Raw genomic sequence first — 113,996 nt, 5'->3', positions numbered from 1 at the left:
CGAGCCCGGTGACGACCTGCTGTCCGCGCTGGTGGCGGTGTCCGACGCGGGTGACGTCCTCAGCGAGGGTGAGCTCCTGGTGACGCTCACGCTCCTGCTGATCGCCGGCCACGAGACGACGACGAACCTGATCGGCAACGGCGTGCTGGCGCTGCTGCGCCACGGCGGCCTGCGCCCGGCCGCGGACGCGCCCGACCGCGTGGTCGAAGAGGTGCTGCGGTACGACTCGCCGGTCCAGCTGACGGCCCGGACGGCGGTGCGCGTCACGGCGCTCGGCTCGCTGGCGGTCCCGGCGGGCAGCCAGGTGATCGTCCTGCTCGGCGCGGCCAACCGCGACCCCGCGAACGGCCCGGAGCCGTTCGACCCGGCGCGCCCGCCGGGCAAGCACCTGGCGTTCGGGCAGGGCATCCACTTCTGCCTCGGCGCACCGCTGGCCCGCCTCGAAGGCCGCATCGTGTTCCGCGAGCTGGCCCGCCGTCTCCCGGACCTCGCGCTGAACGGCGACCCGGAATGGAGCCCGACGACCACGCTGCGCGGCCTGTCGGCGCTGCCGGTCCGGTCGTGAGTGTTTAGGAGGGTTCTGACCCTCCTAAACACTCACGACCGTCCACCTGCGACCGTCGCGACGGGACTCCGCCGGCGGCGCCCGGGCCGCGCCCGCCCGCTTCACGCCGCTGCTCGCAGGGCCTGCCCGTCGAGCCGCCGCGGTTTCAGCAGCGCGAAACGCACGCACTGCCACCCTGCCGCGCTCCGGGTGAAGCGGGCCGCCAGCGCGAACGACCGGCCGTCGGCCTCCACGCGGGCGCACGCCTCGATCACCCCCGGCACCGGGTTGCACGTGTGGACGCTGTGCGTCCGGTGCCGTGGCCGGGGCAGGCGCGGCCCGCTGAGGCCCGCGTACACCTCCGGCGCCACCAGGCCGCGGATCTGCGGCACCGCGCGGCGTCCGTCGTAGGCCTCCAGCAGCATGTTCAGCAGGTGGCCCACTTCGGACGCTTCGAGCTGCCTCGACGCCGGCCATCGTGCGCCGGCCCGGCGGTGCTCCTGCGGTGTGACGGCCTCGAGCCGCTCGGCCCGCCGCGGTGCTTCGTAGCGGATCAGCGTCCTCAGGCGATGTTCCTCGGACATTTCCTCCCCTCCCGGACCCGGCATTTCGCCGCGTCCACTCGCTTAGAGGGAGGAACCGGCCCGAATCGCGTCAGGAATCGCACGATTCGGCAGAGAACGGCCGAAGGGATGGCTTCGGCGGCGCCGGTGCGCTAGGGCACGTCGCATTGTTGCGCCATGAGAGACATCGCTGCGTCACCCGACTATGGTGTGCCGGGTGTTGAAGGGGTTATTGGTCGATTTCGCCGGAGTTCTCACCGATCCGGACGCCGGCCGGTTCTACGACTACCTGATGGCCGCGCGGGAACGGGGCGTCCGCACCGCGCTGCTGTCGAACGCGCCCGGGGCGTCGGACCCGGTCAAGAAAACGATGTTCGACTATTTCGATGCGCTGGTGTTCTCCGGTGAGGTCGGTGTCGCCAAGCCGGATCCGGCGGTCTACCTGATCGCGGCCGACCGGCTCGGCCTGCCCGCCGTGCGCTGTGCGTTCGTCGACGACTCCGCCGCGAACATCCGCGGCGCCGTTGAGGCGGGCATGGTCGGGATCCACCACCACTCGGTGGGAGAAACGCTCGCCGAGCTCGAGGTGCTGTTCCCGGATCAGTGAGCGGCGGCGGCGCGGCGGACCAGTTCGAAGGAAAGCACCGCGGCGGCGGCCGAGACGTTCAGTGACTCGACGTCACCCGGCATCGGGATCGACACCCATTCCGTGACGAGCTCGCCGACCTCCGAGCCGACACCGTCCGTTTCGCCACCGAGGACAAAAGCCGTGCGCTGCGGCAGGTCTATGTCGAATATCGTCGTCTTCGCGGACGACCCCAGCGCGTAGAGGCTGTAGCCCGCTTCGGTGAGCATTTCGGCCGCTTCGCGCGCGGAGCCGCAGCGCAGCACCGGAGCGCGGAACGCGACCCCGGCCGAGGCCTTGACCACCAGCGGGTCCAGCGCCGCGACGCCGCGGCGCGGCACGATCACGCCTTCGAGCCCGGCCGCGGTCACCGTGCGCAGGATCATGCCGACGTTCGCCGGTGTGGTGATGCCGTCCAGCAGCAGCACCCGCGACGGCGGCCGCCGGTCGGCCAGCGCGGTGTCCAGCGCGCGCATCCGCGGGGCGACGACGTCGGCGAGCACGCCCTGGTCCTGCTTGCCGTTGCCGGCGAGCACCTTGACCCGGTGGGCGCTGGCGCGCTGCACCGGCACCCCGGCGTCCTTGGCCGCGCGCTGGATCTCGGCCGCGCCGGGGCCGCGTGCGGTGTCGGCGAGGATCACCTTGTCCACGTGCAGGCCGGCATCGGCCAGCGCTTCGAGCACCGGCTTCCGGCCGTACACGGTCAGAAAGCGGTCTTTCGGCGAGACAGTCGACTCATCACCCACACCCGGCAGTCTCGCATCGAACCTTATTCAGCCGTCGGCCGGCGCAAGAGTTGCCTTCGATGCGCAGGTCGTGGCCCGTGGCGCCGTCCTAACCAGAATAAGGTTCGTTGTGTAAGGATCGGCCCATGCCCGACCGCCTCTCCGCGCTGGACGCCTCGTTCCTCTACATGGAGGACCACGCGACCCCGATGCACGTCGGCGGGGTGGCCGTCTTCGAACGGCCGCGTTCCGGGTTCAGCTACGCGCAGCTGCTCGACCTCGTCGGGGCGAGGCTGGCCTATCTGCCGCGGTACCGGCAGCGCGTCGCCGAGGTGCCGGGGCACCTGGCGCGGCCGGTGTGGGTGGACGACGTCGACTTCGACCTGAACTACCACGTCCGGCGCTCGGCGCTGCCGCAGCCGGGCCGCGACGACCAGCTGTTCGACCTGGTGGCGCGGCTGATGTCGCGGCGGCTGGCGCCGGAGCGGCCGCTCTGGGAGGCGTACTTCATCGAGGGCCTGTCCGGCGACCGGATCGCCCTGGTCACCAAGACTCATCAGTCCGTTGTGGACGGTGTCGGCACGATCGAGCTCGGCCAGCTGATCCTCGACCCGACCCCGGCCGAGCCGGAGCCGTTCGAAGACATCTGGACGCCGCGGCGCGAGCCGAGCCGTACCCAGCTGGTGCTCGACGCGGTCAGCGAGGGCGTCCAGCGGCCGGGCGAGGTGGTGGAGAACGTCCGGTCGGCGGCCAACGACGCCGCCGCGGCGGCCGGGAAGTTCGCCGAGACCGTCGGCGGGGTGGCGGCGGCGCTGCGCACGCTGGTCAACCCGGCGCCGCCGGGACCGCTGAACGTCCGGGTGTCCGGCGGCCGGGTGTTCTCGGTGGTCCGCACGCGGCTCGAGGACTTCCGGAAGATCCGCGCGGAGCACGGCGGCACGGTCAACGACGTCGTCCTCGCGGCCATCACGGGCGCGCTGCGCGAGTGGCTGCTGTCGCGCGAGGAGACGCTGACCGCGAACGCGACGGTGCGCGCGCTGGTGCCGCTGGCGGTGCGCGACGCCGACACGGCGGAGTACTCGACGCCGGCCCTGGTCGGCAACCAGGTGGCGGCCTACCTGGTGGATCTGCCGGTCGGCGAGCCCAACCCGGTGCTGCGGCTGCAGCACATCGGGCACGCGATGACCGAGCACCTCGACTCGGGCCGCTCGGTCGCCGCGCGCGGGCTGCTCAAGGTCGGCGGCTTCGCCCCGGCTACCCTGCACTCGCTCGGCGCGCGAGCGGCGGGGTCGCTGTCCGGGCGGATCTTCAACGTCATGGTGACCAACTCACCGGGCCCGCAGATGCCGATGTACGCGGGAGAGGCGAGACTGGTCGAGATGTTCCCGGTGATGCCGTTGATGCGCACCCAGGCGCTGGCGATCGGGGTGACGTCGTACCACGGCGGCGTCTACTTCGGACTCAACGGCGACCGCAAGGCCGCTTTCGACGTCGACCTGCTGGCCGGGATGATCGAAGAGTCCCTGGAAGAGCTGAAGGGTGCGCACTGGTGAGGGTCTATCTGCCTGCGACCATCGCGATGCTTCGCGATCTGGAATCGTCGGGGGAGTTCCGGGCGCGCAGCGGGACGGCGTTCGCGCTGACCCCGGCGTTGCGCGAGGCGTACGCGAGCGGCACGGACGAGGAGCTCGAGTACGCGGCGTTGCTGGACGCGGCGCGCGCTTCGCTGCGCCTGATCGCGGCGGAGGAGAAGGGCGAGCCCCGCCGGGTGGTGGTGTCGGCGGACGTCGAGGGCCTCACCCTGCGCCCGGACCTGGACGCCCCGGTGGTCCGCATCGGCGGCCCGATCCCCCTGTCCGCGGTAGCGGCGATCCACGTGGACTCCGCAGAAGCCGCGGACGCGGTCTCCGCAGCGGCGGCGGTGATCGACGCGGCGGATCTGGGCGACATGGACGCGGAGTTCGTGCTTGGGGACGCGGAGGACCACGAGCTGGCTTGGTATGCGCCGCAGGAGCTGCCTTTCCTGCTGGAGCTGCTCTGAAGTCTCTTGGCCGGGTTGGGTGCTTTGCTGGCTCGCTGGGCTGCTCCGAGGTGCCTGGCTGGAGTGCTCCGAGAGCCTGGCTGAGTCGCCGGGTTTCGAGCGCCGGTTGAGGTCCCTCGGTTGACGTGCCTTGCACGGTGGTGTCTCCGAGGTGCCCGCTGACGTGTCCGGTTGAGTTGCGAGTTTCGAGGGCCCGCTGAGTTGCCTGGTTTGGTGTTGCTCCGAGATGCCTGACCGAGTCGCTCCGAGGTGCCCACCGATGTGCGTGGCTGAGTTGCCGAGTGACTGCCGAGGAGCTTGAGCTGAGCTGTCCCGCTGAGCGCCTGGCAAGCCACTCAGCTCAGCCCGCCGCTGAGCGTCGCCATGCCATCCGCTCACTGCGCCCATTGAGCGCTCGCCAGGCAGCCAGCCCAGCCGCCCCAGCTCAGCTGCCCGCTATGCGCTTGCCAAGTCGCCAACCCAGCCGCTTCCAGCTCTGCCGCCCGCCGATGCCCTCGCCAATTCGCCAGCTCAGCCGCCCGCTGAGCGTCGCCAAGTCGGCAGCTCACTGCCCCGCCGAGCGTTCCGCTGATTCACCGGCTCAGCCGCCCCGCTGGGCGCTCGCCAAGTCGGCAGCTCATCGCCCCGCTGAGCGTCCGCCAAGTCGCCAGCTCAGCTGCCGCAGCTCAGTCGCCCTGGCTTAGCTGTCCGGTATGCGCTCGCCAATTCGCCAATTCGCCAATTCGCCAGCTCACCGCCCCGCCGAGCGTCGCCAAATCACCAGCTCAGCCGCCAACCTGAGCCACCTCGCCGTGGTGCGGCGTATCGGCATCCCCAAGTTGTCCACAGGTCGATCCGCATGTGGACAACTTCGGCCCGCGACGGCTGATCAGGCGTTTCTGTCGGGGCCCGCCGATAGACTGGACCAGGGGACGCCCCCCAGGGATAGGGCGGGGGCCGGTCTCCTCCGGCCCCCCGAACCCGAAAAATCCTCAGGACCTCTCGAACCACTCCGCGCCCGGCACCGGCAGCTCGCACCGCCACCCGGTCGCCTCCTCCAGCTTCCGCGACACCACCCGCTGCGACCGCGCCAGCGGCTCCGCCAACGCCAACCGCGACGCCAGCCACTTCGGCACCACCCGGGCCCTCCGGACTCCCGCCGCCTCCGCCAAAACGGCGCCCAGCTCGGCTTTCGTAACCGGGGTCGCCCCCACGTTGTAGACCCCCGAAGGTGCCTCCAACGCAGCCACCGCGCCCGCCGCCGCGTCTGACGGGTGGATCGCCGTTGTCCAATCCTTTCGCGCGCCCAGGACTAGGGGGGACAGCAGCGCGCCGGTGCCCACCAGGTTTGCGATGCGCAGCCTGATCACCGTCCGGCCCTCCGCCTCCAGGGCGGCGACGTTCGCGTGTGCCGTCACCGACGATGCCGTCACGCCTCGGGGGCGCAGGGGTGCTTCCTCATCCAGTTCGCGGTCGCCGCCGTCCGCGTAGACGAACGAAATGCCCTCCTGGACGACGATGCGCAACTCGTCGACCTGGCGGACCGCCGCCGCCAGGGCCGCGCTGCCCGACAGCCGGACTCGGTCGTTCGGGGCCCAGGCCGCTTTGCGGGTCATCTCGTCCGGGCCCGGGATGCGCGTCGCCAGGTTCAGGACCGCGTCGTGTCCGTGCAGCGCCGTGGCCAGTGAAGTCGCGTCGAAGAGGTCACCCAGGACCGGCTTTGCGCCCGTCGCGAGAATCGCCGCCTCCCGGTCGGCCGCTCGGGCCAGCCCACTCACCTCGTGGCCCGCCGTCAACAGCCGCGCCACCGCCGGGACGCCCAGCACGCCCGTCGCCCCGATCACCATCACCCGCATGTCCTGACTCCTCTCGTCAGGGCGTGGACGAGACGGCGCCCGGGAACGTGACTAGCCCACCTGATCCGGCGGCGGCGCCTGGACGTCGACCGGGCCGCCCCACTCCGTGTAACGGGTGGTGATCTTCGCGCCCGAACCCGCGAGGATCGGCGAAAGGTCGAGGACGATCTGCAGCGGCCGGTGCGCGTCGTCGAGCCAGAGCTCGACCGGGAACTTGCCGCCCAGCTGCCCCACCGCGTCGGTGGACAGGCCCGCGGGCAGATCGGCGCCGAGCTTCGCCAGGTCGAGGTCGACGCGGTAGTGCTCCGCGGGCGTCCCGCCGAGGTCGGTGCGCTCGGCCGAGACGATCGTGCCCGCCGTCCGGACTTCGCCCAGGGTGTGCGCCGGGTCGTTCTGCGCCGCCAGCTGCCCGAGGCTGCCGCCGAGCACCTGGGAGAACGGGTCCGTGCCGTCCGGGGCCACCGCGACCCACGGCTTCCCGGCGCCGACCTGGTCGCGCGAGCCCTCCGGCACCTTCGCGTACAGCTTCCCGGCCACCAGCCGCAGCTCCATCGGCTCGCCGATGAAGTCGGTCGTCATCACCTGGGACGTCCCGCCGGCGCCGAACCGCGCCTGGCCCTGCCCCTTCGACCGGACCGAGCCGACGGCGACGTCCGTGCCGAACTTCGCCGACCCGCCGCTCGTGGTGGCCGCCGTCGCGGCGTCGGCCAGCGCCCGCGCGTCGTCGAACGCCGGTGGTGGCGAGGCGGGGGAGCACGCACCGGCGAACAGGGCGAGCAGCAGCACGACGGCGGCTTTGCGCATGGCACACACAAACACAGCGGCTCCCCCGAACCCGTTCGGGGGAGCCGCTGCTACGCACAGTCGCTGCTGGTCAGCGGCCGGCCTTCTTCATCAGCTCGCCGAAGTCGACGACCTGGTCGGCCGGCGGGGCCGCCACGTCGACCGTGGTGCCCCAGTCGCTGTACTTCATCGTGAACTTCGAGTCCCCGGCCGGCGCACCCAGCGCCTGCATCATCGGGCCCTGGTCCATGGTGACCTGCACCGGCAGGTTCTCCTTGTCCAGCCACAGCTCGGCCGGGATCTTGATGTCCTTGCCCTTGAGCATCTCGGTGAGCTTGTCGCGCGTCGCGGCCGGGACCTGGCCGGTGAACTGGTCGACGGCCTTGGCGATGTCGAGCTCCACCTTGTAGTGGTTGACCTGCTCGCCGTTCAGCTGGGTCTGGTCGGACGAGATGATCCGGCCGGCCTTGGAGACCTGCTCCAGGATCTTGCTCGGGTCGCTCTGCTCCGCCGACTGCGACAGCGCGCCGCTCATCGCCTGCGAGACCGGGTCGGTGCCGTCGGCCGAGATCTTGGCCCACGACTTGTCGGTGCCCATCTGCTTCTGCTCTTCGGCGGGCAGCTTGATGTACATGACCCGGTCGACCATGCGCATCTCGGTGGTCTGGCCGGCCGCGGTGGTGGTCATCGAGAACTTGGTGTTCGCGCCGTCGAAGGCCATCGCGCCGGACGCGCTCATGGTCTGCCCGGCGGCCGAGCCCTCCATGGAGAACTTCGCGGACTTGGACTTCTCGGTGCCCTGCTTCGACGCCGACGCGAGCTGGATGGCGTCGGTGAACGGCGAGGCGAGGCCGCTGCCGCCGTCGGACTGCGACTGGCCGTTCGCACCGGCGGGTTGTGCCGTGCCGGTGGCGGAGTTGCCGCTGCACGCGGTCAGCGTGAGCACCAGCGCGGCGCCCGCGGCGACCAGGGTGGTCTTGCGCATTCGAATCCCCTCAGAGTCGGATCTTCCGCTCGGCATATCGCCTGATCGGGTGATTGGTTACCGATGTGACGATGACGATGGAGCTACGGTTCCCGGTTGTCTCAGTCCTCTGTGGGGCGGGTCACATCGAGACCGCCGCGTGAGGCCAGCAGCCGCCGCAGCGACCCGAGCCGCTCGGCACCCGCCCGGCCCTCGGTGACGACGTCGTCGAGCGCGCAGTCCGGGTCCTCCGGCGGGCCCAGGTGCCCGCAGCCCGACGGGCACTCCTCGGCGGCTTCGGCGAACTCCTCGAAGGCGTCGACGATGTCGTCCGCGGTGACGTGCGCCAGCCCGAACGACCGGACCCCCGGCGTGTCGATCACCCAGCCGCCGTCGGGCAGCGGCAGCGCCACCGCGGCGACGGACGTGTGCCGTCCCTTGCCGACCCCGCTCACCACGCCGACGGCCAGGTCGGCGTCCGGGACCAGGCGGTTGACCAGGGTGGACTTGCCGACGCCGGAGTGCCCGACCAGGGCCGTCACGTGGTCCTTGAGCATCTCGGCGAGACCTTCGGGCGTTTCGTCGTACCGGGAGACGATCGCGGGGATGTCGAGGCCCGCGTAGCCCGCGAGGAGCTCGTCGGGGCTGGCCAGGTCGGCCTTCGTCAGGCACAGCACCGGCTCGACGCCGCCCGCGTAGCAGGCGACGATGCAGCGGTCGATGAACCCGGTCCGCGGCGGCGGGTCGGCGAGCGCGGTGACGATCAGCAGCCGTTCGGCGTTCGCGACGACCAGCCGCTCGAACGGGTCGGTGTCGTCGGCCGTGCGCAGCAGGGAGCTGCTGCGGTCGTCGACGCGGATGATCCGGGCGAGGGTGTCCGGCTTGCCGGAGACGTCGCCGACGATGCCGACCCGGTCGCCGACCACCACCGGCGTCCGGCCCATCTCGCGGGCCCGCATCGCGGTGATCACCTGGCCGGGGTCGGCGTCGATCGCGCAGGTCCAGCGGCCGCGGTCCTTGCCGATGACCATCGCGGAGACGGCGTCGGCGTGCTCGGGGCGGCGCTTGCTGCGGGGGCGGGTGCCCTTGCCGGGGCGTACGCGGACGTCGGACTCGTCCAGCTTGCTCCAGTCGTTCCGCGCCAAACCGTCCGCCTCCTGTGCACCGGTGCCACCCGAATGATCCCATGCCGCTCGCCAGCGCCCTGGCCTGCGTGTAACCATGGCGTCCCGGACGTCCCCGGCACGAGGGAGGTTGGCATGTGCGGCCGCTACGCCGCCACGAAGGACCCGGCGAAGCTGATCGAGGAGTTCGAGGCGATCGACCTCACCGAAGGCCACGCCCGGGTCGACCACAACGTCGCGCCGACGAAGAACGTGGTCACCGTCGTGCAGCGGCACCCGCGTGACGACGAGGGCCAGGTCCTCGAGGATGAACCCGCCGAGCGCTCGCTGCGGCTGATGAAGTGGGGCCTGGTGCCGTTCTGGGCCAAGGACCCGTCCGTCGGCTCGCGGATGATCAACACGCGCGCCGAGACGGCCGCCGAGAAGCCGGCCTTCCGCCGCGCGCTGGTGTCCCGCCGCTGCCTGGTGCCGGCCGACGGCTGGTTCGAGTGGCGCCGCACCGGCAAGGAGAAGGAGCCGTTCTACATGACCGGCCCCGGGGACGAGTCGCTCTCGTTCGGCGGGATCTGGGAGAGCTGGCACCCGAAGGACGACAAGGACGCGTCGCCGCTGATCACGTTCTCGATCATCACGACCGACGCCGCCGGGCAGCTCACCGACATCCACCACCGGATGCCGCTGATCGTGCCCCGGTCCCACTGGGACGGCTGGCTGGACCCGGACCGCGACGACGTCACCGATCTGCTGGTGCCCACACCCGACGACATCGTCGCGTCGCTGGAGCTGCGGCCGGTGTCGAGCCAGGTCAACAACGTCCGCAACAACGGGCCGGAGCTGCTGGACCGCGTCGACCCGCAGCACGAAGCCGCCCTGTTCGACCCGCCGAAGTCATGACGGCCCTGCCGATCGAGACCGCGTACGGCCCGGCCCGGGTCTACCTGCACTGCGCCGAGGAAGGCGTGGCGGTGCTGATGCTGGGCCACGGCGCGGGCGGCGGCCTCGGCGCGAAGGACCTGGTCGCGGTGACGCGCGCGGCGACCGCGGCCGGGGTGCACGTGGCGCTGGTCGAGCAGCCGTACCGGGTGGCGGGCCGCCGCGCCCCGGCGCCGGCGAACCAGCTGGACGCGGCCTGGCTGACGATCGCCGACGAGCTGTCGGAGCGCTTCGACGGCCTTCCGTTCGTCTTCGGCGGCCGCTCGTCGGGGGCCCGCGTGGCCTGCCGGACGGCGTCGGCCGGGCAGGCGGTGGCGGTGCTGTGCCTGGCGTTCCCCGAGCACCCGCCGGGCCGCCCGGAGAAGACCCGCCAGCCGGAGTTCGACGCGGTGGAGGTGCCGACGCTGGTGATCCAGGGGGAGCGCGACCCGTTCGGCCGCCCGAAGCCGGGCGCGCACCAGGAGCTGGTCCTGGTGGACGGCGACCACAGCCTGGGCAAGGACCTGGAATCGATCTCCCGGGCGGCGACCGAGTGGCTGTCCCGGGTGCTGCGCCCGCTGGGCTGAGCGCATTCTCGTGGAGGAAGTTCCGCTGACCGGCGGGAACATGAACGCCGGTGTGGTCCGGGTCGGCACCACCGTGCGGCGGCCCGCGGGTCCCTGGACGCCGTCGGTGCACGCCCTGCTCGCGCACCTGCACTCGGCCGGTTTCCCCGGTGCGCCCCGGCCGCTGGGCCTGGACGAGCGCGGCCGGGAGGTCCTCGAGTTCATCCCCGGCGACGTGACCTGGCCCGGCCGGATCGACCTGCTGGAACCCGACGCGGCGATGGTCGCGGTCGGCCGCCTGGTCCGCGGCTTCCACGACGCGGTCGCCGGCTTCGTGCCGCCGCCGGGGGCGTCGTGGCAGGTGCTGATCCCCGCGGACGGCGCCGAGATCATCGCCCACCACGACCTCGCGCCGTGGAACCTGGTGGTGGACGGGCCACGCTGGGCGTTCATCGACTGGGACACCGCGGCGCCCGGCACCCGGCTGTGGGACCTCGCGTACACGGCGAACGACTTCACCTTGCTGACCGGCGGCGTGACACCGGCCGAGGCGGCCCGGCGGATGCGGTTGCTCGCCGACGCCTACGGCCTGGCCGAGGCCGGACGTCCTGAGCTGGTGAGCCTGCTGGGCCCGCGCGCCCGCGCGATGCACGACTTCCTGGCCGGCCGGGCCGCGGTGGGCGAGGAGCCGTGGACGCGGCTGTGGCGCGAAGGCCACGGCACGCACTGGCGGCACCGCGCCGACCACCTGGAGCGGCACCACGACACCTGGCTGCACGCCCTGCTCGCGTGAATGCCCAGGTCAGGCCGCGATAGGTGCCACCACCGCGCCGGTGAGCCGGATCAGGTCGCCCGGGGCCAGTTCCACTTCCAGCCCCCGCCGGCCGGCCGAACAGAACACCGTCTCGAACTTCTCCGCCGAGGCGTCGATCACCACCGGGATCCGGCTTCGGTGGCCCAACGGGGAGATGCCGCCCAGCACGTACCCCGTGGCTCGCTGGGCCGCCGCCGGGTCCGCCATCTTCGCCTTCTTGCCGCCCGCCGCGGCCGCGAGGCCCTTCAGGTCCAGCTGGCCGGTGACCGGGACCACGCCCACCGTCAACCGGCCGTCGACCTCCGCGACCAGGGTCTTGAACACCCGCGCGCGGTCCAGGCCCAGTGCCTCCACCGCCTCCAGGCCGTACGACTCCGCGCGCGGGTCGTGGTCGTACGCGTGCAGCGTGTGCGCCACCTTCTGCTTCGTCAGGAGCGCGGTCGCCGGGGTGCCCTTGCCAGCCATGGCACGGAAGTCTAGGGAATGCCCGCGTAGTCCGATCGGTTGTAACGGGCGTGACCACAACCCTCGCCACCACGCGCTCTCGCAGCAGCCGCCGCCCTGAGGCACCGGCGACCCGCGGCGTGCCCGGCCCCCGCGTAAACTCGACGTCGCCGTATGCGTACACGCGCATCGACGCCGAGCGGGAAGGGAACGGTTTGCCGAGCACGCAGAACTCAGCGCCGGAAGAAGCGACCGAGGCGGAGCGCGCCGAGCGCTTCGAACGGGACGCCATGCCCCTGCTCGACCAGCTGTACTCGGCCGCGATGCGGATGACCCGCAACCCCGCCGACGCCGAGGACCTGGTCCAGGAGACCTACCTGAAGGCGTACGCCGCCTTCGCGTCGTTCAAGGCCGGCACGAACCTCAAGGCCTGGATGTACCGCATCCTGACCAACACCTACATCAACGGCTACCGCAAGCGGCAGCGGCAGCCGGTCCAGCAGCCCACCGAGGAGATCACGGACTGGCAGATCGCCAAGGCCGAGGCCCACACCTCGAGTGGGCTGCGGTCGGCCGAGGTCGAGGCGATGGACAACCTGCCCGACACCGACGTCAAGGCCGCCCTGCAGAAGCTGCCCGAGGAGTTCCGGCTGGCCGTCTACCTGGCCGACGTCGAGGGCTTCGCCTACAAGGAGATCGCCGAGATCATGGACACCCCCATCGGCACCGTGATGTCCCGCCTGCACCGCGGGCGCGCCCAGCTGCGTGACCTGCTCGCCGACGTCGCTCGCGAGCGCGGGTTCATCCGGGGCGCCAAGGAAGAGGTGGCCGGGCGATGAACGACATGTGCGAAGGCGCGTCCGACAAGGTCCGCTGCGAAGAGGCGCTCGCCGACATCTACCTGCTCCTCGACCGCGAGTGCAGCCCGGAGCGGGACGCCGCGCTCCGCCAGCACATCGACGACTGCCCGCCGTGCCTCGAGGAGTACGGCATCGACGAGCACATCAAGCAGCTGCTGCACCGCAAGTGCGGGGGCGATCTGGCCCCGGACGAGCTGAAGACCCGGCTGCGCGCGTCGATCCGCCAGACCGTCGCGTCACGCGGCGGGGTGACGGTCGAGCGCACCGAGATCAGCATCGAGCAGCGCTCCGAATAGCGCCCGAGCACGACGAAGGCCCCCGCGCAGGAGTGCGGGGGCCTTTTGCGTGCCGACGCCGGGATTCAGGAGTTGGGCTTACCGCCGTGGTTCGCGCTGTTCTTCTTCCGGCTGCGACGCTTGCGGGCGCGCTTCGACATGATTACTCCTCGTCGTGAAAAGTGGCCACGGCCGCGGCGCTGGCGCCTGCCGGGCTGGGGTCAACCTCTCAAGTGTGTCATGGTGCGTGGTTCTGGTTGGATGGGGTGGTCCGGGCGGCGAGCGAGGAGGGGTGTCGATGGCCGAGATCAGGGCCGAAATGGTCGGCACCGTGCTCCAGGTCGTCGCGGAGCCGGGCGCCGCGCTGGCCGCCGGCGACACCGTGCTGATCCTGGAGTCGATGAAGATGGAGCTGCCCGCCGTGAGCGCGAAGGCGGGCACGCTGACCAGCCTCGCCGTGGCGAAGGGTGACCGCGTCCAGCAGGGCGACGTCCTCGGGACGGTCGAGTAACGGTGTCGACGCTCGCCGAACTGCTCGCCGACAACACCGGGCTGCCCGGGGAGGCGGCGGACCACCTCCAGACCGTCGTCGCCGAGTGGCAGCTGCTGGCCGACCTGTCCTTCGCGGACTTCCTGCTCTGGGTCCCGGTGACCGAGGAGCTGCAGCCCGACGGCGGTGACTTCGTCTGCGTCGCGCACGCGCGCCCGACGACGGCGCCGACCGCGCACCCCGAGGATGTCGTCGGCACGCGGTTCACCGTCCAGGAGCACCCGCAGCTGGCGAAGGCCATGCGCGAGGTGCGGATCTGCCGCGAAGAGGACCCGCACTGGTACCGCGACCTGCCGATGCGCCGCGAGGCGATCCCGGTGCGCTTCCACGACGACGTCGTCGCCGTGATGAGCCGCGAGACGAACCTGGCCGCGCCGCGGGTGCCGTCGCCGCTGGAGATCGCGTACCTGGGCAGCGCCGGCGACCTGTGCCAGATGATCGTCGACGGCACGTTCCCGCCGAGCGGCACCAACGCCACCGACACGCACACCTCGCCGCGGGTGGGTGACGGCCTGATCCGCCTCGACTCGAGCGGCACGGTCGTCTTCGCCAGCCCGAACGGCCTGTCCGCCTACCACCGGATGGGGCACGAGTCCGATCTGGTCGGCACGCGCCTGGCGCCGCTGACGCGGTCGCTGATCCGCGACCCGTTCGACGCGACCGAGGTGTCGCACCGCATCATCGAAGCCCTCGACGGGAAGCCGTCGAGCCGCACCGAAGCCGATTCACGTCGCGGCGCCGTGGTGCTGTTCCGCGCCCTGCCCCTGCGCCCGGCCGGGCAGGCGGCGGGTGCCCTGGTGCTCGTCCGCGACGTCACCGAGGTCAAACGGCGTGACCGCGCGCTGCTGTCGAAGGACGCGACGATCCGCGAGATCCACCACCGGGTGAAGAACAACCTGCAGACGGTGGCGGCGCTGCTGCGCCTGCAGTCCCGGCGGACGTCGTCGGAGGAGGCACGGCTCGCGCTCGCCGAGTCGGTGCGGCGCGTGACGTCGATCGCGCTGGTCCACGAGGCGCTGTCGATCTCGGTCGACGAGCGCGTCGACCTCGACAAGCTGCTGGACAACGTGCTGCCGATGGTCGGCGAGGTCGCGACGGCGGAGTCGCAGGTCGGGCTGTCGCGCAAGGGCTCGTTCGGGGTGGTGGTCGCGGAGATCGCGACGCCGCTGGTGATGGTGCTGGCCGAACTGGTGCAGAACGCGATCGAGCACGCCTTCCCGGCCGGCCGGTCGGGCAAGGTCGAGCTGATCGTCGAACGCTCGGCGCGCTGGCTGGACGTCGTCATCCGCGACAACGGCCGGGGCCTGCCGTCGGGGTTCTCGCTGGAGCGGTCCGACGGCCTGGGGCTGCAGATCGTCCGGACCCTCGTGGAGTCGGAGCTGCGCGGCTCGCTTTCCCTGCGGAAGGTGCGCGTGGAGGAGTCGTCGACCCGGGTGACCGGAACCGAAGCCGCGCTGCGGATCCCTCTTTCGAGGCGCTTGTAGACCGTCGCGTTTGGACTTGATCATCGCCGGGGTACTCCGGACACGATGAAGGCCCGGCACCTGGGTGCAGGTGCCGGGCCGTTCAGCGTCTCGCGGGAGGACTTGAAGTCCTGGTGAGGTTTCAGCACACCCGTCGCCAGGTGGTTTCGACTCACTTGTTAAGCTCGAACCGGGTAGGTATCACCCCAGAAGGCCTGGACACAACAGTTCCAGCCCGGGCGATTTCCCTTGGTGGCTCGGGTGTAGCTTGTGCGGTGTAGCTGGAAGAACGTCAGGCGTTGGTACGCGTGCCGATGTGCGTGCGGCGGCGCTTGACTGCGCGTCGCTCGTCCTCGCTCATGCCGCCCCACACGCCGGCGTCCTGGCCGCTGGCCAGAGCCCAGGCCAAGCAGTCGGAAGCGACGGTGCAGCGGTGGCACACGGCCTTCGCCTGAGCTACCTGCGACAGAGCAGGACCGCTGGTTCCCACCGGGAAGAACAGCTCGGGGTCCTCGTCTCGGCAGGCCGCGTCGTGGCGCCAGTCCATGTTCGTGAGCTCCTTCATATGGCGCGGGAGAGAGCCGCGCCACAGTCGTCATGGCGGTCGTGTTCTTGGGTGCTTGTGAATGCTTTCACGAAGCACTGCGTTCGACAAGTGTTTCTTGAAGATCGGTGAGTCAGCTCACCCGGCCGAGCGACACGTCTGACCTGCGGTTTCTCTCCGAAACAGCCGCCCGTAGGGAAGGCCGATGCGGTGAGTGGAGCTTCTGCGTCGACGAACGGCAGGTTGCACTTTGCCGCAGGCGATCAATGGTTCCGCCGTCACACGATTACTGTGAGTGCATCCGGGACGCTGAAGAACTCCACCCGGGTCCGCTGGCCGACGAGGTCGCCGTCCACCTGGAAGTTTACCGGTTCAGCTGCGTCGATGCGGATCATCGGCAGGTCGTCGTGACGCACGAGACGTTTGCCCTTTTGGTTGCTCTTCGTAGCCAAAGCACGGCGTACATGCTTGAACACCGTGGGCAACCCCAGACCGTTCAACGCGAACAGACCCAATCCCGTCTCGAACGAGCAACCCGGGTTGAGGTGGACCGGACGCTCGCCCAGGTAGCTCCACGGATCGGTGTTCGACACGAAAGCGGTCAGCGCTTCGGCGGGTTCCTCACCCGGGATGCGGATCGTGAGGGCCGGCCGGCCCAGCGGCGGCCGGAAGTAGGAGCGGACGGCGGCCCGCATGTAGAGGCCGGCGGTCGTCTGCTTGCCCCGGCGCTTGGCGACGCGGCCGACGACGTCGGCGTCCCAGCCGAGACCGGAGTTGAAGGTGAACCAGTGCCCGTCGGCCAGGCCGAGCCCGACGCGGCGGGAGCGGTCGTTCTCCAGCGCGTTGAGCAGCTGGTGGGTGGCCTCGACGGGATCGGCCGAGATACCGAGGGCGCGGGCGAACACGTTGGCCGAGCCGCCGGGCACGACGCCCAGGGCCGGAACGCGCCCGATCTGGGTGGGATCGCCGTCGGCGTCGGCCAAGAGGCCGTTGACGACCTCGTTGACCGTGCCGTCGCCGCCGTGGGCCACGACCAGGTCGATGCCGTCCCGCGCGGCCGAGCGCGCCACGGCCATCGCGTGGCCGCGGTAGTCCGTCTCGACCACGTCGAGCTTGACCTGGCTGGCGAGGGCGTGCGCCAGAACGTCCCGGCCACCGGCGGTGGTCGAGGTGGCCTGGGGGTTCACGACGAGGATTGCGCGCACTACCGCAGGGTAAGTGACGCCCACCGCCCCGAGAACCTCTCGACGGCCCAAGGTGACCGGAAGCACCGGTCGCGGCGACCCATTCGAACAGCACCGGTAACCCTGTGGCGGGCGGCCCTCCTTCACGTGGCGAGTGTCCGCTCGTCGTGACAAGTGCACCCGGGCCGACCGCCCGCTCATCGACGACACCTGAATTCTCAGCGCCCGGACGGTCCCGCGAAAACGGCCGACCGGGTGGCATACGATCGAATCAGCTCACGCACGGTGACTCGCCCTGGTGGAGTCCACTGTGCTCACGCAAAGCAGTTCGGAAGGCCTTCGCTGTGAAACTCTCGCCCGCACCCCGTGAGGTCCGGCTGGCCGGTGCGGTCATCGCGGTGCCGTCGCTGGCGCTGCTGGTGTTCGGGGTGATCGTGCTGGTCAACGGCCTGGGATCGCCGGCGCAGCCGGGCAACAACGTCTACGTCGAGTCCGGCACGTTCATCGTGGTGGCCCTGGCGTTCCTCGCCGCGTCGGCCGGGCTGGTCCTTGGCCAGACGTGGGCGCGCTCGCCGGGCGTGGTGATCGCGCTGATCGTGGTGGGCCTCGGCTGGTACCTGCTCGGCCCGTCCGGCGAGCCGGCGTGGGGGGTACCGATCGCGCTGTTCGGCATCGCGACGCTGGTGCTGCTGTTCCGCGCCCCGTCCCGCGCCTGGGCCCTGGGCCTGCGCGAGGGCGAGACGGAGACGGAGGCCGCCGAGCGCGGTGGGCTTGCGGGCCGGCGCGCGGAGCGCGAAGGCCAGGACGAGGACTGACCCTCGTGAGTGTTTAGGGCGGTTCTAACCGCCCTAAACACTCACGAGGGCCGCGGCAGACCAGCTCAGTCAGGCCTGGGCGGCGAGGGCGTGAAGAGGTGCGTCGGCCAGGCGGTTGACCGTCCACTCGTCCATCGGGATCGCGCCCAGGGCCTTGTAGAACTCCGTGGCCGGGTTCCAGTCCAGGACCGACCACTCGAGGCGTCCGTAGCCGTTCGTGACGCACTCTGCCGCGAGCGCCGCCAGCAGGGCCTTGCCCAGGCCCGAGCCGCGGTGGGACGGGAGGACGAACAGGTCCTCCAGGTAGATGCCGTGCACTCCGCGCCAGGTCGAGAAGTTCAGGAACCAGACCGTGAAGCCGACGACCTCGCCGTCCACTTTGGCCACGTGGCCGAACAGCTTGGGTGCCTCGCCGAACAGGGCCTCGTGCAGCTGGGACGCGGTCAGGTGGCAGTCGTCCGGCGCGCGCTCGTACTCCGCCAGGGCGTACGTCAGGGCGACGGCGGCCTCGACGTCCTCGGGCCGGATGCGGCGGATGCGGTCGTCGGGCACGTCAGTCCTCCAGTGAGGGCGGCAGGTTGAGGTGTTCGATCTGTGGTTCGCCGCGCTCGTCGCCGAGCACCGCGATGCCCGCCGCGTCCAGACCGAAGTGGACGCCGGACGTCGCGGGCAGGCCCAGCCAGCGGGCCACCATCACGCGGCTGAAGTGCCCGTGGCCGACCAGGATCACGTCGCCGAGTTCGGTGTCGCGGCGCGCTCGCGTGAGTACGCGGTCCGCGCGGTCGCTGACCTGTTCGGCGCTCTCACCACCGAGTACGGGGTGCGTCCAGACCGTCCAGCCCGGCACGGTCTCGCGGATCTGGGGCGTGGTGATGCCTTCGTAGTCGCCGTAGTCCCACTCGGCGAGGTCCTCGGTGACGTCGTCGACGCGCAGGCCGGCCAGCGCGGCCGTCCGCAGCGCGCGCTTGCGCGGGCTCGAGAGCACCAGCGACGGCCCGCCGAGCAGGCTCCGGAGCGTGCCGCCCGCCGCGAGGGCCTGGCCTTCACCCGCCGGGGTCAGCGGGATGTCCGTGCGCCCGGTGTGCCGCCCGTCGACCGACCATTCGGTCTGGCCGTGGCGGAGGAGGAACAGCCGATTTGCCACGCGCCGACTATATGCGGCGGTTTGCGTCCCGGCCGGGCGCCTGCTTGGCTACTGGTCAGTAGGCAAACCGAGGGAGACGCATGTCCGAGACGCCGACGTTCGCGATGTGGCAGAAGCTGGCCGCCAAGCCGGGCGGGAAACGGCTGTTCAGCGCCGCGATGTGCCTGCGCGTGCCCTACTTCGGCACGGTGCTGCCCACGGTGCGCGAACTGCGTCCCGGCCACTGCGAGGTGAGCGCCCCGAAGTGGTGGGGTGTGCACAACCACATCCGTACGTTCCACGCGATCGCGGCCTGCAACCTCGCCGAGATCGCGATGGGCATGCTCGCCGAGGCGACGGTCCCGCCGACGCACCGCTGGCTGCCGAAGGGCATGAACGTCGAGTACGTCGCGAAGGCCGAGACGGGCCTGCGCGCGGTGGCGTCGCTGCCCGAGCTGCCGGAGTTCGGCGACGAGGGGTTCGAGCTCCCGGTCCCGGTGACCATTTCCGACCGGCGAGGCAAGCCGGTGGTCACCGGGACGATCACCATCTGGGTGACCCCGAAGCGGCGTTAGAGCGGCTTGTACTGCACGTACGACGCCTGCTGGAACGCGTTCTCGCCGGACGGCGACGGCAGGCCCAGTCGCCGGTCGACGAGCCGGCCGAGCGGGCCGCAACCCTGCGTCGCCGGCAGCGCCAGGTCGGCGTCGATGACGCCGCGGTAGGCCGTCACCGGGTTCTGGGAAATCACCCTGGGCGGGACCGCCGGGTCGTCGTGGACGACCGTGTGCAACGGCTTCGCGGCCGTCCCGATGCTGCAGTCCTTGCCCAGCAACGGATGCCGGAGCACGGCGTAGACGTCCAGCTCACCGCGGCGCTCGTCGTTGCTCTGGAAGTCCGAGAAACCGCCGTAGCGCAGCTGGATCGTGGTGCCGGCCAGGCCGGGGACCCGCACCGGCGCGTGCCGCATCGCGCCGAACTCCTGGGCGTACTGGCCGTTCACCTGGCCTTCGCTGAAGGTCAGCCGCACTTCGCCGAGCGGGATCTCCTGGCCGTCGATGGTCAGTTTCCCTTGGGAGACAAAGGCTTCGCAGCGCCACGTGCCCGGGTCGGCGTTGGCGGGCGGTGCCGGGCAGTCGGTGAAGTCGAACGTCGGCAGCTCGTCGGCGTGCGCCGGCGAGGCAAACGCGAGGGTGGACCCCAGTGCGGCCGCGGCGACCCCGGCCGCGGTCCAAGCGAAAAGTTTCATGGCGTCAGCCTGGCGAGGACGCCGGATCGGGGCATCCGGGATCGCCCCCAGGGGAAGGCCCGAGATTTCGCTCGACCGGGTGAAACAGGGTCCATTTAGTTAACACTGTTCACTCAATCCGTCACGATCGTGATCATGTCCCCCTTCACCCGCCGCCGCTTTCTCGGCCTCTCCGCGCTCAGCTCCGCCGCCGCCCTCGGGCTGACCACCGTCTCGACGCGGTCCGCGAGCGCCGTGCCGCTGCCCGAGTACGTCCCGGCCGTGGTGATCGGCACCGGCTACGGCGCCGCCGTGACGGCGTTGCGGCTCGGCGAGGCCGGCGTGCCGACCCTGATGCTCGAGATGGGCAAGCTCTGGACCACGCCGGGCGCCGACGGCCGGGTCTTCTGCCCGATGCTCACCCCGGACGAACGGTCGATGTGGTTCAAGAACCGCACCGAAGCGCCGCTCGCGTCGTTCCTCTGGCTCGACCTCGCCAACCGCGACATCAAGCGGCACGCCGGGGTGCTCGACCGCGTGCACTTCGGCGACATGTCCGTTTACCTCGGCCGTGGTGTCGGCGGCGGTTCCCTGGTCAACGGCGCGATGGCCGTGACCCCGAAGCGGTCCTACTTCGAGGAGATCCTGCCGCGCGTCGACGCCGACGAGATGTACGGCAAGTACTTCCCGCGCGCTCGGGCCGGGCTCGGGGTCAACGTCGTGGACCCGCGGTGGTTTGAGACGTGCCGGTCCTACCAGTACGCCCGCGTCTCGCGGAAGGCCGCGCGCAAGGCCGGGTTCGACACGGTGTTCGTGCCCAGCGTCTACGACATGGACTACCTGCGCCGCGAAGAGGCGGGCACCGTGCCGCGCTCGGCCGACGCGTCCGAGGTCATCTACGGCAACAACCACGGCAAGCGCTCGCTCGACAAGACCTACCTCGCCGCCGCGCTCGGCACCGGCCACGTGACCATCCAGGCGCTGCACGAGGTCCGCGAGATCATCCACCAGCCCGACGGTGCGTACACCCTGGTCGTGCGCGAGATCGACGAGCACGGCACGGTCCTCGCCACCAAGCACGTCACCACGAAGCACCTGTTCCTCGGCGCGGGCAGCCTCGGCTCGACGGAGCTGCTGGTGCGCGCCCGCGACACCGGACGGCTCCCGGCGCTCGACGAGCGGGTCGGGCAGGGCTGGGGCACCAACGGCAACGTCATGCTCGGGCGCGCCAACCACCTCTGGGACACCACCGGCAGCCTGCAGGCCGGGATGCCCGCGCTGGGCATCGACAACTGGGCCGACCCGGTGCACCCGGCGTTCGCCGAGATCGCGCCGGTGCCGGCCGGCCTCGAGACCTGGGTGAGCCTCTACCTGGCCATCACCAAGAACCCCGAGCGCGGCCACTTCAGCTACGACGCCGCGAGCGACTCGGCGAAGCTGCACTGGACGGCGTCGCAGGGGCAGCCGTCGATCGACGCCGCGAAGTCGCTGTTCGACCAGATCAATCGGGCGAATCGGACGATCTACCGGTACGACCTGTTCGGCGACACCCGCCCGTTCGAGAACCGCTTCACCTACCACCCGCTCGGCGGGCTGGTGCTGGGTGAGGCGACCGACGACCACGGCCGGGTCCGGGGCTACCGGAACCTGTACGTCACCGACGGCTCGCTGATCCCGGGCAGCACCGGCGTCAACCCGTTCGTGACGATCACGGCGCTGGCCGAGCGCAACATCGAGCGCGTCCTGGCCGAGGACATCACGGGCTGAGCTTCGCCAGGGAGTCGGTGAACTCACTGCCGACGCCGTCGAAGAACGACGCGTCGGCGGCCTCGACGTCCTTCAGTGCCTTCGCGACCAGCTCCAGGCCCGGCGCGGTGATCTGGAGCCGCCTCGCGCGGGCGTCGGCCGGGTCGTCCGCACGCTCCAGCAGCCCCCGCTCGGCGAGCTTGCGGACGACCTGGCTGGTCATCATCGTGTCGGTGCCGGCCTGCTCGGCCAGCTGCCGCTGGGTCGGCGCCTCGCCGGAGCGGGTGAGCCACCACGTGGTGGTGAGCAGCACGAACTGGACGTGCGTGAGGTCGTGCGGGGCCAGCGCGGCCCGCATCGCCCGCTGCCAGGCCAGCGTCACGCGCCACAGCAGGAAGCCGGGGCTGCGGTCGGGGCCGGGCAGGCGGGACTCTGGAGCGGTCATACCCGCGATGCCGTGACATGCGGGGCTTCGCCCCGGCCGGGGGCTCCGCCACCCGGACCCCCGGAAGGAACTGCCTCAGCAAGCCGGGCCAGCGCGCGCATCGCGTCGGGAGTGTCTTCGGTGACCTGCGGTCCCAGCTCCTCCGGGCCGTCGACGGTGACGCGGTAGGTGATCTCCGTGCCGCCGTCGACCTCGGTGAGGACGTGCTCGAACCGCAGGAGCGCGTCCGGCAGGCGGGTCTCGTCGGTGAAGCTCCGGCCGCTCGTGACCTCGGTCAGGGTGAACGGGATGGGCGGCATGCCGTCCATGGTCATCGTGCCGCTGACGCCGACCTCGAACGGGCCGTCCAGGACGACCGAGCGGACGCCCGCGTCCCACTCCGGCCAGCGGGCGGTGTCCGCCCAGAGCGGCCAGATCGCGGCGGCGGGGGCGGTGGACGTCTCGGTGTGGGTGTACTCGTAAAGTGCCATGCGGGCAGACTATATGCGCGCATACTAACTTCGCAAGGCCTCCGCGCGAAGCGGAGTGAAGGCGGTCAGTGCGCGGAACGCAGCTTGTCGTAGTAGGCGACGCAGTCGTCGTACGCCGGGAGCAGTCCCTGTTCCTGCGCCTCGGCCAGCGTCGGGGCGTTGCGGTCCTTCTCGGACAGGACGTGCGCGATGTCCGACGGCCACGGCAGGTCCAGCGCCGGGTCGAGCGGGGTGATCCCGTGCTCGCCGCCCGGGTTGTAGGGCTCGGAGCAGAGGTAGGCCATCGCGGTGTCGTCCTCGAGCGCGATGAAGCCGTGCCCGAGGCCTTCGGCGAGGTACACGGCGTTGTACCGGCCGGCGTCGAGCGTCACGGCGTCCCACTGGCCGAACGTCGGCGAGCCCGCCCGCACGTCGACGATGACGTCGAGCAGCGAGCCGTTGGCGCAGTAGACGTACTTCGCCTGGCCGGGCGGGGTGTCGGCGAAGTGGATGCCGCGGATCGTGCCGCGGCGGGACACGCTGTGGTTGGACTGGCCGAGCCGGAGCGGGTGGCCGGCCGCCTCGCGGAAGGCGTCTTCCTGGAAGGGGGCGGTGAACAGGCCCCGGTCGTCGGGGAACGCCCGGGGCGTGAACTCGAAGGCGTCCGGGACGCGCAGCCGGCGGAATTGCATGGCTTCACCTTATCGGGCGCCAAGAAAACCGGACGGACGTCTTGGGAATTGGGGAAAACCGGGGAATGTGTGACGTCAACCGCACCGAGGGGTCACCGGTGGCAAGGCTCCTGTCACAATGGCGGGACCGCCGCGTCCGCGGCCATCGCCACACCCACGGCACCGATGGCCGACGAGACGCTTCGCCGACAGGCCGGCGCTACCGCGCTGGGCTGCCGTGCTGGAGGAGAACACCAGGTAGCCGGTGTGCCTTCGCCTGCTGCCCTGGTCCCCCCGCTCGCAGGCCCAGGAGAATTCCAGTGACCCACGTTCGAACCGCGAGTTCCGTCATTCCCACTGAGGGAATGACGGAAACGACGACAGGAAACCCCATGAACGACCCCTCCGGCACCGTTGCGCCGGTCACCGACGACGAGATCTTCACCGGGCACGAGGGCGGCAAGCTCTCGGTGGCGGCCACCCGCCCGATTTCCAGCCCGCGTGACCTTTCGATCGCCTACACCCCCGGTGTGGCGAAGGTGAGCCGCGCGATCGCCGAGGACGCGGCCAAGGCCAAGCGGTACACGTGGGCGGACCGGCTGGTCGTCGTGGTGAGCGACGGCACGGCGGTGCTCGGTCTCGGCGACATCGGCGCCAGCGCGTCGCTGCCCGTCATGGAAGGCAAGTCGGTCCTGTTCAAGACCTTCGGCGGGCTCGACTCGATCCCGCTGGTGCTGGACACCACCGACGTCGACGAAATCGTCGAAACCCTGGTGCGGCTCCGCCCGTCGTACGGCGCCGTCAACCTCGAGGACGTCTCCGCGCCGCGCTGCTTCGAGCTGGAGGACAAGCTCAAGGAGGCGCTCGACTGCCCGGTCATGCACGACGACCAGCACGGCACGGCGATCGTCACGCTGGCCGCGCTGCGCGGGGCGAACCTGGTGCTGGACCGGGCGATCGCCGACCAGCGCGTGGTCATCTCCGGCGCCGGCGCGGCGGGTGTGGCCTGCGCGCGGATCCTGCAGGAGGCCGGCATCGGCGACGTCACCGTGCTCGACTCGCGCGGTGTCATCCACACCGGCCGCGACGGCCTGAACCCGATCAAAGCGCACCTGGCCGAGACGACGAACAAGGCCGGGATCCAGGGCGGCCTGGCCGACGCGCTCGAAGGCGCGGACGTGTTCCTCGGCCTGTCCGGCGCGACGATCGACGAGACGCTGCTGGGCCGCATGGCGGGTGGCGGCATCGTGTTCGCACTGTCCAATCCGGACCCGGAGGTCCACCCGGACGTCGCGGCGCGCTACGCGTCGATCGTGGCGACGGGCCGCAGCGACTTCCCGAACCAGATCAACAACGTGCTGGCGTTCCCGGGCGTCTTCCGCGGCGCGCTGGACTCCGGCGCGCGGGCGATCACCGAGAACATGAAGCTGGCGGCCGCCGAAGCGATCGTCTCGGTCGCGATGGACGACCTGGGCCCGGACCGCATCGTCCCGAGCCCGCTCGACCCGCGCGTGGCCCCCGAGGTCGCGGCCGCGGTGGCGAAGGCCGCGGAAGCGGACGGCGTCACCGCCTGACGGCGCCTGTCAAAAGCGGCACTTTCACGTGAAAGTGCCGCTTTTGGCGCGTTCAGAGACCGAGCAGCGCGGCCAGGCGGTGCCGGGGGACGTCGACCAGGCGTAGGTCCTGCAGGTCTTCCGGGACGTCCAGGGAGACGTTCGCCAGGCGGGCGTGAGCGCGCGTCAGCACCTCGCTCTGGTGCTCCACCGCGTCCGCGACCACCACCGCGTGCCGGTTGTCCGGGGTGCTTCGCAGGTACCGCAGCGTGTACTTGCCCGTGACCAGCGCCGCAAGGGCCGTCTGGGACGCCTGGTCCGCCAGGTCCGGGTGCGCGTTCGGCAGCAGCATCGCCAGGCGCCGGGCGTTCGTGCCCAGCAGGGTGCGCAGCAGCCACGGGCCCGGGTCGGCCGAGAGGTCCATCGCGACCGCGTCACCCTCGGGGCCGGAGATCGACCAGTCCACCGGGCGTGACTCGAACGAGAGCCCGTCCGCGACGGCGATCTCCTTCAGCTTCTCCAGCAGCGCCGGTTTCGTCCCGGCCGCTTCGACCGATTGCGGCCCGTGCGTGTAGATCGCCTTGCCGCTGCGGACTTTCTTGGCCTTCGCCGTCGGCTGGCAGACGTACAGGTCGGCCGCGCTGCCGATCGCCTGCGCGCCGAAGTAGCTGTTGAAGCCGGGCAGGATCGCCTCGAACGTCAGCCCGAGCGTCGCCAGCGAACGCTGCACCTGCGCGCCCAGCGCCGGGTGCCGCGGGCTGTAGCCGTACGCGAACAGCAGCCGTCCCTCGCTCGGCTCCCGCAGCGCCTGCACCCCGCGCGCGGCGAACAGGCCCATGCCCTCCGGCGTGTACGGCGGGTCGCTGAACACCAGGTCGGCGCGGCCGGCCACGGCGGGCGGCAGGCCGACGCGCAGGTCCGCGTGCGCGGTCCGGATCTCCCCGGCGCCGCGGTCGTCCAGGTAGGCGAGCACGCGCTCGTCGAGGTCCACGACGGTCGGCGACGCCGACGGGCAGACCGCCCGCACGGCCAGCGACGTCAGGTCGTGGTCGCCGAGGAACAGCAGGTTCGCCGACGCCAGGTCGTAGCGCGCGTCGAGCCACAGCGCGCGGCGCAGCACCGTCTCCGGCGTGGCCTGCACGTGGTCGAGCGCGGCCAGCGGCGGCGGCACCTCGGCCACCCACTCGGCGACCTTCGGCAGCAACTCGTGCGTGGCCACGGCTTCGTCGAGCGGGTCGGCGTAGCGCGGGACGCTGTACTGCAGGTAGGACGCGGCGACGCCGGGGGACAGGCGCAGCCGGTCGCCGCTGCGGTCGAGGTCGTCACCCAGCGCCGCGAGGACGTCCTCCACGCTGCGCCGCGGCGCCGTGCTCAGCCGGACCAGCTCGCCGAGGTCGTGGTCGCCGGTGCGCAGCAGGTCGATGACGCGGTACAGCGGGCGGACGCCGACGCCGTGCGCGGCGAGGACGTCGTCGAGTGCCTTCACGGGCCACAACCCTAGTCACCACCTGCCGGAACAGCGTGCCAACCACCGCCGACTCGGCTACGGTCGATTGGACCTGACACGGGGAGTGGGCAAGTGACGATCGAATTCCGCGACGTGACCAAGCAGTATCCCGATGGGACGGTCGCCGTCGACAAGCTGAACCTGACGGTCGAGGACGGCACGATCACCGTGTTCGTCGGCCCGTCCGGCTGCGGCAAGACGACGTCGCTGCGGATGATCAACCGGATGATCGAGCCCACCGGCGGCCAGGTGCTGCTGGACGGCAAGGACGTCGCCGAGGGCGACCCGGCCCTGCTGCGCCGCGGCATCGGCTACGTCATCCAGCACGCCGGCCTCTTTCCACACAGGACGGTCCTGGACAACATCGCCACCGTGCCCCTGCTGTCCGGCTGGGACAAGGCGAAGGCGCGCAAGCGTGCGGCCGAGCTGCTCGAGACCATCGGCCTGCCGGTCGAGGTCGGCAAGCGGTACCCGGCGCAGCTCTCGGGCGGCCAGCAGCAGCGCGTCGGCGTCGCCCGCGCGCTCGCCGCGGACTCGCCGGTGCTGCTGATGGACGAGCCGTTCTCCGCGGTCGACCCGGTGGTGCGCGAAGGCCTGCAGGACGAGCTGCTGCGGCTGCAGTCGCAGCTGGGCAAGACGATCGTGTTCGTCACGCACGACATCGACGAGGCCGTCCGGCTCGGCGACAAGGTCGCGGTGCTGCGGGTCGGCGGTGTGCTCGCCCAGTACGGCACGCCCGCCGACGTCCTGCGCCACCCGGTGGACGACTTCGTCGCGTCGTTCGTCGGCCGCGACCGCGGCTACCGCGGGCTGTCGTTCCTCTCCGCCGACGGCGTCGAGATCAAGGACCTCGAGCTGGTCGAGATCGGCTCCACGGTGCCCGCGAGCGACGGCTGGCGCCTCGTCGTCAACACCGACAAGCAGCCGCGCGGCTGGCTGCCACCGAACTCCACAGTGGACGGCGCACTGTCCGAAGACGACCTCGTCGCCGGCGGTTCACTGTGGATCCGCGGCACCCCGATCCGCGGCGCGCTCGACGCCGCGCTCTCCTCGCCCGCCAGCCTCGGCGTGGTCGTCGACGACGACCACCGCGTGCTCGGCGGGGTGCTCGCTCGTCAAGTGCTCGACGTGATCGAGGCGACCCCGCAGGCGTCATGAACTTCTTCGACGAGCTCGGGAAGTACCTGGGCAGCGCGAACAACCGCGAGCAGATCCTCGGCGACCTCGGTGACCACGTCTACCTCGCGCTGCTCCCGCTGGTCATCGGCATCGTGCTGGCGATCGCGGCCGGCTGGCTCGGGCACCGCTGGGCGCCGGCGCGGTCGGTGCTCATGGTGCTGGCCAACCTGCTCTACACGATCCCGTCGCTCGCGCTGTTCGTCGTCATCCCCGGCCTGATCGGGTCGAAGATCCTCGACAGCGTCAACGTCGTCGTCGCACTGACGATCTACACCACCGCGCTGCTGGTGCGCCCCGTGCTCGACGCGCTGGACGCGGTGCCGCCGTCGGTGATCGCCGCGGCCACCGCCGTCGGCTACAAGCCGGTGCGCAAGTTCTTCGCCGTCGAGCTGCCGCTGTCGGTCCCGGTCCTCGCGGCCGGTGTGCGGGTGGCGTCGGTCAGCAACATCAGCCTGGTCAGCGTCGGCGCGCTGATCGGCACCGGCGGCCTCGGCGTGCTGTTCACTGACGGCTTCCAGCGTGAGTACTTCTCGCCGATCGTCGTCGGCATCGTGCTGACGCTGGTGCTGGCCCTGGTCGTCGACCTGATCCTGGTGGGGATCCGGAACCTGCTGACACCCTGGGAACGCGCCGGGAACACGGGGGTGGCCGTCGCATGATCACCGATCTCTTCCACTGGTTCGGCGACCCGGCGCACTGGTCCGGCCCGGACGGCATCCCGCAGCGGTTGCTGGAGCACCTCGGTTACACGGTGCTGGCGCTGGTGATCGCCTTGGTGATCGCCGTCCCGTTAGGACTGTTCGTCGGCCACACGGGACGCGGCGGCGTCGTCCTGGTGAGTGCCGGCAACGCGATCCGCGCGCTGCCGACGCTGGGTCTCGTCACGTTCCTGTTCCTGCTCTTCACCGAGAGCGTCACCGCGACGATCATCGGCCTGGTGGTGCTGGCCGTGCCGCCGATCCTGGCCGGCACGTACGCCGGGCTGCAGGCGACCGACCACGGTGTCGTCGACGCCGCCCAGGGCATCGGGATGACCGGCTGGCAGCGGCTGTGGAAGGTCGAGGTGCCGATCTCGCTGCCGCTGGTGCTGGGCGGCATCCGCAACGCCGTGCTGCAGCTCGTGGCGACCGCCGCGGTGGCCGCGTACGTCGGACTCGGTGGCCTGGGCCGGTTCCTGCTCGACGGACTGGCCATTTTGGACTATTCGGAGGTGATCGCCGGTGCGTTGCTGACCACGCTGCTGGCGATCGTGCTCGACGTCCTGTTCGCGCTGCTGAACCGCGCGCTGGTGCCCAAGGGCGTCCGGCTGGCGACGGCGGCGGCGACCGGCAAGAAGGTGGCGGCATGAAACGGCTGGCTGGTGTGCTCGCCGCCTTGGTGCTGGTGGCCGGCTGCGGCAACCCGCTGGCGGGCGGTGGTGAGGGCGGTTCGAACGGCGACATCATCATCGGCGCGTCCGACGTCGGGGAAAGCCTGCTGCTGGCCCAGATCTACGCCGGGGCGCTGAAGAACGCGGGTGCTGCGAACGTGACCGTGCGGCCGCCGGTGGGCAGCCGCGAGGTCGTCGTCAAGGCGCTGCAGGACAAGTCGCTGTCGGTCGTGCCCGACTACAGCGGGAACCTGTTGCGGTACTTCGACAAGGACACCCAGGCGACCACACCCCAGGACGTCTACACGCAGCTGAAGCAGAAGGTCCCGGCCGGGTTCGAGGTGCTGGACCAGGCACCCGCCGAAGACAAGGACCTGCTGGTCGTCGGGCCGCAGCTGGCGGCTTCCGGCGTCAAGACGTTCTCCGACCTGGGAAAGCGCTGCCAGGACCTGGTGTTCGGCGGGCCGGGCCAGTGGAGCAGCCGCTGGAAGGACAAGATCAAGACGCTCTACGGCTGCGAGTTCAAGGAGATCCGGACCACCGACACCGGCGGCCCGGTGACGGTGGCGGCGCTCAAGTCCGGTGACGTCCAGGTGGCTGACCTGTTCAGCACGTCGTCCACCATCAAGGCGAACGGCTTCGTCCCGCTCACCGACGACAAGAACATGTTCCCGGCGCAGAACATCGTGCCGCTCGTCGCGAAGGGAACGCTGTCCCCGGCGGAGGCGGCCGCGCTCAACCGCGTCTCGGCGGCGCTGACCACCGACCAGCTCACCCAGCTGAACGTCGAGTTCACCGAGGAGAAGCGCAACCCCCTCGACATCGCCGAGGACTTCCTGGCCCGCAACAACCTCAAGGCCTAGCCAGCGCCGCTTCGTGCACGCTGTGGAGGTGGATGAGCAGGTCGTAGGACCGCGCGAGCGCGATGTCCGCCGGGTCGACGGGGAACCCCGTCCCGATGTCGTACGTCGGGCGGGCGACGTCCAGCCACGCGCGCGCCGCGGCCGGGGCGGTCCGCATGTCGAGGTAGTAGTCCTGGTGGCGGACCTGGTCGAGGGTGTCCTCGTTCGAGCCGGGGCCGGCGGCGCCGACGGTGAACTTCCGCCAGGTCCCGGATTCGTCCTGGGACAGGAACGAACCGCGGTCGAAGGTGAAGCCGGTGGCGACGTAGTCCGCGCCGAGCGTGTCGCGCAGGAACGAGCCCTGCGTCTTGGGGTACCGCGCGGGATCGCCGGAAACGTAGCCGACGTGGCCGTTGTGGGCCGACAGCAGGATCTTGGCGCCGGTGTGCCGTTGCCACCACACGACGTTCTGCGCCATCACCTCGTCGCGGAAGCGCTGGGACGTCGCCACCGACGCCGGGTCGGCGAGGTCGATCGTGAGGAACTTCGCGGTCTGGGCGATGGACCGGGCGTCCTGCGCCACCCAGTCGTCGCCGAGGCCCTGCACCAGGTCGAGGGCCTCCTGGGCCTGGGCCGCGAGCCGTTGCCGCTCCGCGAGCGGCTTGGCGAGGTAGGCGTAGACGTCGTCGATCGGGCGCAGGCCGGTGTAGAGCTCGTTCAGCCGGGCCAGTGATTCGGGATGGGTGCGCTGGACGTAGCCGGTCACCCGGCCGAAGAACTCGTCGGCCACGGTCGGGGCACTGAGGTCGTCGCCGAGGAAGTGGACGGGCCGGGCGGGGTGGTGGCGGTTGTAGTCGCGCATCCACTCGATGAGGTGGACGAACTCCTCGCGGTCCCACGGCGAGCCGGCGAGCGCGGCCTTGGCGACCGTGCGCGCGTCACCGGTGCCGGTCTGGAGGAACTCGTCGATCCGGAGGCCCGCGGACCAGCTCATTTCGAGCGCGAAGGTGGTGAAGCCCTTCTGCTCGACGAGGTAGCGGAAGAGCCGCTCCTTCATCGCGAAGAACTCGTGGGAGCCATGGGTCGCTTCGCCGAGGCCGGTCACCTGGGCGTCGCCGATCATCGCGCCGAGGGCACGCAGGTCGGCGGTGTCCCGGCCGGGTTCGGTGGTGCGCAGCGGATGCGCCGCCTGCGTCAGCGCGCGGACGGGGCCCGGCTGGGCCGCTTCGGCGGTCGCTGGGGCGAGGAGCGTGACGATGGCCGCGACGACGGCCGTGGTTTTCCTGGTCATGGCAAGGATCCTGGCCTGGGTGCGGGTGCCCCGCCCTGGGGCCGGCCGCCGACTTCGGGGTAGCGCAGGCACTACCCCGCGGTCAGTGGTCGAGGGCCAGCCGGACGCCGAGGCCGATGAAGATGCCGCCGGTGGTGACCTCGAGGCGCCGGCGGGCCTTGCGCTTGCGGCGCAGCCAGCCGCCGATGCGGCCGGCCAGCACGCCGACGGCGCCGTCGACGAGGAACTCGAACACGATCATGATCGCGCCGAGGATCGCGAACTGCAGCCAGACGCGCCCGAGCGCCGGGTCGACGAACTGCGGGAGGAAGGCGATGGTGAAGGTGACCATCTTCGGGTTGAGCAGGTTGGTGAGCAGCCCAGACAGGTAGGCGCGCCGGGCGCCGGGGGCGGTCTCGTCGGGGATGGCGTTGCGCTTCCGGATGGTCTGGACGCCGAGGTAGACGAGGTAGGCCGCCCCGACGACCCGCACGACGGTGAAGGCAACGGGCACGGCGGCGAACAGCGCAGCGAGCCCGGCCGCGGCGACCGCGACGTGGATCGCCTCGCTGGTGGCAACCCCCGCGGTGGCGAGCAACCCGGCGCGCGGACCGCCACGCATGCCACAGCCGAGGACGAACAACATGTCCGGCCCCGGCACAACCATCGCGACGACGGTCGTGACGACGAAGGCCAGCAAGAGGTGCGGATCAACGGGCATGAGCCGATCCTGACACGCTGCTTATGTCCGGCGAACTTCTTTTCAGCCGGCACGTGCCGGCCGGCCTGCAGTTCGGCGGCGTTGCGGATCTGCCGGATCGGGAAGCTCGCCGCGATGGGCACCCGGAGTCGGCCTGCCGCGATCAGGCGGGCGAGTACTTCCAGGCGAGGAAGCGGTTCGCGCGGTCGCCGCCTACAGGTGGATGACGACCTTGCCTTTCACGTGCCGTCTGGCCTGCAGTTCGGCCGCGTCGCGGATCTGCTCGATCGGGAAGCTCGCCGCGATCGGCACCTGGAGCTGGCCCGCCGCGACTAGGCACGCGAGTTCTTCCATGCGCTGGAAAGCGGCGTTCGCGCCGTTTGCCGCCTACAGGTCGATGACGACCTTGCCCTTCACGTGCCGGCCGGCCTGCAGCTTCGCCGCCTCGCGGATCTGCTCGATCGGGAAGCTCGCCGCGATCGGCACCCGGAGCCGACCGGCAGCGACCAGGCGGGCCAGCTCTTCCAGGGCGCCGGGAGCGGCGTTCGCGCCGTTGGCTGCCGATACTCCGTCGAGTTGGGTGGCGATGGTGCAGATGCGGCCGTCCGGGACGCCGAGTTCCCTCGCGGTGTGCACCGTCTCCGTTCCGTGCAGGTCGATGGCGGCGGTGACCCCGCCGGGTGCGAGGGCGCGGACGCGGTCGGCCAGACCGTCGCCGTAGGCCACCGGCTCGGCTCCGAGTTCGCGCAGGAAATCGGCCGAGGACGCCGATCCCGTGCCGATCACGCGCGCTCCCGCGATCCGGGCCAGCTGGACGGCGAACACGCCGACGCCGCCCGCCGCGCCGCCGATCAGCACCGTGTCGTCCGGGCCCGGGGCGATCACGGCGAGGGCGGCGGACGCCGTGCGGCCGGCGATCGCGAGGGTGGCGGCGGTGCGGTCGTCGACGCCGTCGGGGGTGTGGTGGGCCTCGTTGGCCGCGACCGCCCCGGCCAGGTCGACCACCACGAAGCCGGCGACCGCGCGGGACAGCGCGCCCCCGAACACCCGGTCACCCGGGGCGAAGCCGGTCACCCCGTCGCCGACCTGGTCGACCACGCCCGCGTAGTCGGTCCCGAACCCGGCCGGGAGGCTCAGGCCGAACCGGGCGGCCGTGTCCGCGTCGGCGGTCATGATCCAGTCCATCGGGTTCAGCCCGGCCGCGGTGACCCGCACGCGGACCTGTCCCGGGCCGGCCTGCGGCGCGGGAACCTCACGAACGTCCAGGACCTCGGGGCCGCCGAACGCGTCGAGCCGGACCGCCGTGCTCTGTTCCTGCATGTGGACCTGTCTCCTTGGTACCGAGGGAACGTGAAACGGACTATGCTCCGTTTACTTGGACGAGCCTAGCACAACCGGAGCGTGTTCCGTTTTGACTGAGGCAGAGACGCGCGCGCCGCGGGCGGACGCGGCCCGCAACCGCGACCAGCTGCTCGCGGTGGCGACCCGCATGTTCGCGGCGGCCGACGCCGAGCCGTCGATGCGGGCGATCGCCCGCGAGGCCGGGGTCGGCGTCGCCACGCTGTACCGGCACTTCCCGACCCGCGAGTCGCTGGTCGACGCGGTCTACCGCGACCAGGTCGTGCGGCTGACGACCGGCGCTCGCGACCTGCTCGGCCAGGTGACCCCGGCCGCGGCGATGCGGCGCTGGATGGACCTGTTCGGGGACTGGATCGCGACCAAGAACGGCATGCTCGACACGCTGCTCGCGATGATCGAGTCGGGCGAGATCGCCCACGCGCAGACCCGGACCGAGCTGCTGACGGCCATCACCACGATCCTCGACGCCGGCGGCGCGGCGGGCGACCTCCGCGCCGACGTCACCGCCGACGACATCGCCGCGTCGCTCGTCGGCATCTTCACCGTGGCGCCCCGGCCCGAGCGGGAAGCCAAGGCCGGGCGCCTGCTGGACCTCCTGATGGACGGACTCCGGCCGCCCGGGCGCTAGCGCAGGGCGGCCGCCACCCGGCCCGCGTCCTCGATGCCCCGCTCCGGCGGCTCCTCCGGCAGCGGCAGCAGGACCACCGACCCGCTGCCGGCTTCGTGCAGCGCCCGGACCCCGGCCACGCACGACGCCAGGTCGCCGCAGACGGCCAGCTGCTCGATCCACTCCGGACGCAGGCCCGCCGCCAGTTCGTCCACTGTGGACGCCGAGTCCACCAGCCCGAGCAGCTCCGAAGCGAACGGCAAGCCCTCGACCTGGACCCGCGCGCCCGGCGTCAGCGACTCCGCCACCGTGCGGCGCGCCCGCTCGGGGTCGCCCAGCGCGAGCCAGTTGTACGTCACCACCGTGTGGGCCGCCGGGGCGCCTGCTACCGAACGCCCGGGTTCGATGGCCGCCCGGGCCGAGCGGACGTACTCCGGCGGGGACGGCTCGGCGAGGATCGTGCCGTCCGCCGTCGCGCCCGCGATCGCCAGGGACTTCGGGCGCCGGACGCCCGCCACCAGCGGCGGCGCCTCGGACGGCGGGAACACGAGCTCCACCTCGTCGAACGAGACGTGCCGGCCGGACACCGAAACGCGGTCGCCCGCCAGCAGGCGCCGGACCGCGACGAGCGTCTCCTCCAGCGCGGCCAGCGGGGACGCCGGGTACGCGCCGATCTGCTTCATCCACGACGCGACGCCGTGGCCGAACCCGGCGATCAGCCGTCCCGGGTGCAGCTCCGCCAGCGCCGCGAGCTCCATGGCCGCGATCGCCGGGTTGCGCGCCACCACCGGCAGCACCCCGATGCCGACCTTGATCGTCGACGTCGTCTCCAAGGCGGTGGCGACCGTCGCGATCCCCGCCGCCCAGAAGCAGTCCTCGACCAGCCACAGCTCGTCGAGCCCGGCCGCCTCGGCCTGGCGCGCCAGCTCACGCAGCCGCGACGGCGGCTGCTCGCGGTTGATCCGGACACCGACCGACGAGCGGGGTGCGTACATGCGCGGGCTCCTGTTCAGATCCGGGAAAAGGCCGGCGCGTACGCGAACGCGCCTCGGTGCGTGGGCCGGTAAGCCGCGAGCGGGCGGGCCTGGAAGTGCCGTTCCCACCCCGGATCCGGGGGCGTGACGCCGAGCGCCGACGTGAGCACGAACCCGAAACGCGCGTAGTAGGCCGGGTCGCCGAGGAGCACGACGAGGCCGTAACCCAGGGCGTCCGCCGCGCCGAGAACGGTGTGCACCAGCGCCGAACCGACACCGCCGCGGTGGTGCGCGGGCAGCACACCGAGCGGGCCGAGGCCGACCGCGACGCCCGGGTCGTCGCCGAGCCGCGCCGTGCTGCAGCAGACGTGCCCGACGACCTCACCGTCGCGCACCGCGACGAACGACAGCGCGCCGATCAGGTCCCCCTCGGCCCGGAGCTCGTCGACGAGCGGCGCTTCGACGGGCGTCACGCCCGCCTCGCGGCGGAAGGCTTCGGCGTGCACGGTGTGGACGGCGGCCCGGTCGTCGGGCGACTCGCGGCGGATGAGCATGGGCGTCAGCATGCCCGCGCGCGCCGTCGTCCGAAACCGGATAACGCGCGAAGGCCCCCGCACCTCGGGGTGCGGGGGCCTTCACACGTCTGTCAAGCGATCAGTCGAACGCCTTGGAGATCAGCGCCTTCTGCTCCACCTCGTGGACCTTCGACGAGCCCGCCGACGGCGCCGCCATCGGGCGCCGCGAGACGACCTGCAGGCCCGAGAGCACCTCCGGGAACTTCCGGGGCAGGTTCAGGCCGAAGAACGGCCACGCACCCTGGTTCTCCGGCTCCTCCTGGACCCACGCGACCTGCGTCGCGTTGGTGTAGCGCTCGAGCGCCGCCAGCAGCTTCTTCTTCGGCAGCGGGTAGTACTGCTCGATCCGCACGATCGCGACGTCGTCCGCCTCGCGCTTCGTCCGCTCGGCCACCAGCTCCCAGTACAGCTTCCCGGAGGTCAGCAGCACCTTGCGGATCTTCGCCGGGTCCGGCGTCACGTCGTCGATGACGGACATGAACCGGGACTGGCCGGTGAAGTCGCTGGTTGCCGACGTCGCGGCCTTGTTGCGCAGCATCGACTTCGGCGTGAAGACGACCAGCGGGCGCTGGATGCCGTCGAGGGCGTGGCGGCGCAGCAGGTGGAAGTAGTTCGCCGGGGTGGAGGGCACCGCGACGGTCATCGAGCCTTCGGCGCACAGCGCCAGGAAGCGCTCGATGCGCCCGGAGGTGTGGTCCGGGCCCTGGCCCTCGTGGCCGTGCGGCAGCAGCAGCACGACGTCGGAGCGCTGGCCCCACTTCGCCTCGCCCGAGGAGATGTACTCGTCGATGACGGTCTGCGCGCCGTTGACGAAGTCACCGAACTGCGCTTCCCACATCACGAGCGCCTCGGAGTTCGCCACCGAGTAGCCGTACTCGAAGCCGACGGCCGCGTACTCCGACAGCGCCGAGTCGTAGATCATCACGCGACCCTGGCCGTCGGCCAGGTTCTGCAGCGGCGAGTACTCCTGGCCGGTCTTGCGGTCGATGAACACCGAGTGCCGCTGGGTGAACGTGCCGCGCCGCGAGTCCTGGCCGGACAGCCGGATGAGCCGGCCTTCCAGCGCGAGGGACCCGAAGGCCAGCAGCTCGCCGAACGCCCAGTCGATGTCGCCTTCGCGGGACATCTTGTGGCGGCGCTCCATGACCGGCTTGACGCGCGGGTGCGGCGTGAAGCCCTCGGGCACGTTCACGAACGCGTCGCCGATGTGCTCCAGCGTCTCGCTCGAGATCGACGTCGTCACCTTCGCCGGGACCTGCTGCTCCTCCTCGACCGAGGGGCTCGCCTTCGCCGGGTGCTTCTCCAGCTCGCGGACCTCGTTGAAGACGTGCTCCAGCTGGCTCGAGAAGTCGCGCAGCGCGGCCTCGGCCTCCTCGACGGAGATGTCGCCACGGCCGATCAGCGACTCGGTGTAGCCCTTACGGACCGAGCGCTTCGTGTCGATGATGTCGTACATCGCCGGCTGCGTCATCGAGGGGTCGTCACCCTCGTTGTGGCCGCGGCGGCGGTAGCAGATCAGGTCGATCACGACGTCCTTGTGGAACGCCTGCCGGTACTCGACGGCCAGCTTGGCCACCCAGTGCGCGGCCTCCGGGTCGTCACCGTTCACGTGGAAGATCGGCGAGCCGATCATCTTCGCGACGTCGGTGGCGTACTGGCTGGAGCGCGAGTGCTCCGGCGCGGTGGTGAAGCCGACCTGGTTGTTGACGATCACGTGCACGGTGCCGCCGGTGCGGTACCCGCGCAGCAGCGACAGGTTCAGCGTCTCGGCGACGACGCCCTGGCCCGCGAAGGCCGCGTCGCCGTGCATCAGGACCGGCAGCACGGTGTAACCCTCGCCGCCCTTGTCCAGGAGGTCCTGCTTCGCGCGGACGATGCCCTCGAGCACCGGGTCCACGGTCTCCAGGTGCGACGGGTTCGCCGTCAGCGACACCTTCGTCTCGCCGTCGCCGAACATCCGGAAGTACTTGCCCTCGGCACCGAGGTGGTACTTCACGTCACCGGAACCGTGCGCCTGGCCCGGGTCGAGGTTGCCCTCGAACTCCTGGAAGATCTGCGAGATCGGCTTGCCGACGATGTTGGCCAGCACGTTCAGCCGGCCGCGGTGCGGCATGCCGATGACGACCTCGTCGAGCTCGTGCTCGGCCGCCTTGTCGAGCAGCGTGTCGAGCAGCGGGATCGCCGTCTCGCCGCCTTCGAGGGAGAACCGCTTCTGGCCGACGTACTTGGTCTGCAGGAACGTCTCGAACGCCTCGGCGGCGTTCAGCTTCGAGAGCACGTACTTCTGGACCGCGGGGTCCGGCTTCTCGTGCGGGATCTCGACGCGCTCCTGGATCCAGCGGCGCTCCTCGGGGTCGAGGATGTGCGTGTACTCGATGCCGACCGTGCGGCAGTACGAGTTGCGCAGCACGCCGAGGATGTCGCGCAGCTTCATCCGCTCCTGGCCGGCGAAGCCGCCGACCGGGAACTCGCGGTCCAGGTCCCAGAGCGTCAGGCCGTGGGACAGGACGTCCAGGTCGGCGTGGCTGCGCTGGCGGTAGTTCAACGGGTCGGTGTCGGCCATCAGGTGACCGCGCATCCGGAACGCGTCGATCAGCTCGATCACGCGGGCGGTCTTGTCGACCGGGCCCTCGGGGATGTCGGCGACCCAGCGGATCGGCTCGTACGGCAGGCGCAGGCTGGTGAAGACGTCGTCGTAGAAGCCGTCTTCGCCGAGCAGCAGCTGGTGGATGCGCTTGAGGAACTCGCCGGACTCCGCACCCTGGATGATGCGGTGGTCGTACGTCGAGGTCAGCGTCATGATCTTGCTGATGCCGAGGTCGACCAGCGTCTTCTCGCTGGTGCCCTCGAACGCCGCCGGGTACTGCATGGCGCCGACGCCGATGATCGCGCCCTGGCCGGCCTGCAGGCGCGGCACCGAGTGGTTGGTGCCGATGCCGCCCGGGTTGGTCAGCGAGATGGTGGTGCCGGAGAAGTCGTCCGCGGTCAGCTTGTTGTTGCGGGCCTTCTTGACGATGTCCTCGTACGCCTGCCAGAACTGCAGGAACGACATGTCCCCGACGTTCTTGACCGAGGCCACGACGAGGTTGCGCGAACCGTCCTTGCCCTTCATGTCGATGGCGAGCCCGAAGTTGACGTGCTCCGGCGTGATCGCGAACGGCTTGCCGTCGATCTGCTGGTAGTGCCGGTTCAGGTTCGGGTAGTCCTTCAGTGCCCGCACCATGGCGTAGCCGATGAGGTGCGTGAAGGAGATCTTGCCGCCGCGGGTGCGCTTCAGGTGGTTGTTGATGACGATGCGGTTGTCCGCCATCAGCTTCGCCGGGACCGCGCGCACGCTGGTCGCGGTCGGGACGGACAGCGACGCGTCCATGTTCTTGGCGATCGCCGCCGCGGCGCCCCGGAGCTGCTTGGACTCCGGCTCGTCCTTGGCCTGCGGCTTCGCTTCGGTCTTGGCGTCCGTCTTCGGCGCGGCCTTCACTGCGGTCTTCTCAGCGGCCTGGGGAGCGGCCTTCGGTGCCGGCTTCGCGGGCGCGGCGGCCTTGGTGGCCGGCGACGACGTCTGCTTGGCGGCGGACTCGGCGTTCTGCACCGCCTTCGACGACGGCGCCGCGGCCTGGCCGTTGGTGGCGGGCTTGGCGTCGGCCTGCTTCTGCCGGGCGTTGTCCGCCTTGGCCTGAGCGTTCTGCGTCGGCTTGAAGTCCGCGAAGAAGTCGTGCCACGCGGCATCGACTGAACTGGGGTCTGCGAGGAACTGGTCGTACATCTCTTCGACCAGCCACTCGTTGGGGCCGAACTGTGACGCAGGGCTGCTGCTGGACACGGCTTGGGCTCGCCTCTATCCGTCTCGATCTCGATCTTGAATCCGTTGATGCGCCTACCAGGCTAACCCCCTCGGTGAGCGCGATGTGATGGAACCGGCCTGTGTGAGGCGTGGCGCACTAGGGCATCGGTCACTGACACGATCAAGATGTGCTAAGGGAACCTTAAGTCCTGGACCCGGTACAGGGTTTTCGCGGGGTTGTCCGATTCGTGGCCGGGCGCTCCGCGGCCGTTCACCCGGGTCGGTTCTCCTGGGGGGATGTGGCTGGTGGAATGTCCGTCGTTCTGGGACCAGGGCCTGGTCAGGCCGCTGGTGACCGAGTCCGGCGCGGTCGTGCTGCGGTGCGATTCGTGCGAGGCCGTCTGGCGCACGCTCGCCGATTTCGAGGAGCAGGAGCACGTCGAACCGGACGAGCCGGACTGGCTGGTCGGCGCCGGCGTGCACGTCCGCCCGGGGACGTTCCGGTGGGCGGCACAGCCGGACGTCGAGGCGGCGGGCCTGGGTTCGCTGCGGTGGCGGGCGCTGCCCTAACCGTCGGCGTCGATGGCCCGCGCGAGGTCCTCGGGGAGTGCGTACGGCGGCTCGTGCGGGACGAGTTTCACGGCCTTGTGCAGCTCGTAGTCCCGCAGGTGCCCGTGGATCCGCCGCATCACGGGCGTGACGTCGGTGATGGCCGTGATCCACTCGTCGACGTACCGGTCGACGGCTTCCCCGCTCAGCCCGACCTGGATCGCGCGGAAGTTCAGCGCCTGGTGGTTGAGGTCACGTTCGGGGTCCCACTGGATGCGCACCGGACTGGTCTTGACCAGCTGCTCCCAGGCGTCCTTGTCCTGGTCGGGGCGGGGATGGCTCAGCGCGGCGTGGGCGAGGGCCCACTCGAAGCCGTCCCGGGTGATGTCGATCGCCAGGACGACCTCCTGCCCGGGCTTGGTCCCGTAACCGCACCGGTAGGCCATCCACCGGAACGACGGCTTGATCCACGTCATCCGCTCCCGTTTGAAAGGCGCGACGAACGTCTGCTTCGCCAGCGCCGGCTCGGCGATCTCGGGTGAGTAGGCCTGGTAGACCCGGACGGTGGTCTCGGTCTGGACGGCACGGATCTGCCGGTCGGGCGCCCGCTGTTGTTCGAACATCCCGCCATGCTCCCGCGCCCCGGCGGCCCCGGCGAGCCCTTTCCCGCCGGGCGAACCCGCACCTCGCGAGATTCCCGACGTAAGTCGTGTGATCCGCCCCGCAACTCACGCGATCGAGACCGGACCTCACGTGATCGAGACCGGCCTCGCGTGATTGAAGGGGCATCACACGTGACTGGAGGGGCATCACGCGTGTCTGGACAGGCATCACGCGTGATTGGAGGGTCGACACGTGTGATTGCCGGGACGACACGGCGAGGCCGGCCTCGATCCGGCGTGTCGACCCTCCAATCACACGTGTCGACCTCCCCGTCACGCGTGTCGACCTCTGGATCACGTGTGTTGGCCCTTTGTGCACGTCAGCCTAGGGACCAGAGGCGGGCGTAGTGGCCGTCGGCGGCCAGGAGCTCGGTGTGGGTTCCGGTTTCGACGATCCGGCCGTGGTCGAGGACCACGATGCGGTCGGCGCGGGCCGCCGTGGCCAGGCGGTGGGCGACCACGAACGTCGTGCGGCGGCGGGCCAGGTGCTCCGTCGCGCGCAGGACCGCGGCCTCCGTCGACGGGTCGAGCGCCGCCGTCGCCTCGTCGAGCAGCAGGACGTCCGGGTCGACCAGCTCCGCCCGGGCCAGCGCCACCAGCTGGCGCTGCCCCGCCGAAAGCGACCGCCCGCGTTCGCCCACCGGCTGCATGAACCCGGCCGACAAGGCCGCGACACCGTCGAGCGCGCCCACCGCGCGGACCGCCTCCTCGACCTCGGCGTCGGTCGCCGCCGGGCGGCCGTACCGGACGTTGTCCGCCACCGTGCCCGAGAACAGGTGCGCCTCCTGCGGCACCACGCCCATCCGCTGGCGCAGCCCGGCCAGCTCGTACTCGCGGACGTCGGTGCCGTCGATCCGGACCGTGCCGCCCGTGGCGTCGTAGAAACGCGCGACCAGCTTCACCGCCGTCGACTTGCCCGCGCCGGTCGCGCCGACCAGCGCGATCGTCTCGCCGGCCGTGACGTCCAGCGTGAACTGCGCCAGCGCCTTCGCTTCCGCGCCGGCGTAGGCGAAGTCGACCTCCTTGAAGCTCACCTCGCCGCGCAGCCGCTCCGGGATCGCGAGCGGGTGGTCCGCCGCCGGGACGGACGTCGGCGTGCGCAGCAGGTCGCCGATCCGGTTCAGGCCGACGCGGGCCTGCTGGTACCCGTCGAACACCGACGACAGCTGCTGGATCGGCGAGAAGAACTGCTGCAGGTACAGCAGGAACCCGAGCAGCACACCGGCGGACAGCGTGCCCGCCGACACGCGGTTCGCGCCCGCGACCAGCACCGTGGTCGTCGCCAGGTCGGACATCAGCGCGACCAGCGGGAAGTACGTCGCCACGTACCGCTGCGCCCGCAGCCGCGAGCGGCGGTAGTCGTCGCTGCGCGAAGCGAACGCCGCAGCGGAGCGGTCTTCGCGGGTGTACGCCTGGGCGACGCGCAGGCCGCTCATGTTCTCCTGCATGTCCGCGTTGACCAGGCTGACCCGCTCGCGGGCCTCGTTGTAGGCCTTCGACGCCGCCCGCCGGAAGATCACCGTGGCGACGGCCAGCACCGGCACCATCGCCAGCGCGTACAGCGCCAGCCCGGCGTCGGTGACCAGCAGCGCCACCGTGATCCCGGCCAGCGTCAGCGCGCTGACGACCGCGGTGGCCAGCCCGGTCTGCAGGAACGTCGAGAGCGCGTCGACGTCCGTCGTCATCCGGGTCATGATCTTCCCGGACAGCTCCCGCTCGTAGTAGTCGAGCCCGAGCCGCTGCAGGTGCGCGTAACTGCGGACGCGCAGCGCGTACAGCACGGTCTCGCCGACCCTCGACGTCAGCCGGGTCTGCGCGAACACCACCACCCAGTCGGCCGCGATCACCGCGGCGCCGATGCCGGCGGCGAGCCAGATCATCCACTCCACCCCGGTGCGGACGCCGTGGTCGACGCCGAACTGGTAGAGCGCGGGCAGCGCGATCGAGGCCAGCGCGTCCGCCGCGACCAGGCCGATCACCACGGCCAGCGGCCAGCGGACCGGCCGCAGCAACCCGGCCAGCCGGAACCGCGGGTCCGGTGCGGTGACGTCCACATCGGACAGTCGCGGTTCGTCGGTGGCGGGCGGCAGCTTCCGCACGCCCTCGATCAGCTCCGGCGTCGGCGGCACGTCGACGCCGCCGCCCCCGCCGACGAACCCGCTGCTGTTCGTGTTGGCGCTGCGCTGCTGCGCGGCCTCGGCCAGCGCGTCGACGTCGTCCTTGCCCTCGTCACGCGGCCAGAGCGCCGGGGTGACCCCGGCCGGGTTGCGGTCGAGGCCCTCGCAGCGGACCTTCTCCTCGACGTCGTCACCCGGGCCCGCGATCAGCTCGCGGAACAGCGGGCAGCGCGCGGTCAGCTCGGCCTCGGTGCCGACGTCGATCACCTTGCCGTCGTCGAGCACCGCGATCCGGTCGGCCAGCGCGAGCGTGGAGCGCCGGTGCGCGATCAGCAGGGTCGTGCGGCCGGCCGTGACCGAGCGCAAGGTGTCGTAGATCGCCGCTTCGGTGACGGTGTCGATGGCCGACGTCGCGTCGTCGAGGACCAGGATCCGCGGGTCGGTGATCAGCGCCCGGGCCAGCCCGAGCCGCTGCCGCTGCCCGCCCGAGAGCGTCAGCCCGCGCTCGCCGACGAGGGTGTCGTAACCGTCCGGCAGGTCGCGGATGAACTCGTCCGCCTCCGCGGCGCGCGCCGCCGCGAAGATCTCGTCGTCACTCGCGTCCGGCCTGCCGTAGGCGATGTTGTCGCGGATCGAGGTGGAGAAGAGGAACGCCTCCTCGAACACGACGCCGATCGCCTGGCGCAGCTGCCGCAGCGGCACGTCCCGGACGTCGAGGCCGCCGACGCGCACCGCGCCCGCGTGGACGTCGTAGAAGCGGGGCAGCAGCAGCGAGATCGTCGACTTCCCGGACCCGGCGGTGCCGACCAGCGCGAGTGTTTCGCCCGGCCGCGCCTCCACCGACAGCCCGTCCAGCACCGGTTCGCTGCGGGTGTAGCCGAACCGGACCTCGCTCAGCTGGACGCCGAGCGGCCCGCTCGGCAGCGGCCGCGCGTCGGGGGAGTCGACGACCTCCGGCTGCGCGTCGATCAGCTCGTAGACGCGCTCCGCACCGGCGCGGGTCAGCTGGGCCTGCACGACCAGGCCGGACAGCATCCGGGCCGGGCCGATCAGCGTCGCGAGGTAGGTCGCGAAGGCGAGGAAGGTGCCGAGCGTGATGGAGCCGTTCAGGGCGAGGACACCGCCGATGCCGAGCACCGCGACCTGGCCCGCCGCGGGCAGCGCCGCCGTGGTCGCCGTCGGCACCGCGGCCAGCTTCGCCGCGCGAAGGCGTTCGCCGAACAGCTTGCGCGCGGTGCGCTCCAGGCGGCCGACCTCACGTGACTCCTGGCCGAACCCCTTCACGACGCGCACGCCGGTGACGGTCTCCTCGACCTGCTGCGCGACGTCCGCCGCGCGCTGCTGCGCCGACCACGTGGCCGGGAACAGCCGCTTCCGGCTGCGGGTCACGACGATGCCGACCGCGGGCGTGACGACCAGCGCGATCAGCGTCAGCACCGGCGACATCCACAGCATCGCGACGAACGACAGCAGCGCGAAGATCACCGAGCCGAACGACAGCGGGATCTGCATCAGGATCCCGGTGACCAGCTGCAGGTCCGAGATCGCGCGCGAGACGACCTGGCCGGTGCGCAGCGCGTCCTGCTTGCCGCCGTCGAGCCGGGACACCGCGTTGAACACCCGCTGCCGCAGGTCGTGCTGGACGTCGAGGGCGAGCTTGCCGCCGAAGTACCGGCGCAGGAACGCCGTGGCGAACGCGACCAGCTGCAACGCCACCAGGAAGACGGCGATCCCGGGCAGCGCCCCGGTCTGCCCCGCGACCGCGTCGTCCACCGCCGCGCGCACCAGCAGCGGGCTGGCGGCCTGGACGCCGACGCTGAACACGGCGGCGACCAGCGACAACACGACGGTCGCGCGGTGCTCCCACGCGGCGGCGGACAGCCGCCGGACCCAGCCGACGGTCTCGGCAGGTGGGAGCTCTTGACGGGGACGAGGCGGAGCGATGGTCACGTAGCAACACTAAGCGCCGCCACCGACAGAATATTTCCCCGACGACGAGAGGGCCCCTTCCCGACGTCGGGAAGAGGCCCTCTCGGGATCGCTCGATCAGGTGATATCGCGCCTCTGGTTGCCCGCCCAGCCGAGGCCGAAGAACAGCATCGTCCAGGCGAAGAAGATCAGCGCCGACGCCCACCACGAGAGCACACCGGGCGCCGCCGCGGCGTACTGCAGCAGCAGCTGCGCGCCCGCGGTGACGTCGGCGGGCAAGTTGAGCGAGTTGAACCCGAACGCGTCCGCGGCGATGCCGCCGACGATGCCGTTCGCGGTGCCGTTCGGCAGGATCCCGCCGAGGAGGGTCGTCTGGCCCCAGAGCAGGATCACCAGGACGTTCTCCACGATCAGGAACCACACCAGGAACAGCACCACCGCGAGCGGCACGTTGCGCAGCACCGCGCCGAACCCGATGCCGAACAGCGTCACCAGCACCGAGGCCAGCACCGTCCCGCCGAGCGCGGCCAGCCACTGGCCCGCCGACGGCCAGCGGCCCGAGTCCACCGACGACATGACGGCGACCGCCGAGACGCCGAAGCTGATCAGGCCGTAGATCGCGCCCCACCCGACGTAGGTGAGCATCTTCGCGGTCAGCGCCGAGATCCGGTTCGGTGCGGTCAGGAACGTCGTCGTGATCGTCTTGCTGCGATACTCGCCGGCCAGCGCGAAGATGCCGAACAGGCCGGGGACGAGCTGCGCGATGTTGACGCCGTGCGCCAGCGCGAGCAGCCCCACCGGCACCTGGTTCGGGTCCAGGCCGATCAGCCGGGTGACCTGCCTGGCGTCACTGTCCGAGCTCAGGAAGTCCGCGAAGTCGTTGGTGATCTTGCCCCACGCGAACGTCAGCCAGAACGCCACGAGCACCAGCGGGATGATCAGCACCCACCACGTGTTCAGCGAGAGCGTCTTGCGGAACTCCGCTTTGACCAGGTTCCCCATCACTGCTGCGGACCTCCCCAGCCCTGCGGCGGACCTTGTTGGTACTGCTGCTGTTGCGGCCCGGACGGCGGGCCCTGCGGGTACTGCTGCTGCGGCGGGTACCCGGGCGGCGGCGGGCCCTGCGGGTACGGCGGTTGCGGGGGATACCCCGGCGGCGGGCCCTGCGGCGGCATGCCCGGCGCACCGGCGAACTGCCCCTGCGTCAGCTGGAAGAACATCCGCTCCAGGTCGGCGTGCTCCTCCTGCATCCCGTACACCGCGATCCCGGCCTTCGCGGCCAGGTCACCGATCTGCTGCACCGACGAGCCCGCGACGGCGACCCGGCCGTCCGGCGTCGGCGACACCTGCTGGATGCCGTTCTCCTGCAACGCCTTCACCAGCGCCGCGGAGTCCGCGGGCTGCACGAGCACCCGGGACTGCTGGCCCTTGCGCAGCTGGTCGAGCGACCCGTTGTAGCGCGTGACGCCCTGGCTGATGATGACCACCTGGTCGATCAGCTGCTCGACCTCGTTGAGCAGGTGGCTCGACACCAGCACCGTGCGGTGCTGCTCGCGGGCGTAGGCCCGCAGGAAGTTGCGCAGCCAGAGGATGCCCTCCGGGTCCAGGCCGTTCGTCGGCTCGTCGAGCACCAGCACCTGCGGGTCGCCCAGCAGCGCCGTCGCCAGCGCCAGCCGCTGCCGCATGCCGAGGGAGAACCCGCCCGCCTTCCGGTCGGCGGCACTGCCCAGCCCGACCAGGCCCAGCACCTCGTCCGCGCGCGCGTCGGGCACCCCGATCGCCGCCGCGTAGACGCGCAGGTGGTTACGCGCCGTACGGCCCGGGTGGAAGCCCTCGTTCTCGAGCACCGAGCCCACCACGCGCGCCGGGTTGCCCAGCTGCGAGTGCGGCCTCCCGTTGATCGTCGCCGACCCCGCGGTCGGCGTCACCAGCCCGAGCAGCATGCGGAGCGTCGTCGTCTTCCCGGCGCCGTTCGGGCCGAGGAAGCCCGTCACGGAACCGGCTTCGACCGTGAAACTCAGGTTCTGCACGGCGTTCACCGTGCCGAACTGCTTGCTCAGGTTCTGCACCACAATCCGGCCACTGCCGTCGTGCATACCGTCCCCTTACGTTCCCGCTGATGGGGCGCATCCTGCCCTAAACGGACGCCCCGCGCGCACGGAACGGGTGAACCGGCCAAGAGCGACCTTCGTCACGTTCCGCAACCGGTTCCGGGCACGGGTGGTAGTCAGGACAAGTCTCTGACCAGAGGGTTTGCACGGGGGCTCGGGGCGAGTTGATAAAGAATTTGCCAGACTTGCCGACCCGGTGCAGCAAAGTCTTCCCAAGCCCTCTAAGCTAGGTATCGGCGGCCCGCTCCCAATGACCCCCAGGTTGGTTGAGCGGGCCGTCGCTATGTCTCCGCTTCCAGCGTGGTTCCTTGTGCCGGCAGACGGCAAAAAAGAGAGCGGGCCCCTGCCGTAGAACGACAGGAGCCCGCTCGGGTGGGGTGATGGTCAGGCGAGGACGGTGGCCAGCGGGGTGTGCGGCAGGTCGTGGGCCAGCGCGACCGGGGCGTTCGTCAGGGCGCCGGCGTGGGTGTTGAGGCCCTTCGCCAGTGCCGCGTCCGCCTGCAGCGCCGTCTTCCAGCCGTGCTCGGCCAGCTGGACCGCGTAGGGCAGCGTGACGTTCGTGAGGCCGTAGGTCGACGTGCGGGGCACCGCGCCCGGCATGTTCGCGACGCAGTAGAAGACCGACTCGTGCACGGTGTAGGTCGGGTCGTCGTGCGTGGTCGGCCGGGAGTCGGCGAAGCAGCCGCCCTGGTCGATCGCGATGTCGACGAGCACGCTGCCCGCCTTCATCCGCGAGACGAGTTCGTTCGAGACCAGCTTCGGCGCCTTCGCGCCCGGCACCAGCACCGCGCCGACGACCATGTCGGCCTGCAGCACGGACTCCTCGACCGACAGGCGGTTCGACGTCACCGTGCGGATGCGGCCGCCGAAGTCGTTGTCGATCTGGCGGAGGCGGTCGACGTTGGTGTCCAGGATCTCGACGTCCGAGCCCAGGCCGAGCGCGACGCGGGCGGCGTTCAGGCCGGCGACCCCGCCGCCGATGACGACGACGCGCGCCGGGTGCACGCCGGGGATGCCGCCGGGCAGCACGCCGCGGCCGCCGCTCGGCTTCATCAGGGAGAACGCGCCGACCTGCGGGGCCAGCCGGCCCGCGACCTCGGACATCGGGGCGAGCAGCGGCAGCGCGCCGTTGGCGGTCTGGACGGTCTCGTAGGCGATCGCGGTGGTGCCGGCGGCGAGCAGCGCGTCGGTCAGCGGCCGGTCGGCGGCGATGTGCAGGTAGGTGAACAGCACCTGGTCGGCGCGCAGGCGCGGGTACTCCTCGGCGATCGGCTCCTTGACCTTGAGCACGAGCTCGCCCTGGGCCCAGGTCTCGTCCGCGGTGGCGAGGATCTTCGCGCCGGCGGCGACGTACTCCTCGTCGGTGATCGAGGAACCGACACCGGCACCGGTCTCGACGAACACGTCGTGCCCGCGGCCGACCAGCTCGTGCACGCCCGCCGGGGTCAGCGCGACCCGGTACTCGTGCTTCTTGATCTCACGGGGAACGGCGATACGCACGGTCGGCCTCCTGGGTCGGTCTGCGTCCGAATTCGGTGCGGTGGTTCCCCTCACGGTGAACCACCCGGACGGCGGTGTCATCGTGCTGAGCGGACAGTTCTTCGACGCTTTCATGGTGCTGATACGACAGGGCATTGACCTCGACCGGACTCGAAGTTGCAGCCTGTGCCGCATGCGCGTGGTGTGGATGAAGGAGTTCGGCGGCCCGGAAGTGCTCGTCCCCGGGGAGGCCCCGGACCCGGTTGCGGGGGACGGCCAGGTCGTGGTCGAGGTGGCGTTCGTGAACACCACGTTCGTCGAGACGCAGCTGCGGGCGGGCGGCCCGGGCCCGTTCCGTCCCGAGCTGCCGGTCGTGCCCGGCAACGGCGTCGGCGGCGTGATCAGCACGGTCGGCGCGGGGGTGGACCCGGACCTCTCCGGGCAGCGGGTGGTGACCTCGACCGGGGGCTCCGGCGGGTACGCCGAGCGCGTCGCGGTGGCCGCGTCGGCGGTGTTCCCGGTGCCGGACGGGCTGGCGCTCGACGCGGCGGTGGCGCTGCTCGCCGACGGCCGCACCGCGACCGCGCTGGTCCATGCGACCAGTGTCCGGCCGGGCGATCGAGTACTGGTCGAAGCGGCGGCGGGCGGGGTCGGCGGTCTGCTGGTCCAGCTGGCGAAGGCGGCGGGCGCGGTGGTGGTGGGCGCCGCGGGCGGCCCGGCGAAGGTGGCCCAGGTGCTGGGCGCCGACGTCGTCGTGGACTACCTGGCGCCGGACTGGACGTCTTCGGCAGGCGAAGTCGACGTGGTCTTCGATGGCGTGGGCGGCGAAATCGGCACGGCGGCGTTCGGCCTGCTGCGCCGTGGTGGCCGGATGGCGAGCTACGGCCTGGCGGGCGGTTCGTGGTCGGAAGTGTCCGAAGTGGACGCTTCCGCGCGAGGCGTCACGCTGGTCCGCTCGCTCGGCGGCGCCGAAGACCTGCGCACGTTCACGAAGTCGGCACTGGCGGAGGCGGCGGAAGGCCGTCTGGTCCCGGTGATCGGCCAGCGCTTCCCGCTGGAGAAGGCATCGGACGCCCACGCGGCGATGGAATCCCGCACCACGGTGGGAAAGACGCTGCTGGTCCCGTGAAAGCCGTGAAGGCCACCTTGAGGGACTCTATGTCCCTCAAGGTGGCCTTCACGGACATCTGGAGCGTCAGGCGCGGTAGGCCGACCAGGAGCTGGTCATCCGGGTGCCCTGGCCCGCGGTGAACTCGTACATGCAGCCGTCGTAGCTGTAGTCCATGAAGTTGTGGATGGGGTCGTTGCCCGCGGCCGAGCAGGTGTTCTTGCTCGCCGGGCAGCCGGACGTCGCCGTCGCCTCGGCCGGGGTGTCCGAGACGTAGTCGCCCGAACCGGAGCAGCCGCCCTGGAACGTGTGGTACAGCCCCATCCAGTGGCCGACCTCGTGGGTCGCCGTGTCGCCCTCGTTGTAGTTGGTCGCCGAGCGGCCGGGGAGGGACTCGTCGAGGATGACGACGCCGTCCAGCTTCGGCGACGACGTGTAGTTCCACGGGAACGTCGCCCAGCCGAGCAGGTCGTCACCGAGGTTGGCGGTGTAGATGTTCAGCGCGTTCTTGCCGCCCTTGCGCAGCGCGTTCTTCATGTTGCGCTCGGCGGACGTGCCGTCGGTGATGCCGTTGTACCAGGTGGAGTTGTTCGTGTAGTCCGTGCTCACCAGGCTGAACGTGAAGCCCTTGCTCGAGTACGCGCCGTTGAGCACCGAGATCTGCTTGGTGATCGTGGCGGCCGGCAGGTTGCCGGTCGAGCCGCTCGTGATCACGTGGAAGTACACCGGGATCGACACCGCCGCGGGCGCGAGCGCGGCGCGTTTGCCGGCCAGCTTGCTCTGCATGTCGGCCTCGACGCGGGCGGCTTCGGCCGGCGACAGGCTGTCGGCGTGGCCGTCCTTGCTGCGGTCCGCGGACTGCGTCGGCGTGAAGCAGTCGCCGCTCGGCGCCGCGACGGCACTGCCCGCGGTGGCGCCCGGGACGGCCAGGGAAACCAGCGAGAGCGCGGACACCGCGCCCAGCTTCAGGGCCCTGCGAAAACTCATGGACGACTCCTCTGCGACGACCCGGCCACCCCGGGTGGTGCAGCGAAAATGCGCCGCGAAACCGCCGGAATCCACCTTCTTTCGGCGGGAAAGGACAATCCGTACCTTCGGCGCGATCCATGCGGACCAGTGCATAAGCCAGAACGGCTCAGCTCCAGCGCAGCGCCACGAGCTGGGTGATCAGCGCGAGCCGGACGTCGGGGTCGTCGAGGTCCAGCGGGACGAGTTCCAGCAGCTTCCGCATCCGGTAGCGCAGGGTGTTGGGGTGGATCCGCAGCTCCCGCGCCGCCGCCCGCGGGTCGCCGGGGTGCCGCAGCCACTCGTACAGCGTGTCGGCGTAGTCGGCCTTGCTCGTCTCGTCGTGGGCGCGCAACGCGCCGAGCGGGCCGAGCTCCGCGACCTTCGCCGCGGCCGCCGCCGTCGCCCCGCGGTGCAGGGCCAGCGACGTCCAGGCCGCGTCGAAGGTGATCACGCGCTCGTCGAGGATCTCCGCGCGCAGCAGGCCGAGGGCTTCGTCGGCCTGCCCGCGCGACAGCGAGAGGTCGCCGATCTCGCCGGGGGCGCCCGCGGCGGCCCGCAGGGCGCCACCGCGCTTGGACGCCGGCTGCGTCACCAGGGCCTCGCGCAGTTCGGCCCAGCCGCGATCCGGGACGACGGCGTACAGCAGCCCGCCCAGCTCGGTCGCCACCGGACGGCGGCCGATGCCCTGGGAGAGCCGTTCCAGCAACGCGAGCCGCAGGCCCTCGGCGTCCCGGCCGTCGCCGCCGGTGACCTCGATGACGACCACGCGGTGCGGCTCGTCGGACAGGTCCAGCTCGGCCATCGCCTTGCGCGGGTTCGCCCGGCCTTCGAGGACGCCGCGCAGCAGTTCGGCGGACGCGCGGCGCTGCGCGTCCGTGTACGCCCGGCGCCGCAGCAGGTGCAGCGCGACGACCGGGGCGGCGTCGGCGAAGGCGGCCGCGCGCTCGTCGGATACCGGCCCGGCGACCACCGCCCACATCGAGCCGAGCAGCTCGCCGCCCATCCGGATCGGCACGATCAGCCGCGGCAGCGTGCCGTCGCGCTGGGCGGGCACGAAGATCGTCTGCCGCCCGCGCGACAGCTCGCGGAAGACGCCGCGCGAGCGGAACCGCGCGAGGACGTCGTCCGGGATGCGCCGGCCCATGATCGTGGCGACGCGCGCGGGGTCGGTGAGGTCCTGGCGGGCGGAGTAGGCGAGCACGCGCGAGTTCGTGTCCTCGATCGTCACCGGAGCGTCCACAACGGACGCGACGGCGTCGGCCAGCCGGAAGAGATCGCCGGAGCCGGTGTCGTTGTCCAGGTTCTCGGACTCGTCGGCGAGCGCGTCGAGCACGGTCCGCAGCAGCCACACGAGCTGCGCCCACGACGTCGCGGCGTGCACCTGGATCAGCGCGATCCCGGCGGCCTTCGCGGCCCGTTTCACCTGTGTTCTCGCCGCGACGGGCGGCTTGAGCAGCACCGCGGCGGCGCCCTGCCCGGCGCTCTGTTTCACCAGCTCGGCGGCGTCTTCGGGCCCGGTCGTGGCGACGCCGAGCACGAGGTCCCCGGCGGAGAGGGTGACGGCCCCGCCGGGCTCGGCGATGACGACGTCGGCGACGGCGGGCGAGTCGTCGGGCACCTGGAGCGCGTGGAGCAGCGTCGGCCCCACCCGGTCGACCACGCTGCGCACCGACACCACGGGCTCATTCTCGCCGAAAACGGATCGCCCGGCTCGCTAGGGTCGGCGGGGTGAGCGAACCCCGGCGGATCGTCGAATCCGGCTACGACAGCTCGGCGGAGCGCTACCTCGAGTGGAGCGCCCGGATCGCCGACGACCCGCGGTTGCGGCTGCTGGGGGAGCTGACCGACCGGCTCGACGACGGCGCCGCGGTGCTCGACCTCGGCTGCGGCGCGGGCGTGCCGTGCACGGCGATGCTCGCCGAACGCCACGACGTCCTCGGCATCGACCTGTCCGCGGCTCAGCTCGATCTCGCGCGGCGGAACGTCCCGGGCGCGCGGTTCCTCAAGGGTGACATGACGGAGGTGTCGTTCCCGGACGAGAGTTTCGACGCCGTCACGCCCCGGCGAAGAACCGGCGGCTCCTCGAAACCGCCGGTCTCACGCTGGTTGTGGACGAGTCGGTGACAATGCACGAGCCGGAAGGCCCGGCGACCTTCCACTGGGTGCTCGGACAGCGCTAACGCGACAGGACCGCGTCCAGCACCCGCTTCACTTCGGCCGCCGGGTCCTCGACCGGTTCCTTCGCACGCCACGCGACGATGCCGTCCGGTCGCACCAGGGACGCGCCCCCGGCCGACAAGCCGTACTTCGCCGCGAACTCCTCGCCTTCGATGACGTGGCAGTCGACGTCCGCGGCGGACGACCAGCGCGAGGCGTCCCCGGCGCACAGCAGCACCCACGAGTGACCCAGCAGGTCCACTGTGGACGCCATGCCGGGCGCGCGGAACCCAGGACGGCCGGTCGGCATGTGGACGTCCTCGACCCGCGAACCGTCGTCCGGCTCCTCGGTGAGCACCGCCGTCGAGCGGTAGCGGAAGCCGAGGACGGCGGAGAGCGGGTCCTCGGCCTTGGTCAGCCCGGAGACGTCCAGGTCGGGGTGCATGCGCTGCTTGAGGTTGTGCAGCGACATGTCGACAATCATTCGCGCGATCGGCTTGCGCTCGGCCTCGTAGGTGTCCAGCAGCGCTTCGCCCGCGTCGCCGCGAAGGACCGCGGCGAGCTTCCACGCGATGTCCGCGCCGTCGCCGACCGCCGTGTTGCCGCCCTGCCCGCCCGACGGCGGTGTCACCTTCGCCGCGTCGCCGGCCAGGAAGACGCGCCCGGACCGGAACCGCTCCGCGATCCGCGCGGCGATCTCCCACGAGCCGGTCCAGACGATCTTCGGGTCCAGCTCGGGCAGGTCGGTGGCGGTGCGGATCATCGCGACCAGCCGGTCGTGGCCGAAGTCGTCCGGGCTCTCGCCGCGTTCCGGGCGGTAGTCCGGGGCGAAGACGTACCGGCCGGCGACGTCGGTGTTCGACAGCCCGGCCGTGAACTCCGGGTTCTGCAGGTAGAAGAGATCGGTGACGCCCGCCTTGACGCGGTCGCCGAGGTCGGCGTCGAACACCACGCCGAGGCAGTGGCTGAGCCCGTCCAGGCCCTCGGTCGGGATGCCCAGCAGCTGCCGGATCCCGCTGCGCCCGCCGTCGGCCGCGACGACGTAGTCCGCGCGCACCACCGTCTCCTCGCCGGAGTCGCGGTGCCGCAGCGTCGCGGTGACGCCGTCGTTGTCCTGCACCAGTTCGGTCAGCTCGGTCCGGAACCGGACGCGCGCACCCGCCTTCTCCGCGGCGGCCAGCATGATCGGCTCGACGACCTCCTGGCCGGCCATGCCGTGCGGCAGGGTGGTCGTGGCCGAGACGTCGAACTCGCTGCCGTCCTCCATCAGCCGGTGGAAGACCTGCCCGGCCAGGCTGGTCGCCACCGTGATCCGCAGGCCCTGCGACGCTCTCGGGCTGGCGGTCAGCACGTCGTCGTCGATGCCCGCCCAGTGGAACAGCTCCATCGTCCGCCAGTTCTGCCCGGAGGCCCGCGAGTGGACCGACGTTCCCGCGTGCCGCTCGACGGTCAGCACGTCCACTCCGTCCCGCGCCAGGAACATCGACGCCGACAACCCGCTCAGCCCGGCCCCCACGACCAGCACCTGTGTCCGTTCCACCATGACTCCCTCGGTTCGAAGTACCCCTGTGGAAAGTATCTTAGCTACTGAGAGATTAAGTTTGCAAGACAATTCTTGACGGCGACCCCGGGTACCGTGTCTCCCAGGACGTGGGAACGGTTGGGTACTCCGTTCGGCCCAAGTAGCTTCGGACGAGCAGCCCTCCAGAACACCTTGAGCCGCAAGGAGAACCGATGAGCGCGGACGACACCTCGGCGTGGTCCTTCGAGACCAGGCAGATCCACGCGGGCGCCGCGCCGGATCCGGCGACGGGCGCCCGGGCGACGCCGATCTACCAGACGACGTCGTACGTCTTCCGCGACAGCCAGCACGGCGCCGACCTGTTCAGCCTCGCCGAGCCGGGCAACATCTACACGCGGATCATGAACCCGACCCAGGACGTCCTGGAGCAGCGGCTCGCGTCGCTCGAAGGCGGTGTCGCGGCGCTGGCGTTCGCCTCCGGCTCGGCCGCCACCACGGCGGCGATCCTCAACCTGGCCAACGCGGGCGACCACTTCGTCTCCAGCCCGTCGCTCTACGGCGGCACGTACAACCTCTTCCACTACACGCTGCCGAAGCTGGGGATCGAGGTCTCGTTCGTCGAGGACCAGGACGACCTCGAGCAGTGGCGCGCGGCCGTCCGCCCGAACACCAAGCTGTTCTTCGGCGAGACGCTGGCCAACCCGGGCAGCAACGTCCTCGACATCCGGGGCGTCGCCGACGTCGCGCACGAGGCCGGCGTCCCGCTGGTCGTCGACAACACCGTGCCGACGCCGTTCCTGCTGCGCCCGATCGAGCACGGCGCCGACGTCGTCGTCCACTCGGCGACGAAGTACCTCGGCGGCCACGGCACCACGGTGGCCGGCGTGCTCGTCGACGCGGGCACGTTCGACTTCGGCAAGGACCCCGCGAAGTTCCCGGGCTTCAACGAGCCGGACCCGAGCTACCACGGCCTCAAGTACTGGGAGGCGCTCGGCCCGGGCGCGTACGCGGCCAAAGCGCGCGTCCAGATCCTGCGCGACACCGGCGCGGCGATCTCGCCGCTGAACAGTTTCCTGATCCTGCAGGGCATCGAGACGCTGTCGCTGCGCCTCGAGCGGCACGTGTCGAACGCGCAGGCGCTCGCCGAATGGCTCGAGCAGCGCGACGAGGTCGAAAAGGTCTACTACGCCGGCCTGCCGTCCAGCCCGTTCTACTCCGCGGCGCAGAAGTACCTGCCGCGCGGCGCGGGCGCGGTGCTGTCGTTCGACCTGCGCGGCGGGGTCGAGGCGGGCCGCAAGTTCGTCGACGGCACGGAGCTGCACAGCCAGCTGGTGAACATCGGCGACGTCCGCAGCCTGATCGTGCACCCGGCGTCGACCACGCACAGCCAGCTTTCGCCGGAGGAGCAGCTCGCCAGCGGCGTGACGCCGGGCCTGGTCCGGCTCGCCGTCGGGTTGGAGGGCATCGAGGACCTCAAGGCCGACCTGGAGGCCGGATTCCGGGCGGCCAAGGCGGATCTGTGACGGCTGAGCCCGTCACCGGGGCCTGGCGGATCGGTGATCCGCCAGGCCGCCGTCGGTTCGTCACCGGCCCCGGGCTCACGCTCGAGGCCGGTGGTGTGCTGCCCGGCTACACCCTCGCGTACGAGACGTGGGGGACGCTGAACTCCGACGCGTCCAACGCGGTCCTCGTCGAGCACGCGCTGACCGGCGACAGCCACGCCGCCGGCCCGGCCGAGCCGGGACACCCCAGCGCGGGCTGGTGGGACGGGCTGATCGGGCCCGGGAAAGCCTTGGACACCACGGAGTTCTTCGTGGTGGTGCCGAACGTGCTCGGCGGCTGTCAGGGCTCGACCGGCCCGTCGTCGCCCGATCCGGACGGGACGCCGTGGGGCAGCCGCTTCCCGGTCGTGACCGTCCGGGACCAGGTCACGACCGAGGCCGTGCTGGCGGACGCGCTCGGGATCTCGCGCTGGGCGGCCGTCGTCGGCGGGTCGATGGGCGGGATGCGCGCGCTGGAGTGGGCGGTTTCGCTGCCTTCACGCGTGGCGTCGGTGCTGGTGCTGGCGTCGACGGCACGCGCGTCGGCCGAGCAGATCGCCTGGGCTTCCCCGCAGCTGCACGCGATCCGCAGCGATCCGGACTTCCACGGCGGGGACTACTACTCGGCGTCGTCCGGGCCGTATCGAGGCCTCGGCGTCGCGCGGCGGATCGCCCACGTGACCTACCGCAGCGAGCCGGAGCTGGCCGAGCGGTTCGGCCGGTCGTACCAGGTCGACGAGGATCCGTTGCGGGGCGGGCGGTTCGCCGTCGAGTCCTATTTGGACCACCACGCCGAGAAGCTGGCCGGCCGGTTCGACGCGAACAGCTACCTGGTGCTGACGGAGTCGATGAACACCCACGACGTCGGCCGCGACCGCGGCGGTGTCGCGGCGGCACTGGGCCGGGTGACGGCCCGCGCGGTGATCGGCGGCGTCGACAGCGACCGGCTCTACCCGCTGTACCAGTCGGCGGAGATCGCCGCCGGGATCTCCGGGGGTCCGGAGCCCGCGGTGGTGTCGTCGCCGTACGGCCACGACTCGTTCCTCATCGAGACCGGCCAGATCGCGGCCCTCGTGAAGGCGCTGCTGGGCTAGCGACCCGTTCTCCCAGCCGTACCAGGCGTTCCGCCACCCGGCGGGACGCGCCCGCCGCGACGTCGCCGAGGCGTTCCGCAGCCCTGTCGGACAGCTTCGCCACTCGCCAGGCGACGTCGTCGGCGCGCTCACCGGCCTCGTCGCCGACGGTGCTGATCCGGTCGGCCAGCCGGCCGGTGCCGTGCGCGAGCAGGTCCCTGATGGCCATGACTTCCCCTCGTTTCAGAGCATTCCGGCGCGGCGCCAGAGCGTCACGCTCGGCCCGCCGATCAGGTCGTTCTCCCGCAGGAACCGCACGAGCTTGCGGGCGCCGAAGGAGAGCGTCTCCCGCCGGTGCGCGCTCGAGCGCGCGGCCGCGACCGCCGCCGCCGGGTCGATCCCGGCGCGCTGGTACTGCCGCGGCCGGGAGAGCAGCCGCGACATCAGCAGCGCGCCCACCGCGACGACGATGCGCGTGAACTCCTTGCGCCACCACGGCGCGTGCGCCAGTTCGCGGACCAGGTCGTCCCGCGCGTACCGGACGTGCCGGGCCTCTTCGGTGACGTGGATCCGCATCACCGCGCGCACGACCGGCTGCACCGACTCGTCGTCGAGGTGCTCGCGCTGCAGCGCGTCGAAGATCTCCTCGCCGATCAGCGTCGCCACCCACATCGCGGGCCCGTGCAGGATCGACGGCAGCGCCCGCGCCGAGAGCTGCAGCCAGCGGTTGTTGCGGTACGGCCGGCCGCCGACGCGCTCGATCAGCGTCGCGAACATCGTGGAGTGCCGGCATTCGTCGGCGACCTCGGTCAGCGCGTAGTGCACGTGGCGGGTCGTCGGGTCCTGCCGGTAGGACGCGCGCAGCAGCATCTGCATCAGGATGATCTCGAACCAGATGCCGACGCTGACGGTGTTGACCAGCTCCTGCTTCGACAGCTCGATCCGCTGCGCGCGCGTCAGCGTGTCCCACAACGGCGTGCCGTACAGCGAAACCAGCCGTTCGGGGATGAAGAACTGGTCTTCGTTGAGCGGCGCGGCCCAGTGGACGTCGACGTCCGGGTCGTAGGAGAGCCGGGCGCTCGACTTGAGCAGCCGTTCCGCCGTGGCTTCACGATCGGCCATTCCACACCTCCCTGTGCTGTGCAACACTAGAACGCATGAAACATTTTCCGTCAAGTTGTAAAGGCATCTAGGGTCAACCCATGCGCAACCTCCTGCAGCACGCGCTCGAAGCCGAGCTTCCCGGTGACGAGACGTCCGAGCGGATCATGGGCGCGGCGCTGACCCAGGCCGAGGACTTCGGGCTGCGCCGGTTCACCGTGGACGACGTCGCGCGCCGCGTCGGGCTGTCGCGGGTGACGATCTACCGGTACTTCCCGAAGAAGGACCAGCTGCTCAACGCGCTGATCCTGCGGGAGATGAAGCGGTTCCTGACGAAGGTCGACGCCGTCGTCGAGGCCCAGGACTCCCCGGAGGAGAAGCTCATCGAGGGGTTGAGCTTCTCCCTGGGGTACCTGCGCGGCCACCGGCTGCTCACCCGCCTGCTGCGCACGGAACCCGAGCTGATCCTGCCGCACCTGACCGTCCAGGCCGGCGGCCTCTTCGCAGCCGCGCGGGCGCGGATCGCGGCGCACTTCCGCGCGGAGATCGCCGCGGGGCGCCTGAGCTTGCCGGACGGCGACATCGACGGCATGGCCGAGCTGCTGATCCGGATCGTGGTGTCGCTGGTGCTCACGCCGGAGACGGTGCTCCCGGTCGACGACGACGTCGAACGCCGTCGCGTCGCGGAGCTGTACCTGACCCCGATCGTGCGCTCCCTGCGGCCGGCTCCCTGACAGTCCCCAGCGCCCCAATGTGGCGTTGGTTGCATCCAGCGCACCGAACGCCACATTGGGGCGTTTGAGGGCCGGGTCAGTCCGAGACGGCCTCGGAGATCCAGGGCGCCACCGGCAGGTCGCGGTCCAGGCACTCCACTGACAGCCGGATCGTCCAGCGCAGGGCCTGCAGGACCAGGCTGTCGACCTCGTCCGGCGCCGCGTTGGCGAGCGCGATCTCGACCTGCTCCTGCGCCGCCGCCGTGTTGCCGTGCACCTCGGCGAGCAGCGTGCGCACCGCGGTGCGCACCGGCGGGTCGGCCTGGTCGATCGACACCTCTTCGCCGTCCTCGTCGAAGACCTGGACCTTGACCGGCGCGCTGCCGCCGTCCCCGAGCGTGGAGACCATCGCGCTGCATTCGCCGAACAGCAGCAGCATCAGCGCCTTGGTCTCGTCCGCACGGGCCTCCGGTTCGGCGGCCGTCGGAGCGACCTCGACGAGGGCCTCGGCGTCGTCGCCGACGCTCAGCGCGGTCAACGCGCGCTGGGCCTTCTCGACGAGCAGCTCGTTCCAGTCCGGGTCCACGTGCCCCATCAAACACCAGCGACGGCAATCGTGGGGATACCTTGATCCGGGTCGGTCATCCGGCCGCGCGCAGAGCACCCAACGCGAGCCGGGAGAGCAGTTCGGCGAGTTCTCCGTCACCGAGATGGCGGTTGTACGGCGTCGAGTTGATCAGGCCGAACACGGCGTGTGCCGCCGAACGCGCCTGCCGTTCGCCCAGCTCCGGCATGGCTTCGCAGATCGCTCGCACCCACACCTCGACGTACTGGCGCTGCAGCGCGCGCACCTGCTTGCGGTCGGCGTCGGTGAGGTTCGCGAGGTTGCGCTCCTGGACGGTGATCAGCGCCGGGTGGTTGAGCGCGAAGCCGACGTGGAACGCGACGAGCCCGGCCAGCGTGTCGTCCGGCGTGCCGGGCCGGCCCGCCCACGTCGTGCCGCCGTCGAGCAGGTACCGGCTGATCGAGTTCAGCATCTCGCCGAGGATCGCGTCCTTGCTCCGGAAGTGGCGGTAGAGCGCCGGGCCGGAGATGCCGACCGCGGCGCCGATGTCGTCGATGCCGACGCCGTGGAAGCCGTGGTGGGCGAACAGCTCGGCGGCCGCGGCCAGGATCTGTTCGCGTCTGTTCGCCTTCTCGCCGTTCACGAGTGGCGTCGGGTTCGCGGCCATCCGGTCATATTAGGGGCGACAGGTTAGCGAGCGCTAACAAGCAGGTCCGGGGTAACGGTTAGTGAACGTTAACCACTCGCCCGTCTTAAGTACTGAGCCAAGAGAGTTACTTGCTGGTAGTCGCTCTTCCTTGTGAGGCCTTCACCTGGTGTGCTTTTCAGGTCGGTTCTGTCACAAAGGAGTGGCCCATGGGGGTTTCAATCCGCCTGTCCCGGCGATTCTTCCTGCGATTGAGTACGGCTCTCGGGGCCGTCGTCCTGTCCACTCTCGGTGTCACGGGCCTCGCCCACGCTGCCGGGACCGTCTACGCAGCGGTCGGTGATTCCTACTCATCGGGAGTCGGCGCCGGCAGCTACGGCAGCTCCGGGAGCTGTTACCGCAGCTCCAAGGCCTACCCGCAGCTGTGGGCCAACGCGCACAGCGGCACGTCGCTGACCTTCCTGGCCTGTTCCGGTGCCCGGACGGGTGACGTCATCAACCAGGCCAACTCCATCCCCTCCAACGCGACCCTGGTCACGGTCACCGTGGGCGGCAACGACGCCGGCTTCAGCGACGTGATCCAGACCTGCACCCTCGGCAGCGATTCGGACTGCGTCAACCGCGTCAACACCGCGAAGACCTACGTCAACAACACGCTCCCGGCGTTGCTGACGAACACCTACAACGCGATCAAGGCCAAGGCGCCGGGCGCGCAGCTCGTCGTCCTGTCCTACCCGCGCTTCTACACCGTGCCCGGCTCCTGCTGGGTCGGGCTGAGCGACACCAAGCGCACGGCGATCAACTCCGGGGCCGACACCCTGGCGTCGGTCATCCAGTCCCGCGCGGCGTCGGTCGGCGCGACGTTCGTCGACGTCCGGTCGGCGTTCGTCGGGCACAACATCTGTTCCTCGTCCGACGACTACCTGCACAGCCTCACGTGGCCGGTCATCGAGTCCTACCACCCGACCGTGGCCGGCCAGTCCGGCGGCTACTACGCCCCGCTGCGGGCGGCCATCGGCTGAACCCGGTCCCCTCCGGTCCGTGAAGGCCATCCCGGTGCGTCCGGGGTGGCCTTCACGGCATTCCGGCGACTGGACAGCCAGGTTAGCGGTCGCTAACATCGGACCGGAGGTTAACGACCGCTAACTTCGAGGGAGCCCATGGACACGCCGGCACTGGGGACGTCTGCAGCCCCGGACAGCGAGGCCTACGCCCGCAACGCGACGTCGCACGCGGAGCTGGTCGAGGACCTCCGCAAACGTTTGGCGAGCACCCGGCTCGGCGGGCCGGAGAAGTCGCGGGTCCGGCACGTCGAGCGCGGCAAGCTGCTCCCGCGCGACCGCGTCGACACCCTGCTGGACCCGGGCTCGCCGTTCCTGGAGCTGTCGCCGCTGGCCGCGACCGGACTCTACGACGACGAAGCCCCGGCCGCGGGCATCATCACCGGGATCGGGCGCGTCTCCGGGCGCGAGTGCGTGGTCGTCGCCAACGACGCCACCGTCAAGGGCGGCACGTACTACCCGATGACGGTGAAGAAGCACCTGCGCGCCCAGGAGGTCGCGCTGCACAACAACCTGCCGTGCGTCTACCTGGTGGACTCCGGTGGCGCGTTCCTGCCCAGGCAGGACGAGGTCTTCCCGGATCGTGAGCACTTCGGCCGGATCTTCTACAACCAGGCCACGATGTCCGCGCGCGGCATCCCGCAGATCGCCGCGGTGCTCGGCTCCTGCACCGCCGGCGGTGCGTACGTCCCGGCGATGAGCGACGAGGCCGTGATCGTCCGGAACCAGGGCACGATCTTCCTCGGCGGCCCGCCGCTGGTGAAGGCCGCGACCGGCGAGGTCGTCACGGCGGAGGAGCTGGGCGGCGGCGACGTGCACTCGCGGCAGTCCGGCGTCACCGACCACCTGGCCGACGACGACGCCCACGCGCTGCGGATCGTCCGCTCGATCGTCTCGACGCTCGGGCCGCGCACCCCGCGCCCGTGGGACGTCCTCCCGACCGAGGCGCCGGCCGTCGACCCGGCCGAGCTGTACGGCGTCGTGCCGACCGACCCGCGCACGCCGTACGACGTGCGCGAGGTGATCGCGCGGATCGTCGACGGCAGCCGCTTCGGGGAGTTCAAGAAGGAGTACGGCTCGACGCTGGTCACCGGGTTCGCCCGGATCCACGGCCACCCGGTCGGCATCGTCGCGAACAACGGCGTGCTCTTCGCCGAGTCCGCGATGAAGGGCGCGCACTTCATCGAGCTGTGCGACAAGCGCTCGATCCCGCTGCTGTTCCTGCAGAACATCACCGGCTTCATGGTCGGCAAGGCGTACGAAGCCGGCGGCATCGCCAAGCACGGCGCGAAGATGGTCACCGCGGTCGCGTGCGCGCGGGTGCCGAAGTTAACGGTCGTTATCGGCGGCTCGTTCGGCGCGGGGAACTACTCGATGTGCGGCCGGGCGTACTCGCCGCGGTTCCTGTGGATGTGGCCGAACGCGCGGATCTCGGTGATGGGCGGCGAGCAGGCGGCATCGGTGCTCTCGACTGTCCGCCGCGACTCGATCGAGGCACGCGGCGGCGAATGGTCCACGGAGGACGAAGAGACGTTCAAGGACCCGATCCGCGAGCAGTACGAGGCCCAGGGCAGCCCGTACTACTCCACCGCGCGACTGTGGGACGACGGCGTCATCGACCCGGCCGACACCCGCACGGTGCTCGGCCTCGCGCTCTCGACCGCGGCGAACGCGCCCCTGGCTGCCGTTAACTACGGCGTCTTCCGGATGTGAGGGATGATGTTCGACTCAGTACTGGTCGCGAACCGCGGCGAGATCGCGGTGCGGGTCATCCGCACGCTGCGTGACCTCGGCATCCGCGCCGTCGCCGTCTACAGCGACGCCGACGCCGAGGCCCGGCACGTCCACGAGGCGGATACCGCCGTCCGGATCGGGCCCGCCGAAGCCTCGAAGAGTTACCTGTCCATTCCGGCCATCGTGGACGCCGCCGTGTCGTCGGGCGCGCAGGCCGTGCACCCGGGGTACGGCTTCCTGGCCGAGAACGCCGAGTTCGCGCGGGCCTGCGAGGCCGCCGGGCTCGTGTTCATCGGGCCGCCGGTCGACGCGATCGACGCCATGGGAGACAAGATCCGCGCCAAGGCGACGGTGTCGAAGGCCGGCGTCCCCGTCGTGCCCGGTGCGTCCGATGTGGACATTCCGTCCGGCGGGTTCGCCGCCGCCGCGGCGGACGTCGGCTATCCGTTGCTGATCAAGCCGTCCGCCGGTGGTGGTGGCAAGGGCATGCGACTGGTGCACGCTCCCGATGAGCTGGACGACGCCATCGAGTCGGCGCGGCGCGAGGCCAAGAGTTCCTTCGGCGACGACACCCTGCTGATCGAGCGGTTCGTCACGACCCCGCGGCACATCGAGATCCAGGTCATGGCCGACAAGCACGGCCACGTGATCCACCTCGGCGAGCGCGAGTGCAGCCTGCAGCGGCGGCACCAGAAGATCATCGAGGAAGCGCCTTCGGTGCTGCTCGACGAGGCCACTCGCGACAAGATGGGCACGGCGGCCGCCGAGGCGGCGCGCTCGGTCGGGTACGTCGGCGCGGGCACCGTCGAGTTCATCATGTCGGCGCACAACCCGGACGAGTTCTTCTTCATGGAGATGAACACCCGGCTGCAGGTCGAGCACCCGGTCACCGAGCTGGTCACCGGCCTCGACCTCGTCGAGTGGCAGGTCCGCGTCGCGGCGGGAGAGCACCTTTCCGTCCAGCAGTCGGACGTCGTGATCAACGGCCACGCCATCGAAGCGCGCGTGTACGCGGAGGACCCGGCGCGCGGCTTCATCCCGACCGGTGGCACGGTGCTGGCGGTGCACGAGCCGTCCGGCGACGGCGTGCGCGTCGACTCGTGGATGACGCCCGGCGCGGTGATCGGCTCGAACTACGACCCGATGCTGGCCAAGGTCATCGCCTGGGGCCCGGACCGGGCGGCCGCGCTGCACCGGCTCGACCGGGCGCTGGCCGACACGGCGCTGCTGGGCGTCGGCACGAACACCGCGTTCCTGCGCGGGTTGCTGGCCGACAACGACGTGCGCGCCGGTCGTCTCGACACCGAACTGGTCGACCGCCGGCTGTCCGAACTGGTTTCCTCGGACGTGCCCGCGGAGTTCTTCGCCGCGGCCGCGCTGGACCGTCTGCTGGAGCTGCAGCCCTCGGGGTCCATTGTGGACCCCTGGGACATCCCGGACGGCTGGCGGATGGGCGCGTCCCGCGGTGTGGTGTTCCGGCTGAAGTCGGGACAGACGTCGGCCGTGGTCCGGGTGGAAGGAACGCCTTCTGCCGCGAACGTTTTCGTCGACGACGCGGAACCCGTGCGCGTCTCGGCTCGGCGTGACGGTTTCATGCTGGAAGTCCGGCACGCCGGCCGGTTCGACCGCTACCGGCACGCGTCCGGTCCTGATCGGACGGTCTGGCTGGCTCGCGACGGACTGAGCTTTCCCTTCGGGGAGCAGGAGTTCGTGTTGTCCGCGCGTGGCGAGGCGGCCGGAGCCGGGCCGGTCACCAGCCCGATGCCGGGCACGGTGCTCGTGGTGAAGGTCGCCGCGGGTGACGTCGTCCGGGCCGGGACGCCGTTGCTGGTGGTCGAAGCGATGAAGATGGAGCACACGGTCACCGCGCCGATCGACGGTGTGGTCAGCGAACTTCCCGTCCGGGCCGGCCAGCAGGTCGCGCTCGACGAAACCCTTGCCGTCGTCTCGCCCCAAGAGGAGCAGCAGTGATCGACTTCCGTCTGGACGAGGAGTACGAGGCCCTCCGCAAGACCGTCGAGGACTTCGCGCACGCCGAGGTGGCGCCGGTGATTGGCGACCTCTACGAGAAGGAAGAATTCCCGTACGCCATCGTCGCGAAGATGGGCGAGATGGGCCTGTTCGGCCTGCCGTTCCCCGAGGAGTTCGGCGGCATGGGCGGCGACTACTTCGCCCTGTGCCTGGCACTGGAAGAACTCGCGCGCGTCGACTCGTCGGTCGCGATCACCCTCGAAGCCGGCGTTTCCCTGGGTGCGATGCCGATCTACCGTTTCGGCACGCAGGAGCAGAAGGAGCACTGGCTCCCGTCACTGTGCGAGGGGACGGCGCTGGGCGGCTTCGGCCTGACCGAGCCGGGCGGCGGTTCGGACGCGGGCGCGACCCGCACGCGCGCCGCGCTGGACGGCGACGAGTGGGTCGTCAACGGCAGCAAGGCGTTCATCACGAACTCGGGCACGGACATCACGCGCCTGGTCACGGTCACCGCCGTCACGGACGTGATGGAGAACGGCCGCAAGGAGATCTCGGCGATCCTCATCCCGTCGGGCACGCCGGGTTTCGAGGTCGCGCCGAAGTACTCGAAGGTCGGCTGGAACTGCTCGGACACGCACGAACTGTCCTTTTCGGACGTCCGCGTCCCGGTCGAGAACCTGGTCGGCGTGCGCGGCCGCGGTTACGCCCAGTTCCTGTCCATTTTGGACGAGGGCCGCATCGCCATCGCCGCGCTGTCGGTGGGCCTGGCCCAGGGCTGCGTCGACGAATGCCTGCAGTACGTCAAGGACCGCGTCGCGTTCGGCAAGCGCATCGGTGAATACCAGGCGATCCAGTTCAAGATCGCCGACATGGAGGTCCGCACCCACACGGCCCGCCTGGCCTACTACCAGGCGGCGTCCAAGATGCTGCGCGGCGAGCCGTTCAAGAAGGAAGCTTCGATCGCCAAACTGGTGGCCTCGAACGCGGCGATGGACAACGCCCGCGACGCAACCCAGATCTTCGGCGGCTACGGCTTCATGAACGAGTACCCGGTGAGCCGCTTCTACCGCGACGCGAAGATCCTGGAGATCGGCGAGGGCACGAGCGAGGTCCAGAAGATGCTGATCTCCCGCCACCTGGGCGTGGGCTGACTTCCCCGAAGCGCGCCCCGCGCCTCCGCTTGGTCCGGAATCCGACACCCTGTCGCCGACCGCGAGGGCCATCCTGGCCCCGTCCGGCCCACGCCGGCGGCGCGACCGAAGCCGTCCAGCACGCCCCTGGCGTGTGGTCACCGGTGCAAGAGCGCGCTAGCGTGACCACGCCCGTCCTTGACGGGCTACTGCGCTTCGGTCGAGCAGTTCGAGTCGCAGTACCGGGCTGGGCTGAAGTATCCCTGCACCTCCTTTCTGCCGTAACACCGCTTTCACGATCTCCGACTGTGTCTCGCAAGGACGCGGTAAGGAGGTCGCAATGGGAAAGTTATCCTTCGCCGGGCTTTGCACCGTGGTTTGCTGCGTTGTAGTCGGCTGCTCCTCGCCAGAGGCGAGGGCGCCGGTCGCGGCTGAGGCCGTCACATCGCTGCCGTCGAGTCCGACGCCGACGAGCCCGACCCTGCTGGCCACCGCTTCCGGCGCGCCCAGCACGACCACGGTCCCGCCGTCCACTGAGCCGGCGGGGGCGTTTCCGGCGGGCTTCCCGAAGGTGGTGACCGTCCGGGCGCTTCCGAGTCAAGTCCGGAACTGGTACCAGATGGGCGGGAACACGAAGGCCGTACAGCTGGCGCCGGGTGGCTGGACTCCCTTGCAGGACGGGGCCGAGGTCCAAGACGCTGTCGATGCCGAGGTTCTCGACGGTTTCTGCAGTTCCGTCAAAGCGTTCGAACGGCAGTACCGGCAGGGTCGCACGTACCCCGGCACCTGCAGGTGAGTGCCGCCGGCCTCGGGAAAGCACGCCCGCGCCGCCGCCTGGTCCGGTAAACAGGGGGCATGGACAACACCGTCATCCGATCGGGTGACCCCGGGGACGCCGACATCCTGCTGCGCTTCTTCGACGAAGCCGTCGAGTGGCTGGTCGCCCGCGGTAGCTCCGGGCAGTGGGGGACCGAGCCGTGGAGCAACGTCCCGAAGCGCGTCGAGCGGGTCACGGGCATGGTTGCCGACCCCGGGCTGCGGATCGCGATGGTCGGCGGCGAGCCCGCCGGCGCGCTGATCGTCTCCGAGGAGCACGACCCGCACGTGCCGGCGGTCGACGAGCGTGAGCTGTATGTCCGATTGCTGATCACGTCGCGGCGGTTCACCGGGCAGCGCGTCGGCGGGCGGCTCGTCGAGTACGCGCTCGACGAGGCGCGCCGCCGGGGTATCGACCTCGTGCGCGTCGACTGCTGGGCCGGTGGCGACGGCGAGCTGCAGCGCTACTACGAGAGCCAGGGCTTCAAGCCGACGGTGCGGTTCACCGTCGACACCTGGGTCGGACAGGTCCTCGAGCAACGCGTGGGGTAGCGCGAGCGCAACACTGTCAAGTCCGTGCGCCCCGAGGACGTCGCCGACGCCATCGTGAGCACCCTGCGCAAGCCGCGGAGAGCGCTCCCTGGGCGGGCACGGAGTAACTCGGACGGCCTAGCGACTGTCCGAATTGGACGTGCTTGCCGAGTGCTTGCAAGTGTGGCGATGTTGAGCCGCGCGTGCCCGCCCTGGCAAGATTGGCTGGAGTTCGCCGGGAACCTTCAGGAGGCAGCAGAAATGGTTTCACCGCCCGCACGGCTGGCCGCCGCGGCGTCGAACGTGGTCGGCAAGGTGCTGCACGGCGGTGTCGCCGATCTCCGCCCGATGCCGCGGGTGCTGGTCGACCAGGGCCCCAACCGCTCGCTGTACCGCATGACGCACAGCGGCGGCGCGGTGTCCGGGCCGCCGGTGCTGCTGGTGCCGCCGCTGGCCGCGCCGGCGATCTGCTTCGACCTGCGGCGTGGCTGCAGCCTCCTCGAGCACCTCGTCGACGGCGGCCGCAACGCCTACCTCGTCGACTACGGCATGGTCGCGTTCTCCGACCGGCGCCTGGGCATCGAGCACTGGATCGACGAGGTGCTGCCGCGCGCGATCCGCAAGGTCAGCGCCGAAAACGGCGGGCAGGCCGTGCACCTGGTGTCGTGGTCGCTGGGCGGGATCTTCTCCCTGCTGGTGAACGCCGACCAGCCGGACCTCCCGATCGCGTCGATCACGGCGATCGGCTCCCCGGTGGACTTCACGGCGATCCCGATCGTCGCGCCGTTCCGCCCGCTGGTCGACCTGACGGGCGGCCACCTGCTGACGCCGATCTACCGCGCGTTCGGCGGTGCACCGTCCTATTTGGTCAGCCGGGTCTTCCGCGCGACGGGCATCAGCAAGGAGATCACGAAGCCGATCGCGATCCTGTCGCACCTCGACGACCGCGACTACCTCGCGCAGATCGAGGCGGTGGACCACTTCATGAGCAACATGTACGCCTACCCCGGGCGCACGTTCGGCCAGCTGTACCACCGCCTGTTCCGCACGAACGACCTGGCGGAGGGCAAGGTGGACCTCAACGGCCGCGTCATCTCGCTGTCGACGGTGAAGGTCCCGACGCTGGTCGTGGCGGGCGAGAATGACACCATCGCGCCGCGGGCCTCGGTGGAGCGCGTGGTCGAGCTGCTGGACAACGCCCCCGAAGTCCGCTTCAAGACGGCGCCGGGCGGCCACCTGGGCGTCCTGACCGGCCGCAAGGCGCGCGGGACGACGTGGCGCTACCTGGACGAGTTCCTCGACGACCAGATCGCCGCGTCGGAGTCCTGACCAGACCGAGACAGCCCGGAGGGGCCCGTCTCACCGCAACAGCGTGACGGGCCCTCCGAGCGCGACTACTTCAGCTGAGCACTCGTCTTCCCCAGGATCCGGCGCGCCACGATGAGCTGCTGAATCTGCTGGGTCCCCTCGAAGATGTCGAGGATCTTCGCGTCCCGGGCCCACTTCTCGAGGAGCGACTCCTCGCCGTACGCCCCGGTCAGCTCGACGCACTTCAGCGCGATGTCCACCACCGAACGCCCGGCCTTGGCCTTCGCCATCGACGCCTGCAGCGAGTTCGGCTTGCGGTTGTCCGCCATCCACGCCGACTCCAGCGTCAGCAGGTACGCCGACTCGTAGTCCGCTTCCAGGCGGAGGAACTCCGCCGCCGCCGCGTGCTGCGTGTGCGCCGGGCGGTCGTAGTCGATGTCGACACCCGCCTCGGTGAGGATCCGGCGCGTCTCCTCCAGCGCCGCCCTCGCGACGCCGATCGCCATCGCCGCCACCAGCGGGCGGGTGTTATCAAACGTTTGCATGACGCCCGCGAAACCCTTGGCGGTGTCGATTTCAGGCGTGCCCAAGAGGTTCTCCGCGGGCACGCGGCAGTTCTCGAAGCGCAGCACCGCCGTGTCGGACGCGCGGATGCCGAGCTTGTGCTCTACCCGCACCACCTCGAAGCCCGGCGTGCCCTTCTCGACGACGAACGACTTGATCGCCGCGCGGCCCTTGGACTTGTCCAGCGTCGCCCACACGACGACCGCGTCCGCGCGCTCGCCGGACGTCACGAAGATCTTTTCGCCGTTGAGGATGTAGTCGTCGCCGTCGAGCCGCGCGGTCGTGCTGACCGCCGCGGAGTCCGAGCCGAAACCGGGCTCGGTGATCGCCATCGCCGCCCACAGCCCGGAGAAGCGCTTGAGCTGCTCGTCCGTCGCGACCGAGCCGATCGCGGCGTTGCCGAGGCCCTGGCGCGGCATCGACAGCAGCAGCCCGACGTCACCCCAGCACATCTCGATCGTGCCGAGGACGACGTTCAGGTTGGCGCCGTTGCGGTTGCCCTTTTCGGGCTCGTCCTTGGACCGGCGGACGCCCGCCGCGCCCGCGCCGCCCTCGCCGGAGGAGTTGAGGCCGTCCAGCAGGGCTGCGAACATGTCCAGCTCGGCCGGGTAGGTGTGCTCCGCGCGGTCGTACTTGCGCGAGATCGGCCGGAACACCTCGGCCGCGGCCTGGTACGCCTGGTTGATCAGCGCGCCGGCCTTCTTGGGAGCTTCCAGGTTAATCATCGTTAACGCCTTTCGAGAAAGCCTAGAGAAGGACGGCGCCTTCCATGACGCCGATGGCGCGCAGGTCCCGGTACCAGCGCTCGACCGGGTGCTCCTTGACGAAGCCGTGCCCGCCGAGCAGCTGCACGCCCGCGTTGCCGATCTGCATGCCCTTGTCCACGGCCAGCTTCCGGGCCAGCGCGACCTCGCGGGCGTACGGCTTGCCCTGCTCGGCGCGCGCGGCGGCGCGCAGCGTGACCAGCCGCAGGCCCTCCAGCTCGATCGCGATATCGGCGACGGAGAACGCCACGGCCTGCCGGTGGCTGATCGGCTCGCCGAAGGCGACCCGGTCGTTGACGTAGGGGACGACGTAGTCGAGGACGGCCTTCGCGGTGCCGGCGGCCAGCGCCGCCCAGCCCAGCCGCGAAAGGCGGACGAGCTCGGTGAAGACGTCCGCCTTGCCGCCGCCGAGCAGCGCCCCCGCGGGTAGCGACACCTTCTCGAGGTGCAGCTTTCCGGTCGCGGCGCCGCGCAGGCCCATGGCCGGCTCGGCCTCGATCGTCACCCCGGCGGTCGACGACTCGACGAGGAACAGCGCCGGGCCGCGGCCTTCGAGGTCGGCGGAGACGATGAACAGCTCCGCCTGCGCCGCACGCGGGACCAGTGACTTCACGCCGTCGAGCTGGTAGCCCTTGGGTGTGCGGCGCGCCTTCGTGGCGGGCTTGAACGGGTCGTACAGCGCCCGCTGCTCCTGCAGCGCGAGCGCCGCGGCGGGCACGTTCTCGCCGACGAACGCCGGCAGGTAGTCCGCCTGCTGCTGCTCGTCGCCCCAGCTGACCAGCGCGGTGCTGACCGCGGACGGCGCGAGCACCGCCACGGCGAGCCCGAGGTCACCGTGCGCGAGGGCCTCCGCGACCAGGGCGTTGGTGACGACCGAGCGTTCGGCGCCGACGCCGCCCAGCTCCTCGGGGATGCCGACCAGGCTGATGCCCAGCTCGGCGGCCCGGCTGAGCAGGCCTTCCGGGGCTTCGAGCTTGGCGTCGGCGTCCGCGGCGGCCGGGCGCAGCTGCTCGGCGGCGAACTCCGTCACCGTCTCGACGATGAGCTGCTGGTCCTCGCTCGGGGTGAGGTCGAACAGCCCGGTGTCGGATGCCGGCGCGAGCCGGGCGGGCTTGCCCAGCTTCTGCACCGACTTGAACGACCGGGTGGCCGCGCCCGCGGCGCGGAAGCCGTTGCGCGTCCCCGTCGTGACCAGGCCTTCGATGGGCTTGCGCAGCCCGGCCCGATCCACGACTTTGCTCCCGGCCAGCCGGGTCAGCGCGGACAGGCCCCAGCCCATCGCGTCCCGTTTCCTTGGCGCAGCCATTGTGGCCCTCCATCCGCGTTACCTACTCGCGAGTAGGTTAACCCGGTATCCGCCGCGGCGCCAGTGCAGGGGTCACTTACGAGTGATCGGCGTGCACCTGCTTCCGCCATTCCGCGAACTGAAGACGTTCGAACGTGATCAGCCCGAGTACCGCGACGGCGACGACGAGGACCAGCACGGCGGCCGGCACGTGCTCCAGCAACGGCGTCGCGGCGAGCACCAGGACGGCCAGGACCAGCCGCTGGTAGTTCCAGCTGCCGAGGTTGCGCTTGCGCAGCGAGCTCAGCGCGACGAGGTAGAGCGCGAGCCCGCCGGTCAACGTCCAGACCGGCACGCCGTGCAGCGCCTCGCCGGGGGCATGGTTCTCGGTGTCGGCGACGTACAGCAGCGCCTTCTTGAGGCCGAGGGCGACCAGCACGATCCCGGCGATCAACGGCAGGTGCAGGAAGGTGTAGGAGTCGGTGGCGAGGCTTCGCGCGCTCACGCCCGGTCGCTCGCGTCAGCCGGTGCTCGGACACCCGCGCGACGACGTCGAAGTAGCTCCACCACATCCCCGCGGCCAGCGCCAGCCCGCACACGGCCGCCCCCGCGACCGGCCACGACATCGGCAGCGCCCCGATCCCGATCCCGATCGCCACGATCGACTCCCCGAGGGCGATGATCACGATCAACCCGAACCGCTCGGCGAAGTGTGCGGGCGAGTTCAACCGCCAGCCGTCAGGCCCGGCGAGGTACACGTTGAGATAGTCGGCGAGCAGCGCGACGACCCACAGTCCGAGCTGCCACGGCCCGTCCAACGTGGTGCTCACAGCGAGCAACACAACACTGGGCAACAGCCCGACGAACATCCGAAGCAGCACCCGCCTGAGCCCCGGATCATGCCGCGCGGCCCCCAGGTAGGCGACGAGGTGCAGCAACCGCACGAGCGCGTAGCAGGCAACGAACAACACGGGCGCGAACAACCCGCCGGGATGATCGACGAAGGCCTCGGGAATGGTGAGGGAGACGAGGAACATCACGGCCATCGCCCCGAACATCGCCAGCCGAGCGATCCCGTGGTCGACGTGGATGGTCGTCCCGAGCCAGGCATAGGAGCACCAGCACCACCACAGGACAGCGAGCATGGCCAGCCCCTGCCCGACCCCGAGCAGGCTCAGGTGGTCGGCCATCAGCTGGGTGGTCTGGGTGATGGCATAGACGAAGACCAGGTCGAAGAAGAGCTCGATGGTCGAGACACGGTGGTCTTCATCCGCGCTCACCAGGTGCAGGCGTCTCGTTGGCACGCCGAATTATGGCCGCCCCACACCTGCGACGTCGGCGTTTCGGCGTAACGCCCTGCGCGAACATGGCCGAGCGTGCACACGTCTGGGACAATGAGCCCGGGACGTGGGGAGGTGGGCCGTGCATCCCTATCCGGCCGCACTGCACAAGACGATCATGGCCGTGGACATCGCCGGCTACAACGACCCGATGCGCACGATGACCCACTTGCACGAAGTGCACGAGGGCCTCTGGGCGGTCCTGAAGGGCGGGTTCGCCGAGACCGGTATCCCCTGGGACGTCTGCTTCGTCGAGAACACCGGCGACGGCGCAATGATCCTCTTGCCCCCTGAAATCGCGAAGGTGGACCTGGTCGCGCAGCTCCCGGAGCGGATGCACGCGGAGCTGCGCCGGTACAACGCGGTGCACTCCGAAGCCGCGCGGATGCACCTGCGGCTGGCGTTGAACGCCGGCGAGGTGGGGCAGGGCGGGCACGGTTCGGTCAGCAAGGCCGTGAGCTTCACGTTCCGGCTGCTGGACGCGCCCGCGGCGAAGGCCGCGCAGAAAGCCACGGGAGCGGAACTGGCCCTGATCGCCGCCGACACGTTCTACCGCGACGTCGTGACCGAGGACCCGGCTGCGGCTCCTGACGAGTACCGGCGGATTCCGGTGGTGGTCAAGGAAACGACGACCACGGCGTGGTTGCGCCTTTTGGGTGCCCCGCCGGTCGAAATCGTGGTGCCGGCATCGCGCCCGCGTTTCGATCCCGGCGATCGGCCGGCGTCTTTCGCGGTGTTGGTCGAAGCGCTCCTGGCGATCACTTGTGTGCGGAACGCGGAAAGCCGCAGGCTCCTGCTGGGGATGGTTCCCCGGCGGGAAATCGCGGCGGCGGTTCCGCACCAGTCGGAAGACCGCCTGCACGTGATCGAACTCGCGCGCACCTGCGAACGGTACGAAGGCGGTCTCGAGGAACTGCTTGCCACGGTGCGGCTGCTCGAACCCGGATCGCCGCAGGTGGAAGAGCTGGCCGCGGTGATCGCGAGCCGCTCGGGTCTTCGAGTTCGTTAGCAGTTGTCCGGCTTTTGCCCCTTTTCCGGCGTCGCCGAATAGGTAGACTCGCGATCTTCGGGGCACTTCGCGGGGGCGGGAGGTGGTACGCCGGTGTCGGCAAGGCAAGTGCGTCCCCCCATCGGTATCCCGATTCGCCGTGCACTCGTCGACGTCCTGGTGGTGGCGGGCTTCGCTGACGACAAGTCCATCCGCACGTTGATGGTCGCGGAGTTGCGGCGAACTCTCGACCATCCCTTCACCGTGCCGGACCAGTTGGGCCCCCGTGCTCAGCTGATCGAGATCGTCAACGGCTGCAGCGTGCTCGACGACGGTCTGCCGGCGTTGGCCGAGGTGCTCGAATTCCTCCGGCCGGGGACGAAGGAGTGCGCCCAGTTCCGCGATTTGGTGGATTCCCTGCCCTTGCGGGATGTGGTATCGGAATCGGATTTGGAACAGTTCCGGCAGCAACTCCAGGGGTTCGCGCCACCCGGGCTCCGGGCGGCCGTTCGCCGTGCCGCCCGGCACGTCGTCCCGGCACCGCTCTTCCCGGACGCGGCGGAAGCCTTCTCCGGCCTTGCGGACTTCAACGCCGCGCCCGGAGAGCTGCCACCGGTCGTGGCCTTCGCCGAGCTGATCTCGGCCGAATGCGACGAACAGCTGGCCGCGAACCTGCGCAGGTGGTCTGACGGACAGGCGCACCGCCTTCGGCTCGAAGGTGCGCTTCGTGAGCTTCGTTCGCAGGTAACCCCAGCTCGGTCGGGGCGACTGCACCTGACGATCATGATCAGCCCGGACCCGGTCGACCCGGATCGCCACGAGATCTCGCACTGGCGGCAGGACGATCCCGACGAATGGCCGCCCCCTCGCGGGGAAACCGTCGTGGCCAAGACGGCGGATCTGGAAGGCGAGGTGGCGAAAACGATCTCTGCGGCGGAAGAAGCGTGGTCGGAAAGCGACGCGGAAGCCGCCATCGAGTTCGTGCTCCCGCGCGGTTTGCTGGGTCTACCGGTGCACACTTGGCGCACGGAGCGTGAGCTCGGCGGCCCGCAGCCGTTGTACATGGCTTATCCGACGGTTATTCGTTCACTGGAACGGATGAGCTCCCGTCGTTCGCACCGGGTTTGGCGTCGGCGGTGGGCTTCTTGGACGGAGGAACCATCCGTCGAACGGGTGTATTTCTGCGAGTCCGGCGACACTGAAGATCGTCAACACCTCGACGCGATTTTCAGCGACGAGCGGTGGCTCATGACGGTGCTGACAGCGACTCCTCCGGCGAACCCGATTCCCGGCCGGGACGAGCTTTTCGCCGCTTTACGAGCGGGCTTGCCGATCGTCGTATGGCACCCTACGGTCTCTTCGGAAGTCGTGCGCGAGGTGGTAACCTGGTTGGCCGGAAGTGACGATTTGGGGAATTTGCCGGCACTGACCCGGAAACACCGGCTCGACGCGCTCCGAAATCGGTCGTCGTCCCCGGATGGCGGCATCCTAGGGGATCTGGTGGTGCTATGGGACGACCCGAACCGGATGCTCCCTCTCGCCGACGGCGGAACCGGGCCGGTTCCGGGAGGGGGTGCCGATGAGCACGACCGAGCGTCCTGAGAGCACGCACGACTGGTGGATCTACCGGGGCACCGGTCATCCGCTGCAGGACACGCACCTGGCCGATCGGCTGCCACCGCCACCGCCGTGGCGCGACTTCCGCCGGGACGACGAGCCGCTGGCCGTCGACGTGCCGCAGGACGACGCCGAGACCGACCGGCGCCTGGGCGTGGAACTGAGCTTCACCGCCGGGCACGCCGACCGCGCCGAAGTCGACATGGTCAACGCCGCGTTGTACCTGCGCCGTCCGCTCCTGGTGACCGGGAAACCCGGCAGCGGGAAATCGACACTGGCCTACCGGATCTCCCGCGAGCTGCGGCTGGGGCGCGTGCTCCGCTGGTCGGTCACTTCGCAGACCACGTTGAAATCCGGGCTCTACGACTACGACGCCATCGGCCGCCTGCAAGCGTCGCAGGCCCGCGGTTCCGGTCCGGAAGACCGGCCCGTCGGCGACTTCTTCCGGCTGCGCGAACTGGGGACGGCGTTCCTGCCGCGGCGGCTGCCCCGGGTTCTGCTCGTCGACGAGCTGGACAAGGCCGAGTCCGACCTGCCCCACGACCTGCTGTCGATCTTCGAAGACGGCGAGTACCTCATCCCGGAGCTTGCGCGGGACGCCCGTCATTCGCCCGTCGCCGAGGTGTTCACGGCGGATCCCGGTTACACGGCGGAGATCGAGAACGGCGTCGTCCGGTGCTCGGCGTTCCCCGTCGTCATCATCACCAGCAACGGGGAACGGGACTTCCCGCCCGCGTTCCTGCGCCGGTGCCTGCGCCTGGACATGAAGGATCCCGGACCGGCGAAGCTGGCCGCCATCGTCGCCGCGCACGCCCTCGACCCGAAGCATCGCGCGGTGCAGATCGAAGACTTCGTCGCGCGGCGGGCGGCGCTCGGGGGACTGCCCGCGGACAAGCTGCTCGACGCGATCTTCCTGGCGACGTCCGGGGCGTACCGGCCGGACGACCCGGGCTGGCCGGGCCTGGTCGAAGCACTCTGGCAGCACCTGAACCAGCAGGGGCACTGAAATGCCGGAAAACCCGGGTGGCCGTGAAGACCACGACCTGACGGCGGATGAGGTCGCCGACGGGCTGTGGCTGATGGCCGCCATCGCGGCGAACTCGGCGGACAAGCCCGAACCGCCTGCCCCGACGGAGCCTCCAACCCGGGACGAGCCGCCTGAGACAGCTGCCGTGCATCCTCCACCGATGATTCCGAGGGAGGAGCCCGGGCGTGGCGAGGACCGGCCGCCGCCCCCCGACCTGCCACCGGTCGTGCTGACCGAACTCGAGCACTCCCGGGCGACCGCGGGCGGCTTGCTCGACGCCGGAGAAGAATCGCCGTCGGCCGGTGCGACGTCCCCACTTCCCGATATCGGGAAGCTCGTCCGCGCCTTCCGGTCTTTCAAGAAGAAGGTTCCTTCGGACCAGCCGGAAGACGTCGAACTCGACGAGGAACGGACCGTCGACCGCAGCGCGGAAGCGGGGATGCTCTTCCCCGTCATGAAACGGACGCGCCTCCCGTGGCTGCACCTGACGCTGGTGGTCGAGCAGGCGCCGTCGATGGCGCTCTGGGCCCCGACCATCGCGGCGTTCGTCACGCTGTGCCAGCGGCGGCTCGGGATCTTCCGTTCGGTCCAGGTGCGACTGCTGGAGACGGGGAAGACCGGGCGTGCCGAGGGCGGGATGGTCCTGGGGCCGGTTCTGCGCGGCGGGACGCCGGACAGCCCGGCGCGGGGCGCCGGCGAGCCGGTCGACTCCTCGGGCCGACGGCTGATGCTCGTGCTGACCGACGGCATCAGCGACGCCTGGCACCGGGACCTCGTGCAGCCCCTGCTGGCGCGATGGGGCCGCAAGGTTCCGGTCGCGGTGGTGCACCTGCTGCCTCGGCGGCTATGGGCCCGAGGCGGCGTCGACGCGCAGAACGCCGAGATCACGACCAAGGGACCGATGCGCCCCAACGCTTCGTACCTCGTCCGGTTGACCGACTTCCTGCTCGACGAATTCGACCAGGCGGAACTGACTGCGGACTCCGTCGCGGTCCCGGTACTGGAACTGGAAGAACGGTGGTTTCGCAGGTGGGCGGAGGTCGTCACGGGCCGGGCGGACGTCCCGCGGAAATGTTCCGTCATGGTGATTCGCGACCGGCCGACGGGAGGGGTAACCGAATCGAGTGAAATTCCGGTTCCGCGTGAAAATGAGGTGAACTCAAACGAGCGAGTGAGAGATTTTCACAGTCAGGCTTCGCCGTCGGCGTTCCGGCTGGCCACGCTCCTCGCCGCGGTTCCGGTGGACCTCGACGTCGCGTCGGCGGTGCAGGCGGAGATGCTGCCCGGTTCCGGCCCGGACCACCTCGTGGAGGTGTTCACGAGCGGCCTGCTGCGGCACGAGGGCGATCGGCAGCCCTGGGATCGCAACACCCCGTGGGAATTCTCCGGCCAGACCAGAAGAGTGCTGCTCAGCGGCGCACGGAGATCGGACACCGCGCACGCGGTCCGGGCGGCGTCCCGGCAGTACGGTGAGCAGAACCCCACGCTGGCCCGGCTGCAGGCGGCACTGGTCGAACCGGACTCGACCCCGGACCCGGAACCCGCGACCGCGTCGCATGCCGAGATAGCGCTTGAACGAGATGTGATGAGTGCGTTGTCGGGTCCATACTTATCGCGAGCGGATCGCTTGGCCAGACTGAACACGGGTTCTCCGAGTTCACCCGGTTTGCGCGGTTCCCCTACTATGGACAACGATGTTAGCGCTGCTAGCATCCCGGCGGTGACGATGTCGCAGGAACTCAAGCAGTCGGGTGCCCCTAGCGAGCCCGCGGCCACGGATGTGGCGGACCAGACGGAACGCTCTCCGGAGACGAAAGACAAAACTGCGGACCACGCGAGTGTCGTCGCCAGCGTGGGAGCTTCCACTTCGCGCCAGGTAAGGCGTTCGGGTGAAGAGGTCCCCCCAGTCTGGGGCTCGATTCCCCCGCCCAATCCGAACTTCACCGGCCGCGGCGACCTGCTCTCCCATCTGAGTGAACTACTGGGCGCCGGCACCACCGCGGTGCTTCCCGCCACCCTGCATGGGATGGGCGGCATCGGTAAGACCCAGATGGCCACCGAATACATCTACCGGCACTTGCAGGACTACGACATCGTCTGGTGGATCCAGGCCACCCAGCCGACCCAGATCCACGCGTCACTCACCGAACTGGCTCAGCACCTCCGCCTGCCGGGCGCCGACGAGGCCATCACCGCTGTGCCCGCGGTCAAGGAGGCACTGCGCCTCGGCCGACCGTACCGACGGTGGCTGCTCGTTTTCGACTCGGCCGAAGACCCGGACGTGGTCCGCCCGTTCTTCCCGGTCGGCGGCACCGGTGACATCCTCGTGACCTCGCGCAACCCGAATTGGGCGGGAATGGCGCGGCCCCTCGAGGTGGCCATCTTCGAACGCAGCGAAAGCAAGATGCTGCTGAGCAGGCGCGGACCCCAACTCGACGACGCCGACGCCGACCGCATCGCCGAAAAGCTGGGCGACCTGCCGCTGGCGATCGAGCAAGCCGCGACCTGGCTGGCCGAAACCGGCATGAGGGCCGGGGAGTACCTGGAACTGTTCGACGAGAAGGTCGCGGAAATCCTCGAGACGTCGGGCCCGCAGGACTACGAAACCTCGGTGGCCGCCGCGTGGAACGTGTCGTTCGACCAGCTGAGCGTCAGCAACCCAGCGGCACATCAGCTGCTACAGGTTTGTGCTTTTTTCGCCCCTGAACCGGTGTCGCGTAACTTGTTCGCCGGCGTTCGCGGACTCACGGTGTCACCCGAACTCGACACGGCGTTGCGTGATCCGATCAAGCTGAGCCGGGCCATTCGCGACATCAACCGGTTCGGCCTCGCGAAGATCGACCACCGCACCGACACCATCCTCCTGCACCGGCTCGTGCAGCTGGTCTTGCGCAACCGCATGTCGGAGCAACACCGCAAAGACATGCGGCACGGCGCACACCAGCTGCTGGCCAACCTCGACCCCAGAGACCCGAAATCGCCCCGGCAATGGCAGCGCTACCACGAGGTGCTGCCGCACATCTACGACGCCGAGCTGATCGAGTGCACGGACCAGTGGGTGCGGCAGCTGGTGATCAACCTGATGAAGTTCCTCTACCACTGGGGTGACCACGACAGCGCGGTCACGCTCGCTGAACGCGCGGTACAGGCGTGGCAGCATGACCGGGAAGAACGGCATCGCAGGGGCGAAGCGCCCATCGAAGACCCGCCGTTGCAGGAGTTGGAGGCGTCCGAGCGGCTGGCGTTCTTCCAATGGACTGTCGGACGTTACGAAGACGCGGCGAGGACCAGCCACGACACCTATGACCGCTACCGGGAATCGATTGGTTCCGATCGGGAAGAGACGCTCGGCGCCGCATTGACTTATGCGGTCATCCTGAAGGCGCGCGGTGACTTCGCGGAAGCCGCCCAGCGAAACGAAGAGATCTACATCAAGGCACGGGGATTGTTCGGCAACGACGATCCAATCACACTTGTCGCTGCCAATGACTATGCCACGGCGCTGCTCCTGATCGGGGACTATGCGCAGGCGAACACATTGGCCGCGGATACCTACCGCCGAAGAGCGGAGGTCATCGGCTACGACAACGCGTCGACCGTCACGACACAGGTCCTGATGGTGATCGCCCGACGTGAGCTAGGCGACTACCCGTGGGCGCGGATCGAGCAGCAGCAGATCACCGACCGGGTCGAGCAGTTCTACGGTACGGACACCATCAGCACCCTGCGCCGTAAGTACCACCTGGCGGTTGCATGCCGGAAGGACGGCGACCACGACGCGGCTCGCGCGATCTCCGAGGACGCACTCCGTCGGTTCAGAATCCGGTACGGCGACAAGCACCCCAACGCACTGGCTTGTGCGCTCGGGTACTCGATCGACCTGCGGCACGCGCACGAGTTCTCACGGGCACGTGAACTGGGCGAGGAGGTCTTCGACCTTTACCGCGAGAGCCTGGGAGAGAAGCACCCCCACACGCTCTCCGCGGCGCTCGACCTCGGCGTCACGATGCGGCTGTCCGGCGACCCGTCCAGTGCGCGAGTCCTGGACGAACGTTCGCTGGAGGAGTTCCGGGCGCAACTGGGCGAGGATCACCCGCACACGATCGTGTGCGCGATCGACGTCGCGAGTGATCTCGCCGCGCTGGACCGCCTCGAAGAAGCCGCCGAGCGTGATGCGGAACTGCTGGTGCGTTCACGACGGGTGCTCGGCGAAGACCATCCGACGACCTTGGCCGTTCAGCTCAACCGTTCGCTCGACCTCAGGGTGCTTGGACTGACGGAAGAAGCAGAGCAGCTCTACACCGACGTTTTGAACCGCTATCGCCACGTACTGGGTGAAACACACCCGGGCACGATCGCTGCGTCGCGTGGCATTCGCGCCGACTGTGACATCGACCCGATGCCGCTTTAGGCGTTCCTGTCACACCTTCGTCCAGGTGTGCACGGATAGTTCGGAGGCGGACGACCTGACGCGGCCGGGACGTGTGCCCGGCTGCGCCCGGGTCGAGCGACGCGCAAGCGCGGCATGAGGTATGGCAGTTGGAGCTTTGCCGTTCTGATCCGAACTGGACCGGTTTCGCGAACCGCTTTGCTGCGCGAACAACGCTGCATAAAATCCCCCATGTTACTACAGCTACTGCGTAGAACAAAAGGTGCCTCACAGGTGAAGCTGCGCTCCGGTCGGGTAGCGTCCGCCGCCACCGATTCTTTTTCAGGCGTTCCGGCTGAACACGTTGAGAGGATTTGGCGATGGGACTTTTCGAGGGATCTGTAATTCCCTCTGCTGAACTTTCACTTGCTCTGGCTGATGGTTTCAGCGTCAGTGACTTTGTCATTGCCAGCGTAGGCTTTGTCACTGTTGCGACGACTGTCGGCGTCACTTGGATCGCGCACCGTGTGCGCAAGGCTGATCGGGCCCGGTTGGCTCACGAAAAGGTCCTTCAGTTGCTGAATCAAGGCGAAAAGATCGGGGACCGCCTGTGTGGTGATGTCCTGCTCACCTGCGCTGAGGTCGAGAGGCTCAACATCGTCGATTTTCGGATTTCTGCCAGGCAGCTCGCCGGCCAGAACGTCGGCGGAGCCGGTGCTCAGCTTCGCGAGATCGCAGAGCTCGCTCAACGGCTTGAGGATCTGGCGGTGCCCGGACCGAGTGTGATCGTCACCGCGTCCGCTGGAGATCCGTCCACTGAAGATCAGCGCCTGAAGATCGCTCGGCAGAAGCGGATCGCCACGAACCTGCTTCAGAAGATCGACACAGCACGGCAGGTCCTCCTATCTCAGCCGTAACGCCAGGTCGGCTCGTCGAAACGTCGCCGGATACCTCGGCCCGGTCAGTGGGTGAACCGGCCGATCCACCCTGCGATGGTTTCGACCGGCGGTGGCGTGTCGGTGTTCGCGCGAAGCGCCCGGTGCACCGCCCGTACCAGCTCTGGGCGGTGCAGCAGTGCTCGAGCCGCTGGTCCCGTTCCGCAGGCTGTCAGAGCCAGTCCCAGCCCTACGAATGCTGCCGGGTCGTCAGGGTCGGCCGCGAGTAGGCGCCGGTACCCGGCTGTCGCGGGCTCGAGGCGACCGGCGACCAGCGCCAGGTCCGCGTCGGTCACGCCGGGGACGGTGTGGCCGTGTTCGGCGAGCGCGGTTTCGCCGCGGCCGAGCCGTAGCCGGATCAGGTCGGTCCGGGCATTGGTCCAGCGGCCGTCGGGCACTGGCGTCGGGGTGCGCGGCTCGGCAGGTTTGCCGATTTTGGGCCAGGATTCCCCACGGCGCCACGCGGCGGCGAGCCCCGCTACCATCTCGGCGTCCGGGCGCAGGTGCCGGAGGCGCCAGGTGGCGTAGTGGTCGGCGGCCGCTGTCATCGCCCAGGCTCCGGGTCTGGCGACGAGTGATTCGTCCTGCCAAGGGGTCATCTCGGCCGCGATGCTGTCGAGGAACCGGTGCCCGGTCGAGGTCAGGCTTGCGTCGCCGCGTACCTCCCGCAGAGTGCGCCAAGTGGCGCTTCGCGACAGCGCGAACTCGAACGACGCAAGAGCGTTCTCCGGTTCGGCCATGGCCAGCGCCCGCCAAAAGCCCGTCACCCCGAAGAACGCGTAGATTCCGTGCAGGACACCACCGATCGGCCGCGGATCATCCCGCCAAGGTGCGTACAACCGCTCGCGGGGATCGTCGGTGTGCAGGGTGGCCAGGTGCTGGACACCGCCGAGCCGGATGTGCTGGAACTCGTGGACGAGCGCGGCGGCGAGCTGCTCGGAGTCGCCGCTGTACGCCACGATCGCACTGCCGAACGCTTCTCCGGTGGACGCGCTGGGCAACCGGAAGGCGACGGCCGGGGCCGGCACCAGCGATTCGAGCCCGGCGGGCAAGGCCTCGGCCACGTCAGGCACGTGGGTGGCCAGGAGTTGCCACGCATCGTGGACTACGGTGCGCCACGATTCGACTTCCAAAGCGGTTAGCCGCTTCGGTGGAATCGGCTCGTAGAGGCCGCGATAGGGGTCGAGGTCGTCGAGCCTGATCGAAAGCCGCCGGTCACCGTGCCAGCTCGTGATCCGGCGGACGGGCAGCCAGTTCGCCGTTTCGACGCTCAGATCGTCCGGTAGCCGGATCTCGGCGTGCCGGTTCCGGACGACGATCCCGTCGTCTCCGGCGGCCACTCGCGCCACCCCGAACGGTTCGCTGGTACGCAACCGGACCATGCCGAGCGTCGGCAACGACACGGTGCCCTGCCAGATCGGGAGTTCCGCCTCGAAGCCGGCTCCGGCTCGGACCGCCGCGGCGGCGGCCAGGCAGTGCACGTGGCCGAGGTGAACCCAGAAGGGGCAGACGCCGGTCACGTCCTGGCGGCACAACCGGGTGGTGTAGCCGGCCCAGCTCCCGGTGTAAGGATGGGCGAGAATCGTTTCGACCGCGGCGGGATCCTGTTGCTGAATTCTAGCCAGCAGCTCCCACGCCCATTCGGGCGACGGGAGCGGGGCGGAAACCTCGGGGGATTTGGCCGCCTGATCGATGATTCCCCTCAACAGGAGCAGCCGTCTGCTCCGCTCGGTCGCACGCAGGTGCCCCACCAGGCCCGGACCGCCTCCGCCCCTGGCGAATGCGTCGAAATCGGTCCACGACAGGTGGTGGGGGATCAGTTTGTCAGTGGTCACGGTCAGTCGACTCGCCGGGCACCTTCGCTGCCGCTCGCCGTCACCGGGATAAAGGAAACCCGCTCCGCTGCGTGCCGCAATGCTTTGCGCAATTCGCTGCCGTCCAAGGTGCGCAGCTCCGACAGTGGTACCGCACCGAGATCGAGGACTGCGGATTCGATTCCCGCTTCCGTACCGGAGCGTGCAGACTGCATCGCGATTCCCCTCTCACAGGGAGAACGGACCCCGTCGGCCCACTCGGTATTGTCCCGCATTCCCGGCGATTGCGATAGGGACGGAGGCCGTACGCCGTCCGGACGACGCCGCGACGCCGGTCGAGCGTGGCCGTGGACGGCTTGACCTGTGACAATGAGATCCTGCCGCGAACTTGGGGAGGTCCGGTGGTCATGGACTCGGCCGCGTACCACAAGACGATCATGGCGCTGGACATCGCCGGCTACAACGACCCCAGACGCACGACGGCGCACCGCCTGGTGGTGCACGAAGGGCTCTGGAGCCTGCTGCGCACGTCGTTCGCGGAGGTCGGTGTGCCCTGGGACGTGCTCTTCCAGGAGAACACCGGTGACGGTGCGATGATCCAACTGCCCGCCCAGGTGGCGAAAGCGGACCTCGTGGCCGCGTTGCCCGACCGGATGCTGGCGGAACTGCGGCGCTACAACGCGGTGCACGCCGAAGAGGCGCACGTGCAGTTGCGCGTGGCCTTCCACGCCGGCGAGGTCTACCAAGGCAGTCACGGCACCGTCAGTGACGCGACCAGCCACGCCTTCCGCTTGGTCGACGCACCGGAAGCGAAGAGTGCGTTGAAAACGTCCGGCGCGGCACTCGCACTGATCGTTTCGGATTCGTTCTACCAGGACGTCGTACGGGCCGACCCCGCGGCGGACGCTCCCTCCTACCACCGCATCCGCGTTTCGGTCAAGGAAACGAAGACGGAAGCTTGGCTGCGTTTGCTGGGCGCGGCCGTCAACGGGTTTCCGGTGCGCGAATTTCCGCGCCCAGTGGCGGCGGACGCGTTTTCGGCGTTGGTGGACGCGTTGCTCGCGGTACCTTGCGTCCGCAAGGCCGAGAGCCGCCACCTGCTGCTGGACCTGTTCCCCCGCAGGGAGATCGCGGACGTGGTTCCGCACCACGCCGAAGACCGCCTGCACGTGATCGCGCTGGCCAGGACGTGTCAGCGGTTCACCCGTGGCCTCGCCGATCTGCTGGACGCGATCAGGATGCTGGAGCCGGAGTCCCCGCAAGTCGACGCTCTCGCCGTGATCATCGAAGTGTTGTGACGCATCGGTATTCGGCCGGCCATCCCGCTTCACGCCACCTTGTGTCCACCTTTTGCCCCTATTCCGCCCGGGATCGATGGGTAAAATCACGGGTCCCGGGCACCCGGGCGGGGAGGTGGTTCGTCAGGTGTCGGCCGGTGAACAACCTCGCGGACCGGGCCGGGAGTTGCATCTCCCGTCCACGGTCCGAGTAGCGGTCCGGGAGGCGATCGTCAATCTCCTCGCCAACGCCGGGCTGGCCGCCGACCGGCCGAGCCGGTCCCTGATGCTGGAATTGATTCACGACAACCTCGGGTTCTCGTTGACGCTTTCGGAACACGCGACCGGGCGGGACCAGCTGATCGACATCGTCAACGCTTGCGCCCGTGCGGATGGCGGGATGCACGCGCTCGATTACGCCGTACGGATGTTGCGGCCGGGCTCTCAGGAATTCGAGCTCCTGCATCGGCTCGTGCACGAACCGCGGATGCACGACCTCCTGCCCGATTCCGAATTGTCGTGGTTGCGTTCCGTGCTGGTCGGATTCACCCCGCACCAGCTCGGCATCCTCGTCCGCCGTGCGGCGAGCCCGGCGACGTGCCCGGCCGCCGAGCCGGGCGACGCCTGGGAGGCGTTCTGCCTGCTGACCGAGCTCAACACTCCCGCGCACGGGCTCCCGCCGGCACTGGCCTTCGTCGAGCTCGTCGCGACGAAGTGCGCGCGCCCGCTCGGTGACGAACTGCGGGAATGGAACACCTGGCAGGCTCGGCGGGTACAGGGCGAGGCGCGGTTGCGGGAACTTCGCACCGAACGCGAGCACAACGGCGGTGGTGAACTCCGCCTGCACCTGGTGATCATGGTGGAACTGGACGGGATCGACCCCGACCGGCACGTGGTTTCCCATTGGCGCCAGGAGGATCCGCAAGAGTGGCCACCCGCCAGAGGCGGCATCACCACCATCCGCGGCGCGGACCTCGAGTACCACGTCGACCAGTTGATCGTCGACGCGGAACGAGCTTGGTCGGAATACCGCGAAGAGGTGGCGCTCGAATTCGTACTGCCGCGAGCGCTCGTGAATCTTCCCGTGCACCGGTGGTGCAAAGAATACGAAACCGGGGATCCCCGGCCGCTGTTCCTCGACTACCCGATCGTCATCCGCTCATTGGAGCGGATGTTCTCCCGGCAGTGGCACCGGGCGTGGCGAATCCGATGGGAGGCGATGAGCGGAAATCCATCGGCTGAACGGGTGTACTACTGCTCGCCGCAGGACACCGCCGGGCACCATCGGCTCGACGCGATACTCAGCGACGGGAAGTGGTTGATGATGGTCCTCGCCGGTCCGCCGCCGACGCGTCCGCGTCCCGACGGGGACGAGCTGGCGACGGGGTTGCGTTCCGGGATTCCCGTGCTGCTCTGGCACCCCGACGCCGCCACCGACGTTCTGCACCAGGTCGTCGCGTGGCTGCTCGACAAAGGTGGGCTCGGTGACCTGCCCGTACGGACCCAGGATTCCCGGCGGGCGGCGTTCCGCGAGGTGACCATTCCCGTCGACCTGCGGATCGCCCGTGATCTGGTCGTCCTGTGGGACGACCCGAGCAGACTGCTTTTCCTGGACGACGGTCCTTACCTGCCGGACGCGATACGGGAGGATTCAGATGAACGCGGTAGAGCATCCTGAGCGGCCGGACTGGTGGATCTACCGCGGCACCGGCCGTCCCCTTCCCGATGCCTCGCTGGCCGACCTGCTGCCACCGCCGCCGCCGTGGCGGGCGTTCAACGGCGGGCCCTTACCGGCCGAGGACGTCGTGCCGCAGGACGAGGGCGAGGCGGACCGGCGGCTGGGTTCCGAGCATCGGCTGCCGTCCCGGCACGTCGACCCGCACGAGATCGACATGGTCAACGCGGCGCTTTACCTGCGACGTCCCCTGCTGGTGACCGGCCGCCCGGGAAGCGGGAAGTCGAGCCTCGCGTACCGGGTCGCGCGGGAGCTGAGGCTGGGCCGCGTGCTGCGGTGGCCGATCACGTCCCACACCACTCTCAAAGGTGGGCTTTACAGCTACGACGCGATCGGCCGCGCCCAGGCGGCCGGTGCGCGCGCCGCCGACCGGCGAGACGGTGACCAGGAGCCGCCGATCGGCGAGTACCTCCGGCTCGGCGAACTCGGGACGGTCTTCCTGCCGCGCCGGCAGCCACGCGTCCTGCTGATCGACGAGCTGGACAAGAGTGAGGCGGATCTGCCCAACGACCTGCTCAGCCTGTTCGAGGACGGCGAGTTCCTGATCCCCGAGCTGGTGCGGATGCGCAGCCGCAGCCGCGAAGTCGACGTCTTCACCGCAGACCCGGACACGACGGCCACGATCCCGGACGGCCGGGTCCGGTGTGCCGCGTTCCCCTTCGTCGTGATCACCAGCAACGGCGACCGCGACTTTCCACCGGCCTTCTTGCGCCGGTGTCTCCGGCTCGAAATCCAGGATCCGGACATCGAACAGCTGGCCGCGATGGTGGCGGCGCACGCGCTCGACCCCAGCGACACCCACCGGTCCCGCATCATCGAAGAGTTCGTCAGCCGCAGTGAGGCCTTCGGCGGGCTGCCGGTCGACAAGCTCCTCGAAGCGGTCTACCTGGCGACTTCGGGCGCCTACCACGAAGAAGGTGAGTCCTGGCCCCGGTTGATGGACGCGATCTGGCGGCAGCTGAACTCCGTGGTGCCGTGAGATGACCGGGGAGCCGTCCGAGCGCCCGCCCCGTGTCGGAGCGTTGTCGTGGAATGAGGTCGCGGACGCGGTTTGGCTCGCGGCGGTGCTCGGGGAGCCCGCGGGCCGGCCGGCCGGCGAACCGGCACCGGAGTCCGGTCCGCCGGAGCCGGAGCCACCGCCCGAGCCGTCACACCCGGATCCCGAGCCGGCTCCGACCGGGGATCCGCCGTCGTCGTCACCGGTCACGGAGCCGGAACCGGCCGCCGGGCATCATCGGCGTCCGGTCTTCGGGGGATTCGCGCGGGACTTCCCAGTGCGCGACGCCCGGTCGAAGGGAAATGGGCGGGCGCCTGGATCGTCGACGATGCGGGGTGGTCCGGACATCCTGCGGGCCCTCCGGCCGTTGAAGCAGCTGCGTCCTTCGTCGTGGGACGACGACGTCCAGTTGGACGAGGAACTGACCGCCGAACGAGCCGTCCAGGACCGTCTCTGGCTCCCGGTGCTGAAGCCGGCCACGACGACCCGCGTCCTGGATCTGACGGTGGTGGTCGACGCCGGGGCGTCGATGGCCCTGTGGCGGCCGGAGGTCAGGTCGTTCCTCAAGCTGGTGCAGCAGCTCGGCGCGTTCCGGACGGTCCGGATCCGGTACCTGGAAACGGAAACCCGGGCGACCGACGGCTCCCTGGCCCCGGTGCTGCGCGGCGGCACCCCGGACGCGCCGCAGCACAGTGTGGCCGAGCTCCTGGACTGGTACGGCGACCGGCTCATGCTCGTCCTGACCGACGGGGTCGGCGAAGCGTGGCGACGTGACCTGGTTTCGCCGCTGCTCGCGCGGTGGAGCGGGGGCATGCCGGTCGCCCTGGTGCACCTGCTGCCCCAGCACATGTGGAAGAAGGCCGGTATCCCCCTGCACCGGGCGTTGCTGACCTCACCCGGCCCGTTCCGGCCGAACCGCCGGTACGGGTTCGACCTGCCGGACGCCTGGATGACCATGGCGGACCCCGAAAAGGCGATCAACGGCGCGGTGCCGATCCCGGTCCTCGAGCTGGGCGGACGGTGGTTCAGCTGGTGGGTGCGGCTCATTTCGCGCTCGGTCACCAAGGCGGTGCCGGGCACGGTACTGCTCGCGCGTGACCAGCCGATGCCCGAGACGGGGGACGACGAAGAGCAGGCCAGGCCACCGACGGCCCAGGAGCGGGTCCGGCGGTTTCTCGGCGCCGCGACGCCGCCGGCGTTCCGGCTCGCGACCCTGCTGGCCGCGGTTCCGGTCAGCCTGCCGATCGCCCGGTTCGTCCGGGCGGAACTCGTGCCCGAGGCCGACACGTCGCACCTCGCCGAAGTGTTCACGAGCGGGCTCCTCGGACCGCAGGCGGACCGTCCCAACCTCACCGGGGACGACGCCGTCTTCGAGTTCCCGGCCTCGGTCCGCGAGGCTCTGCTCACGGCCGGACGGCGCTCGGAGACCGTGCAGGTGGTCGCCGCGACCGGAGAGCGGTTCGGCGAGCAGCACCCCGTTCTGCTGAGGATCGTCGACGCACTCGCCGATCCCGACCGGGCGGACCTGCCGGAAGAAGGCGCGGACATCACCCTCGAGCGCGTGGTGATGCGCGCGCTTTCCGGGCCGTACGCCTGGCGCGCCGAACGGCTGCACGAGCGGGAGCGGGAACTCGCGGCCGCGGAGAGCGGCGCCGCCGAAGAGGACGAAGCCGAGGACGGCGTGGGCCCGCCGGCGATGGCCGATCTCGAAGTCGCGGACGAGCGGCTGGTCGAGAACGTCCGGGAAGAAGCGGCCACATCCCTGCGCCGCGTCCGGCGGATCACCACCGACGCACCGGTGATCTGGGGTGCGGTCCCCGCGCGCAACCCGGAGTTCATCGGCCGCCGGAACTTGCTCGACCGGCTCGGTGCGAGCCTGGATTCGGCCGGCAGCGCGATCTTGCACGGGCCTGGCGGCCTCGGCAAGACCCAGCTCGCGGTCGAGTACATCTACCGGCGGCTCCGCGACCACGACCTCGTGTGGTGGGTGAGTGCGACCCAGGAATCCCAGATCCGGGCGTCCTTGATGGAACTCGCCCGGCAGCTACGCCTGCCGGACGCGGACGAGACGGTGGCCGCGGTACCGGCCGTCCTGAACGCACTCCGCGCCGGCAAGCCGTACCGCCGCTGGCTGATCGTCTTCGACGCGGCCGACGAACCCGAGTTCCTCCTGCCGTTCCTGCCGGTCGGCGGACCGGGACGGATCCTGGTCACCGCACGCGACGCCGCTTCGAACTCCTTCCCGGCGGAGCCGATCGAAGTCGATCGGTTCTCTCGAGCCGAGAGCATCGACCTCCTGCGCCGCCGGGACGGCACGGTCACGATGGCGGACGCCGAGGCTCTAGCGGAGAAGCTGGGTGACCTGCCGATCGCGCTGGCCCAGGCCGCGGCTTGGCGGGCCGAGACCGGGATGCCGGTCGCCGAGTACAGCCGGCTGCTCGACGACAAGACGGCCGAACTCGTCGCGAGTTCCTCACAGGCCTCGGACTACGAGATCTCGGTGGCGGCGGCTTGGAACGTCTCGTTCGACGGGCTCGCCACCCGGAATCCGGCCGCACACCAGCTGCTCCAGGTGTGCGCGTTCTTCGCCGCCGAACCGATTTCCCGCAGCCTGTTCGCCGGCATCCGCGGAGTGACGATCGCTCCGCAGCTGGACACCGTGCTGCGGGATCCGGTCCTGCTGGACCGGACACTGCGGGAAATCAACCGTTGCCGGCTGGCGAAGTTGGACCACCGCAGCGGCACGTTGCTCCTGCACCGGCTCGCGCAGCTGGTGCTCCGGAACACGATGCCCGACGAGACCCGCGCGGTGATGCGGCACGGTGCCCACCTCCTGCTCGGAAATCTTGATCCGAGCGACCCCGAAGCGGCCCGCCAATGGCCGCAGTACCAGCTGGTGCTGCCGCACCTGCAGCACGCCGGGCTGATCGACTGCGACGATCAGTGGGTCCGGCAGTTGGTGCTCAACCTGATGAAATTCCTGTACTTCTCCGGTGACCACACGGGTGCTCTCACCCTTTCCGAAGAAGTTGTCACGGCCTGGACGGAGCGATACGGCGCCGAGGACCCGCAGACGCTGGCGGCGTCGGAGCAACTCGGGTTCGTGCTCTGGGTGCTCGGCCGGTACGAGGCGTCGTCGGAGGTCAGCGCGAGGACGCTGCGGCTCTACCGGCGGACCTTCGGCCCGGAGTCGGAACAGGCGCTGGGCGCCGAAGTGCTGGTGGCGACCGGACTGAAGTCCAGCGGTGACTTCTTTGCCGCCCGTGACCTCAATCGGCAGACCTACGAAAAGGTCCGCTCGTTGTTCGGCGACGATGATCCGACCGCGCTCGAAGCAGCACACGACTTGGTCGTCTCACTCCTGCTGGCCGGCGACTACGAGCAGGCTCGCTGGCTCAGCGAGGAGACCTACGAGCGCCGGTCGGAGATCTTCGGGTACGACAACTGGACGACCATCGGGACACTGAACATCATGATCATCTGCCGACGAGAGCTCGGCGATTACTCGTGGGCGCGCATCGAACAGGAGAAGGTCGTGGAACGGGTGCGCGGCCTGTTCGGCTCGGGCACCGACGGTGTCATCCGTCGCGATTACCACCTCTCGGTGGCCCAACGCAAAGACGGCTACCACGAGGCCGCGCTGAGCCTGTCCGGCAGCGCGCTTGAGCGTTTCCGGCTGAAGTACGGGTCGGACCACCCCAACGTGATGGCCTGTGCGCTCGCCCATTCGATCGACTTACGCAACGCCGGCAAACTCCCGGAGTCGCTTCAGCTGGGTGAACAGGCGCTGTTGCTTTACCGGGGCAGCTTGGGTGACCGGCACCCGCACACACTGGCCGCCGAAGCCGACATCGGCGTCACCCTGCGTCTGCTCGGCGATCCGGCGAACGCGCTGGCCCGGGACGAGCGCGCGCTCTCCGGCCTGCGTGATCGGCTGGGTCCGGCCCACCCGCACGTACTGGCCTGCTCGATCAACACAGCGAACGACTGGTTCGAGCTCGGTGATGTGCAGCGGTCCCTGCGGATGAACACCGACACGCTGGCGCGGTTGCGCCGGGCCCTGCCCGACAGTCACCCCACCACCCTCGCCGCGCGGCTCAACCGGGCCCTGGATCTCGAGCGGCTCGGCCGCGTCCGCGAAGCGTTGAGCCAGCACCGGGACGTGCTCGCCGTCGCCGACCGCGTGCTACGCCCCGGTCATCCCGCGATCACAGCGGCGGAGAACGCTGTTCGAGCGGACTGCGACATCGACCCGATGCCGTTGTAGCTCGGTCAGGCCTGCGCTTCGCCGATCCAGCCGGCCAGCTCGTCGATCGCCGGTGCCTTCCCCGCAGCACGCAACATCCGGTGCACCGCGCGGACCAGTTCCGGCGTACTGAGCAAGGCGCGCGTGGCCGGCCCGGACGGCAGGGAAAGCCCGAGGCCGATCAACGCCGCGGCGTGCTCCGGATCCTGGTCGAGCACGGATCGGTAAGCCGTTCGGGCTTCGTCGTCCAGGCCGGCGATCAGCAGGTGGTCGCCTTCGAGTGCGCCCGGCACCTGCGACCACACCTGCGACAACCTGCGTTCGCCGTCGCGGCGGAGCCGGACACGGATCAGGTCGGCACGGGCGTTCGCCCACTCCCCGTCCGAAACGGTGTCGAGTCGGTCGCTCGGTGCTACTCCCGGGCACAGCTCGCCACGCAGCCAGGCCTGAGCGAGGTCCGCGGTCACGTCCGGCTCGGGACGGATGTGGCGGAGCCGCCAACCGGCGTAGTGGTCCGCGGCCAGCTTCTCCGCCCAGTGCACTGCTTCGGGGGTGCCCGGTTCGGTTTGCCACGGGCCGAAAACGGCGGCGAGTTCGTCCAGGAACCGCCGTCCCGCGTCGGTCAGCGCGGCGTCGTTCCGGATCGATTCGAGGGTCTGCCACGTCTGCGCGCGCCAGTGAGCGAACTCGAAGGCGGCCAACCGGTCTTCCGGATGCGCCCGCGACAGCGCCCGCCAGAAGGCCGAAACACCGAAGAACGCGTAGACCCCGTGCACCAGGCCACCGAGCGGGCGTGGGTCTTCCCGCCACGGGGCGTAGAGCCGTTGTGTGCGGTCGTCGTCGTGCAGCCGCGCCAATTGCAGTAGGCCACCCAGCCGGATGTGCTGGAACTCGTGCACCAGAGCCGCGGCGAGAGTGGCGGGCTCTTCGGCCTCGGGCCCGGCAATGACCGCGCTCCCGAAGGCTTCGCCCGTCGACGCGCTGGGGAGCCGGAACGGAACGGCCGGGTTCGGCACGATCGACGTCAGACCTGCGGGCAGGATTTCCGCGTACTCGGGCAGGTGCTCGACGATCAGCCGCCACGCTTCGCCGAGCAGGTTCCGCCAAGTCGCGGCTTCGTCATCCGTCAGCCGGCCCGGTGGAATCGGGTGGTAGAGGCCGCGATGCGGGTCCAGGTCGTCGAGCCGCAGCGCCAGAACCCTGCCCTCGGCCTCGAAACGGAATTCCCGGAGGGGGCTCCAGGCTGCCGTACCGGGTGTGGCCTGCGAGCGCTCACCGCTGATCGTGAAGGACCCGGCCTCCCCGCGCACTTCGGCGGTTGTGAACCCGCCGCCTTCGGCCAACCGGGCAGCGCCCAGTGTCGGCAGCACGACGATGTCGTCCCAGACCGGCACCAGGATGGCGAACTCCAGGCCCGCGTGGATCGCCGCGGCCGCGGCCAGGGTGTGGAGATAGCCGTAGTGGACCCAGAGCGGGCACTCGCCGGTCAGCCCCTGCTCGATCAGCCGGGTCGTGTACCCCGCCCAGCTCCCCGTGTACGGGTGGGCGATCACCCGCTCCAGCGCGTCCGGCTTGGTTTCCTCAGCCCGGACCAGAAGATCCCAAGCTGTTTCGGCGGAGGCGAGCGGACCTGTCACATCTTCGTCCGCCTCCGCCAGACTGACGAGACCGGACAGCAGAAGCAACCGGCGGCTGCGATCAGCGCTGCGCAGTAAGCTCCCGGTGCTCGTACCACCGGCGCCGACGGCCAGCTTGTCGAAGGTGTCCCAGGAAACCGAGTGCAGGTCCGGAACGGACGTCACATGATTCTTCGTGTGCACCATGAGCTCTCCGGAGCGCTTCAGTCGACGCGTTTGGCGCCTTGGCTGCCGCTCGCGGTCACCGGAATGTGAGCAGTCCGGTCCGCAGCGTGACGAATCGAACGGCGCAGCAGTGCGGGGTCTAGTTTCCGCAGGCCGGACAGGGAGATGGCACTCAGGTCGAGGAGTTCGGATTTGATCCCCGGTTGCCCGTTGCCACCCGGCGATCGCATGACGATATTTCTCCTCGTCCAGCAGTCTCGTTATGGAGGTGGCGCGTAAGTTATCACGCCTCGCGACCACCCATTCGGTGCCGCCTGCCTGTGGCGCAAAGTGGCTGGTGGTCCCGTTGTTCTCCGTTCAGGCCGCGATCGTACCCCTGTTCGATCTGAGTATGTACCGGTATGCCAGGCGCCTGTGACGCTCTGCTATGTCGACATTGCATCCAGGTGTTCGGCGTGTAGTACAAATCGGACTCGAACCGAATTGTCTTTCGAAATTCGGGAAACGCCGAGTGGTGGGCGGCGCTCCTGCATTTCTGCTTGTTCGGAAAATTGCCGATCAGGCGATGCCGAGAATCGTGTGCAGCAGTGCTGTCAGTTCAGCTTCGAAGTGGGGGCGGGCCGCCACCCGGCGGGTGCGGGCCAGGTCGTTTGCGATGGTCAGGGCCGCGTGGACCGTTATCTTCGCCTCCCGTGGGGGGAGCTGAGGCTGCACCGCTGAAAGCAGAGTGACCCACTGGGTGACGTAGTCGCGTTGGATGCGCAGGAGGTCGGCTTTGTCGCGGTCCGGCATCGTCACCCGGTCCGCGGAGAACGACACCAGCAGTTCTGGCGTGTGCAGAATCGTGTGCACATACGAGGCCGCCAGCCTGTGCAGCGCCGAGCGTTCGTCGGTGGCCTGCAGCGCTCGCTCGGCTGCCAGGGCCAGGCGGTCCGCCGCGCGGTGTCCGATTGCCACCATCAGGGCGGCCTTGCTTGGGAAGTGGCGGTAGACGCTCGGGCCCGCGATGCCGGCTGCTGCGCCGATGTCCTCCATGCTCACGTCGTGGAAGCCTCGCTGGGCGAACAGCGCCGTTGCCTCCGCCAGGACCTGCTCTCGGCGGGACGGTGTGCCCAGACGCAACGGCGGCGTGTCCGATTGCGCGGAGACCGGCGTTGGGAGTGTGGTGTTGAGCACACCGAGGGCCAGCTCGACCAGTAACTGAGCGAAGCGGCGGCGGGCCACGGCCGTGTGGTGGACCGACACGCTGCCGAACACCGACAGGGCTGCCCAGCACAGCAGCTCGGCGTCCTCCGCGGGCAGTTCCGGGCGCTGAACGAGCAGCGCCTTCGACCACGACGCCAGCGTCAGCGCCGACCGGCGGGCGATCTCCCGCTGGTCTTCCTTCGGGAGGTGACGGCCTTCCCAGCGCCACAGTGCCGCGATCTCGCGTCGCTCGACCGCCTGGGTTGCCAGCTGGCCCAGCAGGTCTTTCAGCTGGTCGGCAGGCGGAACCGAGTCCGACAGTGCCGAAGCCGTCGCCGCCTCCAGATCCTCGAAACCGCCGAGGACGACGTACGCGAGGATCGCCTGCTTGTCCGCGAAGTGCCGGTACAGCGCCGGGCCGGTGACGCCCGCCGCGTCCGCGATGTCCTTGATGCCGACGCCCGGGAAGCCGCGCGCGCGGAACAGCTCCGCGGCGACCGCGGCCAGCTGGGCCTTGCGGTCGCGCGGTCGCACAGAGCGTACGGAGTCGGTCATGGTTAGTCGACGATAGCGGTTAACGGCACAGAGGCAACTCATTGACACCATGGGGTTATCCGGCGATATGTTAATGGCCATTAGCCCTACTGGCCGGTATCATCGGTCACGGTACGAAGACGTCCCATCCGCTCGCGAGGAGTTGTCAGTGAGTAGCGAGGCCTACATCTACGAGGCGATCCGCACGCCTCGCGGCAAGAACAAGGGCGGTGCCCTCCACGGCACCAAGCCGGTCGACCTGGTGGTCGGCCTGATCGAAGAGCTGAAGGTCCGTCACCCGAACCTCGACCCCGCCGTGATCGACGACGTCGTGCTCGGCGTCGTCTCGCCGGTCGGCGAGCAGGGCGCGGTCATCGCGCGCACCGCCGCGCTGAACGCGGGCCTGCCCGAGACCGTCGCGGGCGTGCAGCTCAACCGCTTCTGCGCCTCCGGCCTGGAAGCCACCAACACCGCCGCGCAGAAGATCCGTTCCGGCTGGGACAACCTGATCATCGCCGGCGGTGTCGAGTCGATGTCGCGCGTGCCGATGGGCTCCGACGGCGGCGCGCTGTTCATGGACCCGGCCACCGCGTACGACAACTACATCGTCCCGCAGGGCACCGGCGCCGACCTGATCGCGACCATCGAGGGCTTCTCGCGCGAGGACGTCGACGCATGGGCCGTCCGCTCGCAGGAGAAGGCCGAGGCGGCCTGGTCCGGCGGCTACTTCGCGAAGTCCGTCGTCCCGGTCAAGGACATCAACGGCGTGACCGTCCTGGACCACGACGAGCACCGCCGTCCCGGCTCCACGGTCGAGGGCCTCGGCAAGCTCAAGCCGGCCTTCGCGGGCATCGGCGAGCTGGGCGGCTTCGACGCCGTCGCGCTGCAGAAGTACCACTCGGTCGAGAAGATCAACCACGTCCACACCGGCGGCAACTCCTCCGGCATCGTCGACGGCGCCGCGCTGGTGCTCGTCGGCTCCGAGCAGATCGGCAAGACCTTCGGGCTGACGCCGCGCGCCCGGATCGTGGCGACCGCGTCGATCGGCTCCGAGCCGACGATCATGCTCACCGGCCCGACCCCGGCCACCGAGAAGGTACTGAAGACCGCGGGCCTCAAGCCCGAGGACATCGACCTGTGGGAGCTCAACGAGGCGTTCGCGTCCGTCGTGCTCAAGTGGATCAAGGACCTGCACCTCGACGAGGAGAAGGTCAACGTCAACGGCGGTGCGATCGCCATGGGCCACCCGCTCGGCGCCACCGGCGCGATGCTGGTCGGCACCGTGGTCGACGAGCTCGAACGCCGCCAGGCGCGCCGCGCCCTGGTGACCCTGTGCATCGGCGGCGGCATGGGCGTCGCCACCATCATCGAGCGGGTGTGAGGACACTAATGGCTGAGAGCAAGACCATCCGCTGGGAGCAGGACGAGGACGGCATCGTCACGCTGACCCTCGACGACCCGAAGCAGTCGGCGAACACGATGAACGCCGACTTCCGCGAGTCGCTCGGCGTGACCGTGGACCGGCTGGAGGCCGAGAAGGACTCCATCACCGGCGTCGTCATCACCTCTGCGAAGAAGACCTTCTTCGCGGGCGGCGACCTGAACGACCTCATCCAGGCGAAGCCCGAGAACGCGGTCGAGTTCACCGAGTCGTCCGGCCTGATGAAGGGCCAGATGCGGCGGATCGAGCAGCTCGGCAAGCCGGTCGTCGCGGCGATCAACGGCGCCGCGCTCGGCGGTGGCCTGGAGATCGCGCTGGCGACGCACCACCGCATCGCGGCCGACGCCAAGGGCAGCCAGATCGGCCTGCCCGAGGTGACGCTGGGCCTGCTGCCCGGCGGCGGTGGCGTCGTGCGCACTGTCCGATTGCTGGGTATCCAGAGCGCACTGTTGAACGTCCTGCTGCAGGGTCAGCGCCACCGTCCGCGCAAGGCGCTGGAGCTGGGCCTGGTGCACGAGGTCGTCGACACCGTCGAGGAGCTCCTCCCCGCCGCGAAGGCGTGGATCAAGGCCAACCCCGAAGGCGGCGTCCAGCCCTGGGACGTCAAGGGTTACAAGATCCCGGGCGGCACGCCGTCCAACCCGAGCTTCGCGGCGAACCTGCCTGCGTTCCCGGCGAACCTGCGCAAGCAGATCAAGGGCGCGAACATGCCGGCGCCGCGGGCGATCCTGGCCGCCGCCATCGAGGGCTCGCAGGTCGACTTCGACACCGCGATCACCATCGAGACGCGCTACTTCATCAGCCTCGCCACCGGCCAGGTCTCGAAGAACATGACGAAGGCGTTCTTCTTCGACCTGCAGACGATCAACTCCGGCGGCTCGCGGCCGGACGGCTTCGAGAAGTACACGGCCAAGAAGGTCGGCGTGCTCGGGGCCGGGATGATGGGTGCCGCGATCGCGTACGTGTCGGCGAAGGCCGGCATCGACGTCGTCCTCAAGGACGTCTCGCTCGAGGCGGCCGAGAAGGGCAAGGGCTACGCGGCCAAGATCGAGCAGAAGGCCCTTTCGCGCGGCAAGACCACGCAGGAGAAGTCGGACGCGCTGCTGGCGAAGATCAAGCCGACCGCCGACCCGGCCGACTTCGCGGGTGTCGACTTCGTGATCGAGGCCGTGTTCGAGAGCGTCGAGCTCAAGCACAAGGTGTTCGGTGAGATCGAGAGCGTCGTCAACGCCGACGCGGTGCTGGGCTCCAACACCTCGACCCTGCCGATCACCACCCTCGCCGAGGGCGTGCAGCGGACCGAGGACTTCATCGGGATCCACTTCTTCTCGCCGGTGGACAAGATGCCGCTGGTCGAGATCATCTGCGGCGAGAAGACGTCGCCGGCGACGCTGGCGAAGGTCTTCGACTACACGCTGCAGATCAAGAAGACCCCGATCGTCGTCAACGACAGCCGCGGCTTCTTCACCTCGCGCGTCATCGGCACGTTCATCAACGAGGCCGTCGCCGCACTGGGCGAGGGCGTCGAGCCGGCGTCGATCGAGCAGGCGGGTTCGCAAGCCGGCTACCCGGCGCCGCCGCTGCAGCTGATGGACGAGCTGACGCTGACCCTGCCGCGCAAGATCCGCAAGGAGACCCGCGAGGCGGTCGAGGCCGCGGGCGGCACCTGGAAGGGGCACGCGTCGGAAGGCGTCATCGACCGGATGGTCGAGGAGTTCGACCGCAAGGGCCGCTCGACGGGCGCGGGCTTCTACGAGTACGGCGAGGACGGCAAGCGCACCGGATTGTGGCCGGGCCTGCGTGACGCCTTCAAGTCCGGTTCCGCCGAGGTCCCGTTCGAGGACCTCAAGGAGCGGATGCTGTTCGCCGAGGCGCTCGAGACGGTCAAGTGCTTCGACGAAGGCGTGCTGACGTCGGTGGCGGACGCCAACATCGGCTCCATCTTCGGCATCGGCTTCCCGGCGTGGACCGGCGGTGTCATCCAGTACATCAACCAGTACGAGGGTGGCCTGCAGGGCTTCGTCGACCGGTCGCGCGAGCTGGCCGCCCGGTACGGCGACCACTTCGAGCCGCCGGCTTCGCTGGTGGAGAAGGCCGCCAAGGGCGAGATCTACGAATAAGAGCTGACGTCGGAGGCCGTCACCGGGAGTCCCTGGTGACGGCCTTCGGCGTTATTCGACGACGAGGTCGACCTCTTTGGCTGCCTCGGCCTCGGTCTTCCAGGTCGTTCCGCGCGCGTGTTGTCCCCGGCGTGGAAGCCGTAGCGTTCATCGCCTTTCTCGACGCCGGTGAACGTTCGTTCACGCGGTGATGTGCGGGCGTGTCCGCCTGTTTGTCCGCTCCAGTTCGCCCCAAGGCCATCGGGCGCGGTTAATCTCCGCCCATGCGCCGTCCTGTCACGGTGGTACTCGCCGCCGTCCTGTTCGCCTCGAGTCTGACAACGATGTCAGCCGCCTCCGGGCTGAGTCCTGCCGACTTCGTCGATCCGCTCATCGGCTCCGCCGGCGACGGCAACACCTACCCCGGCGCCACCGCGCCGTTCGGGATGCTCGCCTGGAGTCCCACCAGCACGCGCGGCGATCAGACGAGCACGGGCGCCGCCAACGGCTACCAGTACGACACCGCCCGGATCCGCGGCCTGAGCCTCACGCACGTCAACGGCGCGGGCTGCAACCCGGGCGCCGCGGGGGACGTGCCGATCCTGCCGTTCGCCGGCGACGTCACCTCCTCGCCGACCGCCGACACCACCGACGCGACCTACGCGAGCAACTTCAGCCACGCCGACGAATCGGCGACCCCGGGCCGCTACAAGCTCGGTCTGCAGAACGGCGTCACGACCGACGTCGCCGCGACCGAACGCACCGCGATCGGCACCCTGCAGTACCCGGCGGGCAAGCCCGCCAGCCTGCTCTTCCGGACGTCGAACTCGCTCAACGGCAGTGAAGACGCCGAGACGCACCTCGACCCGGCGAACCGCAAGGTCACCGGGTCCGTGCTCACCGGCGCGTTCTGCGGGCGCCGCGCGAACGGTGGTGTCAACAACCGCAAGTCCTACTACCGCCTGTACTTCACCGCGCAGTTCGACCAGCCGTTCGCCGGCACCGGGACGTGGAAGGACGCGACGCTCCAGCCGGGCGGTCTCGACCAGACCGGCGGCGAGGGCTACGCGACCGGCGCCGACCGCGCCGGCCGGGGTTCCGGTGGGTACGTCACCTTCGCGCCCGGCAGCAAGGTCACCATGCGGATCGCGATCTCTTACGTCTCCCTCGAAGGTGCGGAGCGCAACCTGCGGGCCGAGCAACCGTCCAAGTCCACTGTGGACAGCGTCGCGACCGCGACGAAGAAGGCGTGGAACACCGAGCTGAGCCGCGTGGACGTCAGCGGCGGCACGGCCAACCAGCAGATCACCTTCTACACCGCGCTCTACCACGGCCTGCAGCAGCCGAACCTCGTGAGCGACGTCGACGGCCAGTACCTCGGGATGGATCAGAAGCCCCACCGCCTTGCCCGGGGCCAGGACGCGCAGTACTCCAACTTCTCCGGCTGGGACCAGTACCGCGCGCAGGTGCAGCTCCTGGCGCTGCTCGAACCCCGCGTCGCCGGGAACTTCGCGCAGTCGCTCTACAACTACGCGCAGCAGAACGACGGCGTCTGGGATCGCTGGGTGCACGTCAACGGCGCGACGCACGTGATGACCGGCGACCCGACGGCCGCGACACTCGCGACGTTCTACGCCATGGGCGTCCGCAACTTCGACTACCGCGGTGCGTTCGACTCGCTCTACAAGCAGGCGACCGTGCCGCGCCCGGAAGGCATGCAGGACGGCGGTTGCCCGGGGCAGTGCGTCGGCCAGCGGCCGAACCTCGCGCAGTACCTGACGTCGCACTACGCGCCCAACGACGTCTGCCACTGCTGGGGCGGCGCCGCGGAGACGCTGGAAGACGCGGTCGCGGACTTCGCAATCGGACATTTCGCAGAGCTGCTGGGCCGCACTCGCGAAGCCGCGGAGCTGCATGCCCGGGGTGCGTACTGGCGCAACGTGTACAACCCGGAGACCGGCTACATGCAGGCCCGCAACGTCGACGGCAGCTGGGTGACGCCGTTCGACCCGGCCAGCGACCGCGGTTTCGCGCAGGGCAGCGCGGCGGCGTACACGTGGATGGTCCCGCAGGACGTCTCCGGCCTCGCCGACGTGATGGGCGGCAAGGCGAACGCCGTCACCCGCCTCGACGGCTTCTTCCACGACGCGAACGGGAACTGGCAGCTCAAGGGCGGCGGCCCGCTCAAGTACGACCCGACGAACGAGCCCGACATCCACGCGCCGTGGCTGTACAACGAGCTCGGCCAGCCGTGGAAGACGCAGGAGACCGTCCGGCAACTGGTGAACTCGGTCTACGGGACCGGGCCGTCGGGCCTGCCCGGCAACGACGACCTCGGCACGATGTCCGCCTGGTACGTCTTCGCCGCACTCGGCATCTACCCGCGCACGCCGGGCTCGGGCGAGCTGCTGCTGTCGAGCCCGCTGTTCCCGAGCGCCGTGATCCGCCCGGAGGCCGGGGCGCCGATCCGGATCACGACGTCGGGCAGCGGCAAGTACATCGCGGACGTCCGGCGTGGCGGACGTCCGCAGCGGGACTGGAAGCTCGACGCGTCCTTCCTGCACACCGGCAGCTCCCTGGATGTCCGATTGTCGGAAACGCCGACCACCTGGGGGAGCTGACCGGCACCTGTCCCCCTGATCGAGTCGGCCGCGGCGCGAGTACTGTCTGGGCATCCTGTCGTACGCACGAGGGAGACCTGGCGACTTGACAGTACCTGTTCACCAGACCATTTTAGTGGTTGACGTAGCAGGCTATAGTGCGGCCGAAAGAACCACGACTGACGTCACCGATTTGAAAAAGGGTCTGCACCACGCATTAAAGACCGCCTTCGATGGTTCCGGCGTGCCCTGGGATCAAGTTCGTGTAGAAGGTTGTGGTGACGGTTATTTCGTGCTCGTTCCCGGCCGGTTCGGCAAATCGGTGTTCGTTGAGCGGTTCCCCGCTTTGCTGGCGGAGGCGGTTCGCGTACACAACGCTCGTCATCGCAGGCAAGCGCACATGCAGCTGCGGATGGCCCTGCACGCGGGCGAGGTTGCCTATGGTGAGCACGGAGTGACCTCGCCCGCGATCAACAAAACCTTTAGCTTGGTCAACGCGCAAGTGCTAAGGAAGGCGCTTGCCGAATCCGGCGGGGTGCTGGCTCTCGCCGTGTCATCCTGGTTCTTCGACGAGGTGGTCCGGCCCAGCGCAATGGCGAATGCCGCGTCCTACCGCCGGGTGCGGACAAGAACGATCTCGGACGTTGCCTGGATAGCGCGCCCGGATGATCCGTACTCGCCGAAGAAGCTACGCGGCACCAGGAAATTGCGATTCTGGTGACAGCAGTGCTGACGGAGGACGAGTTCTCGTCGGCATTGACGAACGGGGCCCGGCGTCCGGAGTGCAGCTCAGGGTTCCAGCGCGACGTGCGGGAGACGGCGGTCCAGCCACTTGGGCAGCCACCACGCCCGCGCGCCGAGCAGGCGCATGATCGCCGGGACGAGCAGGCAGCGGATCACCAGTGCGTCCAGCAGCACCGCCACCGCCAGGCCGAGCCCGAACTGCGCCAGCATCCGCGACGGGTCGAGGAGGAACGCGCCGAACACCAGCACCATGATCGCGCCGGCGGCGGTGATCACGCCGCCGGTCGCGGCCAGGCCTTCGCGCACCGCGATCCGCGCGTTGCCGGTGCGCCGCCACTCTTCGTGCATCCGCGACACGAGGAACACCTCGTAGTCCATGGACAGGCCGAACACGATGGCGAAGATCATCACCGGCACGAACGCCTCGATCGGGCCCGGCTGCGCGCCGAACCAGCCGTCGCCGAACACGAGCGTCATCACGCCCAGCGAGGCGCCGATGCTCAGGAGGTTCAGCAGCGCCGCCTTGAGCGGGATGAGGACCGACCGGAACACGACCATCAGCAGCAACGCCGACAGCCCGACGACCACCAGCACGAACAACGGCAGGCGGTCGGCGACGGCGTCGGCGAAGTCCGTCGCGGCCGCGACCGAACCGCCGACCAGGTAGTGGCCGGGCAGCGACGGCAGGACCTCGGTCCGCAGGCGCGTCACCAGTTCGGCAGTCGCCTCGTCCTGCGGTGACGTCGTCGGGAACGCGAGCACCGTCCGGCCCGTCGGCGGCAGTGCGCGGGCGATCCCGGGAGTCGACGCGAGTCGCTGCTGCAGGGCGACGGGATCACCGTCCTGCGTGACGACGGCGAGAGGTCCGCTGAAGCCCGGGCCGAACCCTTCGGCCATCAGGTCGTACGCCCTGCGCGTCGTCGACCCAGCGGGGTCGGTGCTCGAGTCGGCGAACCCGAGCCGCATGCCCGCGGCCGGGATGGCCAGCCCGACGAGGACGATCAGCCCGATCGCCAGCGGCGCGAGCGGCCGACGCTGGACGCCGTCCGCGAGCCGTCGCCAGGCCCCGCCGTGCTCGCGCTTGGTCGCGTGCTTCCGGATGCCGCGTTCCAGCCGCTTGCCGAACAGGGACAGCAGCGCGGGGAGCAGCGTCACCGACGCGAGCATCGTCATGAGGACGGTGAGCGCGACGGCCAGCGCGACGCCCTGCAGCCCACCGAGCCCGAGGGCGAGCAGGCCGAGCAGCGCGATGATGACCGTCGTCCCGGCGAACAGCACCGAGCGCCCGGCGGTGTCGAGTGCGCGCCGCGCCGCGCTGTCGCGGTCGTAGCCGTCGAGGATCTCGCTGCGGTAGCGGGAGAAGATGAGCAGTGCGTAGTCGACGCCGACGCCGAACCCGACCAGCATCATCAGGGGTGACGTGTAGCTCGCGATGTCGACGTAGTGCGAGACGATCGTGATCGCGCCGAGCGTGCTGCCGACCGCGAACACCGCGGTGATGACCGGCAGGCCCGCCGCGAGCAGCGAGCGGAACAGGAACACGAGCACGACCAGCGCTGCGAGCAAGCCAACGCCCTCTGCGGGCCCGCCGCCCTCCGAGATGCGCTCGATCGGGTCGCCGGCCAACGCCACTTCGACCGGTCCGGCTTGTTTCGCGGCGTCGGCGAACTTGACGATGTCGTCGTACGGAAGGTCGGCCGACGCCGCGTCGAAGGTGACGGTCGCGTAGCCGATCCGGCCGTCGGGCGACAACGTCTCGAAGGGCCCGGTCACCGACCGCACGTGCGGCTGCAATCGGACATTTCCCAGAACTTCTTCGATCGCAGCTCGCTGCGTGGCGAGCCCGTTGTCGGCCTTCAGGACGATCTGCGCCGTTGCTCCGGACTGCGCAGTGTTCTTCAGGAGGTCGACGACCTGCTGCGACTCGGTGCCCGGCAGGGAGTTGTCGTCGTGGAAGGCGCTCCCGGTGAGCCGGGACGTGAACGTGACGGCGAGGAGGACCAGGGCCCAGAGCGCGACGGCGAGCCACCGGTGACGTTGCGCCCAGCCGGCCAGGCGCGCCAGCCGTCCGCCGGAGGTGCGAGTGATGGTGTCCATGGTGGACAAGAATCCGCGAGAACTGCCCTACTCCGCGTCGCGCTCCGGAGGGCACTTCGTGTGCTCCCAGCGGTGTCCCTTAAGGCCTTTCCCGTACTCCCGCGGGTGTACGGCTCAGGGGGTGAGCCAGCGCGGCGTCACCGCGCCGGACTCGTACGCGAGCACGACCAGCTGCGCGCGGTCGTGGGCACCCGTCTTCGTCATGATGCGGCTGACGTGCGTCTTCGCCGTCGCCGGGCTGAGAGCGAGCTCGCGGGCGATCTCGTCGTTCGACAGCCCGGCCGCGACCAGGGACAGCACCTCGCGTTCGCGGTCGGTGAGCCGGTCCAACGCCGGTGACGGCGCCGGGCGGGTGACGCGCGCGGCGAACTCGGAGATCAGCCGCCGCGTGATGGACGGCGCCAGCAGCGCGTCACCACGGGACACGACGCGCACGGCGTGGATCAGCTCCATGGGCTCGGTGTCCTTGACCAGGAACCCGCTCGCGCCCGCGCGCAGTGCGCCGTAGACGTCTTCGTCGAGGTCGAACGTGGTGAGGATGACGACCTTCGTGCCGGCCATCGCCGGGTCCGCGAGGAGGTGCCGCGTGGCGGCCAAGCCGTCGAGGACCGGCATCCGGATGTCCATCAGCACGACGTCCGGGCGGTGGTCGTGCGCGGCCTGCAAGGCCTCGCGCCCGTCGGCGGCCTCGGCGACGACGTCGATGTCGGCTTCGCCGTCCAAAATGGACCGGAAGCCGGCGCGGACGAGCCGCTGGTCGTCGACGAGCAGGACGCGGATCATCGGCCCATCATCGCACCGGAAGCCGGGCGCGAACGCGGTAGCCGCCGCCTTCGCGTGGTGCGGCGGTCACGTCGCCGCCGAGTGCTCGCGCGCGTTCGGTCATGCCGCGGATGCCGTTGCCCGCGGGGGCGGTGCCGCCGCGTCCGTCGTCGTCGATCTGCACGGACAGCTCGGTTTCGCCGTAACCCAATCGGACAACGACGGTCTCCGCGGCGGCGTGCTTCGCGACGTTCGTCAGAGCTTCCTGGACGACCCGGAACGCGGCGTGCTCGACGTCCGGCGGCAGGTCCCGGGCGACACCGTCGATCTCGGTGCGCACGGTCAGCCCGGACGCGCCGGCCGATTCGGCCAGTTCCGCGACGCGGGAGAGTGCGGGTCCGCCGCTCTGGCGCAGCATGCCGAGCGTCGCGCGCAACTCCTGGAGTGCGGTCTTGCTCGCGTCTTTGATCGCCCCGAGCGCTTCCTCCGCCTGCTCCGGGTCACGGCGATGCAGTGCAGCTCCGGCCTGCACGTTGATCAGCGCCAGGTGGTGGCCCAGCGCGTCGTGCAGCTCTCGCGCGATGCGGAGACGTTCGTCAGTCCGCGCTTCGGTTGCTTTGGTGCGCTCGGCCGCAGCGCGGAAATGCACGACCGCACCGCCCGCGACCAGCGCGACGAACCAGCCGGTCATCAGGAAGAACGCGAAGTTGTCGACGTGCCGTCCGGACCGCGAGCTGATCTCACCGACCACGACGCCCGCCATCGCCGCGACGACCAGCAGCGCGGCGCCGCGGATCCGCCCGGCCGCGGCGGCGGTGTAGAGCGTGTAGGCGAAGGCCAGCAGCACCAGCCCGTCCGGATCGGTCAGCGGGTAGTAGAGCGCGCAGCAGACGAGCGCGAACCCGGCGACGGCCAGCGGGTACCGGCTGCGCAGGAACAGCGCGGCGCAGCAGGCGACGGTCAGGATCCAGCCGAGCACGACGTGGTTCCCGGGTTCGGCGGTGTCGCTCAGGACGGCGAACAGTGACCCCGCGAGCACGGCGACGGTGACCGCGAGTTCGGCGGCGTACCGCCGTAACCAGGACATACGGCGAGTCTAGGACGTCGGCTGCCGAGACGGCCGTCCGCGCGGGGCGGGATTTGCCCACAACGCCGCGGATTTCGCCTGCGATTTTCTTTGTAACAAACGATTTCCGGCCACCGACTAGGCGGCATTGGTTCGCTTGGCTAAGGAGTGGTCGTGGGTAAGAAGCTCGGGTTGATCCTGGCGGCAGGCCTGCTGGTCGCGGGCTGTGGTGTCAGTCCGCCCCAGGTCAAGGACACCGGCAACGTCGGCGTCATCGAATCGACGTCGCCGACGTATTCGACGCCCGCGTATTCCGTTCCGATCACGACGCCGGTCACGACCGCGGCGCCCACCACGTCCGAAGTGCCCGTCGCCACGGCGGTTCCGGCCGCCCCGCAGACGACCGCACCCAAGTCCGTCGCGCCCAAGGTCGCCGCGCCGAAGACGACCGCGGCGAAGGCCCAGGCGCCAAAGACCACGGCCAAGCCCGCACCGCAGCCCGCCGCGTGCGGTGCCGACTACTACCGCAACGTCGACGGCAACTGCGTCCACCGGCCCGGCAACAACCCCGCCGGCGCGACAGCCATCTGCAAGGACGGCAGCTACAGCTACAGCCAGAACCACTCCGGCACCTGCTCGGGACACGGCGGAGTGCGCACCTGGCTGTGAGATGTGCGGCATCAAGCACGATTCGATCGGAAACCCCCATCGCGTAGGTACAGTGCATGAAGTTGCATGATGCGTACTAACTACACACTGGGGGTGTGGTGTCCCGTCCCGAAGGGTCCAGCCGCGCGATCGTCATCGTCCTCGCCTCGTGCGGCCTGGTGGCGTCGTTCATGCAGACCCTGGTCGTGCCGCTGATCCCGGTGTTCCCGAGGCTGCTGCACGCCTCGCCCGCCGATGCGTCGTGGGTGGTCACCGTGACGCTGCTCGCCGCGGCGGTGATCACCCCGGTCAGCGGGCGGCTCGGCGACCTCTACGGCAAGCGGCGGATGATCCTCGTCAGCCTCGCCGTGCTCATCGCGGGTTCCGTCGTCTCCGCGACGACCAGCGCGCTCGCGTTCCAGATCCTCGGCCGCGGCCTGCAGGGCTGCGCGATGGGCGTCATCCCGCTCGGCATCAGCATCATGCGCGACGAACTTCCGCCCGAACGCGTCGGCGGCGCGATCTCCCTGATGAGCGCGACGCTCGGGGTGGGTGGCGCGATCGGCCTCCCGGTCGCGGCGATCGTCGCCGAGAACGCCGACTGGCACGTCCTGTTCTGGACGGCCGCCGGGCTCGGGCTGGCCTGCGCGCTGCTGATCCTCACCGTGGTTCCGGAGTCGTCGGTGCGCACGCCCGCGCCGTTCGACTACTTCGGGGCATTCGGCCTCGCGGCGGGGCTGCTCTGCCTGCTGATCCCGGTGGTGAAGGGCGGCACGTGGGGCTGGACGAGCCTGCCGACGCTCGGGCTGGCCGCGCTGGCCGTCGTCATCCTGCTCGGCTGGGGCGCTTACCAGCTGCGCCGGCACGATCCGCTGGTCGACCTGCGGGTCTCCTCCCGCCGTCCGGTGCTGTTCACGAACCTGGCGTCGATCATGGTCGGCTTCGCGTTGTACGCCATGGCGTTGTCGTTCCCGCAGCTGCTGCAGGCGCCGTCGTCGACCGGCTACGGCCTCGGCCAGTCGATGGTCGAGTCCGGGCTCACGCTCGCGCCGAACGGCCTGGTGATGATGCTGCTCTCGCCGGTGTCGGCGCGGCTCATCAACCGGTTCGGCCCGCGCCCGACGCTGATGACCGGCGCGCTGGTGATCGCGGTCGGGTACGCGTTCGCGATCGTCCTGATGGACAACGCGCTCGAGCTCATCACGGCGTCGGTGATCATCGGCGCCGGCGTCGGGATCGCGTACGCGGCGATGCCCGCACTGATCATGGGCTCCGTGCCGGTCACCGAAACCGCGTCCGCGAACGGCCTGAACGCGCTGATGCGGTCGGTCGGCACGGCGGTCTCGAGCGCGGTGATGGCGGCGATGCTGGCGCAGTTGACGATCAGCGTCGGCGGCCTGGCGGTGCCTTCGCTGGCCGGGTTCCGCGCGACGTTCGCGGTGGCCGCGGGCGCAGCTCTGGCGGGTGTCGCATTGGCCGCGTTGGTGCCGAAGCGACGCCCGGCGCCGATCCTGGTCGGCGTCGCGTAGCCGCGGGTCCGGTCGGCCGTCGAAGGAGCCAGACCCGCGGGCGTACGCGGTCAGTTCTTGCGCGCCACCAGGGCCAGGCCGCCGCACTCCGACGGGTCCGCCGGCACGTCCTCGGGCGAGTCCGGGCGCCACTCCGGGATGAACACGATCCCGGGGTCGACGATCTCGAAGCCGTCGACCAGCGCGCGGAGCTCGTCCGCAGAGCGCGGGACGACCGGGTTGGAGCTCTTCTTGTACATCGCCACGGCACGCGCCGTCTCGTCGCTCTGCCGCTCGTGCGTGGCGGACGACAGCGCCAGGTAGCTGCCGGGCGCGAGCGCGTCGCGGTAGGCCCCCAGCAGCCGGGCGGGGTCGCGCTCGTCCGGGATGAAGTGCACGAACAGCGCCATCACCACCATCACCGGCTGGTCCAGGTCCAGCATCATCTCGGTGGTGTCGTGCTCGAGGACGTCGTCCGGGAACTCGGCGTCGGCGAACACCATCGCCGCGTTCTCGTTGTCCTCCAGCACGATCTCGCTGTGCGCCACGGCGACCGGCTCGTTGTCCACGTAGACGACCCGGGACGTCGGGTCGGCGGCCTGCGCCACCTCGTGCACGTGCCCCACGGTCGGCATGCCCGAGCCGATGTCGAGGAACTGCCGGATGCCCTGGTCCATCCCGAACCGGATGGCGCGGCGCAGCCACTGCCGGTTGAGCTGCGCCCGCTCCCGCGCGTTCGGCTGCGCCGTCAGCACCTGCTCGGCGAACATCCGGTCGACGGCGTAGTTCAGTTGGCCGCCGAGGATGTAGTCGTACACGCGCGCGGCGTTCGGCTTCTCGAGGTCGATGCCGCGCCTAGCGAGTTCGTCTTCGGTCATCCGCCGCTCCCGGGCTCAGGTGTGACGCGAGAATAGCCGGACACCCGGTCAGGCCTTGCGCGCGACCAGGGCCAGCTGGCTGGCCAGCTCCGGGTGCTCGCCGACCTCGCCGGGGTCGTCCGGTCGCCACTGCGGCGTGAACACGATGCCCGGCTCGACGAGCTCGAAGCCGCCCAGGAGTGCCTGCAGCTCGTCGCGGGACCGCGCGACCACGTTCGTGCCGTTCTTCTGGTACAGCTCGGCCGCGCGGCGCACCTCTTCGCCCTGCCCTTCGAAGGTGCCCGACGACATGGCCAGGTAACTGCCGGGCGCCAGCGCGTCCCGGTAGGCCGCGACCAGGCCTGCGGGGTCGCGCTCGTCCGGGATGAAGTGCACGAACGCGGCCATGATCAGCATCACCGGCTGGTCGAAGTCCAGCATCATCTCGGTGGTGTCGTGCTCGAGGACGCGCTCCGGGTACTCCGCGTCCGCTTGCACCATCACCGCGTTCTCGACGTCCTGCAGCACGATCTCGCTGTGCGCGACGGCGACCGGCTCGTTGTCGACGTAGACCACCCGCGACTTCGGGTCGATCGCCTGGACGACCTCGTGGACGTGCCCGACGGTCGGCATGCCCGAGCCGATGTCCAGGAACTGCCGGATCCCCTGCTCGGCGCCGAACCGGACGGCGCGCCGCAGCCACTTCCGGTTCATCAGGGCCAGGTCCTTGGACTCCGGCCGCACCGCGAGGATCTTGTCCGCGAACATCCGGTCGATGGCGTAGTTGAGCTTGCCGCCGATCAGGTAGTCGTACACGCGCGCCGCGTTCGGCTGGTCGAAGTCGATGCCGCGCTGCGCGTGCTGGTCGGTCATGGCCGCTCCTCGCCGTCGATGTGACGGCGAGGATAGCCGGATTCAGAGCAGCGGCGGCACCACGGCGTCGATGAGATGCGGCCCGGGTTCGGCGAACGCGCGCTGCAGTTGTTCGGCGAGTTCCTCGGCGGTCGTCGCGCGGGTCGCGGGCACGCCCATGCCCTCCGCGATCTTCACGAAGTCCATGTCCGGGCGCGACAGGTCGAGCAGCTCGTTCGCCTTCGGCCCGCCCTGCGCCCCGACGCGCTGCAGCTCCAGCCGCAGGATCGCGTACGCACGGTTGTTGAGCAGCACCGTCGTGACGTTCAGGTTTTCCCGGGCCTGCGTCCACAGCGCGGAGATCGTGTACAGCGCGCTGCCGTCGGACTGCAGGTTCAGGACGGGACGCTCCGGAGCTGCAACGGCCGCACCGGTCGCGACCGGCATGCCGTAGCCGATCGCGCCGCCGGTCAGCGTCAGGACGTCGTGGCGCGGCGCGCCCGCCGTCGCGGCCGGCAGCATCAGGCCGGACGTGTTGGCCTCGTCGGCGATGATCGCGTTGTCCGGCAGGGTCGCGCCGATGACGTCGACCCAGTTCTGCGGGGTCAGCGGGCCGCTCGGAACTGCGGGGCGGGACGCCTGCTGCAGCTCCGGCTCGGTGTCCGCGGCGACGAGGTCGGCGACCTCGTTCAGCGCGCGCGTGACGTCCTGTCCGACCGACGCAAGCGTGTGCACCTGGGCACCTTCCGGCACCAGGTCGCTCGGCTTGCCCGGGTAGGCGAAGAACGACACCGGCGCCTTCGTGCCCGCGATGACGATGTGCTTGATCCCGTCGAGCTGGTAGGTGACCTGCTCGGCGAGGTAACCGAGACGTTCGATCGTCGGCAGGCCCTCGCCGCGCTCGAGCCGGGACGGGAAGGTCTCGACGAACGCCTTCGCGCCGGTCGCGGCCGCGATCCGGCTGGCCGCGCGCAGGCCTTCTTCGCGGCACGCATCGCCGCCGATCAGGAGCGCGACCGGTTCGCCGGTGCCGAACACCGCGGCGACGTCCTTGACGGTGGTCGCGTCGACGGCCTGCGGCACGCGCGGCGGGATCGGCGCGCACGTCTCGCCGCCTTCGCCCCACGAGGCGTCCGCGGGGAGGATCAGCGTCGCGACGCGGCCGGGGGCGTCCTGCGCGGCGGCGACCGCAGCGGCGGCGTCCGCGCCGACGTCCTTGGTGTGCTCCGAGCGGCGCACCCAGCCTTCGAGCGAGCTCGCGATCGACTCGATGTCCGACTCGAGCGGCGCGTCGTACTGCTTGTGGTAGGTCGCGTGGTCGCCGACGACGTTGACGATCGGCGTGTTCGCGCGGCGCGCGTTGTGCAGGTTCGCCAGGCCGTTGCCCAAGCCGGGGCCGAGGTGCAGCAGCGTCGCGGCTGGCTTGCCGGCGATGCGCGCGTAACCGTCTGCAGCTCCGGTGACGACGCCTTCGAACAGCGCCAGCACGCCCCGCATCTCCGGGACGGTGTCCAGCGCGGCGACGAAGTGCATCTCCGACGTGCCGGGGTTGGCGAAGCACACTTCGACGTCGGCGTCGACCAGGGTGCGGATCAGGGACTGGGCGCCGTTCATCTCGCTCATGCGGTTCCTTCGGTGAAGAGAACGCCGGGGTTGAGGATCCCGGCGGGGTCGAAGCTCTGCTTGATCCGGCGCATCAGCTCGATCTTCGCCGGGTCTTCGAGTTCCTGGTAGTACGCCGCTTTGGTGCGGCCGAGGCCGTGCTCCCCGGAGATCGCGCCGCCCAGCTCCATGGCGTGCGCGAAGATGTCGGTGAGCAGCTGCTTGCGCTTGTCGCTGTCCTTGCAGAAGATCCCGAGGTGCACGTTGCCGTCGCCGGCGTGCCCGCAGCCGATCGCGCCGCCGCCCGCGGCCATCGCGAGCTCCCGTGCCTTCTTGATGAACACCGGCATCGCGGTGCGCGGGACGACGACGTCGATCACGTCGTCCGCGCCGGCCGCCTTCGCGGTCCAGAAGGCCTTCTCGCGAGCTTCGATGAGCTTGCGCGCGGCGCCGCCGTCGAGGACGTAGACGTCGGTCGCGCCGAGTTCGCCGAGCAGCTCGCCGACGGTCTCGACGTCCTGCTCCAGCCGCTGCGCCTCGCGGTTCTCCAGCGCGACGACGAGGTACGCCTCGGTCGTCTCGCGGATCTTGTCCGGCACGCCGAGCTCGAGCTTCTCGTTGTAGACGATCGCCGCCATCGTCAGGTTGTCGATGTATTCGAGGATGTGCGGGGCGAGGCCGCTGGAGACGATCTCCGGCACGGCGGCCATCACCTGGTCGAAGTTGCCGAACGGGGCGAGCACGGTGGCGCCGTGCGTCAGGCGCGGGTGCAGCTTGACGATGATCTCGGTGGCCAGCGCGAGGGTGCCCTCGGAGCCGATGATCAGCTGCGTGAGGTCGTAGCCGGTCGAAACCTTCGACGTCTTGCCGCCGGTGCGGAGGATCTCGCCGGTGGGCAGCACGGCCTGCAGGCCGAGGACGTTGTTGCGGGTGACGCCGTACTTCACCGCGCGCATCCCGCCGGCGTTGGTGCCGACGTTCCCGCCGACGCTCGCGCTCAGCTCGCCCGGGTAGACGGTGTAGCTGAGCCCGGCTTCGGCGGTCTTGACGTCGAGTTCGGCGAGCGTGACGCCGGGCTGCACGACGGCGACGTGGTTGCCGGTGTCGATCTCCAGGACGGCGTTCATGCGCTCGAAGGAGATGACGAGACCGTCTTCACGCGGCCGCGCGGCGCCGGACAGTCCGCTGCCGGAGCCTCGCGCCGTCACTGGGACGTTGTGCTCCGAAGCGGCCTTCAACAGCTCCGCGACTTCGTCGGCAGTCGCCGGCTTCGCGACGTACGCGGGCATCTGCGGCTCCGCGGTCAGCGCTTCGTCGTGCGCGTAGTCCTCGGAGATCGCCTCGCCCGTGAGCAGGTGCTTGTCCCCGACGATCTCGGCCAGCCGTGCCGCCACGTCGCCCATCGAGAGTCTCTCCTCCGCGCCGTTGCTGTGGTGACCGCAGCGTAGTACGTACCGCCAGTACGCCGCCATGAAGATGTTTCACATTTTGCGGACGCTCGGGATTTAGCTCAGGCCAAATCTCTGGCGGGTGGCGGCGGGCGGGGCGACGCTTCCGGCATGACATCGACGTACACCTTCGAAGACGGTTTTACGGTGCGCCGCCTGGGGTTCGGCGCCATGCGGCTGACCGAGTGGGACCACGTGCCTGCCGGAGCTGCGGCGGTCGCGCGCCGGGCCGCCGAGCTCGGCGTCACCTTCTTCGACACCGCCGACGCCTACGACCTGGGATTGAACGAGGAGCTGCTCGCCGAGGCGCTCCACCCGTATCCGGAGTTGCTCGTGGCGACGAAGTGCGGGCATGTACGCCCGAGCCGCGGCGAGTGGGTCCCGCTCGGCCGGCCCGCGTACCTCCGGCAGCAGGCGGAGCTCTCGCTGCGACGCCTGCGCGTCGACCGCCTCGACCTGCTGCAGCTGCACCGGCTCGACCCGCAGGTCCCGCTTGCCGAGCAGGTCGGCGCGCTTGTCCGATTGCGGGAGGAGGGCAAGGTCGCGCGGATTGGGCTGTCCGAGGTCAGCGTCGCGCAGCTCGAAGAAGCCCGGGCCGTCGCGCCCATCGCGAGCGTGCAGAACCGCTACAACCTGACCGACCGGGCGTCCGACGACGTCCTCGACTACTGCGAGCGCGAAGGGATCGCCTTCATCCCGTGGCTGCCGATCGCGAACGGTGGTCACGCGACGGCCGGCGGCGTGCTCGGAAAGGTCGCGGCCGGTCTCGGTGCGACACCCGCTCAGGTGTCCCTCGCCTGGCTGCTGCGCCGTTCGCCGGCGGTCATCCCGATTCCCGGCACGTCGTCGCTCGCGCACCTGGAAGAGAATTGCGCGGCTGCGGAGCTGGTGCTTTCCGACGATGATTTCGCGCAGTTGTCCGAAGGCGCGTGAAACGGCCCGGCCGCGGTTTCCCGCGGCCGGGCCGTCTGTCTCACCTAGGTCAGACCAGCCAGCCGAGGACGTGCGCCAGGTGCGCGAGAACGCCCGTGAGGATGTCGTGGGCGTGGTGCGCGTGCTGGGCGAACATCTGCATGGAAAGGCTCCTTAATGAATGTTTCCTGATTCCCTGGAGTTGCTCTCGCGAGGAGCTGAATCAGGTTTTCACCGTGCTGGCGACCTGTCAAAGAGCCTATTTCGGGGAATCTCCCCGTCGCGGAATCTTCCCATGCTAAACACGTAATCCCTTCGTGTTTGACGCCGGGGTGCCCTGGTTGGCGGTCAGCCACCCTGGGTAGCGACAGGGGTGTTCATCACTGTCGGTAATTCCGACCTTGATCCGGCATCCTGGGCAGTCGCGTAGCTCGATCTGGTGATCACCGGCCACGAAAGGTGAAACTCCGACGATCACCCTTTCGGGTGACGGGAGGCGGGAAAAAGCGAACGCCGGGTGCGGTAATCGCACCCGGCGTCCCCTTGGCGGGTAAGGGTTTCAGGCTCGCGCGAACGAGAGCGTCTCGCCCTCGACACCCCGTAACCAGAGGTCCTGCGCGGCGGCCGCCATCTCGGCCAGGCCCTCCTCGATCGTGGCGAACACGTTGCCGGGCACCCAGCCCGCGTCGCCGTTGATCAGCAGGTTGTTCCGTCCGTAGAAGATCGCGAGGTCGGTCGCGCCCTGGTCGCTGTGCGCTTCACTGCTGTCGTCGTAGCCGTACGCGGGGTTGCCGATCTCCCACGCCTCGAAGCCGAAGTACACGACGTCTCCGGGGATCGGCGTGATCGTCGGGTTCTCCCGCCCCGGCTTCGGCTCCGCGAACGGCGGCACGAGCGTGTAGACCTCGTTGCGCGCGTACTTCGCGTGGTAGGCGGAGCCGCTCTGCGGCAGCGCGTCCCACACCGCTTTGCAGGTGCGCGGTGCCTCGTCGTCGAGCAAGCGGGCCCGGCAGGAGATCCCACGCTTGTCGAGGGTGATC

The 113,996-nt window shown here is 70.0% G+C and carries 98 protein-coding genes and 1 pseudogene (2 of these 99 cut by a window edge); 48 read left to right on the top strand and 51 right to left on the bottom strand.

The features are described 5' to 3' along the window. Positions 1–565 carry the end of a cytochrome P450 gene (locus VA596_RS02760; protein ID WP_323323248.1) on the top strand. 617 nt of this gene lie to the left of the window's left edge, so only the last 565 of its 1,182 coding nucleotides appear in the window; the start codon falls outside the window, past its left edge; its stop codon occupies positions 563–565. Positions 566–666: 101 nt separating this feature from the next. Here VA596_RS02760 and VA596_RS02755 read toward each other — a convergent pair whose 3' ends face one another. Then, positions 667–1,128 (bottom strand): Rv3235 family protein, encoded by a 462-nt coding sequence (locus tag VA596_RS02755; protein ID WP_323323246.1) that lies wholly within the window; start codon positions 1,126–1,128, stop codon positions 667–669. A 211-nt stretch (positions 1,129–1,339) separates the two neighbouring features. Between VA596_RS02755 and VA596_RS02750 the strand changes: the two genes are divergently transcribed. Continuing rightward, positions 1,340–1,714 (top strand): HAD-IA family hydrolase, encoded by a 375-nt coding sequence (locus tag VA596_RS02750; RefSeq protein ID WP_323325615.1) that lies wholly within the window; start codon positions 1,340–1,342, stop codon positions 1,712–1,714. Here VA596_RS02750 and VA596_RS02745 read toward each other — a convergent pair. Then, entirely contained in the window at positions 1,708–2,478 is a 771-nt protein-coding gene (locus tag VA596_RS02745) for a TrmH family RNA methyltransferase (protein WP_323323244.1), read from the bottom strand. The two genes, VA596_RS02750 and VA596_RS02745, sit on opposite strands and share 7 nt — an antisense overlap. Before the next feature lie 125 nt (positions 2,479–2,603). Here VA596_RS02745 and VA596_RS02740 point away from each other — a divergent pair, with 125 nt between their 5' ends. Both VA596_RS02740 and VA596_RS02735 read left to right on the top strand, forming a co-directional pair. Next, entirely contained in the window at positions 2,604–4,010 is a 1,407-nt protein-coding gene (locus VA596_RS02740; protein ID WP_323323242.1) for a WS/DGAT/MGAT family O-acyltransferase, read from the top strand. Next, complete coding sequence (locus VA596_RS02735) at positions 4,007–4,498, top strand: DUF6912 family protein (RefSeq protein WP_323323240.1); 492 nt, start codon at positions 4,007–4,009, stop codon at positions 4,496–4,498. The genes VA596_RS02740 and VA596_RS02735 overlap by 4 nt, the downstream gene beginning before the upstream one ends. 971 nt (positions 4,499–5,469) lie before the next feature. On the opposite strand, the gene VA596_RS02730 is transcribed toward VA596_RS02735, so the two are convergent. The 4 genes from VA596_RS02730 to rsgA form a co-directional block, all read right to left on the bottom strand. Continuing rightward, positions 5,470–6,333 carry an NAD-dependent epimerase/dehydratase family protein gene (locus VA596_RS02730; protein ID WP_323323238.1) on the bottom strand — a complete coding sequence of 288 codons (864 nt, stop codon included), beginning with the start codon at positions 6,331–6,333 and terminating at the stop codon, positions 5,470–5,472. Positions 6,334–6,384: 51 nt separating this feature from the next. Then, entirely contained in the window at positions 6,385–7,137 is a 753-nt protein-coding gene (locus tag VA596_RS02725; RefSeq protein WP_323323236.1) for a LolA-like protein, read from the bottom strand. Between the two features lie 70 nt (positions 7,138–7,207). Continuing rightward, entirely contained in the window at positions 7,208–8,101 is an 894-nt protein-coding gene (locus tag VA596_RS02720) for a LolA-like protein (protein WP_323323235.1), read from the bottom strand. Between the two features lie 101 nt (positions 8,102–8,202). Next, positions 8,203–9,225 carry a ribosome small subunit-dependent GTPase A gene (gene rsgA / locus VA596_RS02715; RefSeq protein ID WP_323323233.1) on the bottom strand — a complete coding sequence of 341 codons (1,023 nt, stop codon included), beginning with the start codon at positions 9,223–9,225 and terminating at the stop codon, positions 8,203–8,205. A 114-nt stretch (positions 9,226–9,339) separates the two neighbouring features. Here rsgA and VA596_RS02710 point away from each other — a divergent pair, with 114 nt between their 5' ends. From VA596_RS02710 to VA596_RS02700, 3 genes are read left to right on the top strand one after another with little or no spacing between them, the layout of a single operon-like run. Beyond that, the gene (locus VA596_RS02710; protein ID WP_323323231.1) at positions 9,340–10,098 is read left to right on the top strand and encodes an SOS response-associated peptidase; all 759 of its coding nucleotides are present in this window, start codon (positions 9,340–9,342) and stop codon (positions 10,096–10,098) included. Beyond that, the gene (locus tag VA596_RS02705) at positions 10,095–10,703 is read left to right on the top strand and encodes an alpha/beta hydrolase family protein (protein WP_323323229.1); all 609 of its coding nucleotides are present in this window, start codon (positions 10,095–10,097) and stop codon (positions 10,701–10,703) included. The genes VA596_RS02710 and VA596_RS02705 overlap by 4 nt, the downstream gene beginning before the upstream one ends. Positions 10,704–10,713: 10 nt before the next feature. Further along, positions 10,714–11,475: a phosphotransferase gene (locus VA596_RS02700; protein ID WP_323323227.1), complete on the top strand. Its 762-nt coding sequence runs from the start codon at positions 10,714–10,716 to the stop codon at positions 11,473–11,475. Between the two features lie 9 nt (positions 11,476–11,484). Here VA596_RS02700 and ybaK read toward each other — a convergent pair whose 3' ends face one another. After that, the gene (ybaK, locus tag VA596_RS02695; RefSeq protein WP_323323225.1) at positions 11,485–11,961 is read right to left on the bottom strand and encodes a Cys-tRNA(Pro) deacylase; all 477 of its coding nucleotides are present in this window, start codon (positions 11,959–11,961) and stop codon (positions 11,485–11,487) included. 194 nt (positions 11,962–12,155) lie between these two features. Here ybaK and VA596_RS02690 point away from each other — a divergent pair, with 194 nt between their 5' ends. Together VA596_RS02690 and rsrA are read left to right on the top strand one after the other, a co-directional pair. Continuing rightward, a complete protein-coding gene (locus VA596_RS02690) occupies positions 12,156–12,779 on the top strand; it encodes a sigma-70 family RNA polymerase sigma factor (RefSeq protein WP_323325613.1) in 624 nt (207 codons plus the stop codon). Continuing rightward, on the top strand, positions 12,776–13,096 hold the full coding sequence (gene rsrA, locus VA596_RS02685) for a mycothiol system anti-sigma-R factor (protein WP_323323223.1): 321 nt from the start codon (positions 12,776–12,778) through the stop codon (positions 13,094–13,096). Before VA596_RS02690 ends, rsrA begins: the two co-directional genes overlap by 4 nt. Before the next feature lie 65 nt (positions 13,097–13,161). Here rsrA and VA596_RS50595 read toward each other — a convergent pair whose 3' ends face one another. Next, positions 13,162–13,236: a 50S ribosomal protein bL37 gene (locus VA596_RS50595; RefSeq protein WP_371827656.1), complete on the bottom strand. Its 75-nt coding sequence runs from the start codon at positions 13,234–13,236 to the stop codon at positions 13,162–13,164. A 137-nt stretch (positions 13,237–13,373) separates the two neighbouring features. Between VA596_RS50595 and VA596_RS02680 the strand changes: the two genes are divergently transcribed. After that, complete coding sequence (locus VA596_RS02680) at positions 13,374–13,586, top strand: biotin/lipoyl-binding carrier protein (protein WP_323323221.1); 213 nt, start codon at positions 13,374–13,376, stop codon at positions 13,584–13,586. Between the two features lie 2 nt (positions 13,587–13,588). After that, the gene (locus VA596_RS02675) at positions 13,589–15,109 is read left to right on the top strand and encodes a sensor histidine kinase (RefSeq protein WP_323323219.1); all 1,521 of its coding nucleotides are present in this window, start codon (positions 13,589–13,591) and stop codon (positions 15,107–15,109) included. A 271-nt stretch (positions 15,110–15,380) separates the two neighbouring features. On the opposite strand, the gene VA596_RS02670 is transcribed toward VA596_RS02675, so the two are convergent. Further along, complete coding sequence (locus VA596_RS02670; RefSeq protein ID WP_284744379.1) at positions 15,381–15,635, bottom strand: WhiB family transcriptional regulator; 255 nt, start codon at positions 15,633–15,635, stop codon at positions 15,381–15,383. Between the two features lie 275 nt (positions 15,636–15,910). Next, complete coding sequence (locus VA596_RS02665) at positions 15,911–16,837, bottom strand: diacylglycerol/lipid kinase family protein (RefSeq protein WP_323323217.1); 927 nt, start codon at positions 16,835–16,837, stop codon at positions 15,911–15,913. Positions 16,838–17,160: 323 nt separating this feature from the next. Between VA596_RS02665 and VA596_RS02660 the strand changes: the two genes are divergently transcribed. Beyond that, positions 17,161–17,631, top strand: coding sequence for a hypothetical protein (locus VA596_RS02660; protein WP_323323215.1), 471 nt, complete (start codon positions 17,161–17,163; stop codon positions 17,629–17,631). A 69-nt stretch (positions 17,632–17,700) separates the two neighbouring features. Here VA596_RS02660 and VA596_RS02655 read toward each other — a convergent pair whose 3' ends face one another. Further along, entirely contained in the window at positions 17,701–18,183 is a 483-nt protein-coding gene (locus VA596_RS02655) for a GNAT family N-acetyltransferase (protein WP_323323213.1), read from the bottom strand. Between the two features lies 1 nt (position 18,184). Continuing rightward, positions 18,185–18,775 carry an acid phosphatase gene (locus VA596_RS02650; RefSeq protein ID WP_323323211.1) on the bottom strand — a complete coding sequence of 197 codons (591 nt, stop codon included), beginning with the start codon at positions 18,773–18,775 and terminating at the stop codon, positions 18,185–18,187. 80 nt (positions 18,776–18,855) lie between these two features. Between VA596_RS02650 and VA596_RS02645 the strand changes: the two genes are divergently transcribed. Continuing rightward, the gene (locus tag VA596_RS02645; RefSeq protein WP_323323209.1) at positions 18,856–19,329 is read left to right on the top strand and encodes a hotdog fold domain-containing protein; all 474 of its coding nucleotides are present in this window, start codon (positions 18,856–18,858) and stop codon (positions 19,327–19,329) included. Here the strand turns inward: VA596_RS02645 and VA596_RS02640 are convergent. Beyond that, entirely contained in the window at positions 19,326–20,003 is a 678-nt protein-coding gene (locus tag VA596_RS02640) for a hypothetical protein (RefSeq protein WP_323323207.1), read from the bottom strand. The genes VA596_RS02645 and VA596_RS02640 overlap by 4 nt on opposite strands. 135 nt (positions 20,004–20,138) lie before the next feature. On the opposite strand from VA596_RS02640, the gene VA596_RS02635 reads away from it, so the two are divergent. Next, the gene (locus VA596_RS02635) at positions 20,139–21,749 is read left to right on the top strand and encodes a GMC oxidoreductase (protein WP_323323205.1); all 1,611 of its coding nucleotides are present in this window, start codon (positions 20,139–20,141) and stop codon (positions 21,747–21,749) included. Here VA596_RS02635 and VA596_RS02630 read toward each other — a convergent pair. The 3 genes from VA596_RS02630 to VA596_RS02620 form a co-directional block, all read right to left on the bottom strand. After that, positions 21,739–22,173 (bottom strand): MarR family winged helix-turn-helix transcriptional regulator, encoded by a 435-nt coding sequence (locus tag VA596_RS02630; protein ID WP_323323203.1) that lies wholly within the window; start codon positions 22,171–22,173, stop codon positions 21,739–21,741. The genes VA596_RS02635 and VA596_RS02630 overlap by 11 nt on opposite strands. Continuing rightward, complete coding sequence (locus tag VA596_RS02625; RefSeq protein ID WP_323323201.1) at positions 22,170–22,643, bottom strand: SRPBCC family protein; 474 nt, start codon at positions 22,641–22,643, stop codon at positions 22,170–22,172. Before VA596_RS02625 ends, VA596_RS02630 begins: the two co-directional genes overlap by 4 nt. 65 nt (positions 22,644–22,708) lie before the next feature. Next, a complete protein-coding gene (locus tag VA596_RS02620; protein ID WP_323323199.1) occupies positions 22,709–23,314 on the bottom strand; it encodes a dTDP-4-dehydrorhamnose 3,5-epimerase family protein in 606 nt (201 codons plus the stop codon). A gap of 371 nt (positions 23,315–23,685) precedes the next feature. On the opposite strand from VA596_RS02620, the gene VA596_RS02615 reads away from it, so the two are divergent. Further along, the gene (locus tag VA596_RS02615) at positions 23,686–24,867 is read left to right on the top strand and encodes an NAD(P)-dependent malic enzyme (protein WP_323323197.1); all 1,182 of its coding nucleotides are present in this window, start codon (positions 23,686–23,688) and stop codon (positions 24,865–24,867) included. 52 nt (positions 24,868–24,919) lie between these two features. Here the strand turns inward: VA596_RS02615 and VA596_RS02610 are convergent, their stop codons facing one another. After that, positions 24,920–26,332, bottom strand: a complete 1,413-nt coding sequence (locus VA596_RS02610) for a bis-aminopropyl spermidine synthase family protein (RefSeq protein ID WP_323323195.1) — start codon at positions 26,330–26,332, stop codon at positions 24,920–24,922. Between the two features lie 93 nt (positions 26,333–26,425). Here VA596_RS02610 and VA596_RS02605 point away from each other — a divergent pair, with 93 nt between their 5' ends. From VA596_RS02605 to VA596_RS02590, 4 genes are read left to right on the top strand one after another with little or no spacing between them, the layout of a single operon-like run. Beyond that, positions 26,426–27,511, top strand: a complete 1,086-nt coding sequence (locus tag VA596_RS02605) for an ABC transporter ATP-binding protein (protein WP_323323194.1) — start codon at positions 26,426–26,428, stop codon at positions 27,509–27,511. Continuing rightward, complete coding sequence (locus tag VA596_RS02600) at positions 27,508–28,191, top strand: ABC transporter permease (RefSeq protein WP_323323192.1); 684 nt, start codon at positions 27,508–27,510, stop codon at positions 28,189–28,191. Before VA596_RS02605 ends, VA596_RS02600 begins: the two co-directional genes overlap by 4 nt. Beyond that, positions 28,188–28,880 (top strand): ABC transporter permease, encoded by a 693-nt coding sequence (locus VA596_RS02595; protein ID WP_323323190.1) that lies wholly within the window; start codon positions 28,188–28,190, stop codon positions 28,878–28,880. Before VA596_RS02600 ends, VA596_RS02595 begins: the two co-directional genes overlap by 4 nt. Then, positions 28,877–29,764, top strand: coding sequence for an ABC transporter substrate-binding protein (locus VA596_RS02590; RefSeq protein WP_323323188.1), 888 nt, complete (start codon positions 28,877–28,879; stop codon positions 29,762–29,764). Before VA596_RS02595 ends, VA596_RS02590 begins: the two co-directional genes overlap by 4 nt. Here VA596_RS02590 and VA596_RS02585 read toward each other — a convergent pair. The 4 genes from VA596_RS02585 to VA596_RS02565 all read right to left on the bottom strand — a co-directional run bounded on the left by VA596_RS02585 (position 29,754) and on the right by VA596_RS02565 (position 33,033). Then, the gene (locus VA596_RS02585) at positions 29,754–31,034 is read right to left on the bottom strand and encodes an erythromycin esterase family protein (RefSeq protein WP_323323186.1); all 1,281 of its coding nucleotides are present in this window, start codon (positions 31,032–31,034) and stop codon (positions 29,754–29,756) included. The two genes, VA596_RS02590 and VA596_RS02585, sit on opposite strands and share 11 nt — an antisense overlap. 82 nt (positions 31,035–31,116) lie before the next feature. After that, complete coding sequence (locus tag VA596_RS02580) at positions 31,117–31,734, bottom strand: LysE family translocator (protein ID WP_323323184.1); 618 nt, start codon at positions 31,732–31,734, stop codon at positions 31,117–31,119. 192 nt (positions 31,735–31,926) lie between these two features. Then, complete coding sequence (locus VA596_RS02570) at positions 31,927–32,067, bottom strand: zinc-binding dehydrogenase (protein ID WP_323323182.1); 141 nt, start codon at positions 32,065–32,067, stop codon at positions 31,927–31,929. Between the two features lie 33 nt (positions 32,068–32,100). Beyond that, on the bottom strand, positions 32,101–33,033 hold the full coding sequence (locus tag VA596_RS02565; RefSeq protein WP_323323180.1) for an NADP-dependent oxidoreductase: 933 nt from the start codon (positions 33,031–33,033) through the stop codon (positions 32,101–32,103). Between the two features lie 91 nt (positions 33,034–33,124). Here VA596_RS02565 and VA596_RS02560 point away from each other — a divergent pair, with 91 nt between their 5' ends. After that, positions 33,125–33,700 (top strand): TetR/AcrR family transcriptional regulator, encoded by a 576-nt coding sequence (locus VA596_RS02560; RefSeq protein WP_323323178.1) that lies wholly within the window; start codon positions 33,125–33,127, stop codon positions 33,698–33,700. Here the strand turns inward: VA596_RS02560 and VA596_RS02555 are convergent. The 3 genes from VA596_RS02555 to VA596_RS02545 all read right to left on the bottom strand — a co-directional run bounded on the left by VA596_RS02555 (position 33,697) and on the right by VA596_RS02545 (position 39,048). Next, complete coding sequence (locus VA596_RS02555) at positions 33,697–34,674, bottom strand: LLM class flavin-dependent oxidoreductase (protein WP_323323176.1); 978 nt, start codon at positions 34,672–34,674, stop codon at positions 33,697–33,699. The two genes, VA596_RS02560 and VA596_RS02555, sit on opposite strands and share 4 nt — an antisense overlap. Before the next feature lie 14 nt (positions 34,675–34,688). Further along, the gene (locus VA596_RS02550; protein ID WP_323323174.1) at positions 34,689–35,207 is read right to left on the bottom strand and encodes a GNAT family N-acetyltransferase; all 519 of its coding nucleotides are present in this window, start codon (positions 35,205–35,207) and stop codon (positions 34,689–34,691) included. 100 nt (positions 35,208–35,307) lie between these two features. Further along, the gene (locus VA596_RS02545; RefSeq protein ID WP_323323172.1) at positions 35,308–39,048 is read right to left on the bottom strand and encodes a multifunctional oxoglutarate decarboxylase/oxoglutarate dehydrogenase thiamine pyrophosphate-binding subunit/dihydrolipoyllysine-residue succinyltransferase subunit; all 3,741 of its coding nucleotides are present in this window, start codon (positions 39,046–39,048) and stop codon (positions 35,308–35,310) included. Positions 39,049–39,306: 258 nt separating this feature from the next. Here VA596_RS02545 and VA596_RS02540 point away from each other — a divergent pair, with 258 nt between their 5' ends. Further along, on the top strand, positions 39,307–39,579 hold the full coding sequence (locus tag VA596_RS02540) for a hypothetical protein (RefSeq protein ID WP_323323170.1): 273 nt from the start codon (positions 39,307–39,309) through the stop codon (positions 39,577–39,579). Here the strand turns inward: VA596_RS02540 and VA596_RS02535 are convergent. The 5 genes from VA596_RS02535 to ald form a co-directional block, all read right to left on the bottom strand. Further along, a complete protein-coding gene (locus VA596_RS02535) occupies positions 39,576–40,181 on the bottom strand; it encodes a DUF4291 domain-containing protein (protein WP_323323168.1) in 606 nt (201 codons plus the stop codon). The genes VA596_RS02540 and VA596_RS02535 overlap by 4 nt on opposite strands. 359 nt (positions 40,182–40,540) lie before the next feature. Next, the gene (locus VA596_RS02530) at positions 40,541–44,287 is read right to left on the bottom strand and encodes an ABC transporter ATP-binding protein (RefSeq protein ID WP_323323166.1); all 3,747 of its coding nucleotides are present in this window, start codon (positions 44,285–44,287) and stop codon (positions 40,541–40,543) included. A gap of 96 nt (positions 44,288–44,383) precedes the next feature. Then, positions 44,384–45,268, bottom strand: coding sequence for an ABC transporter permease (locus tag VA596_RS02525; protein WP_323323164.1), 885 nt, complete (start codon positions 45,266–45,268; stop codon positions 44,384–44,386). Then, positions 45,268–46,362 (bottom strand): ABC transporter ATP-binding protein, encoded by a 1,095-nt coding sequence (locus tag VA596_RS02520; protein WP_323323162.1) that lies wholly within the window; start codon positions 46,360–46,362, stop codon positions 45,268–45,270. Before VA596_RS02520 ends, VA596_RS02525 begins: the two co-directional genes overlap by 1 nt. Before the next feature lie 399 nt (positions 46,363–46,761). Beyond that, a complete protein-coding gene (ald, locus tag VA596_RS02515) occupies positions 46,762–47,877 on the bottom strand; it encodes an alanine dehydrogenase (RefSeq protein ID WP_323323160.1) in 1,116 nt (371 codons plus the stop codon). A gap of 172 nt (positions 47,878–48,049) precedes the next feature. Here ald and VA596_RS02510 point away from each other — a divergent pair, with 172 nt between their 5' ends. Then, a complete protein-coding gene (locus tag VA596_RS02510; protein ID WP_323323158.1) occupies positions 48,050–48,985 on the top strand; it encodes a zinc-binding dehydrogenase in 936 nt (311 codons plus the stop codon). 66 nt (positions 48,986–49,051) lie between these two features. Here the strand turns inward: VA596_RS02510 and VA596_RS02505 are convergent, their stop codons facing one another. Both VA596_RS02505 and VA596_RS02500 read right to left on the bottom strand, forming a co-directional pair. Beyond that, complete coding sequence (locus VA596_RS02505; protein WP_323323156.1) at positions 49,052–49,951, bottom strand: zinc metalloprotease; 900 nt, start codon at positions 49,949–49,951, stop codon at positions 49,052–49,054. Between the two features lie 148 nt (positions 49,952–50,099). After that, entirely contained in the window at positions 50,100–51,650 is a 1,551-nt protein-coding gene (locus VA596_RS02500) for a PucR family transcriptional regulator (protein WP_323323154.1), read from the bottom strand. A gap of 50 nt (positions 51,651–51,700) precedes the next feature. Between VA596_RS02500 and VA596_RS02495 the strand changes: the two genes are divergently transcribed. Then, a complete protein-coding gene (locus VA596_RS02495) occupies positions 51,701–52,096 on the top strand; it encodes a class I SAM-dependent methyltransferase (RefSeq protein WP_323323152.1) in 396 nt (131 codons plus the stop codon). Positions 52,097–52,148: 52 nt separating this feature from the next. On the opposite strand, the gene rdmE is transcribed toward VA596_RS02495, so the two are convergent. Next, complete coding sequence (gene rdmE / locus VA596_RS02490; RefSeq protein ID WP_323323150.1) at positions 52,149–53,672, bottom strand: aklavinone 12-hydroxylase RdmE; 1,524 nt, start codon at positions 53,670–53,672, stop codon at positions 52,149–52,151. A gap of 191 nt (positions 53,673–53,863) precedes the next feature. On the opposite strand from rdmE, the gene VA596_RS02485 reads away from it, so the two are divergent. Beyond that, positions 53,864–55,174, top strand: a complete 1,311-nt coding sequence (locus tag VA596_RS02485; protein ID WP_323323148.1) for a bifunctional o-acetylhomoserine/o-acetylserine sulfhydrylase — start codon at positions 53,864–53,866, stop codon at positions 55,172–55,174. Then, positions 55,171–56,286: a homoserine O-acetyltransferase MetX gene (metX, locus tag VA596_RS02480; protein WP_323323146.1), complete on the top strand. Its 1,116-nt coding sequence runs from the start codon at positions 55,171–55,173 to the stop codon at positions 56,284–56,286. The genes VA596_RS02485 and metX overlap by 4 nt, the downstream gene beginning before the upstream one ends. Here metX and VA596_RS02475 read toward each other — a convergent pair. Together VA596_RS02475 and VA596_RS02470 are read right to left on the bottom strand one after the other, a co-directional pair. Then, the gene (locus VA596_RS02475; protein WP_323323144.1) at positions 56,237–56,494 is read right to left on the bottom strand and encodes a hypothetical protein; all 258 of its coding nucleotides are present in this window, start codon (positions 56,492–56,494) and stop codon (positions 56,237–56,239) included. The two genes, metX and VA596_RS02475, sit on opposite strands and share 50 nt — an antisense overlap. Positions 56,495–56,508: 14 nt before the next feature. Then, complete coding sequence (locus VA596_RS02470; RefSeq protein ID WP_323323142.1) at positions 56,509–57,387, bottom strand: AurF N-oxygenase family protein; 879 nt, start codon at positions 57,385–57,387, stop codon at positions 56,509–56,511. An 80-nt stretch (positions 57,388–57,467) separates the two neighbouring features. Here VA596_RS02470 and VA596_RS02465 point away from each other — a divergent pair, with 80 nt between their 5' ends. Then, entirely contained in the window at positions 57,468–58,100 is a 633-nt protein-coding gene (locus VA596_RS02465) for a TetR/AcrR family transcriptional regulator (RefSeq protein WP_323323140.1), read from the top strand. Between the two features lie 76 nt (positions 58,101–58,176). Here the strand turns inward: VA596_RS02465 and VA596_RS02460 are convergent, their stop codons facing one another. Continuing rightward, positions 58,177–58,674 carry a hypothetical protein gene (locus VA596_RS02460; RefSeq protein ID WP_323323138.1) on the bottom strand — a complete coding sequence of 166 codons (498 nt, stop codon included), beginning with the start codon at positions 58,672–58,674 and terminating at the stop codon, positions 58,177–58,179. Between the two features lie 46 nt (positions 58,675–58,720). Further along, complete coding sequence (locus VA596_RS02455) at positions 58,721–59,311, bottom strand: SACE_7040 family transcriptional regulator (protein WP_323323136.1); 591 nt, start codon at positions 59,309–59,311, stop codon at positions 58,721–58,723. 230 nt (positions 59,312–59,541) lie between these two features. On the opposite strand from VA596_RS02455, the gene VA596_RS02450 reads away from it, so the two are divergent. From VA596_RS02450 to VA596_RS02425, 6 genes are all read left to right on the top strand, one after another. Continuing rightward, positions 59,542–60,312 (top strand): SGNH/GDSL hydrolase family protein, encoded by a 771-nt coding sequence (locus VA596_RS02450; RefSeq protein ID WP_323325609.1) that lies wholly within the window; start codon positions 59,542–59,544, stop codon positions 60,310–60,312. 138 nt (positions 60,313–60,450) lie between these two features. Beyond that, positions 60,451–62,064 carry a carboxyl transferase domain-containing protein gene (locus VA596_RS02445; RefSeq protein ID WP_323323134.1) on the top strand — a complete coding sequence of 538 codons (1,614 nt, stop codon included), beginning with the start codon at positions 60,451–60,453 and terminating at the stop codon, positions 62,062–62,064. Between the two features lie 6 nt (positions 62,065–62,070). Continuing rightward, positions 62,071–64,056 carry an acetyl/propionyl/methylcrotonyl-CoA carboxylase subunit alpha gene (locus VA596_RS02440; protein ID WP_323325607.1) on the top strand — a complete coding sequence of 662 codons (1,986 nt, stop codon included), beginning with the start codon at positions 62,071–62,073 and terminating at the stop codon, positions 64,054–64,056. Continuing rightward, a complete protein-coding gene (locus VA596_RS02435; RefSeq protein ID WP_323323132.1) occupies positions 64,053–65,207 on the top strand; it encodes an acyl-CoA dehydrogenase family protein in 1,155 nt (384 codons plus the stop codon). Before VA596_RS02440 ends, VA596_RS02435 begins: the two co-directional genes overlap by 4 nt. An 834-nt stretch (positions 65,208–66,041) precedes the next feature. After that, entirely contained in the window at positions 66,042–66,554 is a 513-nt protein-coding gene (locus VA596_RS02430) for a GNAT family N-acetyltransferase (RefSeq protein WP_323323130.1), read from the top strand. 240 nt (positions 66,555–66,794) lie between these two features. Next, positions 66,795–67,862 (top strand): alpha/beta hydrolase, encoded by a 1,068-nt coding sequence (locus tag VA596_RS02425; protein WP_323323128.1) that lies wholly within the window; start codon positions 66,795–66,797, stop codon positions 67,860–67,862. A gap of 65 nt (positions 67,863–67,927) precedes the next feature. Here VA596_RS02425 and VA596_RS02420 read toward each other — a convergent pair whose 3' ends face one another. From VA596_RS02420 to VA596_RS02410, 3 genes and pseudogenes are all read right to left on the bottom strand, one after another. After that, positions 67,928–69,130, bottom strand: a complete 1,203-nt coding sequence (locus VA596_RS02420) for an acyl-CoA dehydrogenase family protein (protein ID WP_323323127.1) — start codon at positions 69,128–69,130, stop codon at positions 67,928–67,930. Positions 69,131–69,152: 22 nt separating this feature from the next. After that, positions 69,153–70,448 (bottom strand): acyl-CoA dehydrogenase family protein, encoded by a 1,296-nt coding sequence (locus VA596_RS02415; protein WP_323325605.1) that lies wholly within the window; start codon positions 70,446–70,448, stop codon positions 69,153–69,155. A gap of 103 nt (positions 70,449–70,551) precedes the next feature. After that, positions 70,552–71,758: pseudogene (locus VA596_RS02410) on the bottom strand (low temperature requirement protein A). Between the two features lie 154 nt (positions 71,759–71,912). Between VA596_RS02410 and VA596_RS02405 the strand changes: the two are divergent. The 5 genes from VA596_RS02405 to VA596_RS02385 all read left to right on the top strand — a co-directional run bounded on the left by VA596_RS02405 (position 71,913) and on the right by VA596_RS02385 (position 80,712). Next, positions 71,913–72,803, top strand: coding sequence for an effector-associated domain 2-containing protein (locus VA596_RS02405; RefSeq protein ID WP_323323125.1), 891 nt, complete (start codon positions 71,913–71,915; stop codon positions 72,801–72,803). A 108-nt stretch (positions 72,804–72,911) separates the two neighbouring features. Continuing rightward, positions 72,912–74,384, top strand: coding sequence for a VMAP-C domain-containing protein (locus tag VA596_RS02400; protein ID WP_323323123.1), 1,473 nt, complete (start codon positions 72,912–72,914; stop codon positions 74,382–74,384). Continuing rightward, positions 74,362–75,405, top strand: a complete 1,044-nt coding sequence (locus tag VA596_RS02395; RefSeq protein ID WP_323323121.1) for an AAA family ATPase — start codon at positions 74,362–74,364, stop codon at positions 75,403–75,405. Before VA596_RS02400 ends, VA596_RS02395 begins: the two co-directional genes overlap by 23 nt. Position 75,406: 1 nt before the next feature. Continuing rightward, positions 75,407–79,837 (top strand): FxSxx-COOH system tetratricopeptide repeat protein, encoded by a 4,431-nt coding sequence (fxsT, locus tag VA596_RS02390; RefSeq protein WP_323323119.1) that lies wholly within the window; start codon positions 75,407–75,409, stop codon positions 79,835–79,837. Positions 79,838–80,175: 338 nt separating this feature from the next. Further along, entirely contained in the window at positions 80,176–80,712 is a 537-nt protein-coding gene (locus VA596_RS02385) for a hypothetical protein (RefSeq protein WP_323323117.1), read from the top strand. 44 nt (positions 80,713–80,756) lie between these two features. Here the strand turns inward: VA596_RS02385 and VA596_RS02380 are convergent, their stop codons facing one another. Then, the gene (locus VA596_RS02380) at positions 80,757–82,565 is read right to left on the bottom strand and encodes an aKG-HExxH-type peptide beta-hydroxylase (protein WP_323323115.1); all 1,809 of its coding nucleotides are present in this window, start codon (positions 82,563–82,565) and stop codon (positions 80,757–80,759) included. Positions 82,566–82,567: 2 nt separating this feature from the next. Further along, the gene (locus VA596_RS02375; RefSeq protein WP_323323113.1) at positions 82,568–82,759 is read right to left on the bottom strand and encodes a hypothetical protein; all 192 of its coding nucleotides are present in this window, start codon (positions 82,757–82,759) and stop codon (positions 82,568–82,570) included. Between the two features lie 132 nt (positions 82,760–82,891). Between VA596_RS02375 and VA596_RS02370 the strand changes: the two genes are divergently transcribed. The 4 genes from VA596_RS02370 (at position 82,892) to fxsT (VA596_RS02355) (ending at position 90,820) form a co-directional block, all read left to right on the top strand. Beyond that, positions 82,892–83,842: an effector-associated domain 2-containing protein gene (locus tag VA596_RS02370; protein ID WP_323323111.1), complete on the top strand. Its 951-nt coding sequence runs from the start codon at positions 82,892–82,894 to the stop codon at positions 83,840–83,842. Positions 83,843–83,969: 127 nt separating this feature from the next. Continuing rightward, a complete protein-coding gene (locus tag VA596_RS02365) occupies positions 83,970–85,499 on the top strand; it encodes a VMAP-C domain-containing protein (RefSeq protein ID WP_323323109.1) in 1,530 nt (509 codons plus the stop codon). Then, on the top strand, positions 85,477–86,535 hold the full coding sequence (locus VA596_RS02360) for an AAA family ATPase (protein WP_323323107.1): 1,059 nt from the start codon (positions 85,477–85,479) through the stop codon (positions 86,533–86,535). Before VA596_RS02365 ends, VA596_RS02360 begins: the two co-directional genes overlap by 23 nt. A gap of 1 nt (position 86,536) precedes the next feature. Then, positions 86,537–90,820, top strand: coding sequence for an FxSxx-COOH system tetratricopeptide repeat protein (gene fxsT, locus VA596_RS02355; protein ID WP_323323105.1), 4,284 nt, complete (start codon positions 86,537–86,539; stop codon positions 90,818–90,820). A 5-nt stretch (positions 90,821–90,825) separates the two neighbouring features. Here the strand turns inward: fxsT (VA596_RS02355) and VA596_RS02350 are convergent, their stop codons facing one another. Together VA596_RS02350 and VA596_RS02345 are read right to left on the bottom strand one after the other, a co-directional pair. Beyond that, positions 90,826–92,622 carry an HEXXH motif domain-containing protein gene (locus tag VA596_RS02350; RefSeq protein ID WP_323323103.1) on the bottom strand — a complete coding sequence of 599 codons (1,797 nt, stop codon included), beginning with the start codon at positions 92,620–92,622 and terminating at the stop codon, positions 90,826–90,828. A gap of 537 nt (positions 92,623–93,159) precedes the next feature. Next, positions 93,160–94,341: a TetR/AcrR family transcriptional regulator gene (locus tag VA596_RS02345; protein WP_323323101.1), complete on the bottom strand. Its 1,182-nt coding sequence runs from the start codon at positions 94,339–94,341 to the stop codon at positions 93,160–93,162. Positions 94,342–94,489: 148 nt separating this feature from the next. Here VA596_RS02345 and VA596_RS02340 point away from each other — a divergent pair, with 148 nt between their 5' ends. From VA596_RS02340 to VA596_RS02325, 4 genes are all read left to right on the top strand, one after another. Then, the gene (locus VA596_RS02340; RefSeq protein ID WP_323323099.1) at positions 94,490–95,701 is read left to right on the top strand and encodes an acetyl-CoA C-acetyltransferase; all 1,212 of its coding nucleotides are present in this window, start codon (positions 94,490–94,492) and stop codon (positions 95,699–95,701) included. Positions 95,702–95,709: 8 nt separating this feature from the next. Further along, entirely contained in the window at positions 95,710–97,881 is a 2,172-nt protein-coding gene (locus VA596_RS02335) for a 3-hydroxyacyl-CoA dehydrogenase NAD-binding domain-containing protein (RefSeq protein WP_323323096.1), read from the top strand. A gap of 263 nt (positions 97,882–98,144) precedes the next feature. Next, on the top strand, positions 98,145–100,481 hold the full coding sequence (locus tag VA596_RS02330; protein ID WP_323323094.1) for a GH92 family glycosyl hydrolase: 2,337 nt from the start codon (positions 98,145–98,147) through the stop codon (positions 100,479–100,481). Between the two features lie 85 nt (positions 100,482–100,566). Further along, positions 100,567–101,181, top strand: a complete 615-nt coding sequence (locus tag VA596_RS02325) for a hypothetical protein (RefSeq protein WP_323323092.1) — start codon at positions 100,567–100,569, stop codon at positions 101,179–101,181. 68 nt (positions 101,182–101,249) lie between these two features. Here the strand turns inward: VA596_RS02325 and VA596_RS02320 are convergent, their stop codons facing one another. The 3 genes from VA596_RS02320 to VA596_RS02310 form a co-directional block, all read right to left on the bottom strand. Then, on the bottom strand, positions 101,250–103,301 hold the full coding sequence (locus tag VA596_RS02320) for an MMPL family transporter (RefSeq protein WP_323323090.1): 2,052 nt from the start codon (positions 103,299–103,301) through the stop codon (positions 101,250–101,252). A gap of 114 nt (positions 103,302–103,415) precedes the next feature. Beyond that, positions 103,416–104,084 carry a response regulator transcription factor gene (locus tag VA596_RS02315; RefSeq protein ID WP_323323088.1) on the bottom strand — a complete coding sequence of 223 codons (669 nt, stop codon included), beginning with the start codon at positions 104,082–104,084 and terminating at the stop codon, positions 103,416–103,418. A 7-nt stretch (positions 104,085–104,091) separates the two neighbouring features. Then, positions 104,092–105,150 carry a sensor histidine kinase gene (locus VA596_RS02310; protein WP_323323086.1) on the bottom strand — a complete coding sequence of 353 codons (1,059 nt, stop codon included), beginning with the start codon at positions 105,148–105,150 and terminating at the stop codon, positions 104,092–104,094. Between the two features lie 153 nt (positions 105,151–105,303). Here VA596_RS02310 and VA596_RS02305 point away from each other — a divergent pair, with 153 nt between their 5' ends. Next, on the top strand, positions 105,304–105,798 hold the full coding sequence (locus tag VA596_RS02305; protein ID WP_323323084.1) for a DUF3761 domain-containing protein: 495 nt from the start codon (positions 105,304–105,306) through the stop codon (positions 105,796–105,798). Between the two features lie 98 nt (positions 105,799–105,896). Then, positions 105,897–107,306 carry an MFS transporter gene (locus tag VA596_RS02300; protein ID WP_323325602.1) on the top strand — a complete coding sequence of 470 codons (1,410 nt, stop codon included), beginning with the start codon at positions 105,897–105,899 and terminating at the stop codon, positions 107,304–107,306. A gap of 50 nt (positions 107,307–107,356) precedes the next feature. Here the strand turns inward: VA596_RS02300 and VA596_RS02295 are convergent, their stop codons facing one another. From VA596_RS02295 to VA596_RS02280, 4 genes are read right to left on the bottom strand one after another with little or no spacing between them, the layout of a single operon-like run. Continuing rightward, positions 107,357–108,163 carry an SAM-dependent methyltransferase gene (locus tag VA596_RS02295; RefSeq protein ID WP_323323082.1) on the bottom strand — a complete coding sequence of 269 codons (807 nt, stop codon included), beginning with the start codon at positions 108,161–108,163 and terminating at the stop codon, positions 107,357–107,359. A 48-nt stretch (positions 108,164–108,211) separates the two neighbouring features. Beyond that, entirely contained in the window at positions 108,212–109,015 is an 804-nt protein-coding gene (locus VA596_RS02290; protein WP_323323080.1) for an SAM-dependent methyltransferase, read from the bottom strand. A gap of 42 nt (positions 109,016–109,057) precedes the next feature. Continuing rightward, positions 109,058–110,608: an acetolactate synthase large subunit gene (locus tag VA596_RS02285; protein ID WP_323325600.1), complete on the bottom strand. Its 1,551-nt coding sequence runs from the start codon at positions 110,606–110,608 to the stop codon at positions 109,058–109,060. A gap of 5 nt (positions 110,609–110,613) precedes the next feature. Further along, positions 110,614–111,999 carry an FAD-binding oxidoreductase gene (locus tag VA596_RS02280; RefSeq protein ID WP_323323078.1) on the bottom strand — a complete coding sequence of 462 codons (1,386 nt, stop codon included), beginning with the start codon at positions 111,997–111,999 and terminating at the stop codon, positions 110,614–110,616. Between the two features lie 156 nt (positions 112,000–112,155). Here VA596_RS02280 and VA596_RS02275 point away from each other — a divergent pair, with 156 nt between their 5' ends. Further along, the gene (locus tag VA596_RS02275; protein ID WP_323323076.1) at positions 112,156–112,977 is read left to right on the top strand and encodes an aldo/keto reductase; all 822 of its coding nucleotides are present in this window, start codon (positions 112,156–112,158) and stop codon (positions 112,975–112,977) included. Between the two features lie 538 nt (positions 112,978–113,515). Here VA596_RS02275 and VA596_RS02270 read toward each other — a convergent pair. After that, positions 113,516–113,996, bottom strand: the 3' portion of a protein-coding gene (locus VA596_RS02270; RefSeq protein ID WP_323323074.1) for a DUF3830 family protein. 17 nt of this gene lie beyond the right edge of the window; 481 of the gene's 498 nt are visible here — the last part of the coding sequence; its start codon lies beyond the right edge, outside the window; its stop codon occupies positions 113,516–113,518.

The organism is Amycolatopsis heterodermiae, from assembly GCF_034929455.1.
GTDB classification, from domain to species: Bacteria; Actinomycetota; Actinomycetes; order Mycobacteriales; family Pseudonocardiaceae; genus Amycolatopsis; species Amycolatopsis heterodermiae.
Note: the sequence above shows the minus strand (reverse complement) of the source record. Positions and strands in the feature narration are given on the sequence as shown.

Excerpts from the sequence above, each read along its gene's own strand:
- VA596_RS02755 (WP_323323246.1), bottom strand. The coding sequence starts at position 1,128 with ATGTCCGAGGAACATCGCCTGAGGACGCTGATCCGCTACGAAGCACCG.
- VA596_RS02740 (WP_323323242.1), top strand. The coding sequence starts at position 2,604 with ATGCCCGACCGCCTCTCCGCGCTGGACGCCTCGTTCCTCTACATGGAG.
- VA596_RS02730 (WP_323323238.1), bottom strand. The coding sequence starts at position 6,333 with ATGCGGGTGATGGTGATCGGGGCGACGGGCGTGCTGGGCGTCCCGGCG.
- VA596_RS02725 (WP_323323236.1), bottom strand. The coding sequence starts at position 7,137 with ATGCGCAAAGCCGCCGTCGTGCTGCTGCTCGCCCTGTTCGCCGGTGCG.
- VA596_RS02720 (WP_323323235.1), bottom strand. The coding sequence starts at position 8,101 with ATGCGCAAGACCACCCTGGTCGCCGCGGGCGCCGCGCTGGTGCTCACG.
- VA596_RS02710 (WP_323323231.1), top strand. The coding sequence starts at position 9,340 with ATGTGCGGCCGCTACGCCGCCACGAAGGACCCGGCGAAGCTGATCGAG.
- VA596_RS02705 (WP_323323229.1), top strand. The coding sequence starts at position 10,095 with ATGACGGCCCTGCCGATCGAGACCGCGTACGGCCCGGCCCGGGTCTAC.
- ybaK (WP_323323225.1), bottom strand. The coding sequence starts at position 11,961 with ATGGCTGGCAAGGGCACCCCGGCGACCGCGCTCCTGACGAAGCAGAAG.
- rsrA (WP_323323223.1), top strand. The coding sequence starts at position 12,776 with ATGAACGACATGTGCGAAGGCGCGTCCGACAAGGTCCGCTGCGAAGAG.
- VA596_RS02680 (WP_323323221.1), top strand. The coding sequence starts at position 13,374 with ATGGCCGAGATCAGGGCCGAAATGGTCGGCACCGTGCTCCAGGTCGTC.
- VA596_RS02670 (WP_284744379.1), bottom strand. The coding sequence starts at position 15,635 with ATGGACTGGCGCCACGACGCGGCCTGCCGAGACGAGGACCCCGAGCTG.
- VA596_RS02645 (WP_323323209.1), top strand. The coding sequence starts at position 18,856 with ATGTCCGAGACGCCGACGTTCGCGATGTGGCAGAAGCTGGCCGCCAAG.
- VA596_RS02640 (WP_323323207.1), bottom strand. The coding sequence starts at position 20,003 with ATGAAACTTTTCGCTTGGACCGCGGCCGGGGTCGCCGCGGCCGCACTG.
- VA596_RS02635 (WP_323323205.1), top strand. The coding sequence starts at position 20,139 with ATGTCCCCCTTCACCCGCCGCCGCTTTCTCGGCCTCTCCGCGCTCAGC.
- VA596_RS02630 (WP_323323203.1), bottom strand. The coding sequence starts at position 22,173 with ATGACCGCTCCAGAGTCCCGCCTGCCCGGCCCCGACCGCAGCCCCGGC.
- VA596_RS02625 (WP_323323201.1), bottom strand. The coding sequence starts at position 22,643 with ATGGCACTTTACGAGTACACCCACACCGAGACGTCCACCGCCCCCGCC.
- VA596_RS02620 (WP_323323199.1), bottom strand. The coding sequence starts at position 23,314 with ATGCAATTCCGCCGGCTGCGCGTCCCGGACGCCTTCGAGTTCACGCCC.
- VA596_RS02615 (WP_323323197.1), top strand. The coding sequence starts at position 23,686 with ATGAACGACCCCTCCGGCACCGTTGCGCCGGTCACCGACGACGAGATC.
- VA596_RS02600 (WP_323323192.1), top strand. The coding sequence starts at position 27,508 with ATGAACTTCTTCGACGAGCTCGGGAAGTACCTGGGCAGCGCGAACAAC.
- VA596_RS02595 (WP_323323190.1), top strand. The coding sequence starts at position 28,188 with ATGATCACCGATCTCTTCCACTGGTTCGGCGACCCGGCGCACTGGTCC.
- VA596_RS02590 (WP_323323188.1), top strand. The coding sequence starts at position 28,877 with ATGAAACGGCTGGCTGGTGTGCTCGCCGCCTTGGTGCTGGTGGCCGGC.
- VA596_RS02585 (WP_323323186.1), bottom strand. The coding sequence starts at position 31,034 with ATGACCAGGAAAACCACGGCCGTCGTCGCGGCCATCGTCACGCTCCTC.
- VA596_RS02580 (WP_323323184.1), bottom strand. The coding sequence starts at position 31,734 with ATGCCCGTTGATCCGCACCTCTTGCTGGCCTTCGTCGTCACGACCGTC.
- VA596_RS02570 (WP_323323182.1), bottom strand. The coding sequence starts at position 32,067 with ATGGAAGAACTCGCGTGCCTAGTCGCGGCGGGCCAGCTCCAGGTGCCG.
- VA596_RS02565 (WP_323323180.1), bottom strand. The coding sequence starts at position 33,033 with ATGCAGGAACAGAGCACGGCGGTCCGGCTCGACGCGTTCGGCGGCCCC.
- VA596_RS02555 (WP_323323176.1), bottom strand. The coding sequence starts at position 34,674 with ATGTACGCACCCCGCTCGTCGGTCGGTGTCCGGATCAACCGCGAGCAG.
- VA596_RS02550 (WP_323323174.1), bottom strand. The coding sequence starts at position 35,207 with ATGCTCATCCGCCGCGAGTCGCCCGACGACCGGGCCGCCGTCCACACC.
- VA596_RS02540 (WP_323323170.1), top strand. The coding sequence starts at position 39,307 with ATGTGGCTGGTGGAATGTCCGTCGTTCTGGGACCAGGGCCTGGTCAGG.
- VA596_RS02535 (WP_323323168.1), bottom strand. The coding sequence starts at position 40,181 with ATGTTCGAACAACAGCGGGCGCCCGACCGGCAGATCCGTGCCGTCCAG.
- VA596_RS02525 (WP_323323164.1), bottom strand. The coding sequence starts at position 45,268 with ATGGGGAACCTGGTCAAAGCGGAGTTCCGCAAGACGCTCTCGCTGAAC.
- VA596_RS02520 (WP_323323162.1), bottom strand. The coding sequence starts at position 46,362 with ATGCACGACGGCAGTGGCCGGATTGTGGTGCAGAACCTGAGCAAGCAG.
- VA596_RS02510 (WP_323323158.1), top strand. The coding sequence starts at position 48,050 with ATGCGCGTGGTGTGGATGAAGGAGTTCGGCGGCCCGGAAGTGCTCGTC.
- VA596_RS02505 (WP_323323156.1), bottom strand. The coding sequence starts at position 49,951 with ATGAGTTTTCGCAGGGCCCTGAAGCTGGGCGCGGTGTCCGCGCTCTCG.
- rdmE (WP_323323150.1), bottom strand. The coding sequence starts at position 53,672 with ATGGTGGAACGGACACAGGTGCTGGTCGTGGGGGCCGGGCTGAGCGGG.
- VA596_RS02485 (WP_323323148.1), top strand. The coding sequence starts at position 53,864 with ATGAGCGCGGACGACACCTCGGCGTGGTCCTTCGAGACCAGGCAGATC.
- VA596_RS02475 (WP_323323144.1), bottom strand. The coding sequence starts at position 56,494 with ATGGCCATCAGGGACCTGCTCGCGCACGGCACCGGCCGGCTGGCCGAC.
- VA596_RS02470 (WP_323323142.1), bottom strand. The coding sequence starts at position 57,387 with ATGGCCGATCGTGAAGCCACGGCGGAACGGCTGCTCAAGTCGAGCGCC.
- VA596_RS02465 (WP_323323140.1), top strand. The coding sequence starts at position 57,468 with ATGCGCAACCTCCTGCAGCACGCGCTCGAAGCCGAGCTTCCCGGTGAC.
- VA596_RS02460 (WP_323323138.1), bottom strand. The coding sequence starts at position 58,674 with ATGGGGCACGTGGACCCGGACTGGAACGAGCTGCTCGTCGAGAAGGCC.
- VA596_RS02455 (WP_323323136.1), bottom strand. The coding sequence starts at position 59,311 with ATGGCCGCGAACCCGACGCCACTCGTGAACGGCGAGAAGGCGAACAGA.
- VA596_RS02445 (WP_323323134.1), top strand. The coding sequence starts at position 60,451 with ATGGACACGCCGGCACTGGGGACGTCTGCAGCCCCGGACAGCGAGGCC.
- VA596_RS02440 (WP_323325607.1), top strand. The coding sequence starts at position 62,071 with ATGTTCGACTCAGTACTGGTCGCGAACCGCGGCGAGATCGCGGTGCGG.
- VA596_RS02430 (WP_323323130.1), top strand. The coding sequence starts at position 66,042 with ATGGACAACACCGTCATCCGATCGGGTGACCCCGGGGACGCCGACATC.
- VA596_RS02425 (WP_323323128.1), top strand. The coding sequence starts at position 66,795 with ATGGTTTCACCGCCCGCACGGCTGGCCGCCGCGGCGTCGAACGTGGTC.
- VA596_RS02420 (WP_323323127.1), bottom strand. The coding sequence starts at position 69,130 with ATGATTAACCTGGAAGCTCCCAAGAAGGCCGGCGCGCTGATCAACCAG.
- VA596_RS02415 (WP_323325605.1), bottom strand. The coding sequence starts at position 70,448 with ATGGGCTGGGGCCTGTCCGCGCTGACCCGGCTGGCCGGGAGCAAAGTC.
- VA596_RS02405 (WP_323323125.1), top strand. The coding sequence starts at position 71,913 with ATGGCCGTGGACATCGCCGGCTACAACGACCCGATGCGCACGATGACC.
- VA596_RS02395 (WP_323323121.1), top strand. The coding sequence starts at position 74,362 with ATGAGCACGACCGAGCGTCCTGAGAGCACGCACGACTGGTGGATCTAC.
- fxsT (WP_323323119.1), top strand. The coding sequence starts at position 75,407 with ATGCCGGAAAACCCGGGTGGCCGTGAAGACCACGACCTGACGGCGGAT.
- VA596_RS02385 (WP_323323117.1), top strand. The coding sequence starts at position 80,176 with ATGGGACTTTTCGAGGGATCTGTAATTCCCTCTGCTGAACTTTCACTT.
- VA596_RS02375 (WP_323323113.1), bottom strand. The coding sequence starts at position 82,759 with ATGCAGTCTGCACGCTCCGGTACGGAAGCGGGAATCGAATCCGCAGTC.
- VA596_RS02360 (WP_323323107.1), top strand. The coding sequence starts at position 85,477 with ATGAACGCGGTAGAGCATCCTGAGCGGCCGGACTGGTGGATCTACCGC.
- fxsT (WP_323323105.1), top strand. The coding sequence starts at position 86,537 with ATGACCGGGGAGCCGTCCGAGCGCCCGCCCCGTGTCGGAGCGTTGTCG.
- VA596_RS02350 (WP_323323103.1), bottom strand. The coding sequence starts at position 92,622 with ATGGTGCACACGAAGAATCATGTGACGTCCGTTCCGGACCTGCACTCG.
- VA596_RS02345 (WP_323323101.1), bottom strand. The coding sequence starts at position 94,341 with ATGACCGACTCCGTACGCTCTGTGCGACCGCGCGACCGCAAGGCCCAG.
- VA596_RS02335 (WP_323323096.1), top strand. The coding sequence starts at position 95,710 with ATGGCTGAGAGCAAGACCATCCGCTGGGAGCAGGACGAGGACGGCATC.
- VA596_RS02330 (WP_323323094.1), top strand. The coding sequence starts at position 98,145 with ATGCGCCGTCCTGTCACGGTGGTACTCGCCGCCGTCCTGTTCGCCTCG.
- VA596_RS02320 (WP_323323090.1), bottom strand. The coding sequence starts at position 103,301 with ATGGACACCATCACTCGCACCTCCGGCGGACGGCTGGCGCGCCTGGCC.
- VA596_RS02315 (WP_323323088.1), bottom strand. The coding sequence starts at position 104,084 with ATGATCCGCGTCCTGCTCGTCGACGACCAGCGGCTCGTCCGCGCCGGC.
- VA596_RS02310 (WP_323323086.1), bottom strand. The coding sequence starts at position 105,150 with ATGTCCTGGTTACGGCGGTACGCCGCCGAACTCGCGGTCACCGTCGCC.
- VA596_RS02295 (WP_323323082.1), bottom strand. The coding sequence starts at position 108,163 with ATGACCGAAGACGAACTCGCTAGGCGCGGCATCGACCTCGAGAAGCCG.
- VA596_RS02290 (WP_323323080.1), bottom strand. The coding sequence starts at position 109,015 with ATGACCGACCAGCACGCGCAGCGCGGCATCGACTTCGACCAGCCGAAC.
- VA596_RS02285 (WP_323325600.1), bottom strand. The coding sequence starts at position 110,608 with ATGAACGGCGCCCAGTCCCTGATCCGCACCCTGGTCGACGCCGACGTC.
- VA596_RS02280 (WP_323323078.1), bottom strand. The coding sequence starts at position 111,999 with ATGGGCGACGTGGCGGCACGGCTGGCCGAGATCGTCGGGGACAAGCAC.
- VA596_RS02275 (WP_323323076.1), top strand. The coding sequence starts at position 112,156 with ATGACATCGACGTACACCTTCGAAGACGGTTTTACGGTGCGCCGCCTG.